This window comes from Mesorhizobium sp. M0954 (assembly GCF_040319155.1).
Taxonomy (GTDB): Bacteria; Pseudomonadota; Alphaproteobacteria; order Rhizobiales; family Rhizobiaceae; genus Mesorhizobium.
The window spans coordinates 1-82,392 of the sequence record NZ_JAMYNR010000026.1 but is presented as its reverse complement, the minus strand read 5'-3'; the positions used below and the strand labels follow the sequence as shown (position 1 = coordinate 82,392).

Below are 82,392 nucleotides of genomic sequence, written 5' to 3'. Positions count from 1 at the left end.
GCTCAGTCTAACGTCTCGATTGGTCATGGCACTTCCCCTTCCACGGGAATCGGTGATCGCAACGTCACCACCGTGCCATGGCCGCTCGCCCCTCAGAGCAAGCGCCGTTCTCTCTCCAAAACTTTTTGCAGAACCTTCAGCACACTATCGCCGGTGGCGGGAAAAGTCATGCTCTCCTAAAGGGAGAGACGAGCGCCTTTGTCGGAATGTCGCAGTGGGGTGGAAACCGGAAGTTCGACGCGAACCCAACAGAGAGCTTGCCGGCTGTTCACGGCTGCTCTACGCGCTCAGTCCTCAGACAAGCCGGCCAGAGAACTGTCCTTCCAGAAGCGAAGGGGTCAAGGGAACGTCGCCTCGCCGGGCATTGCAACCGCGACGATCACTCCGGCACGCCGGAGATGCCCAGCGCCTCGACGTAACGCTCGGCGAACACCTCGTCCAGCCACGGGTTGATCTGTCTCTGCAGGGTGAGCGTGTAGGTCGGGAACGCCTTCATAAGCCGCCGCGCCGCCGCCTGCGCTTCGTCCAGCCGGTTGAGTTTGATCAGCGCCATGATCACCACCCGGTGCGAGGAGCCGTAGTTAGGCATCTCGTGCAGCGCACGTTCTCCCCATGCCAGCGCTTCCTCGTAGCGCTCGAGCATCAGGTAGCTCATCCCGATGCCGGAGAGCGCGATGCCCTTTTCGGGGTCGACCGGGCTCAGCCGCATTGCCCTGTGAAAGTGCTCGATGGCGACGAGCGGGCGGCTGGAATGTGCGTTCACCCAGCCGCTGCCCGTATGGCCCTGCGCCGAATTGGGGTTGAGCAGCAGGGATCGCTCGATTGTGCGCAACGCCATCTCGTAGTCCTTCGCGCTGTAGGCGATCACCTGCGCGGCGAAGCGTAGGCTCGTGGGATCGTCGCGCGCTTCCGCCAGTACCTCGCGCGCCATGCGGGCGGCGACTCGGATATCGTCAGGCTCGTGCCAGCACTGGCTCACGGACAGGCTGCGGATATAGGCGCCGAGTGCCTTCGCCAAGTTGAAGCCAGGGTCGATACTGAGCGCCTCGTTGGTGAGCCGGCGCACGTCGGCAAAGCCTTCGCGCGTCATGCTGTAGAAGCGCGGCAGCGCGCGAAGGTAGAGGTCGTAGGCGCTGATGTACTCGGTCGGCTTCATGCCCGCCTGCTTGATTTCCTGCAGCCGGATGCTCGGTTCGACTGCGCCGACGACGCTCTCGGTCACCTTGTCCTGCAGGTCGAAGATGTCGCTCACGTCGCCCTCGAAGCGGTTGGTCCAGACATGATGCCCGCTGATCGCGTCCACCAACTGTCCACTGATGCGCACCCGCGATCCTGCTCTGCGGATGCTGCCTTCGAGCACGTAGCGGACGCCCAGCTCGCGCCCGACCTGGCGCAGGTCCACCGCCCGGCCCTTGTAGGTGAAGGACGAGTTGCGGGCGATCACGAAGAAGGAGTTCACCCGGCTCAATCCCGTGATGATGTCCTCCACCAGCCCGTCGGCGAAGTATTCCTGGTCGGGGTCGCCGCTCATGTTGGTGAAAGGCAGAACAGCGATCGAGGGTTTCTCGGGCAAGGGAGGCGGTGCAGCCACCGAGGCGCTGGCGTCGGTCTCGACGCGGTAGGCGCGCACGGGCCGCTCGATGTTCTTGAGGCGCAGGTTGCCGAGCGGCGTGAAGCCGCAATCGAGCTTGCCCTGAAGGTGGTCGTAGGCGGTGCCCGAGACGACCACGGTGCCGGGATCGGCGATGCTTTCGAGGCGGGCGGCGATGTTGACCCCGTCGCCGTAGAGGTCGCCGTCCTCCCCGCAGACCACGTCGCCGAGATTGACGCCGATGCGCAAGCGAATCCGCTCTTCCTCGGGCATCTCCGCCTCGTGTTCTGCCAGGGCCTGCTGGATCGCCATCGCCGAGGCCACAGCGTTAACGACGCTCGCGAACTCGCACAGCATCCCGTCGCCGGTGAGCTTGACGATCCGACCCTGGTGCACGGAGACCAGCGGTTCGAGGAGGTCCTTGCGATAGATCTTCAGCCGCTCGAGCGTGCCGCGCTCGTCGCGCTCCGTCAGGCGCGAATAGCCGACCACGTCGCAAGCCAGGATCGCTGCCAGGTGGCGCTGCGTGGTCATTGCACCGGCAAGCCAAGCGCCTGCACGGAGGCCGCCCCGCGTCTGTGTCCTGCCAACTTCCTGACGCCCCACGTGCATCGTATCCATCTTTCCCAGTCGCCGGCCGTTGCCCCAGTCGCCGGCCGTTGCCGATACAGAACGCAGAATGCAGCTCGACCTTGCCTTCACGAGATTTCGCTATCCTGCTTGCGAGGCGTGGAGCGTTCCAGTCGCGGCGCTAACAGCCAACCGAGACACGCCCACGCAGCCTCTAGAGACGCTGACACGCCACTCCCAGAAGGCCGGAGATATTTCCTGCCCTGCGTAACCGGTTGACGCCACCGTGGCGGTGCTTTTGTCACCGCGATGTAACAGGGAGATGCCCTACGAACGCGCGCATCGGGCATCACACCAGACGTTCGCGCTTAGAGGTGCTGAGGTTGGCAAGTGGCGCTATCGACTCCTTGCTGAAGGCGCCGCCCGAGTACCGAATCCTGCTGGAGGCGAAGGAATGACCCAAAGCGGACACCACTTTCGCGGCGCGCCTGAGACAGGTATCAATATCGCATGCTCGACATCGAAGCGGAAGCAGCAGCGTTGGCAGGACTTTTCGGCACCGGCCAATCGGCGCCCGTTCTTGACTGCTACTCATCCATCCCTCGACATGCCCACCGCATACCAGATTGCAAATGTCGTGCGGATGAAGCGGCTTAGCCGGGATGGCCCCTCGATCGGCCGCAAGATCGGCTTCACCAATCATCGCATGTGGGAAAGATACGCCGTAAAAGCGCCCATCTCGGGCTATATGTATGAAAGCACCGTTCAGCAAAATTGCTGAGAACGCTCAGGTCTCTCTCTCCGGTTTCCCCGAACGGAAGATCGAGCCTGAAATTGTATTTGGACTTGGGGCCGCTCCTAGTCTGGGGATGAGTGAAGCGGAACTTCTCGGATGTGTCGAGTGGGTCGCATTGGGCTTCGAAATGGTCTCATCAATCTATTCCAGATGGCATTTTGCGCCGGCGGACGCGGTCGCTGCTTACGGCGCCCATTTTGCGCTTCGCGTAGGTGAGAGGATCCCCACAAAGGCCTTCGACGACTGAGCGGCGTCGCTAGGGTCATTTCGACTGGACCTGTTTCAAAACGGAGAGCGCGTGGCCAGCGCTGTTGGCCAGAAGCCTCCGCTCAAGCCACGAGAGGTCTGGAGCAGCTGCAAGTATCAGATGCGGAACGCGATCTTGCACTGTTCAATCTCGCGATCGACAGCAAGTTGCGGGGTTGCGACCTGGTTACGATCACCGTCGGAGACGTCGCCCCGTCCTTATCGGCTGCCGGAGAGCCAATCGCTCTCGAGTGCAGGCACTCCAGTGGAGTCCAGACGTTGGAAAAGGCACACGGAGCTTCGGGTCGGGCTACGACGGCATTCCGAAGCGATCGCTTCGGCGAGAAGGCGTCGTTCCCAATTGGGCGACGGGGGATACATCGGCGAAGACGGCATAAGGGAGCATGGGCCAGACCGAGCCGACGGAAAGGTCGTGGCCAAGGCGTTGGAGCGCATAGCGCCTGGCCGGGAGGGCGCCCGCCAGCCAGACTTACGCGGCGCGTCGTTGAGCGAGGTGGAGACCCGAACGGGCTCGACGAGGGTCCACGGCGGTCACGATGTTGTGGTGGTGATCGCAGTAGACGCGATCCGGCGAAGTTGGCCCAGCACAAAAACGATAGCCGCCGGGCACTGACGGGTCTTCGCTCACCGGGAAGCGGCACTGATAGAGGCCTAGCTGAATGAGAGGGACGTCTCTCGAAGTTAGACGATCACTGATGAACGACCCGTCAACCAGGGCTGGATCCAGTTCGACAATTATCTTGCCTTCCGCGAGCTGCTTCTCGAGGTCTTGCGCCCGTTCGAACTTCTGCGTGATGTTACCCAGGGTTCTTGTGATGCCCCCGATGGGAGCACTGCGAACCGCTGGCGCTACAAAGCCTGCGATCGGCCTGACATCCGCCGTAGGAGTCGGCGCTTCTTCTGCAGTTGAGACCTCAATGAGATTCTTGCGGGCCATTACTTTCTCCCCCAAGTTGTCCTTAGCAGACCTTCGATTTCGGAATTCACGGCGTTTAGGGATTCCATCGCCCTGTCATAGGTACCGCGCGTGAACTGTTGTCGCTCGACCTCATACAGTGTCTGCTTGGTGACCCCGGCATCGGAGATTGCCGTCGACTTCAGCATGTGATTGTGGAGCATTCGATTGCCAAAAATCGCCCGCATAAAGCCGGTCATCTGGCTTTGCGGACCATCGTTCGGCTCGTAGCGAGTAACCAGATAGCGCATCCAATCGTAGCTGGTACGACCACCCGCCCTTTCGACGACCGCCATCATCTCACTAGTCATCGCAAGAAACTGGCTCATCGACATTACATCCAGCATCTGCGGATGTACCGTTATCAATACCGACGTCGCCGCACACAACGCCGACATCGTTAGGAAGCCGAGTTGTGGCCGGCAATCGATAATTACGACATCGTATAGGCTCTCGATGTCTGTCAAAACCTCGCCGATGCGGGCGAAGAACATGGATTCCGCCGAACCCGACGTGATCGCTCTCGGTGTCTCATGTTCAAACTCCATGAGTTCGAGATTTCCCGGCACGATATGTAGGTTCTGGGTGTAGGTGGCCCGGACAATTTCAGCGATCGATCGTGGCGCTTCATAGCGGATCGCCCCGTAAAGAGTTTCGCCTTCGCCCACATCGAGCTCGGGTTGATGTCCGAAGAGCGCGGACAAAGAAGCCTGTGGGTCAAGATCGATTGCTAGAACCCGGTGGCCGCGCAAAGCAAGGTACTGGGCCAGGTGTGCGGAAGTCGTCGTTTTCGCCGAACCGCCCTTGAAATTCATGACGGCCACGACTGTAGTTTCTCGCCAGGCCGACGGGTCGGAACGTATTTTGGTGTTCCGTTTTTTTCGTCGAGGCACCGACGGATGTTTTCCATGTCGGCAGGAGAATAGACCCGGCGACCGTTGGCCAATGGTTCCGGCCCATGCCCATCCGAGGCCACCTGTCTCAGGTATCCCTCACCGATGCCGATATAGTATGCAGCTTCTGCAGGTGTGAAATGCCGGATTGTTTTTTGGGACGCTGGGGGAAAGATCTTTTGTTGGTGCAACTGAAGCTGCCGTGACAATTCGAGAGAATCCGCGGACAACATCGACGGCAGGTGTTCCTGCCCGCTAGTTTGCATATATGTTTATAGCATTGCTCGCCTCGAACTACGCAGTTGATGCAGATTTCATTCAAACTGCGCAGTTACAGTATGGTCCGATTCGTAAACATTTTACAAACGTTTAACCATGAGTGGAGTTGACCCGGGAGTTGACCCTCTGACACTGGCAGTTGTCCGCGGACAACCCGCGCGCGCTGCTTCCCTTAGATGTTGGGATAGCCCAAGAGGCCGGTTATTTGGCGCAGGCTGAGCCGCTTGACGGCCGCCCAGAAGTCCTTTGGCAGGTGGTATTGCGCACCGGAGACGCCGACGCCGCCTTCTGTGCCGGCGCCCGCCTTGAGCACGCTCGAGACGCTCGCGCGCACGCAAGCCGGCTGGGCCGGCGCCTGGCGCCAGCGGCTGGCGCTGAAATGCGCCGCCAGCATGCGGCTGGCCGGGCGCTCGGAGGACGAGGCCGCCTTGCGCGACGCATGCCATCTGCGCCAGGCCGGAGCCGATCCGGGCCCCGCCGGCGCCACATTTGGCGCCTGGCGGCAGTTGGCCCGGGCAGCCGCCCGCCGCCAGCGCCGATCAGCTCGAAAAGATCGTCGACCAGCTGGGTCTCCATTGGGACGTCGAGGCGCTGACCGCGGTTTGTGAACACATCGACGACCTGGCGCGCTCGGGGCGGCCGGCGCCGTTCGCCGCGGCGGCAATCGCCGCTCACGTCGTCGCCATGCAGTCCGACGCCGAGCTTTTTGCCTGGCGGCTCGCCGACCTGGTGCTAGCGCAAAACCTGCGCTGGCCGCGCCCGCTGCCGCTGCTGATGGCACACGTTTTTGGCCCGGCGTTTCGGTCCAAGCCTGGCGGCGGCAAGCGGATCCGGCCAGGCGAAAAAGGGTTCGAGCGAGCAGTGTGCCTGGCGCTGGCGCAGGCGGTGGCGGACGCCTGCCGGTTGGCCGCCGAGCTGTCGCGGCGCGCGAAGCGGCTCATCGCCGTCGCACCGAAGCTCAGGGCAAAGGGGGGCGGGCGATGTGATCCAAAGACTGCTCGACGACGGCGCCCTCTCCGGATCGCTGACGACCAAAAGACTGTCGCGGTTTGCGGCGCGGCGCCTGTTCGAGCGGCTGCAAAGCTCGAGGCGCTGCGCGAGCTCACCGGCCGCGCCTCGTTCCGACTGTTTGGACACTCTAGCGATGGGCGAAGCCTCCGCCCGCCGCAAGCCGAACGAACAGCCGGCCTTGCTCGACACCGAGCTCGAACATTTACCGGCCGAACTGCGCTGGCGCGAGTGGATGGGCCGCGTCGAAGCGGTTGTCTTTGCGGCCAGCGAACCAGTGCCGCGCGAGGTGCTGGCGCGGGTCGTCGGCAAGAACTGCAATCTTGAGCTGATCATCGACGACATCCGCGCCGAGCTCGCCGGTCGCCCCTATGAGCTGGTCTCGGTCGCCGGCGGCTGGCAGCACCGGACCAGAAAGGTTTTTGGCGATGCCATTCACGCAGCCTTCGGCACGGCAGCGGGCGAGGGGGCAAAAGAACTGCCGCAGGCGGAGGCGCTTGTCTTGATGTGCATTGCCTACTTCCAGCCGATCACCCGTGGCGAGCTCTCCAGCTTTTTCGGCAAGGAGGTGTCGCGCGACCTGATCGGCATGCTGCGCGCGCAGGATCTTATCGCTTCGGGTCCGCACTCGCCGCAACCTGGCGCGCCCTATACTTATGTGACGACGAAAACTTTTCTGTCGCAGTTCGGGCTCGACACGCTGCGCCAGCTACCGGATTTCGAGGCGCTCGAGGACGCAGGGCTGCTGTCGAAGGAGAAGCTGCTGGCCGGCGATATTCCAGCCGGGCTGGCGCGCGGGGAGGGCGACGGCTAGGACGGTGTCGTTGGGGACCAAGCGCCGTGACGGGGGCGTCGTCGCGTTGCGATCCCAGAGATAGTCGATAACTCAGGACCAGGACGACTGGTCGTGCGGCAGCCGTTGATCGGGATCGTGAACCGCGACATGGTCGCCGTCGACAAGATTGGCCGGAAAGATCACCAGATTGGTACCGCCGGCGTGACGCAGCGACGGAAAAAGGATGCCCCGAAGCCCGGCGGTGATGACCAGATCCGCGAGCTTCCACGACGGCGGGATCTTCTTGTCGATGCGAGCGACCTGGCGCCAGGCACAATCCCACTCCTTCCACGGGCCATCCCAGATGTCCGGATCGAACCCCTGCGAAAGGTCGGCCACCTCGGCGAGCGTGATCTTGTAAGCGGCAAGGGTGGCGGGCGGGGTGATGCTGGCACCCTGCTTGTATTCATCAAGCGCCGTCTGGGTCGCACGCGACAGATAAAGTGCTTCGATGCCCGGCCGGTTGAAACGACCGCCGTCCATCGCCGCGCCTGCACCGCTGGTGGGCAGGAAAGCCCATTTGGGAGTCAGATAGCGATGGAAGATTTCGTCTGGACCCATGCGGGTGATCCTCACCCGCGCGCCCCATTCTCGAGATCCCGGATAAAGGCCAGAACCGCCTCGACCCGGCCGTCGGCGACGAGCTCGGCTGCGGTACGATGGCCATAGTCGGCGATCGGTTCATTGCGGTACCAAAAGATCGCCTTGTTGACATCGCCGGTGAGTTCCGTCGCCGCCGAGATCACCTTCACCATCTCGCGCATCCGGCCCTGCAGGCGCTCCGATGACGGGTTGCGGAGCGTGTTGCGGTGGACACCGGTCAACTGGGCCAAGTTGGCCACCTTCACGCCAAGCGCCTGCGACAGGCGCTTCGGCGAGATATAAGGCGTGCGCGGCTCCTGCAGGCTATCGACAAAGTCTGAAATCACCGTGGAATGTGCGAGCTGTGCGTGGGCCATGACAAATCTCCGACCTCTCATATGCACAATATATGCACATTTCGACGCATAGCAAGTGTTACAGAGGCCCGACGCATTCCACCACACTGCTTGCCCTTCTTCATCCCCGTGGCGGTTGTTAGATAGCGGCGGCAATGCCCCCAATGTCAGCCGTAAGATCAGCTTTGCTGCTTCCCAACTGCAGACCTTGCAGGCAACGACGCTGTAGGTCGAAGTTGCGCCGCATGTCGGCCGTTGAAGTCAGACCTGCCATCCCATACAGCTCGGCGACCGAGGTCGCGGCCGCGCCATATGCCGGCCTTGAAATCGGGATGGACTTGGAGCGCCGGAGCGCCAGAGGTTCATCCATGGTGACCAACAGCGGGGGCTGACCACTCTCGCCGCTCTAGCACGGACCGGTGGGCTTCGACGCCGCGGGCCATCCGAAAAACACGCCTGGAGGATTGGGGGGCAAGGGGCGAGAGATGGGTAAGAGCAGAAATTGCCGCGAGACTCAGACGGCCCCTCGACATCGCTTTAGATATGTCTAATGTTAGGAGCGAGACGCCGGAAGTCTCCGCGCCGCTTTGGGAAGCGTCACCGACACTGCCGCGTAAGACCGAGTGAGGCGCGCAGTGTGATGCTGCCAAGTGTGGGAGCGCGGTCATGGACCGAAAGCTTGCTGCAATTCTTGCTTTGGACGTCGTCGGCTACTCCGCACTGATGGAGCACGACGAACAGGGCACGTTCGAGCGAGTCAAGGCCGGTCGCAAGGAATTGTTCGAACCCGAGATCGCGCGCCACCATGGCCACATCTTCAAGCGTCACAAAAATAAGGGCAAACGTGACCAGCGCGCCAGAGACGTACAAGATCGTCCTGACACTACTACCGGAAGATGATGCATACCGGCTTCGTACCGACCGCTCCGACAACCGTCGACGAACGTTTGGAAACAGTCCCGTCACGGTCTCAGACATGCCTAACAAACGGTTATTCGATGTCGACGCAGCTCATTCGCTCATCGCATGAAGCGCGTCGTGCCTGACGATCACGATGCTGCGCAGATTGAGCAGGCGGATGACGCCCTTGTCCTTCAGCCGGGTGAAAACCCGTGATACGGTCTCGATGGTGAGGCCGAGATAATCGCCGATATCCATGCGCGACATCGGCAGTTCGACCTGCCGCAACCCGCCCTGCCGCTCCGCCATGTCGACCAGGAACGCGGCGACGCGTTCGATGGCATTCTGGCGACCGAGGACCAAAAGATGTTCCTGCGCTCTCGTCAGGCCCTTGAGAGCCAACGGCAGCAGCTGACGGGAGATATCCGCACCATTGGTAAAGCGGAAGACGCGGACACTCGTAGCATTGATGGCTTCGGCGAAGAAATGATGGGTGGTGTCGGCTTCGAAGCCGAATGTCTCTCCAGCCAGATGGAAGGCGCTTATCTGCCTGCGACCGTCCGCAAGCAGGCGGTAAACACGGACGGCGCCAAACTCGACCCTGTAGAAGGCTCCGGCCTTTTCACCTTGGGCATAGATTTCCGAACCGGAGGGAAAGAAGCTGACCGGCTGTAGCGGTGTCAGATCGAATGCCGCAGGCAGGCTCGACTGCACGGAGTGTGACGGCAGTGAAATTCTGGAGGTCGATTGGGCGTGCATGGCTGTTTTCCCGGTTGATCCGCGACGCAGCAATCGCGCGAATCCGCGGGTCGCGAAATTCGGTTATGTCCCTACGGGAAACTACCTAGCGCAGAGGCGCTAGCGGTCTGGCCCAGTGCTGCACAGGGCTTGGATCGTCAGGCCGTTGGGAGCAGAGCCGAACGGTTTTCGGGATGTACGATGCACAACCCGGGAGAGGAGGGGGCGCCGGACCGGCTGCGTATCCCACAATTGACAGCATCCAAATACAGCGACCGATGTTGTCACTCAGGGATATTGAGGTAAATCAACCTGCTTCCAAGCGAGACAGGCCAATATTCGTCCGTCCTTTTGTGGAGCTTTTGCAATGAGTCGAATTGGCGGTTTGCTGCTGGCCATGGTCATCGCCATACCACCGGCCGGAGTCGTTTTCTTGCTTTACAAGAACGAGCTTGGCCGCATGCGCGACGCCGCCAGCCGAGGCGGCGTGGTCGCCAACCTCGACATAGGCCCGATCGAATACGCCGACATTGGTGTGGGTACTGCGCTCCTATCGATCCACGGCGCCGGCGGCGGCTTTGACCAAGGGCTTGCCAATGCAGCAGATCTTGTGGGTGAGGGCTTTCGGATCATCGCGCCGTCGCGCTTTGGCTATCTGCGCACCCCCGTTCCGCAGGATACCTCTCCAGCCGCGCAGGCCGATGCGCATGCGGCGTTGCTATCCAAACTGGACGTACCCAAAGCGATGGTCGTCGGTGTTTCGGCAGGCGCGCGTTCTGCGGTCGAGCTCGCACTCCGGCACCCGGACAAGGTCACCGCTCTCATTCTGATCGTCCCAGGTCTTTATTCGCCCACCAATCCGGTCTCGATTGAAGCGAGCCGCGGCAACAAGTTCGCTTTCTGGGTCGTCAATGCGGGCGGCGATTTCGCATGGTGGGCCACGGAGAAGATCGCACCGTCAGTGCTCGTTCGCTTCCTCGGCGTTCCGCCAGCGCTGGTTGCGGCTGCGCCTCGGGCCGAACGGGACCGCGTCATGAGCATCGTCAAGAGCGTTGAGCCGTTGTCGCTGCGCTTCCCTGGAATCAACATCGACAGCACCCCTGCGTTGCATGAACTGCCCTTGGAAGTAATTACTGCGCCGACGCTCATTATTTCTGCGCGCGACGACCTGTTTGACACGCTACCGGCAGCTGAGTTCGCCGCAGCCAAGATCCCGGGTGCCAAACTGGTCGTCTACGACACTGGCGGACATCTTCTGGTTGGACAGCAGCAGGATGTTCGCATGGCAGTTCGCACGTTCCTAGCTGGCGCCGGCCTCATCCCGTCATCCGACGTATCAAGACAGTGATACCACATCCGCTTGGGGCGGTACCGCCTCACAGATCGTTCGTTGCTGTCGCCGATCGAAAGAACAATCGCAGGGGGAGAGGGCAGCGCATGGTGCCGGCGCTCGCCTTCGTAGCCGCTTGCGAACTAAAAGATTGATAATGATCCCAGGACTAACCGTTTCGTAGCCTACGCGCGGCTCCGATTTGTCTTTTGAATTGTCTTTCGGGATCACGCTGGATGTCTACGCGCGCTGGTGTACTCGCCGGATGGCGAAAGACGCAGCCGGTCATTTCGGAAAGACCGGTGCGCAGGCCACGGCCTGAGCCTCGGCCCGTCTCCCTGGCCAGATCAGGCCGAAGCGCTGGTTTGGAATGCTTTTGGCACCTTGGGTGACATTGGGTAAAAACAGCTAGGATAGCTCAGTCGCCTGGCGGCACCGGCTCTCACCAGTCGGCGCAGGCGCGCATGGCTGTTTCCCGATTGATCCGTGGCACAACAACCGCACGAAAATCCGCGGGTCGCGAAACTCGGCTTTCCCCATGAAAAACTACTTAGAGCTGTCGCGCCGGACAAAGCCCGGTGGAGTCGCGCGGCTTGAGCGATCAAATATTCGGTGGCTGGACAACCACGGCCGACCTTATCTTACCTGATTGATCGTGGCTAAAGCGCCAAGCCACCGAGCTTGCGCATTTGTTCGATCCACTTCGCCCGTGTCGAATCCCTGGCACCCGCGACCATGCCGAACAACGTCTCGCGTACCGGACTGATGCCGACAAAATGAAGGATGCTGCGCCGCATGCCGGCAATGCCGTGGCCGAGGAACCAGAGCCGGTAAAGAACGGAAGGCATGCCCATGGTCACCACGACGCGAGAGGAGCGGCCGCGAAGCAGCGTCTTGGTGAAGCCTCCGCCTTTGTCCGGATAGGCAAACGCCGTTCCCGGCCGAATAACCTGTTCCAGAAACGCCTTAAGCATGGCCGGCATGGTTCCGAGCCACAGCGGAAACACAAACACGATGTGCTCCGCCCAGACGATCGCTTCGGCGGCGTCCTTCAGGCTGTCGGGGATCGCGCCGTGCTCGAACTCCTGCATCGTCCGAAGCATGGGAAAATCGAGCGCCGCGAGATCGATCCGGCGGACGACATGCCCCGCCTGTTCCGCGCCTTCGGCATAGGCCTTGGCGAGACCACGGCAGAGCCGGTCCGGGGACGGGTCAGGATGGCCGACAACAATCAAGATGCGTCGTCGCGGCATGAGTTACCTCTGAGGCGTCTTGGCAGCAACCGGACGTGTCGGAATTTCGGGGTAAGATCCTTCAAGCTGATCATGGCGCACTCCTTCGCGGAGTTTCATAGAGCGGCTGTACGGCTTGGCCCTTGATCGGCATCAAAAGAGGCCGGTTCTCGGCGCTATCGAAAGGTCAGTGGCAGCAACACCGCACCGTAACCGGCTATTGCGGCGATCAGGGTTGCACCTGCCAGCGGCAACCAGAAACCTCATCGGACCGGCAAATACTGCCAGCGACAGGCGGCCGATCGCGTTTGCTGCCAGTGCCGCGAGCACCGCCTGCCCACCGGTCTCGACAGCGACCGAATGCTTGACCAGGCGCAAAGCATTGAGCACCGAGACATCGACATCGAATGTGCCCGCAAGCGCCGAACTCGCCAGCAAGCCGCGTCCGCCGAATTGAGCAGCCAATGCAGCGCTCGCGGTCGCGACAATCGCAAAGAGCAGGGCGAAGAGCAGCAACGGCCCTAGTTCGAACGGATTGCGCGCGATCGCGCCGCCTTCGTGATCCCCGCTGTCTCGAGTCAGCAGCAATGCTCCGAGAGCCGCGAAGGAGAGCGCCGCGGCAATCGCCGGAATGCCATCACGACCAAAACGCTTGGCTCGACGATCAGCACCACGGCGCAAACGCGCAGCACCGAAACCATTGCCGCCAGCGAGTGCCATGGTCACGGCGGTGGAAGAGACGATGGCGCCGGCGAGCGAGCTGACGAGCAGCCCGCGCGTGGTTCCCAGAACGCGAACGGCGACATAGCCAGCGAACGATATCGACGCCATCAGCACCGTGAGGAACCAGACTTCCTACGGGTTGAAGCCAACCCACGGGTCCATCGTCCGGTTTGGCAGCAATGGCAAAACGATCGCGGTCATCACGGCCAGGATCAGCGCAGAACGAAGCTCGACCCAGGTCAGCCGATCAAGGGGCCGTGCAGGATCTCGCGACTGGCAAGGACCGCCGCCAATGCCGCCCCCCGGCTGCGGCGACGCGGTAGTCAACGGCGACCGAAAGCGCACCGAGCGCGAACACGATCACCGCAGTAACGCTGAAGTCCTCGTCATGGGCGGCCTCACGCGCCTTGTACCAGGCGAAGATTGCCGCAAAGGCGACGAAGCCGCCGACTAGCACGGAAACTGCGTCGAGCGCATCGGCCAGAGCTGCGAGAATACCGCCGAGCAGACCGGATATGCCGAAAGTTCGAATTCCGGCCGTCCGGCTGCGATCAGGCGCGTCCCGTTCCCGCCAGCCGCGCTCCAATCCCACGAGCAGGCCTATTGCCAAAGCGAGACCGAGCCGGGCGATGAGCGAATCCATGGTGTGGCTGCTTTCAGGCCGTGGCCATCGGCAGGTGGTCGCGAACCCACCTGACGATCTGCCCGGCCGTCATTGCGCCAGATGTGCGCGCGACCTCCCGCCCGCCATGGAACAGGATCATGGTCGGGATGCTGCGAATGCCGAGCCTGGCTGAAACGGCCTGCTCATTGTCGGAATTTAGCTTGATCAGGCAAACATCCGGCTCCAATTCGTTCGCTGCCGTCTCATATGCCGGCGCCATCATCTTGCACGGGCCACACCATGGGGCCCAGATATCGACGACAACGGGGATACTGCTGCGCGTGATGTGGTCATCGAAAATCCGACCGTTGACGTCTTCAGGGTGACCTGAGAACAGCCTGTTCCCGCACTTTCCGCATTTCGCATTCTTGGCACTGCGGGCCGGCGGCAGGCGGTTGACCCCACCGCATTTGCTGCAAACCACCAGATTCTGCTGAGCCATAACCATTCACCATTGGTATCATCTTTATGTGCGTGGGAGATCGCCGTCGCCAAGTGCCTCGCATGTCCAATGCTTTTGGCCACGACGGGGACCTTAAGGTGAAAACGGCTGGGACAGCTCAGTCTGCTGGCGGCCCTGCTTTGCAAAACCCAGCGGGCGGAACGGTTCACTCGCTTGCTTCCCGGCCCGACACCTGCTCGATGAGGATCCTGAAAAAGACGTGCGGAGTGCTGTCCGAAACGGCAGGCGTCACTGGCTTGAGGGCACCTGGCTCCCACCAGTTGGCGTGCCTGCTCAACACTGACCATGCATAGTCGCGCTGAACCTTGCAGCCGATATGGTCAGGCAGTTCTTCATAGCGGCCGTCGACAACCACGCTTCTCCATCCCCGCCCTTGGCCGCGTTCGTCGACCTGGACGGACACCAGCGGGTTGGCCCGCATCCAGTCGATCTTCTTGCCCAACATGGAAAATGCATAAAGGTGATTGTCCGGGTGGGCATAGTGCAGCGGGACGACATAAGGCTGCCCGTCCTTCGCGCATGCCAAGCGGCCGACTCGATTGGCCGTTAGCAATTTCGTACATTCCAAGGCGGAAAGCGTACGGATCAACATCAACGCGATCTCCTGTGTTTCGTGACTGCAAGGGTGTCGCCGTGCTTCATCGACTCTGCTATCCGGCATCGCGGATCTCGTTTGAATCTCGATCATAGCGCCTGCTGCCAGGGAGGTGATTGATCACGATCAAGGAGTCGGTCATCCCACGGCGACCCAACGACCATGTCTGGCCGGTCTCGTCATTCGCATGGCGGCCACGCCACGCTGTCAGTGTCGATGCGGGAGTGGGCGATTTCTGAAAAATGATCCAGATCAAGGCGGGGCCCTGCCGCTTCCACGCATCATAGGGGATGATGTGGAAGCCAATCTCAAGCGCTCCGTTCGGTCGTGAGCTCGAACTGGCCGTCCTCGACGAGGACGGCGAACATACCCTTGTTTTCCCTTGCATAAAGGAGCGGGAAGGCTGGAAGAACGCCGCCACCCGCTCACGCGTTGACATCCACCCGACCCACTGGCGCGACTGGATGCCGGATAGGATCCCGGCAAACAACCACAAGTCTCATGGTGACTCGCCTTAACGTTTGGATTCCACGACCAATGCCATGCGCACGAGATGCGACAGGCTGCTCGCGGCCATTTTGCTCATGACATTGGCGCGATGGATCTCGACCGTGCGCGGGCTGATGCCAAGATCGTAAGCAATCGTCTTGTTTGGCAGGCCGGACACAAGACCGTCCAGCACCTGTCGTTCTCGCTCGGACAGGGCCGCCAGACGACCGCGGATTTCCACGCTTTGTGGGTGTGTAGCATCCGCCTGGTTGCGATTGTCCAAAGCGGAGCGGATCGCCTCGATCAGCACCTCGTCGTCAAACGGCTTTTCGATGAAATCGGCGGCACCTTCCTTCATCGCCTGAACAGCGAGCGCCACGTCGGCATGGCCTGTCATGACAATGACCGGAATAGTATGCCCGCGGGTCCGGAGCTGCCGCAGGAACTCGATGCCGTCAATGCCGGGCATGCGCACATCGGTCACGATGCAGCCGTCAAGACTGCTCGTGGCCGTAGCCAGAAAAGCTGTCGCCGATTCGTACAGGCGCACAGCGAAGTCAGCCGTCGCCAACAGAAAACCAAGCGATTTGCGAACGTCGACGTCGTCATCGACCACATGCACAAGATGGCTATCGGCCACTGGCGACCTCTTCCTTTTCCACGATGCGCAAGGTGAACCGGAAGGCGGTTCCTCCGGACGGCATTGCCTCGGCCCAGATGTGACCGCCGTGCGACTCAACGATCGTACGGCAAATAGAGAGGCCGACGCCCATGCCCTGCTTTTTAGTGCTGACAAATGGCTGGAAAAGCTGGGCGGAGACTTCCGGCGCGAGACCAGTGCCTGTGTCGATCACGCTTACCTCAGCCATGCCGTCATCACGGGCCACGGTTATGATTTGCAACTCACGGCGTGGTACGCCTTGCATGGCTTTTATCGCATTGCGCATCAGGTTCAGCAGGACCTGCTGAATCTGGATGCGGTCCGTCAAGACCAGTTCGGCGGCCGGATCGAGCTTATAGCTGACACGCACGTCTATTTCTCTTGAGCCGACCAGTGCCAGTGACGAGGCTTCCTCGATAATCGCCGGCAGGCGTTCGACTTGACGCTCACTCTCGCCTCTTGCGACGAAATCCCGCAGGTGGCGAATGACGTCTCCGGCCCTCAATGCCTGTTCCGCTGCCTTTTCGACGGCTTCCCTCAGCATCGGCGCATTCTCTTCCGTGCTTTTTTCGAGAAGTCGGCGACTGCCTTTCAGGTAGTTCGTGATTGCCGTGAGGGGCTGGTTGATTTCGTGGGCAAGTGTCGAAGCCATTTCGCCTAGCGCGGTAAACCGCGCCATATGGAGAAGCTCCTGCTGCTGCTCCTGTATCCTTGCCTCTGCTCTGTGGCGCTCCGTCAAGTCGCGGCAGAAGCCGGTAAAGAAGCGGCCGGTTCCAGGATGCATTTCACCGACAGAAAGTTCCATCGGAAAAGTTGAGCCATCCTTGCGCATTCCAGTGACGGTGCGGCCGAGCCCGATGATCCGGCGCTCACCGGTTGATAGATACCGGTGCAGATAAGCATCATGCTCTTCGCGGTAGGGTGACGGCATCAGCAGATTGACGTTCTGACCGATGACTTCGCTCGACTGGTAACCGAACAGCGTTTCGGCAGCCGTGCTGAAGGATTGAATACTGCCCTGTTCGTCGATGACGACCATTGCGTCGGGCACCGTCGCCAGGATCGAGCGCAAATGATCTTCACGCAAACGAAGTGCCGCGTTCGCAAAGGAGAGCTCGCTGACGTCGGTGCCTTGGACAAAAATGGCCGTGATGCGACCATCGTCGGCTTTGATGGGCTGATAGACGAAATCGAGGATGCGCTCTTCGACCGGCTCGTCATCCTTGTTGCGAAGAGCGACCTTTACGCCCTGACCTCTGTAGGGCTCGCCCGTTTCGTACACCTGGTCCAGCAGTTCGTAGAAACCCTGGCCTGGGAGCTCGGGAAGGGCTTCGCGTACCGACTTTCCTATCACTTGCCTCTGGCCAATCAGGCGTTGATAGGCGGCGTTGGTCAGCTCGAAGACGTGGCCCGGCTCACGCATCAACGTGATGAAACCAGGGGCCTGCTCAAACATCTGGGAGAGCCGGTCGTGTTCGGCCGTGCCCCGCCCTTCGGCGCGAACACCAGTCGACAAGTTACGTGGTTGTTTGTCGTCCAAATCAAGTCCTATGATCGGGGAACCCGCAACGCAGTCTTGTTACCATCCATTGCTCGTTCTGCACACGGAAAACCCATGAAGCCAAATAGTCGCGGTCGAGCCTGCTGGACCTTTCGGAGCTCACCCCATCGGCCTGCCGGCTGCACCCTTATGTGGTATAACCGCCGGTCACATAGGAACTTCAAAGTTGTCACCTTGCGGCATTCACGCCAGCCCCAGTCGCCACGAGAGGGAGTGGCCTGTTGACCGAGATCAATGCAGCTGTCGCCGACATGGCGATGATCTGCCGGGAAACGGGAGTAAAACGACATGAGTTTTCTCGAGTACCTGATTTCAGTTGACGCCAGGACCGCCTTGATGGGCCGCATGATGCAGGAGCTCGGCGTCGACAAACAATTGAAGGTCGTTCCGGACCATGTTGGCGTAACCAATCGGGCGGTGGACCGGTGTCGCTCCTGCGGGCACCAGGATGAATGCTCGACTTGGCTTGATGAACACCAGCAAGCTGATGATCCGCCAGACTATTGCCGCAACCGCGACCTGATCGCACGGCTGCAGCACGCAGCCGGCCACCGATAGAGCGTTACGCAGGCATACCGCAGTTCGCGTCACCAAGGCCGCCGCGAATGCCTGCAACTCCACTTTCATGTAAACAGCCGACTGGCCCCACGGGCTGCCCGCTTGTTATCAAGGCTGCCATGACAGGAACCTGCAGCGATGCCCCGCAGAGGCGCGCCGCTAATGACACTGCGAGGCGCCGGCTTTCAGATGCGATCCGATCTATGCCGACAAAGGCCTCCTTTGAAGCCAAATGCATCGATCCCATCGTAGACGCGACTTCACTCGGCGCGTCGCGGGCCTGTTTGAGGGCGGGTATCACCTTGAGGTCTTTGGGCCCTCGAAAAGCAAGGACGTGCACATGACTGCGAAGGCTCGGAGCAAGAGAACGATCGTTGGTACTCCGTTGCCATACGTGCTTGACGAGGCCATGATCCGTCTTGTGGTTCACGGCTTCTATGACAAGATTCGCCGCGACGACCTTCTCGGCCCCATCTTTCATGACGCTATCCAGCCTGAGGTGTGGCCGCGTCATCTGGCTAAGATGTGCGACTTCTGGTCCGCTACGCTGCTCCGGTCGTCCCGTTATGAAGGCCGTCCATTACCGCCACACCTGGCGATCTCCGGCCTTGGAGTGGCGCATTTCCGGCGTTGGCTAAAGCTGTTTCGCGCAACCGTGCACGGCATTTGCCCACCCGAGGTTGCGGCGCTGTTCATGGATCGCGCGCTGCGCATCCCAATTAGCGTGGGTAAACCCACAATCAGCCGCAACGCCGCGCGATGCGCGTCTGCCTGTCCGTGGAGACAAGCATGACTGACTCAAACAAAAACGACACACCGATGGCCAAGCAATTCGTCCGGCGTCGACCTGAACAACACACTGCTCCCTATGCTGATCGGCGGGCTTGTTCTGATCGTCGTCGGTGCAATCGTGGTCATGACGTTCGTCTAGTTTTCCTGGCAGACGCTCATCAAAGTTGCGAAAGCGCAACGAAGGCAGCCCGCGCGCGATTTATGACGAGACCTCGCATATCGCGGAGACTTCATCGTGAAGCAGCGCAGTTCGATCAACTCTGATATGGTCGTTGACGAGATCATGAGAAAATGGCCGGCAACGGTGGCCGTGGTGGTGAACTACAGGATGCTTTGCGTGGGCTGCCCGATCGGCAGTTTCCATACCGTGGCCGAAGCATGCCGCGAGCATCGGATCAACCAGACCTGCTTCATTTTGGACCTGGAATCGGCTGTTCGGCGCGAAAGCTGAAGGTCAGCCCTTGTCCCGGTTCTCGGCGAGAACCACAAGGCGATGAGCATCCTTCACGGTGACTTTCTGGCGCCCGCTGACAATTATTCCGTGGTCTTCCCACTTGCTGAGCAGACGGCTTACGGTGTGCAGCGTCGTTCCTGTCATCTCGGCAATGTCCTGCCTCGAAATCGGGAAGTCGATTTCGATACCGCTGTCGGTCTTTCGGCCGGTCTGGTTCGCCAGTCGCAGCAGCGCATGGGCAACCCGCTGCTCCACCTGTGCCGTGGACATCTCCACCACCCGCGTCTGGGTCTCCTGCAGCCTGGTTCCAACCGTCCTGTAGGTGGTTGCCCCAAACACGGGGAACCGTCGCGCCAGGTCCGGCCAGAGAGCGTTGGGCCAGGCCAGCACCACGCAGTCCACCGCGGCGACCGCACTGGCGGGGTAGGTCGTTCGCCCTAGTACTGCGGCGACGCCAAAAATTTCGCCTTCACTGATGTATCTGGCGATGACCTGCTGCCCGTCAGGCGTGGTGCGGACAACGCGTATGTGCCCGGCGATCAGCACGAAAAACGAATGGGCCTCGGCTTCCTGCTCGAAGATCGCCGTGTCCTTGGCATAACGAGACGACCGCGCATTTTGTACGATCTCGCTCTGCTCGTCGGGCGTAAGCCCCTGGAAGAGGGGCAGTCCAGAAATCACCGATCGATCCAACGCAGCCAAGCGGATCCCTCACAGCCCTACGGTTCCGCATCAGTCGTGCGGGAGACCTTTCTTATCCCGAGTTTGCGCCAGCGCAAATTGTCCCCGGCCGCATCAAGCTAAATGGCATGGAACGGCGCAATGCCGCGAAGACGAAACAAAGGACAAATCGATGAAACTCTCCATCCTCGCTGCCGCAATCTCCCTCCTCGCGCTCGCCGGCGGCGCAAGCGCGGAAGAGCATGTGGTGCAAATGCTCAACAAGGGCGAAAAAGGCGCCATGGTTTTCCAGCCGGCCTTCGTCAAGGCGGCACCCGGCGACACGGTCAAGTTCGTGCCGATCGACAAGGGCCACGATGCGGAGTCGATCAAGGGTATGATCCCGGATGGCGCCGAACCTTTCAAGGGGAAGCCCAACGAGGAGATCACCGTCACACTGACCCAGGAAGGTGTGTACGGCGTCAAATGCGCGCCTCACTACGGCATGGGCATGGTCGCGCTGATCGTTGTCGGCAAGCCGGTCAACCTCGACACAGCCAAGACGGTCAAACATGCGGGGAAGGCAAAGACGGTGTTTGCCGACCTGTTTACCCAGGTCCCGGCCAACTGACCAGCATGCCTGCCTGCCACAAAGGGGGCGGGCGCGGGCCGGACGAACCGAGGGCGGCGGTTCATCCGGCCCTTTTCATTTGAGGATATAGTCATGGGGATTCCACGCCTTCGGGCATACGCCGGGCCCGCGTTTCTTTCCTACGGGTTCAGGCCCTTCTTCTTCCTCGGATCGCTTTATGCCGGACTCTCGATTCTGCTTTGGCTGCCGATTTATGCGGGCGAATTCAATGCCCACAGTGCATTCGTTCCCGTCGACTGGCATGTCCACGAGATGCTGTTTGGTTATCTGCCTGCGATCGTTACCGGGTTCCTGTTGACCGCGATCCCGAATTGGACCGGCCGGCTGCCTGTGCAAGGCCTGCCGCTGCTGGCGCTGGTTGTCTTGTGGCTAGCGGGCCGTATCGCTGTCTTCTTCTCGGCGGAAATCGGTTGGGAAGCAGCCGCTGTGATCGACGGTTCTTTTCTGCTTGCGGTCGCCACGGCGGCGGCACGCGAAATCGTCTCGGGACGGAACTGGCGCAATCTGAAAGTACTGCTGCCGCTTGCCGTCCTGGCTGGCGCCAACGGCACGTTCCACATCGAGGCGCATCTTCAAGGCACATCCAACATCAGCCGCAGGCTCGGCATGGCCGCGGCGATCATGCTCATCTCGTTGATCGGCGGGCGCATCATTCCGAGCTTCACCCGCAACTGGCTCGTCCGCGAAAATCCTGGCAGGCTGCCTGCTCCGTTCGACCGTTTTGACATGGCATCGATAGCCATCTCAGCCATCGCGCTGGGAGCATGGACGTTCGCCCCCGACAACAGCGCCTCAGGAATGCTCATGGCCGTCGCCGCGATCTGCCAGGCGTGGCGTCTGTCGGGCTGGGCTGGCGAGCGCACATTGCGGGATCCGCTCGTGCTCACCCTCCATCTTGCATATGCCTTTGTGCCTATCGGTCTTGCCTTCGTTTCGGCGTCGATCTTCTATCCTGCCATCGTGCCGGCTGCTGCAGGGCTCCACGCGCTCGGAACTGGTGCGGTCGGCGCGATGACGCTTGCCGTGATGACCCGCGCGACGCTCGGGCACACCGGGCGAGAGCTCAAGGCTGGGAAAGGCGCCTCGTTCACCTTCGTGACCGTCCTCCTCGCAGGATCATTGAGAATCCTGGCTGCCTTCGTCCCCTATGACATAGTGATCGACATGGCCGGCACCGCATGGGTGGCGGCATTTGCCGGCTTCATTCTGATCTATGGAACTGCGTTGATGAGGCCAAAGGTGCGGTGAGGCGGCGGGGAGACAGGCGACCGTCGAAACGCGAATGAATAAGCCGCTTCTGATTTGTCAGGCAATACCGAGGTAGCCGACGATACGCTTCGCCCACCCCCGATGGTCCCGGACCAGCCTGAAACCCAGATTGTCGGGAGGCGTGCCAACGGCACAGCCGCCGCTTTTTCCGTCGCTGACGAAATTCGACATGTAGGCTCTGTGAAGCCCTTCAAGGACGTGGACGCCGCAATTGTCGACCGAACTCGCAACGCCGCTTCCATCCGCAGCCAATGTGGTGCGGACATAGCAAGTCGAAGTCCACTCCCAGACATTGCCGGAAAAGTCGGCGAGGCCCAGGGAATTGAAACCAAAAGAGCCACGGCTCTTGGGCAACGGGTCCGGTTTGCGATTGAGGTCCACCTCGGCCTTGTAGCTGGTGAGCCAGCGTCTGGCGGGGTTGTTGGCGTCGTTTTCGACACCCTCAAACTCCCCTGCGAACCGCTCCGCCGCGGCAAACGCCCATTCTTCGTCGGATGGCAGCCGCCATTGGTCCCCGGTCACTTGCGAATACCACCGGGCGTAGGCATTGGCATCGAGATAGCTCACTCCAGTTACGGGAGCGTTGCTTGGGATCGCGCGCGTCTCCTGTGCCGGCTGACAGCCTCCTGCCGAGACGCAGTCTGCATAGTCGGCCGCGCTGATCTGGTAGGCCATGATTTCGAGAGGTCTGTTGAGTTGCCGCTTGAGGCGGGGATTGGCTTGCGGGCGTCCCTCCATCAGGAACTCCCCTGGCGTCAGATAGGTGATCGAACCGGAAAGCAAGGTAACCGTCATAGCGATGGGGTGAGGTTGTCGATCCCCGAAGACCGTCTGTATCGAGAGCCCTGCCGGAACGGCAGCGGCGACCAGGGCGACCGGAAGAACCTTGAGGATCAATGGAGACATCGCTTTGTCCATGCCCGGACAGCATCGCTGTCCGGGCAAATTGGAGTGCCGTCAGTTGGTGGCGAGGGGTGTCGGCGCTTCGACCTGCGTCATCAGGTCGTCATTCCATTCGCCCTCGACCATAAAGTGAGCGGTCGCACCGAGCTCCACGGCCTCGATCAGATTGTGATTGACATAGGCGTAGACGCCGGGCTGCAGGAACGTGTAGAGCGCCGACCCCGCGGAGCCGCCACGGATGAACCAGGTTTCCAGATCCTTGGCCGGCGGATTGGCGAATTTGCCCTGTTCCCAGACATAGTCGCCGTGGCCACCGATCAGATGCGGTCGCGTATCGCGGTTGGCCTGCGAATGGACGATCAACACGGTCTCGCCGACCTTCGCCTTCATCGCATTGGCGCCGGTCAGCGAACCGACCTTGCCATTGAACACCACATGCGTCGGGATCAGCCCGCGCATGACCTTGACGATGTCGTCGTAACCGTCGCCGGCCGACTCGTAGGTCTTGAAGTTGCCCTTCTCGTCGCGCGGAATATAGAAGTCGTTCTCGCCGATGTAGAAGATCTTGTCGTACTTTACCGGTTCGCCCTTGTCGTTCCTGAGCCCATCGCGCGGCAGGATCATGATGGCGCCGCTCATGCCGGAGACGACATGCCATGGGATCATCGCGCCGCCAGGTGCGCAGTGATAGACGAACGTACCCGTTCGGGTTGCCTTGAAGCGCAAGGTCACCAGTTCGCCGGGATTGATCAGCGTCAGGGCGCCGCCGCCCAGCGCGCCGGTTGCGGCGTGGAAATCGATGTTGTGAGCGAGTGAGTTGGTGTCGGGATTGATGAGCGTCAGTTCGACATAGTCGTCCTGATGCACGACCATCAGAGGGCCAGGAATCGAGCCGTTATAGGTCATCGCATTGAGCGTCGTGCCGTCGGCATCGATGACGACGGGCTTTTCCTCGATGGTCATGGTGAACTCGACGATTTTCGGTCCGCCCGTGGCGATCTGATCGTGCGGATGCACAAAGGGCGGTGCCACGAGCTCGATCTTTTCGCGGGCGAGCCCTCGAATGTCCGTCTTTGTCACCGTTGCCGAAAATGCCGGCAGTGCCGCCACGGCGGCAGCGCCAATCGCTGCTCCGAAAAGGGCGTCGCGTCGCGTGATCATGTCAGTCTCCTATCTCTCAACCGTTGCGGATGAGCAGAAGGTATCTGGCCTGACGCAGCGTTTCTTTGCGCTGGCGCAAATTGGTGGCGTTCAGTGTTAGGCAGCAACAACCCCGGAAACAGCAATCGTGCGCAGCATAGTCGCAGGGGGAAGGGTGTGGGAGCGGTTGGCTGCACCGGCGCTGTTTGTCAGCCCTCGGCCCTGGATCAGCGCTCCAGTCTGTCTTCTCGATCGATAAGGATCCGCTCGGCAGCTCCGTCAAGATCTTCGTACTGGCCACTCCTCAACGCCCACAGGAAGCCCCCCAGGCCAAGCGCACCAAGGAACAGGGCGACAGGGATGAGGTAGGCAAGGGTGGTCATGAGCATTGCGCCAGTTTGCTGCTGTCGGACAGCCTGTCGTGCCGGACATCTTTCGCCGGCGAATCTGGCATAGAACCTCGCAGACGCAGCGCATTCCCGATGACAAGCAGGGAAGACGCGGACATCGCGATCGCGGCGATAAGAGGGGTGACGTGCCCCAGGATCGCGATCGGCACGGCGACGGCATTGTAGACGATGGCGATCGTGATGTTCTGGCGAATCAAGCTTCCCGCCTTGCGCGAGACGTCCAGCGCGAGGGGGATTGCCAGAAGGCTTTCGCGCAGGAATACGAAATCCGCCGCATTGCGGCCAATGTCGGCGGCCGTGGCCGGCGCGAACGAAACATGCGCCGCGCTCAGCGCAGGCGTGTCGTTCAAGCCGTCGCCAACCATCAGAACCCGGTGTCCCTCTTTCGCCAGGGTTTCGATGCATTCGACCTTGCCGGACGGCAGCAGGCACGGAACGAAATCGCCGATACCCAGCATTTTCGAGATTTCGCCGCAGGCGCTCGCGCTATCGCCCGACAGCATCTGAACCGACATCCCGGCATCGTTCAATCGCTCGATCGCCGCCATGGCGTCGGCACGCAACGCATCCTCGAAATTGAAGGTCGCGACAACGATCCCGTCTTTCGTCAGGACCGTCCCGCCATAGCCATGTTTGCCTTCGCCGCCGGTGCGGGCCTTCCATCCAGCCCATCCGCGTCTGCCCAGCCGCCAGATACTTCCGACGTCAGTTGCCTCGATCCCGAACCCCGGATGCTCGGTGACGGCATCGAATTTGTGCTGCCCGCCGGCAGCGGCAAGACCGGCTATGGCCTTTGAAAAGGGATGACGCGAATGCGCGGCCATGTCGGCCGCAATCGTCAGCATGGCCGGATCGATCGAGGCCGCATTGACGAGACGGGGCTGGCCGAGCGTGAGCGTGCCGGTCTTGTCGAACACCGCTGCATCAATCGTTGCCAGGCGCTCCATGGCCGAACCATCCTTGACCATGATGCCGTTCTCGAACAGCCGCCGCGCGGCGACCACCTGGACGATCGGCACGGCGAGCCCGAGCGCGCACGGGCATGTGATGATCAAAACGGCAATGGCGATGGTTATCGCCCGATGCCAGTCGCCGGTTGCCGCCATCCAGCCAAGGAATGTCACGAAGGCGGTGAGATGAACAACTGGAGCATAGAGTGCTGAAACGCGATCGGCCATGCGGCGGTAATGTGCGCGACCGCCCTCGGCGGCTTCCATCAGCCGAACCATTTCCGCCAGGAACGAATCCTTCGCGGCAGCTGTCGCCTCGATGGTCAGCGGGCCGGTAAGGTTGAGCACGCCGGCCTGGATGGCGTCATTTGGCGCCACGCTTCTGGGCGTGCTCTCGCCCGAAACCAGCGAGCAGTCGACGTCCGATGTCCCACGCGTGATCTTGCCGTCGACGGGGATCCTTTCGCCGGCCGCGATCAGCAACAGCATGCCCGGTTCGATCTCGCCAACCGGCAGATAGTCGCGTGCGCCATCGTCGCGCAGCACCATGGCGCCACGCGCGGCCAGTTGTGACAGGCCTTTCACCGCGGTGCGGGCGCGTTCGCGCATCATGTGATCCAGCGTGCGGCCGATCAACAGGAAGAACAGCAGAGACACCGACGCGTCGAAATAGGCGTGGTCGCCATGGGTGATCGTCTCATAAAGGCTCATCGCATAGGCCAGCGACACGCCGACCGCGATCGGCACGTCCATGTTCATGCGGCCGTGACGCAAGACATTCCAGGCCGACTTGAAGAAGATGCCGCCGGCGAAGGCGAGTGCGGGGATGGCGATCAGTGCCGAGACCCAGTGGAACAGGTCGCGGGTCGCGCCCTCGGCACCGGACCAGACCGAAACCGACAGCAGCATGATGTTGCCCGCCGCAAATCCGGCAACAGCGACGGCGCGGATAAGCTCCGAGAGCGTTTTGTCCTTTTCACCAATCTCTGGTTCGAACAAATGCGCCTGGTAACCCAGCCGCCCCAGCATGGCGACGAATGGTGGGGCCTCGTCCCCGCGCCACCGGACCGAGACCCGCTTCGTTGACAGGTTGACGCGAGCGGCCTCGACGTGATCGAGTTTTGCCAACGCCGTCTCGATTGTCTGGATGCAGGCTGCGCAATGAACCGTCGGAACTGAAAGATCGGTCTGGCTAAGGCCATCGCCAAGCGACAGGCTCGCCAGCTTGATCTCTTCGCTGGAAGGCCGGACGGATGTAGCGTTGCCCAGATCCAGCGCCATTTCAGCACCTGGTGCACAGCAGCTCATTTCAGCGCTCCATCGGAGATCATGATCCTGCGCACGTCGCGGAAAGGCCTTGCCAGGCCGGCATCGGCGTCGATTTCGACGATCCACACACCGTCCCTTGGCATGTGCTGCACGGCAAACTCCTGGCCCGAGGCGGCGGCGAGCGTGATGGACTCATCTTCTTTCTCGTAAGCGGGATGGCGAAACAGCACCTTCACGCCATGCAAGGGAACCGACTTGCCGGCGGCGTCGGTGAGGCCATAGCGGACTTCGCCCCATGAGATGGTCAGCTTGCCGGTCCAGCCGAGGGCTGCCTGCGCGCGCCCTTCCTCGGCCTTCCTGTTGAATTGCTGGCTCGCCACATAGGTGTTTTCGACGACAAGGCCGGTCCAACTCGTCTTGGCAAGCGTCGCCATGGTCAGATTGACCGCGATGACCACGCCGAAAAAAGCAAGGATGATGGCCAACATGTGCCTGCCGGTGAATTCGCGGGACTTTCGCGTGGTGGCGTTCATCTGGCGATCTCCGGCGCGTTGAATGTGGCGGTGTATTCGTTCGACTCGAAACTCGCTTTGTCCTCGACCCGGAATGTGAAGGTCTGCGCTTCGCCATGGACCTGATCAGCAGGCAGGCGCACGAAAACCTTCAACATCTTCAGCCGGTCGGGTTCGACCTGGATCGCAAAAGAGCGATCGGCGGGGAGGTCGACACCAACGATGCTCATCTCTGCGCCTGGCAAACCCGCAATGCTGACGACGATCGTTCTTGGTTCGGGGATCATGTTCAGCAGCTTGACGGCATAGCCGTTGCGGATCGAGCCGTCGGACAGCGTTACGAATTGTGGATTGCGGTCGTGCAAAACATTGATTTCGAGCCGGTCACGCGTCAGCAGCGAAAAGAGCAGACCCAGGCCGATCAGCGACCACATGGCCATGTAGACATAGGTGCGTGGCCGAAAGATCTTGCGGACATGGAAATGCGCCACCCTGTCCGAAAACAGGCCGTCATCCGTCCTGACCAATGACGGATCGACCGAACAGGCGCCGCCCGCGGTCGCCAGCATCATGTTGGCATTGTAGTCGGAGAGTGTCGCGTAGGAGATCAAGCCGCGCTCCTTGCCGAGCTTGTCCATGACCCCGTCGCAGGCGTCGATGCAGAGCGCGCAGGTGATGCATTCGAGCTGCTGGCCATCGCGAATGTCGATCCCCATCGGGCAGACAGCCACGCAGGCGTTACAGTCGACGCAATCGCCGACTGACTGTCCAGCGGCCTGGACCTTCTTGGTGTGACGCGTGCGCAGTTCGCCGCGCCAGTCATTGTACGTGACGGTGAGCGAACTTTCGTCGAGCATGGCCGCCTGGATGCGCGGCCATGGGCACATATAGGTGCAGACCTGCTCGCGCATCAGCCCGCCGAATGTATAGGTCGTCGCTGTGAGCACAGCGACGGTGATGTAGGCGACAGGCGCTGCCGTGCCGGTGAAGAGTTCGACGAGCAAGGTCGGCGCATCGGCGAAACAGAAGATCCAGGCGCCGCCGGTCGCTGCACCTATGATCAGCCAGATGGCGTGTTTCGATATTCTCAGCGCGAGCTTGCGGGCGGTCCAAGGCCCGGCATCGAGCTTCATGCGTGCGTTGCGGTCGCCCTCGATAGCTCGCTCGACGACCAGGAACAGATCGACCCACACGGTCTGCGGACACGTATAGCCGCACCAGGCACGACCGACAGTCGACGTAACGAGGAAAAGACCGACGCCGGCCATGACCAGAAGGCCGGCCACATAGTAGAATTCCTGCGGCCAGATCTCGATGAAGAAGAAGTAGAAACGCCGGTTGGCGAGATCGAGCAGCACTGCCTGGTCAGGGGCAAACGGGCCACGATCCCACCGCAGCCACGGCGTCAGATAGTAGATGCCGAGCGTGATCGCCATCACCAGCCATTTGAACCGGCGAAAGCTGCCCGAGGCCCGCTTCGGGAAGATCTTCTTGCGCGCGGCATACATCGGCTGTCGCACTTTGGCGGAGTTGACCGCCTCGGCTTCGAGCCGTTCTACCTGCGTATTGTCCAGCACTGGTTTCTCCCGTCGCGCAGCTTTGATTTCGCCGGGCAAATGTCCTGACTGGATGCAGGCAGGTCAGCGAAATACAGCGTCGAGCGGATTTTGCTGCCGACTGGATTGCGCCGCGTTGATGCAGGTCAATCGCCTGGCCCATGGAAAACAAATCGAGGCCCGGCAGAGCCGGACCTCGTCGCTTCGGCGGTGAGGGCCGGAGAATAGGCCCCCGTTCCTATTCTCCACCGCCTAGCGAATGCACGTAGACCGCCAATTCCTTGACCCTGGTTTCGCCCAGGCGCGCGCCCCAGGCCGGCATCACGCCTTGTTTCGGCGCTGTGACCTGGGCGGCAATGGCCGTTTCGCCCGATCCGTAGAGCCAGATGGCATCGGTCAGATCAGGAGCGCCGAGCTCCTTGTTGCCCTTTGCGTTGTCGCCGTGACAAGCAACGCAGTTTTCCGCAAAAACCTTGGCACCGGGCGCCACCAAAGATTCGTCGCTGACGGCTTGGGACAGGCCGGCAATATAGGCGCTGACCTGTTTGATCTGGTCGGCAGTGATAATGTCGCCAAAGGCTGGCATTTCCGAAAGTCGCGTATCCGGATCGGATGCGAAGCGGATACCATGCGTGACCGTCTGCTGGATCTGATCCGCCTTGCCGCCCCACAGCCAGTCATCGTCATTGAGGTTGGGGAAGCCCTTAGAGCCCTGGGCGCCGGAGCCATGACATTGCACGCAATTGACCTTGAACGCGGCGCCGCCAGCGGCGATCGCGAATTCGCGCAAACCATCGTCCGCCGCGATCTCCGAAACACTCTTCGATTCTATCGCCGCGACATATTTGCCCTTCGCCGCTTCAGCCGCCGATAGCTCGTTCTTGACTTCGTTGCGGCTCGAATAGCCGAGCACGCCCGTTGTTGCCGAATGCAGCAAAGGCCATGCCGGATAGGCGATGGTGTATCCGATTGCCCAGATAATGGTGGCGTAGAAGGTTACGACCCACCAGCGCGGAAGCGGGTTGTTCAGCTCCTGAATGCCATCCCATTCGTGGCCGGTGGTCGAAACGCCAGAGATTTCATCGATGTGCTCGTCGCTCATGATCACTCGTCCTTAAGGGGAATCCGGGCAGCTTCGTCGGCCAGCTTGCGGCTGCCGGGGCGCAGGGCGAAGGCAATTGCGCCGACAAAGAAAAGCGCCATGGCGACCAGGCCCCAGCTGTCGGCAAACTCTCGCATCAGATTGTAATCCATAAATAAAACTCCTCAGCGATAGCCGGCGGCTTCGTCGTAGTTCTTGAAGTCGACCAGTGTGCCGAGCATCTGCAGATAGGCGACGAGGGCATCCATCTCGGTGACCCGTTGCGGGTTGCCGTCGAAGTCGCCGATCTTGGCTTTGGGGTAGCGGGCCTCGAGGCCGGATGTGTCGGCGTTGGGATCAGCCTGCGCCATCAAGTCGGCGCTGGCGTGTGCGATCATGTCGTCGCCGTAGGGGACACCGACACGGCTGTTGGCGACCAGATGCGTCGAGAAATCCTTCACCTCGATCGGCGTGTCTTTCAGGAACGCATAGCTCGGCATGATTGATTCAGGCACCACCGAACGCGGATCCGTAAGGTGCTCGACATGCCATTGATTGGAATAGCGGTCGCCAACCCTGGCGAGGTCCGGTCCGGTGCGCTTCGATCCCCATTGGAAAGGATGATCGTACATCGACTCGGCCGCCAGACTGTAGTGACCATAGCGCTCGACCTCGTCGCGGAACGGTCTGATCATCTGGCTATGGCAGAGGTAGCAACCCTCGCGCACATAGATGTTGCGCCCGACAAGTTCGAGCGGCGAGTAAGGGCGCATGCCCTCGACCTTCTCGATCGTGTTGTCGAGATAGAAGAGCGGTGCGATCTCGACGATGCCGCCGACAGTCACCACAAGAAGAGAGCCGATGAGAAGAAGCGTGGCGTTCTTCTCAATGAGCGCGTGTTTGTCCATCAAGCTCATTTTTCTGGCTCCCTATTCGGCAGGCTGAAGGGCGGGAACAGAGCCGGGCATCGGCTCCTCCTCGCGCTGGTATCCGAGAATGGTCATGGCGATGTTCCAGGCCATGATCAGGGCGCCGGAGAGATACATGGCCCCGCCGATGGCGCGCATGACATAGTAGGGGTGCATGGCGGCCACGGTTTCGGCGAAGGAGTAGACCAGGAAGCCCTGCTCGTCGTATTCGCGCCACATCAGGCCCTGCATGATGCCGGACACCCACATCACCGCGGCGTAGACTACGATGCCGAGCGTCGCCAGCCAGAAGTGCCAGGTGACGAGCCGCAGCGAATAGAGACGTTGACGATTCCAGAGCCTCGGCACCATGTAGTAGATCGCGCCGAACGAGATCATGCCGACCCAGCCGAGTGCGCCCGAATGGACGTGCCCGATGGTCCAGTCGGTATAGTGCGATAGCGAATTGACCGCCTTGATCGACATCATCGGACCTTCAAAGGTCGACATGCCGTAGAAGGCGATGGCCATCACCATCATGCGGATGATCGGATCGGTGCGCAGCTTGTCCCAGGCGCCCGACAGCGTCATCAGGCCGTTGATCATGCCGCCCCATGACGGCATCCACAGCATGATCGAGAACACCATGCCGAGTGTCTGCGCCCAGTCGGGCAGGGCGGTGTAGTGCAGGTGATGGGGGCCGGCCCAGATGTATAGAAAGATGATCGCCCAAAAATGGACGATCGACAGGCGGTAGGAATAGACCGGCCGGTTCGCCTGCTTGGGCACGAAGTAATACATCATGCCGAGGAAGCCGGCGGTGAGGAAAAAGCCGACGGCGTTGTGGCCGTACCACCATTGCGTCAGGGCGTCCTGGACGCCGGAAAAGGCGGAGTAGCTCTTGGAACCCAGGAATGATGCCGGTATCGACAGGTTGTTGACCACATGCAGCATCGCGATGGTGACGATAAAGGACAGGTAAAACCAGTTGGCGACGTAAATATGCGGCTCCTTGCGCTTCAGGATCGTGCCGAGGAACAGGATGAGATAGGCGACCCAGACGATGGTCAGCCAGATGTCCACATACCATTCGGGTTCGGCGTATTCGCGGCTCTCGGTGATGCCGAGCAGGTAGCCGGTCGCGGCCATGACGATGAAGAGCTGGTAGCCCCAAAACACGAACCAACCGAGATCGCCGCCGAACAGCCGAGCGCGGCAGGTGCGCTGGACGACATACAGGGACGTGCAGAGCAGCGCATTGCCGCCGAAGGCGAAGACGACGCCGGACGTATGCAATGGCCGTAAACGGCCGAAGTTAAACCAGGGCTGAATGTTGAGATCGGGGTAGGCAAGCTGCAGCGCAATGACGACGCCGACCAGCATACCGACGACACCCCAGAACATGGTGGCGATGGCGCCATAGCGGATTGGCCCATCCATGTAGGCGGACGGGTCGATCGAAGCAGCCACTTCGAAATTCGTGTTGCGGATGAGGATGGCGACAAAGCCGAGCAGCACAAAAAACAGCACCCACATATGCTGCCGGAAGGGCTCGTCCACACCGAACCCGGCTGCCACAAGGGCCGCAAATGTGAACAGGCCCAAGGCGAAGATTTGCGTGCCGAACTTCATGACCTGTCCCCGACCTCGGATTGGGATGCGCGGACACCGATCCGCTTGACACCAATTCAGCAGTCGCGTCGTCGCTGCCTTGATCCATGTCAAAGCCATTTGCTTTTGGATTGGGCAGCTTCGAACTCGCAAACGATCAGGAGGCTTTCATTGGACGGGGAGAACGAGCGGAAATCGTCGCTGTTTGAAGCCCGCCGCGAGATTTCCATGCCGGTCGGACGGTTCGATCGAGAGTTTCTCCCTGGCGCTGTGATGAAACGTGCCCATGGGGAAAAGCTGCGGCTCTGTGACGCCTTGGAAAAGATCGCCGATACGTTGCCGGCCGCAGATCGCCTGAACTGTATTGGCGTGGCCAACGCGATCGTTCCGCTGCTGCGCAACATTCATCAATACGAGGAGACGGTTATTTTTCCGGCCTACGAGGCTGCTTTGACTGGCAGCGATGCCAAACTTGCTTCAACTCGTCGATTGCGCGCAGAACACATCGAGGACGAATGCTTTGCCAGCGAGGTGACTGAAATCCTGCTGGCGATCGGCCATGGCGAGACAGTCGAGAATGCCGAGGCTGTCGGCTTCATGCTGCGCGGCTTATTCGAAAGCTTGCGCCGGCATATCGCCTTCGAACGCGAGCACGTCTTGCCGATGATCGGGGTCGTCGATGCCGGTTAGGCGCCGGAGCGTCGCTGCAGCCGGCTCATGTTCTCCACAGTCATGTGCCGGTTGTTGTCGATCCGGATTACGCTGTCTGTTCTCAGCCTGGTCAGTTGGCGGCTGACCGTCTCGATCGTCAAGCCGAGAAAATCGGCGATGTCGGCGCGCGTCAGCGGCAGGTCAAAGCTTGTCGACTGGGCCGCCGGGTCAAGCGTAGGATCGATATTCCTGGCGATCATCAGGAGAAAGCTCGCCACCTTTTCCGCAGCACTCTTGCGCCCCAGCGTCACCATCCAATCTCGTGCTTCGTCTAGTTCATTGAGCGTCTGCTTGAAGAGACGATGCTCGAGCTGTGGTGATTCCTTCATCATGCGTTCGATGGCGGCTTTTGGAAACGAACACAGGGAAACGGTCGTTGCGGCTTCGGCGTTGATCGCGCTCTCCACCTTGAAGGGCCTGCCTAGAAAATCGGGGGCAAACTGGAGGCCGACAATCTGCTGGCGTCCGTCCGACAGGCTCTTTGTGAGCTTCACCACGCCGGAAAGCACGTTCGAATAACGGTCGACGGTCTCGGTGTCACCAATCAGTTCTGCGCCCGGTTCAACGGTATGCTTCGATGAGGTCTTGGCGAGGCCCACCAGTTGATCGGGATCGAGCGCGCCGCAGACGCCATGGTGGCGCGCTTCGCATGATCGGCAAAGCACTGGAATGCCGGTGCTGTGAATATCCTGACGCACTGTCATCATGATCGTCCGAGGACCCAAACTGCCGGCAAGATAGCATCGGCGGCAGGAAAATTCTTGCGGCAGTTTGTCCACAGCGGACTTTGACCGAAATCAAGGCTGCCGGCCAGTAATGTGGTCAAAGTCGGGCCATGCAAAGTGGAGCGGATAGAGGCGTGCGGCCAGAATTAGTTGCCAGGCTTGGTGAGAACGTGCCGCGCTATACGAGCTACCCGACAGCGCCGCATTTCAATGCAAGCGTCGATGCTGCCGTTTGTCGGGGCTGGCTGCAGGCGCTCGATGAGGGCCACGAGATATCGCTCTATCTGCACATCCCGTACTGCGACAAGCTTTGCTGGTTCTGTGCCTGCCATACCAAGCAGACACGCCACTACGAACCGGTGAGCACGTATCTTCGCTCGCTGCATGCCGAGATCGCCACCGTCGCCAGTCTTGTCGCAGGCAAGGGCCGCGTGCGTGCCGTCCATTTCGGCGGCGGTTCGCCAACGATGCTCAAACCGGAGGATCTGGTGGCGGTGGGAACCGTCCTGCGCAACAGCTTCACCTTTCTTCCCGGCGCCAAGATCAGCGTCGAAATCGAACCCAATGATATGGACGATGCCCGCCTCGACGCACTCGCCGAAATCGGCATGAGCCGTGCGAGCCTCGGCGTCCAGGATTTTGACCCGAAGGTGCAAAAGGCAATTAACCGCGAGCAGAGCTTTTTCCAGACCAAAGCGGTAGTCGACGGCGTTCGTTCGCGCGGCGTGGAATCGGTCAATCTGGACCTGCTCTACGGCTTGCCACACCAGACCAGGGAGAGTGTCTCCTCCACCGTCGCGCAGGCACTAACCCTGGAACCGGATCGGATAGCGCTTTTTGGCTACGCCCATGTGCCGTGGTTTAAGAAACATCAGACGATGATCGACGAGGCATGGCTGCCGGGTCCGGCAGAGCGGTTTGCTCAATCGCGACTTGCGGCGCGGGCGATCGTGGACCAGGGATACGAAGCAATCGGGCTCGACCATTTCGCCAAACCGGGCGATGCCCTCGCGCTTGCCGCCCGCGCCGGAACACTGCACCGGAACTTCCAGGGCTATACCGAGGATCGCTGCGAGACCTTGATCGGCCTTGGCCCGTCATCCATCAGCCAGTTTCGCCAGGGCTATGCACAGAACATGCCTTCGACCGCCGAGTACGGACGCATGGTTGCTGATGGCGGGCTGGCAGCGGTCCGAGGCATTGCGCTTTCCGAAGACGACCGCGTTCGCGGCTGGATCATCGAGCGATTGATGTGTGACTTCGCCTTCTCGGCGATTGAGCTGGTGGAGCGCTTTGGCGAAGCCGGCCAAAGACTTCTCCTCAAGGCGAGTTCCACGGCTCTTCATGGTCCTGCGCGGCTGCTTGAACTTGATGGTGACCGCTTCGTCGTGCCGGCGGAAAGCCGGCCCTTTGTCAGAAGCACCGCAGCGAAGTTCGACAAATATTTCGAAACCGGTACAGCCAGGCATTCCGTAGCGGTCTGAACGATCGCCCGTTCAGAAATGCTCGCCGGCCTTGAACGGGCCGATGCGGGTGCCTGCCGCAATCAGGTAGGCGGTCGACCAGCCGATGAGCAGAAACCCGTTGACGCCTTCGAGCGCCGCCAGGACACGCCACGCGTGAGCGGGCACGATGTCGCCATAGCCGACGGTCGAAAAGGTAATGGTCGAAAAATAGAGCGCGGTTTCGAAGTCAGCGAAGATATCAAGCAACCGGTACAGGCCCGCCCAGAGCCAGACCTCCGTGGTCATGACGGCAAAGAGTCCCATCACCACGCTGATCATTGCGACGATACGGCTGCGGCGTCCGTGCATGCGAAACCGGGCGACCAGGTGTCCCATCGCGTGCGTGATGGCGATCAGACCGAAGGTATGGATCAAGACCGTCAAACTTATGACGACGGTGCCGATGAGCAGATTGAGGATCATCTTCGGAAGGTAGAGATTGCGGCGGCGCCTTCCTTGTTCGAAATCAAAACCGGCAGGTTTCACCTATACGGCACAGATTGTCGACCGCGTCAGGAACCGCTTCTCGCGCCCGTTGTCGAGCGAGAACATGCCGCCGCGACCAGGCACAACGTCGATGATGAGATCGGTATGCTTCCAGGCCTCGAATTGCGACGCTCCGATGTAGAACGGCGCGTCGCCGATATGGCCGAGCAGCACGTCGTGGTCGCCGACGATGAAGCCGGCACGCGGGTAGCACATGGGCGAAGAGCCGTCGCAGCAGCCGCCGGATTGATGAAACAGCACCGGACCGTGCTCGGCAACGATCTCGGCGAACAGTTCAAGGGCTGCCGGTGTCGCCGTGACTTTTGGATGCATAGTCTAATCCGGTTTCCAGTCATTATGGGCGCGGCCCCTCGCGGGCCGCGCCTGTGAGACAAAGAGGTGATCAGAAGAAGCCGAGCTTCTTCGGGCTATAGCTGACCAGCATGTTCTTGGTCTGCTGATAGTGGTCGAGCATCATCTTGTGTGTCTCGCGGCCGATGCCAGACTGCTTGTAGCCGCCGAAGGCCGCATGCGCGGGATAGGCGTGGTAGCAGTTGGTCCAGACGCGGCCGGCCTGGATCGCACGGCCGAAACGATAGGCACGGTTGCCATCGCGGGTCCAGACCCCGGCCCCGAGGCCGTAAAGCGTGTCGTTGGCAATGCTGAGCGCTTCGTCATCGTCCTTGAAGGTCGTGACAGAAACCACCGGCCCGAAGATCTCCTCCTGGAAGATGCGCATCTTGTTGTGGCCCTTGAACACCGTAGGCTTCATGTAGTAGCCGCCGGCGAGATCGCCGGGCAGGACGTTGCGGGCGCCACCGGTCAGCACCTCCGCGCCTTCCTGGCGGCCGATGTCGATATAGGACAGGATCTTCTCCAACTGCTCGGATGATGCCTGGGCGCCAATCATCGTCGCCGGATCGAGCGGATCGCCCTGCACGATCGCCTCGACGCGCTTGAGGGCGCGTTCCATGAACGTATCGTAGATCGATTCATGGATGAGCGCGCGGCTCGGGCAGGTACAGACCTCGCCCTGGTTTAGCGCAAACATGACGAAGCCTTCGATCGCCTTGTCGAAGAAATCGTCATCCTCGGCGACAACATCCTTGAAGAAGATGTTTGGCGATTTGCCGCCCAATTCCAGTGTTACGGGGATAAGGTTCTGGCTGGCATATTGCATGATCAGCCGGCCCGTCGTGGTCTCGCCGGTAAAGGCGATCTTGGCAATGCGCGGCGACGACGCGAGCGGCTTGCCGGCTTCGAGGCCGAAGCCGTTGACAATGTTGAGCACACCCGGCGGCAGCAGATCGCCGATAAGGTCGGCCCACAGCAGGATGGCAGCCGGGGTCTGCTCGGCAGGCTTCAGCACGACGCAGTTTCCCACGGCAAGCGCGGGAGCAAGCTTCCAGCATGCCATCAGCAGCGGAAAGTTCCAGGGGATGATCTGGCCGACCACACCGAGCGGCTCATGGAAATGATAGGCGACGGTGTCGTCGTCGATCTGGGAAAGGCTCCCTTCCTGGCCGCGCACGGCGCCGGCAAAATAGCGGAAATGGTCGATGGCCAAGGGCAGGTCGGCGGCGGTTGTTTCACGGATCGGCTTGCCATTGTCCCATGTTTCAGCGCATGCGAGAAGATCGAGGTTCTCCTCCATGCGGTCGGCGATGCGATTGAGGATGAGTGAGCGCTCGGCCACGCTGGTGCGCCCCCAGGCGTCCTTGGCGGCATGGGCAGCGTCTAAAGCCGCCTCGATGTCCTGGGCATCCGAGCGAGCCACCTCGCAGAGCAACTGACCATTCACCGGCGAGAAGTTTTCGAAATAACGGCCCGAACGCGGCTCGGCCCATTTGCTACCGATGAAATTGCCGTAGCGCTTATCGAAGGGCGCCTTGACCGGGCGTGAGAATTCTACCTTGTTCATGTGTCTTCCTCCCAAGGCTGACGCCGCGGAATGCGACGCTTCGGGAAGACACTTGCGATCTCCCACCGCTATTGCCAATACGCCGGGGACAGTGGGCGGGCGGGATGTGTCGCAGAATTGCGACAGTCATGCGACGTTTCAAAAGTCAGTGGGACCTGTGGACGTCCAGGCGGTTGAGCTTGCGGTGAAGCGTGGCGCGACTGATGCCGAGCGCATGGGCCGCGGCCGAGACATTTCCGTCTGCCCGCGCCAGCGCCCGCTGCAGGACGCCGCGCTCCGCCTCGGCGAGGACTTCGGGGCCGCTCTCGGCCCAACCGAGCAGATCGGCCGCAGGCATCGGCTTGTCGAGACACTGTTGCGTAATTCCAAGCGCCAGGCGAGCCGAACGGGTCGCGCCGACCACAAGGTCGTCCGCATCAACCGCGATCAACGCGCCGGAACCCTTGTCGGGCACCGGCGCCAGCAGAATGCGCGCCTTGGGGAATGCCATCTTGAAGTTCTCCGCCTCGATCCGACGCGCCGCGTCGACGACGGCCATAGAAATAAGGTTGGAGAAGACCTCGGTCAGATCAGCCCGGCAGGAAGACACGTCAAGCGCAGCCACAAGGTCTCCACGGTGATCATAGATCGGAGCCGTGGTGCAGCTCAGCCCGGTGTTGCGCGTGTGAAAATGCTGATCACGGTGGATCGTCAGGACGCGCTGTTCCACCAGGCAGGTGCCGATACCATTGGTGCCCTCGCTCTCCTCGTTCCAGACGGACCCTGTCCATAACCCCCAGGAACGAAACGTCTCGTCGTCCACAGGCGCGCCGCGCCGTTCGACCGGCACGCCGTCGCGATCGGCGAGCAGGACGCAGCATCCAACGCCGCCCACCGCAAGATAGAGCCGGTCCAGGCTTGATTGAGCAACCCGGACGAGCGGCCCGATGCGTTGCCGGGCCTGTCCCAATTCCGCCTCTGTCAGGTAGCGTGGGGGGCTGCAATCGGCCGGATCGAGCCGGTGCAGACTGGAAGACCGTCGCCAGGAAGCGACCAGCGCGGACTTCGCCGCCGCGTCCGAAGCGATCGCGGCCTGAACGCGGTCGGCGTGATGACCGGATAGATCCTCACCCATGCTTGTCCTCCCAAGCCCAGTTCTTCCTTTCGGCTACTAGACCACGGTTGCTTCAAGACAAGGCAACGCGGGTGTCGTATCAGATTTCGCTTTCTATCAACGCACTGTCAATTCGACAGAAGAACCAGACATCCTCTATGTTTTCCTGTCAGTCAGTGACGTTTGGCCAATGGATAGTCGTCCTCGCCTGTGCATTCTCTCTCTTCCAGGCAACCTTTCGGTTAATCCCCTAAAAGCCTATCGGCATGAACTGGGCATTCATTGATCTAGAGCAAAGACGACCGACCATAATCAGCCGCGGGACCGTGCGGAACAATACGGGAAGATTTCTGATTTTGGCCAACGAAAACGCCAATAAAATCAACGGTCACGGGTACGTCTCCGGCAAAGACGAGTAGCGACGTGCGCATCGGAGGGGCGACGGACGGCGGAACGTTCCGCTGCAAATTTCGGGGGTTCGAGTCGCTAGAGCGCTACCGCCTTCCTCACACTCATCGAACTCCCAGTTCCAATTTCGCTGCTGCGGCTGAGCGAGGCGCGCTATCCTAATTGCGGCCTGGCGGGTGACGGCATGGGGCCCAGAAGCCGACGTTCACGAAAGTGAAGTCAAGTTTGGACAGCCCCATCAATTTCCAATGCGATACGCATCAGCTGCTCGACAAAGTCGCTAACTACTCTCGATGGACGTCGGTTGGGTGGCAACAACAGAAGGGTTCGGAAGGAGATTCCCGGGAGAAATGGACGGAGGCTGAGGTTTCCGTTGAGATAGGGAAGGGCAGTTAAAGGATTGACCATTCCGCATCCAAGCCCCGCATTGACCATCGAGCAGATGGTGGTGGAATAGGGGGTTTCTAGAACCACTTTGGGCTTGATGCCGTGATCAGCGAAGATGGCCTCTGCTTCCCGTCTCGTAGTGTCCTCCGGAGCCAACGCGATGAAGGCCTGCCCATGGAGATCGGCGGGACGGATCACTTCCCTCCCCTCTAGCGGATGGCCCTTGGGCATGGCGATCGCGACCCGGTAGTTCCGGAATGGGTGGGCTTCGACGCCCGCAAGATCGATCTCGTCCGCCGCCAGGCCGACGTCGAACTGGCCGGAGGCGACGAGTTCTTTGACTTCCGAGGATAGCCTTGCCTGAAAGGTGATCGCAACGTCAGGGTGACGGTGTTGAAATGCCTTTAATGCCTTTGGCATTACATTCGTACTTAATGCGGAGAGACTTGCGATCCGGATTTCCCCCGAACCGAAGTCGCGAATCCGCGCCGCGGCCCCTTTCAAATGGATGAGGCCGGAGAATGAGGTCTCCACTTCCCTGAAAAACAGGTTGCCTTCTGCCGTCGGCGACATCCGTCCTTTGATGCGGTGGAAGAGCGCGAAACCGATGTCGCGCTCCAGTTCTTGGACGGCCTTGCTCACCGCAGGTTGTGAGATGCGTAGTATCTCCGCGGCGCGTGAGGCGGTTCCAATCGTCATCACGGCGTGGAAGACCTCGATCTGGCGAAGATTCATGGCGCACCTATAACCTGAGAGAATAGCACATCCCGATCTTGATATTGGACGGAATAGGTTTTGTCATGCTGTAACTGTCTCCAACACATGAGGAGCAAGCATGAACGATCTCACCCAATGCGTTGTGACCCCCAAAGTCAAAACAGACGGCTTCGAGGCTCTGGGTGCAGCCGTCCATCGGGCTTCGACGATCGTATTCGCGGATGCCGCAGCCTACGCCACTCGCGGCCAGCGAGGGCCTGACGGCTATTCCTACGGCCTCTACGGCACCCCGACGACGCGTACACTGGAGCAAAAGATCACTCAGCTCGAGCAGGGTCACCGGACGCTTCTCGCGCCATCGGGCCAGGCCGCAAACGCAATCGCAATGCTCGCCGTCCTCAATGCCGGAGACAAGGTACTGGTGGCGGACACGGCCTATCCCCCGGTCCGTGATTTTGTGAACACCGATCTGGCAAAGTTTGGCGTCCGAGCGGAGTACTACGATCCCACTTCGCCCGAGGGGCTCGAACGTCGGATCAACGGGAACACGAAACTGGTGTGGTGCGAGTCCCCCGGTTCGACGACCATGGAAGTCCAGGATCTGCCGCGGATTGCCGAGATCGCGCATCGGCACGGCGCGCTCGTCGGATTCGACAACACCTGGGCGACCCCTCTTAACTTCAAGCCCCTCGTACATGGGGCCGACATCGTGACCGAAGCGCTCACCAAATATATCTCGGGCCATTCCGACGTGCTGATGGGATCGATCACGGTGGCTTCCGAGCAGCTTTTCAACGCGCTCAAGGCGACTATGGGGCGCGCCGGGATCGGCGTTTCCCCCGACGACGCCTCTTTGGTGTTGCGGGGCATGGAGACTCTTGGCGTGCGAATGAAACACGCGCACGACGGCGCGACGGCGATGATCAACTGGTTCCGCGGCCACCCAGCCGTCGAGCGTGTGCTCTACCCCGCCCTGCCGTCTTGTCCCGGGCACGAATTCTGGAAGCGCGACTTCCTCGGCGCGAGCGGAGTGTTCAGCGTGGAATTGGTTCCCGAAGCACTGCTGCACGTGCCGGAGGCGCTCAATACGCTAGAGACGTTCGCCATCGGCGCCTCGTGGGGTGGGACACGCAGCCTCGTTGCCCCCATGCCCGTGAAGAGCAACCGCTCCGCGACGACCTGGAGTGGGCAGGACCTCCTTCTGCGGTTCAGCGTGGGGTTGGAATCGCACGACGATCTCATGGCCGATCTCGAGAAAATGTTGGCCCAAATCCAAGCACGGATCGACGACGAGCGGTTCGGCAAAGAAAACATCCGGCAATCAATGCTGTGAGTGAACACAAAAAGGGGAATGACAATGAACAACAACAACGAATTCATGCGAATAGACAGGCGCTCCTTCCTGGCGGGCGTCTCAAAACTGCTGGGAGTTTCGGCGCTATCCTCCATCCTGCCGTCAATCGTTGCGGCATCAGAGGTTAAGGACACGCTTCGCATCGCGATCGCCAAGTCCGCCGGGGATATCAATCCTCACAAATACACCGGCGTGTGGGGCGTTCAGGACCTCGTTTTCGAGCCGCTGGTTAAATACGGCCATGACGGTAAGATCGAGCCAGGGCTGGCGACCGAATGGTCGGTCGAAGACGGGGGCAGGCTGCTTAAGCTCACGTTGCGCAAGGGCGTGACTTTCCACGACGGCACTCCGTTCGACGCCGCGGCGGTGGAATGGAACCTGAAGAGGTGGATCGGACTCGAAGCGAACAACTGGATGAATTCGTCCCGGCTTTACGCCGGAACGGACATCGTCGACGACGATCACGTCAACGTCCGGTTCAAGGAACCGGTCCTCGGCCTGCTCCAGGAGTTCGCTTACGTCCGGCCAGTCAGGCTCCTCAGCCCCAAGTCGGTCTCTGGGGACGGTAGCTATAAGGCACCCGTCGGCACGGGACCGTGGCATCAAGCGACCGCCGGGAATGAGGGCAGTGCCTTCGAGCGCTTCGACGCCTACTGGGGTGACAAACCCTCTTTCAAATATCTTGAGGTAAAAGTCCTTCCGGACTCGCGCGGCCGCATGGCAGCGTTGCGCGCGGGCGACGTGGATCTGATCGGCGGAGCGTTTGTGTCGCCTTTGACCGCAACGGAAGCAGAGACGCTGAAGGGAGCGGGCATCGACGTCGTCATCCATCCCGGCACCACCACAATGATTATGGCCTTCAACACTTCCCGCGTCGAAGCGCTGAGGGACCCGAAAGTCCGCAAGGCGATCAACCTCGGCATCGACCGGGCTGCGATCTCGCAAGTGCTTTACCGCGGTCTGGCGACCTCCACTGGCAACCTGTTCTCCGAAACCGTTCCGTATTCGGGGAAGCGCTTCGATGTGCCTAGGCGGGATACCGAGACCGCAAAGTCGCTGCTCGAGGAGGCAGGCTGGGTCGGGGGGCCTGTCAGGCAGAAGGACGGCAAGGACCTTGCCATTGAACTGGTCGTTAGCGAGGAGCAAGTACCGGGGTCCCGATCCGTCGCGGAAGTGATCCAGTCCGAGCTCCAGGAGATTGGCGTCACGCTCACGATCCGCTCGGTGGATCATGCGTCGCGGCACAGCGACATTCCGGAGCGCAAGTTCGATCTCGCTTTCTTCCAGACGTTCGGCGCGCCATACGAACCTTTCGGGACTGTGGTGGGCCTGTTCCTATCCACCTATGACAACGGCGTGGACGGCAAGCTCTTCATCGACCCCGAGCACCTCGATCCGTTGGTGCTCGCCGCGATGTCCGCGCCCGAAGGCGAGATGGAAGCAGCTCTACAGAAGGTCTATGACTGGCTGCACGACAACGACGCCATCGCGCCGCTGCTCTTCGTTCCGGGCATATGGGCGCATGCCGCTCGGGTGAAGGGCTTCCAGAGCCCCGCGACCGAGTACGACATGCCCTACGAGAATATCACACTGGCGGAGTAGGATACGGCCGTGTTCGCCTTCATCGCTAAAAGGGCCCGCAACGCAGTCTTGTTGCTGTTTCTGGCGTCCGTTCTATGCTTCGCGCTCGTGGTATCCGCTCCGGGCAACGTGGCGATACTCATCGCCGAGCTGCGGACGCCGACGGCCACCAAAGCCGATATCGCCAAGGTCGAGGAGGAATTGGGGCTCAACAAGCCGCTTCTCGAACGCTACGGCTTCTGGCTGAACGGAGCGATCCACGGCGACTTCGGCATTTCCTACAAGACGGGCGAGGCGGTCGGCGCGTCCCTCAAGAGCCGCCTTGCCGCGACCGCCACCCTCGTTGCGGGCGGAGCGGTCGTGGCTTTCTTGCTGAGCCTGTTCGTCGGCTTCGTAGGCGCGCTCTGGGCACATAGGGCGCCAGACGTGGTCACCCGAGGGAGCGCTCTTCTGGGCGCTTCGACTCCGTCCTTCTTCGTCGGAGCACTGCTGGTCTACGCCTTTTCGGTCACGTGGCACGTCTTTCCGACCTTCGGGTTTGCCGGACCCGTCAGTTGGGTGCTTCCATGGCTCACTCTGGGATTTCTTCCCGCAGCAGTTCTGAGCCGCGTCATCCGAGTTGGCTTCGAGGAGGCGATGGCCAAACCCTATGTCCTAACGGCCATGAGCAAAGGACTGTCAAGGACGAGTATTCTGGTTCGCGACGCGATCCCGAACATCGCGCCGACGTACTTGAACGCCTTGGGAACGCAGATCGGGACGATGGTCGTGGGCGCGGTCGTTGTCGAACCTCTGTTCGCTTGGCAGGGCATCGGCGACCTCTTCCTGACCGGGGTGAGATTCCGCGACTTCATGGTCGTGCAGGCCTGCCTTCTGGTCTTCATCACGTTCTTCATCATCCTGAACGTCGTGGTCGACATCTGCATTACGCTGACCGATCCGCGCCTTAGACTTCAAAGGAGCTGAACATGCAGCCAGTCAGACCACTCCTGAAGGCCATTGGCGCCTTCCCGCGCTCGGCGGTATTTACTATCGGCGCGTTCGTTCTGTTGGGACTGCTCGCACCCTACATCGCGCCACATGATCCCAATGCGCAAGACCTGCTGATCGCTGGCCAGGGCCCGACGCTCGCCCATCCCTTCGGAGTCGACCATCTCGGGCGCGATACATTGAGCAGGTTGATTGTGGCGGCTCGGACGTCGCTGGTCGGAGTCTGTCTCGTCCTTGTGTGCGCGCACGCCATCGGCATCGCCATCGGCACGATTGCCGGATACCGGCGGGGCTGGACGGACGAACTGCTGATGCGCATCGTTGACGTCGGCCAGGCAATCCCCAGCCTCATCGTCTCACTTGCGGTGATCGGCATTGCCGGAGTCAGCTACTGGAACATGATCCTCGCGCTCGCGCTCGCCTGGTGGCCGGGTAGCGCCCGCATTAGCCGGGCGGTGGCTGTCAACACCATGAACAAGCCCCACATGGAGGCCCTAAGAGTATTGGGCGCAAGTCCCGTTCGCATTTACTTTGTCCATCTTCTTCCCACGACGATCGGGGCGGTGCTCGTATATGCCACGGCCGACGCCGGAGCAGTCGCGCTCGCAATCGCAACGTTGAGCTTCCTCGGGCTGGGCATCCAGCCGCCGACGCCTGAATGGGGACAGATGTTGGTCGACGCGCTTCCATATCTCGAGTCCGATCCGCGCCAGGTCATCCTGCCGGGACTGACCCTGACTTTAGCTGTCATCGGATTCAACATCCTCGGTGAAGCGGTCGCCCTCAACAGAGTTCCGAAGCCGCTGACCTCCCGGATGCTCGCGGCCCGCCGCCGGGTAACCGCATTCTGGGCCAAGGAGGCACGGCCATGAGTTCTGAACCGATACTCCGCGTCAAAGATCTGACCATAGACCTGCTGACGGCGCATACCGTGGTCCGCCCAGTCGACGGAGTAGCCTATGAACTGAGCCGCCGAGAGACCCTCGCGATTGTGGGAGAAAGCGGTAGCGGCAAAACGGTCACCTGCTTTGCGCCTCTCGGCCTGATGCCCGTGGGCGTCCAGGCGGATATATCGGGCACCATTTTGTTCGACAGCCGCCAGCTCGTCGGATCGGACAATGAAACGCTTCGCAGCCTGCGCGGAAAATCCATTGGCTTCATTTTCCAGGACCCGATGAGCGCGCTCAATCCCGCCCGCCGGGTCGGACGGCAGATAGCCGAAGTAGCCGAGCTTCACCTCGGCATGACCGCAAGAGCTGCGGAAACCCGGGCGCTTGAACTTATCAAGATGGTCGGGATGTCCGACCCCGAAATACGCCTCAAGCAGTATCCCCATGAGCTTTCGGGCGGTCTCCGACAGCGTGTCATGATCGCAATCGCCATTGCCGCCGAGCCGACACTTCTCGTAGCCGACGAGCCGACCACCGCGCTCGACGTGACGGTCCAGGCGCAAATCCTCCGACTGCTGAAGGAAATCCAGTCCAGAATGGACATGGCCATGATCTTGATCACGCATGACATGGGTGTCGTGGCGGGCGCGGCCGACCGCGTAATGGTGATGTACGCGGGGCGCCACGTCGAAACCGGACCGACCGAGCGTGTACTCTCTCAGCCGCAGCATCCCTATACGATGGGCCTCATCGAGGCAATTCCGAGGAAACAGGACGCAATCGGATCGCGTTTCCGTGGATTGCCGGGCGTTCCGCCCATCCTTGGCGCGCCGATCACAGGGTGCGCTTTCATGCCCCGCTGCGGATGCGCTGTGGATGCCTGCGGCGAGCGGCGACCGCCGTTCTTGCCGACGGCAGTTCCGGGTGTGTCAGCCGCCTGTCCCGTTCTGAATATTCGGGCGAAGGAGTGCGCATAATGAGCGCGGTACTCGAAGTCGAGCATCTGGTCACCAGCTTTCCAAGCGCCAAACGTGGCCAAACGATCAAAGCGGTAAACGACGTCTCAATCCACCTCAATCAAGGCGAGATCGTCGGCTTGGTGGGGGAGTCTGGCTGCGGCAAGTCCACGCTCGGCCGTTCGATCGTCGGCTTGGAAAAACCCCAATCCGGACGTGTCGTTTTTGATGGCATCGACCTCGGCTCCTTGAGTGGACGCCGTCTGCGGGAAGCGCGTCGGGCAGTTCAGTACGTGTTCCAGGACCCCTATGCATCGCTGAATGATCGCCAAACTGTGGGCGAAGCCATAAACGAAGCCCTCATCATTGCAGGTTTGCGTTCGCAAACGGAACGCGAGGGGAGGATCGCTGAGCTCCTCAACCAAGTCGGTCTGGCGACGACGGTCCGGGACAGATTCACCCGTGAACTCTCAGGCGGCCAGAGGCAACGCATCGCGATCGCGCGCTCGCTGGCCGTAGAGCCGCGGGTTTTAATCTGCGACGAACCGGTCAGCGCGCTAGACTTGTCTATACGGGCGCAGGTCATGAACCTATTCCTCGACCTCAGAGAGAAGCTCGGCGTGTCCTGCCTCTTCATCGCGCATGACCTCGCGCTTGTCCGGCAGGCGGCGAGCCGGGTCTACGTGATGTATCTCGGCAAGGTGGTGGAAAGCGGTAGCTCGGAAGAGGTCTACCGGAATCCGAGCCATCCCTACACCCAACTCCTTCTCGCGTCTGTCCCCGAGGCTGATCCTGCCACCGAACGTCGGCGCAACCCTCCGTTGATCACGGGCGAAATCCCAAGTCCGACGAATCCGCCCTCCGGCTGTTTCTTCAGGACGCGGTGTCCCCTTTCAGTGGAAGCTTGTGCGGAGGCTGAGCCTGTGTCGCAAGAAGTAAGCTCAATGCACAAGGCGGCGTGCAGGTTCGCCGGCGACCTATTCGCGAAGCGGGTCTCGGCCGCATGATTAAACGTCAGATCTAGCTGAGCGTGCGGGACCTGATGCGTTGCGCATTCTGGTGGCGAAGCAGAGATTTGCGCTCCTTCCTTCCGGTACCGGGCCGGCAGTGAGTGGGAAAGCGCTCTGTCGGCAGCCCTGGTTACTCAGGCGGGCCGAGAGGAACCTCTTGCCGGTTATTATTCCGCTTCTTGTAGCGTTGGCTTAAGTGCCTGCCATTGCTCGTGAGACATGGTTGGCAGGTCAAACTGGTTGCGAGTGGTCGAATAAGCCGTTATCATTCTGGGCGGCATCGTCTGCCAGATCGTGCAGCTGGTTGTTTCGATCCGCGACCGCGAGATGCTTCGTGTCACCGGCGATCCCTGGGACGGTCGCACACTGGAATGGTCCACGGCGTCGCCGCCGCCGGCCTGGACTTTGCCGTCTTGCCGCATGTGGCCGAGCGCGACAGCTACTGGGTCGCGAAGCAACGCGCCAACGCACAGCAAGCTCAACCGGTGCCACCGCGCCCGTACGAGCCGATCGAAGTACCGAAGAACAGTCCAGTCGGGGTCGTCAACGCCTTCTTTGCCGTCGTCATTGGTTTCGCCCTGATCTGGCACATCTGGTGGATGGCCGGGCTGGGGCTGATCGGCACCTTTTGACGATCCTCATCTTCGCGTTTCGGGGTGAGGACCCCGCCAGCGCCGATGCCGGCGCCCTCGTGCTGGCCATCGCGACGCTCAGCTTTCTCGGCCTGGGCGTTGCACCGCCGACGCCGGAATGGGGCCAGATGCTTGTCGACGGCATGAGCTACATCGAGGAGTTTCCGCGCCTCGATGTCGTGCCGAACGAACTGATCGTCCAGTTCGTCGTGGGTGCCTTTCTGTCGGTGCTGATCTGGTGGCTCGACGGCGGCGCCAAATTGCCGCCGCAACAAGTCGACCAGATCTTCCGGCGTCTGGCCACCGAGGGCGTCCCGTCGGCTTAGATATCAGGCCGAAGAACTGTGAAGCAGTCAGTTGTGCTGCCGGCGTTGCCAATTCACCAACCACCGGCTTTGTTCGACGCATGTCCTTGAGGTCGCGATACACCGCCGTGAGGTCTATCGACCAACGCCTCCGATACGTGGCTTGCGGCCGTCAGACGGCCGTCGGCGTGGACAGCAGCCACAGCCCGAAAACCGTATATCCGACCATAAAAACGGTCAGCGGAAATTGGCTGAGCGCCGCGCGGCTGCGCGCCGGATGCAAACGGAACGCCAGCCCATGCGCGACCAGAACGGCAAGTATATGGCCGCCGATGATCGCCGCCGCCTGAAAGTTCCAGATGATCCACGCTGCATCGGAGCCCATGATCACTCCCGCCCCGACATTCATGTGCGCCGTGCCGAATAGGTTCCATCCCCGATCAAACGGATCCGAAATAGCGACGAGCGCATTCTGGCCGTTCACCAGGAGGGCCGTCAGATAGTGGGAAAAATGATAGGCGAGCGCGATCGGGACGATCGACCAGACAAGGAGCCCGACCGCTTTTCCGAAAGAGATGCTCCCGGCCAACCGCTCACCGACAAACACTGCGGCGAAGAACACGGCGACAAGTGCGATAAACATCAGCACAAGACCGGCGCTGTTGATTCCAACTAATGCCGAGCGCCCCGGAAATTCGAGCGGATTGACACCATTCGCGCCCAGCCAAGAGAAGGTCTTCGACAGACCGTCGAAGGACACCGAGCTCAACGTCAGCAACAGAAAGAGCATACCGCTCGCCGGTAAGGCTTGCGCGCTCCACAATTTCGCTCCAGGCCAGCAGAGTGAGAGGGCGCGCCCCCCGCTTGGGTGGTCCGGCGTCGTTTCGACGATGGCGAAGTGTGACACCATGCGGAAGAACGCGGACAGAAACTCGCCGCGCCGGCTCCAGCCTTCGTAGCCGAAGATGATCATGCAGACGAAGGTCGAGAGCCAGTAGGCCATGAGAGCGAACGCAAGCCGCGCCGGATCTTCGGGCGCCGGATAGATCAGCTCGAACCAGGCGAAGCTTGCAAACAAAATCAACGCCGGCCAGTAAGCCAGTCCTTGTGGCATTGTGCGATCGCGGAATGCCGGGAAGACGCTGGAGAAAATGCGCCACGGCCCGTACCACGGGTTTGTCCACGACCAAACATTGCCGAATACGCCCTGAAGCAATGTCAGTCCGACCCAGACCAGCGTCCACACCGTTAGCGGAAGTGGATTCGACAGCGGATCTCGGCTGCCGAGAATTCCCGCCGCCACGAGTATGGCGAGAACCGCGAAGGCGAGCGTGCTGATCCAAATGCGCGCGGCGTCGCCGAATTGACCAATTGGCAGGCGGGATGCCGAAATGCGTTCGAGCAGCCTGGGCGGGAGGACAGCCAGAACCAGAAAACTCGCGGCTACGGCCACCGCCCCGCCCACGACATAATATCCGGTCGGCAGGAGCATGACATAGCCGCGCTCGGAAGCATGGGCAAAGGCTGGGGTTGTGAAATGCGGCACGAGGGCAGCAGCTGATAATGCGATGCCCAACGCTCTCGCAGAGATGCTTTTATGTTCGCTGTCCGCCGCCATCCATCCGTCTTGCCACATGGCATTTGCGAAGGAAAGCGGACTACTGCTCGCGCAAGTGGAGGTGCCAAAGTGGGTGCCCGACTTCGTGCTAGCCCCCAAAGCCCGCTTGGTGAACAGGTCGTATGATGCAGCTACGACTTCGAGTCGAGAGTTGCGTTGTGGACGACGTTCTCGTCCTCTGCCGTCTGCTGCAATACGTGGCAGCTGTGCCTGCGCCGGCCGGCGGCGCATGATCTTCGAAACAGGACCGGAGCGCCCACCGCCAGGATCGTCGACGTGCAGAAGTTGTGGGCCGAACATCTACCAATGGCCGGAACTCGCGGCGCTGTCGATCCTGTTTCGCGAACGCCTGGTGTATTCCTTCGAGAGTCGGCCGCGCTTGTTCGACATTATCTCGCGCAGCATCGAAGGCGTCGCCGGCCTGATCCTGGGCCGGCGTCGCGGTCTGGCAGGTCGCTGCGCGCTGACCAGGCCCGGATGGATTTCTGATTTGCGTCTGCCCATCCGGCCGGCGCATGGGCTGGCGGGAGAGGTTCGCTAGTTCAGGATCTGGGCAAGAAACAGTTTGCTGCGCTGGTGACGCGGATGCGAGAAGAATTCGGAGGGCGTGTTCATCTCGACGATCTCGCCCTGGTCCATGAAGACGACGCGGTCGGCGACCTGGCGGGCAAATCCCATCTCATGGGTGACGCACAGCATCGTCATGCCATCGTCGGCCAGCGCGACCATGGTGTCGAGCACTTCCTTGACCATTTCAGGATCGAGGGCGGAGGTCGGTTCGTCGAAGAGCATGATCTTCGGGCTCATGCAGAGCGCACGGGCGATGGCGACGCGCTGCTGCTGGCCGCCGGACAACTGGCCGGGATATTTATGCGCCTGGTCCGGGATCTTCACCCGCTCCAGATAGTGCATGGCGGTCTGCTCGGCTTGCCCGCGCCGCATCCTGCGCACCCAGATCGGCGCCAGTGTCAGGTTTTCCAGAATGGTCAAATGCGGGAACAGGTTGAAGTGCTGGAACACCATGCCGATGTCACTGCGGATTACGTCGATCTTCTTCAAATCGTTGCTGAGTTCGACACCTTCGACGACGATCTGCCCCTGCTGATGCTCCTCCAGCCGGTTGATGCAGCGGATCATCGTCGACTTGCCCGAGCCGGACGGACCGCAGATCACCAGCTTCTCGCCGCGATGGACGGTCAGGTTGATATTCTTCAGCACATGGACGTTTCCGTACCACTTATTCATGCCGGTCATTTGGATAGCGGGCGGAGCGCTGGGATCGGTCATGGACGGAGCGCGCGTTGGGGCGGACGATAACATCAAGGCATTTCCTAGTGAGCGGTCGGGCCGCGCCGCTCCAGGAAGTCGGCGAAGCGGGCGAACGAGAAGGAGAGCGCGAAGAAGATCGCGCCGATGAACAGGAATGTCTCGGCCGCCGGCGACGGCCAGTCCGGGTCAGCCAGCGCCGCTTTACCGGAGCTGATCAGGTCGAAGAGACCGACGACCAGGACAAGGCTGGTGTTCTTGATCATGACGATGATGGTGTTGGCCAGCGCCGGGATCGCCACCCGGATCGCCTGCGGCAGGATGACGAGATATTGCGTGCGCCAGAAGGGCAGGCCGAGCGCTGCCGCAGCCTCGTACTGGCCATTCGGGATGGCCTGCAGGCCGCCGCGGATCACCTCGGCGAGATAAGCCGCGGCGAAGATGGTGAGCGCGACCAGCGCGCGCACGAATTTGTCGGGCAACAGGGCCTCGGGCAGGAACAGCGGCATCATGATCGACGCCACGAACAGGATGGACAAGAGCGGCAGTCCGCGCACCGATTCTATCAGGACCACGGCGCCGATGCGTATCGCTGGCATGGTCGAGCGCCTGGCCAGCGCCAAGAGAATGCCGACCGGGAAGGCGACGCCGATGGCAACGACGGTGAGGATGAGCGTCACCGGCAGGCCGCCCCAGGACGAGGTCGGAACCTCGGTCAGGCCGATGCCGCCGCCCATCAGCCAGAAGATCAGCACGAACGCTGCCACCCAGAGCGCCAGCAGCCGCAGGGCCCAACTGGCGGGCCGCACCGACCAGGCAAGCAGCGCCAGGATGAGCAGGCAGACGATCGCCGGGCGCCAGCGTTCGTCGAGCGGATAGATGCCGAACAGCAACTGCCCGGACTTGGCGTAGATGAAGCTCCAGCAGGCTCCGGTGGCAACCCGGCAGGCGCCTGGATTGGGGTCGAACAGCACGGCGTCGATTATTAGCCAGCGCAGCATCGGCGGTACCGTGGCGACGAGCAGAACGCCGAACAACAGCGTCAGGGCGGCATTGAGCGGCGTGCCGAACAGGAGCTTGGCTGACCGCCGCAAGGCGCCGAAGCGGATCTGTCCTGGCATTGGCTCGGCCGGAAGGGAAAGAGACACGGCCTTCATAGTTCAGCGCTCCACGATGGCGATGCGACGGTTGTACCAATTGGCCGCGCTTGACAGGCTCAGGTTGAGGGCGAGATAGACGCCGAGGATGATGAAGACGCCCTCGATCGAATGGCTGGACTTGCTGATGATGGTGTTCATCACCGCAAGGAAGTCGGGATAGCCGACCGCGATCGCCAGCGTCGAATTCTTGACGACGTTGATGTATTGGCTGTTGAGCGGCGGGACGATCACCCGCAGCATCTGCGGGATGATGATCAGACGCAATATTTTGCCGCGTGGCAGGCCGAGCGAATGACCTGCATCCCACTGACCGCGGCCGACCGAAAGCACGCCGCCACGCACGATCTCGGCGACGAAGCCGGTGGTGTAGATGGTCAGCCCGATGAGGATGGTGCTGAGTTCGGGCGTCAGGTCCTTGCCGCCTTTGAAGTTCGACCCAGTGAAGGTCGGCCAGTCGACGGAGAACTTCGCATCGGCAAGCCAGAGCCCGGCAATGCCAACCGTAAGGATCGCCGGCGCGGTCAGCGGTGGCAGCCATCCTCTTCTCGCCGCCGCCCAGCCAGCGGCCGCCAGTGCCAGGGCGAGAGCAATGACGAGCAATCCCGCGGTGGCGACGTCCATGCTGACGGCCGGCACCACAAAGCCGCGCATCGAGGCGTAAACGCCTGGCAGCGGATTGAGCGCTTCGCCGACCGGCGGCAGCACCTTCCACCACAGCGAATAGAGAAAGATCAGAAGCACGATCGGCGGTGAATTGCGTGCAACCTCCACCCATACGCGGCAGGTGCCTGCCGCCAGGGGATTGCTGCTCAGCCGGGTGATGCCGACGACGAGGCCGAGCGCGGATGAAAAGACGATGACGAGGGCGGAGATGAAGACCGTATTGGCGAGCCCGGTCACGATCGCCCAGTAATACGGGTCCCGCGACTTATAGGTGAGGATCGCTTCGGAGATGACGATCCTGGATGGCATGGTCAGGAAATCGAAGCCGATCGGGATGCCGCGGGCCCTCAGATTGGCGAAGGTCGTGCTGACGAGCAGGGCAGCGAAAGCGGCAACCGCGGCCGCCAGGGCACACTGGATGATGATCGATCTGGTCTTGGCATCGCTCAGCATGTTGACCTCGAGGGTTCGCGGCGTTGGCAGGGAAGGGAAGCGCCGGGCCCGTTCCCCTCCATCATGCGGCTCAATCCCAGGGGAAAGGATAGTTGAGGCCCCCGTCCTTCCACAACGCGTTCAGACCGCGTTCGACCTTTAGCGGGCTGTCCTTGCCGAGATTGCGGTCCCAGATCTCGGCGTAGTTGCCCATTTGCTTGATGACGTTGTAGGCCCACTTATCGTCCAATCCGAGCGGCTTGCCGAAGCCGGGTTCCTCGCCGAGCACCCGTTTGACTTCCGGATTGCCCGACACAAGCTTTTCATCGATGTTCTGCGAGGTGACGCCGTTGGCCTCGGCCCAGAACAGGGCATTCAATGTCCAGCGCACGACGTCGAAGAGTTGATCGTCGCCGCGGGCGACCGCGACGCCATTGGGTTCGGCGGCTTTGCCGACCTTGATGATGTCGTAGTCGTCGGGGTTCTTGGCCACCGAAGCACGCTGTCCGGCTGCCGCAGTGCCGTCGGTGACGTATGAATCGCAGCGGCCGCCGAAGAAGGCGTCGCGCGCCTGAATGGTCGAGTCGTAATAGACTTTCTCCATCGCGATCCCGAACTCTTCCTCGGTTTCCTCGATCGCTTTCTCGGTCAGGCTGCCACCGCCTTGCAGACAGACGGTCTTTCCGTCGAGCAGTTTGGGCTCGGTAATATTGTCGGCCTTGCGCACGAGCATGCCGTCCGTGTCGTAGAGATTGATCCAGACGAAGCGGACAACCGTATCGCGACTGTAGGTGATGGTGGATGTGCGCGACAGAACGTCGATCTCTCCGGTCTGCAGCGCAGGAAAACGCTGGCCTGCGTTAAGCGGCACGTAACGGATCTTCTCCTTGTCGCCGAGGATGGCGACCGCGAAAGTGCGGCAGATATCGGAATCGAAGCCGCGATAATACCCCTTCTCGTCGGGCCGGGAGAGACCAGGCACGCCCTGGCTGGCGCCACAGCTGACGTAGCCGCGCTCCTTGATTTTGTTGATGACCGCCTGCGCGTTGGCGTTGCTGCCGCCCGAAGACAGGCTGGCCAGCCCTATCGCCAGACCCGTGAGCCATTTCAGACCTTGATGTTTCATAGTCATTCCCTTCTCGTTGAGGTTCTAATCATTCGGCGGCCTTGGCGTCGGCTGCTGCGGTTCCGTTGCGCCGGGCTTCAGCAAAGAGTTCGAAGGCCTGGGAAAGGTCGGCCAGAAGATCTTCGAGCGCCTCAAGGCCGATCGACAGGCGCCAGACCGGGCCGGGCTTCAGCCAATCGAGGCTGGCGCGCCCTTTGCGCGGATCGCTGACGGCAATCAGCGAATGCACGCCGCCCCAGCTTGCGCCGAGCCTGAACAGCCGCAGGCTGCGCAGGACATCGGATTGCAGTGGCGCCAGTTCCGGCCGCAGCACGAAGGAGAACACGCCCGCCGATCCGGCGAAGTCACGCTTCCAGATCGCGTGGCCGGGATGGCCAGGCTCCGCAGGATGCAAGATCTGCGCGACTTCCTGGCGTTCCGATAGCCAGGCGAGGATCTTCCGCGCGGTGGCGTCGGCATGACGCATGCGCAGCGGCATGGTCATCAGGCCACGCTCGCACAGCGCGCAATCCTCCGGCGAGACCCCGTAGCCGAGGAAGCGCGCCGTGTCCTTCAGGCGTCGGAACAGCGCCTCGTCGCGTACTGAGACTGAACCCATCAGGAGATCGCCATGGCCGCCGGCGTGCTTGGAAAGCGCCTGCATGGAGATGTCGACGCCATGGGCGAGCGGCTTGAACAGCAGATGCGATGCCCAGGTGTTGTCGGCCGCGACGAGCGCGCCGGCCTTGTGGGCCGCGGCTGTGATGGCGGGCACATCCTGGACTTCGAAGGTGGCCGAGCCAGGCGATTCTACCCAAACCAGCCGCGTTCTGCCGTCGATCATCGCCGCGATGCTTGCGTCCAGCCTTGCATTGTAGGAAACCGCCTCGATCCCGAGGGGGCCAAGAAAACGCTCGGCCATGTCGCGCGCCGGGCCATAGAGCGTCTCCGGGATCAGAACCCTTTCGCCGCCACGGCAGACAGCCATGGTCGCCAGCGTCATGGCCGCCATGCCCGACGGGACGACGAGAGCCCGCGAGCCGCATTCCAACACGGCGATATGATCTTCGAGCTGCCGGCTGGTCGGTGTGCCGTAAAGTCCGTAGCTGAACCCGTCGTACAGACGCTCGACGCGACGCTCGAACGATTCCAGATCGTCAAAGACCACGGTCGAGGCTCGCTCGACCGGCATCGCCACCGCCTGGAACGGTTCCTCGGAGCGCTTGGGAGGATGGACATGTGAAGTGTCGTCGCGTCGGTTCATGGGCGAAACTTAGCGGGCTCATCCATTGCCATCTATGACCGCAGAGATAAAGCTAATTCGCTTTTGATATGGGCCGCACTATGAACCTGCGCGACATCGATGTCTTCAACGCGATCATGATCACGCGCGGCGCCGGCGCGGCGGCCGCGCTGCTGGATACCTCGCAGCCGGCCATCAGCCGTTCGCTAGCCAAGCTAGAGGCCGAACTCGGCTTCAGGCTTTTCGACCGCATTCGTGGCAGGCTGGTGCCGACACGCGAAGGGGAGTTGTTCCATGCCGAGGTGAAAGCCAACCTGGTCGGGCTCGACCGGCTGAAGCTGCGGGCGGCCCAGATCAAGGAGGTCGGCACCGGTACCATCCGCGTCGCCTCCCTGTCGGCACTCGGGCATGGGCTGGTGCCGCGCGCCATCGTAGCGTTCTCGCACCGGCATCCGCAGGTGCGAATCAGCTATCAGGTCCGCACCTCCAATATCGTGCGCGACCTGGTCGCCTCTGGCAGTTTCGATATCGGGCTCGCGGCCGACGAGGTCGACACCAGCGGCGTGCTGCACAGCGTCTTCACCACACCGCGCGCCGTCTGCGTGATGCCGAAGAACCACCGGCTGGCGCGGAAGCAGATAATCACACCGGCCGATCTCGCCGACGAGGCCTTCCTGGCATTGTCGCCGGAAGATACGGCGCGGCTCGCGATGGACAAGATCCTGGCCGCGCATGGGGTGCGACCGCGCATCCTGATCGAAACGCCCTACGGCCTGACAATCGCCATCCTCGCAGCCAAGGGCATGGGGATCGGCTTGGTCAATCCCTCCGTCATTGCGGACGGCATGATCGGCAGTATTTTGGCCAGGCCATTCGAGCCAGCCGTCAATTTCCGCGCGCTACTCCTGCGCCCGCCGGACGGCATCAATTCGACTTTGATCACCGACTTCATTGGCGAACTCTATGCCGCTCGCAATATGCTATCGAGCGAGGCATAGGTGCGTTGTCACGGCAACCGCGTGTCAGGGATCGCTGCGATAGATGCGGGGGATGAACACTTCACAGATCAGCTACAAACGGCATCGGTTCCCACCCGAGATCATTGCCCACGCGCTGTGGCTGTATTATCGATTTCCGCTGAGCCTGCATCATGTCGAAGAAATGCTGCTCGAGCGCGGCATCGTCGTTTCCTACGAGACGATCCGTCGCTGGGGCAGGAAGTTCGGGCCGGACTACGCCCGGCACCTGCGCCGCAAGCAGCCCAGTTGAAATGATATCTGGCACCTCGACGAAGTCGCCATCACGATCGCCGGCAAGAAGCATTGGTTATGGCGCGCCGTCGACCAGGACGGCTATGTGTTCGACGAGATCGTCCAGACCCGGCGCAACACCAAGGCCGCCAAGCGCTTGCTGATACGGCTGTTGAAGAAGCAGGGCCAGGTGCTCAAGCGCATGATCACCGACAAGCTCGGCTCCTATGGAGCAGCGCGGCGTCAGGTCATGATGGACATCGAGCACCGGTCGCACAAGGGCTTGAACAACAGAGCGGAGACTTCGCATGTGCCACTGCGAAAACGAGAGCGGATGATGCAAGGTTTTCGATCACCGGGGAGCCTCCAGCGTTTCGTCTCGACCTTCTCTGCAGCCCGCAATCTCTTCGTCCCGCCCCGTTCAAAACGCGCCCCCTTTCAGATCCATCTTCACCGCCTGAATGCCGTGGCGTAATGGAAAGCTGCTGCCGGCGTGATCGCCTGAAATCATTCCCAAAAGTCACAACCACAGCCCATCTCCGTCTATGTGACATCACCGCCGACGCAGGTCCGCAGCAGTACTTGTGCAAGAGATCATCGATTCAGGGTGGCGGCATCGGCTTGTCACTGAGTGTGCGCAAGTACGCGATCAGGTCGACCCGTTCGGTCTCGTCCGAGACACCAGGTATCTCCATCTTAACGCCCGGCGTGGTGAGCATGGGCCCGAAGAGATATCTGTTCAGGTCCTCTTACCTCCACACGCCTTCCCAGCCGAGCAAAGCGTCGGAGTAACGCATTTTTGCCATGGATGCCTTATCGCGGCCGACGACGCTCCACAAGTTCGGTCCGTTTTGTTCCCTCCCAGTGGCTCGGCATTGTGGCAACGGTCACACGCGCGGGTGAAGTAGGTCCGGCCTTTCTCGACATCGGCAGAAGCCAACTTCGTTGAGATCGGGGCCGGTGTTGGCAAGACGACGCCGTGCGACATGAGATAGTCGGCAACTTCGCGTTGCCCCTGGCGTTTTGCCAGATGGAGTGGTGTCTTGCCGCCGGGCTCGACTGTGCGGTCATGCAGCGCGCGCCAGGGGTATCCGAGGCGCTGCAATTGCTACGCGGCTACCTCTGCACACTCGAAAAGCATCCACTCAACGGTTCTGTGGAAGCCCGTGAGATCATCCGCCGGCACATCTTCGATCTCGTTTTGCTCGCCATCACACCGCACGGCCCTTTGGGACAGACCAGTATGAGCGCGGTCGTCGCCGCGCGCCTGGCCGCCATAGTCGACTACATCACGGATTGACGGCAATCGTGGCATTCGCTCGCTCCGCGTCCGGCGGATTGGCGGCAGCGCCAGCTAAAGACGAGTAACGAAGGCCGCGGGGTGCGATTACCGATGAAGGCACGCCGTGATCAAAGACCCGATCCGGAGAAACGTCACTGCGAAGCACTTTCCGATACATCGGGCACGATGATGTAGCCCTGATCGATCAGTTGCAGCCTCGTTTCCTCGAAATGCCGCTTGAAGCCGCTCTTGATTTGCTCGGGTGGGTATCGCCAGCCATTCGCAAAGGCACGGCGCAAGAGATCGGAATAGACGCGGTCGCTGGCAAGCCTTACCGCTTCTATGGAGATTGGCGTTCCCACTGGCGTCGTTTCGCCGGAGAGACTTGGCGCGGTCGAAAGAGCCAGCACCAGCATGCCGGCGACTGCGGATGACTTTCTCATGGATGCCTCGTGACATTTTGCCTGGCCTGGACAGTGAACCGGGCAACGTGTTGTGGATCCGTGGATGCTAGGAGCGGCAACGACTTGGCGGGATCGTACAGATGGAGTGTTTTTGGTGTCGCATCTGTAGTATTTTCGCTGCGTCGCGAAATCGGTACGTTCCCGACCATACGCGCCGCGGATCGGAATGACGCAATGCTTGACGCAGTCGGCAATCCTCTGACCGGGCTTTCGGACCGGGAGCGGGTGGTCGCTGCGAAATTCGCCGAAGGCATGACCTATCGTGAGATCGGCGAGACGCTGTTCATCGCGCCGACCACCGTTCGAACCCATCTCTCGGTGGTCTATCGAAAGCTTGGCGTTCGCAGCAAAGTGGCGTTGGCAAGCCTGCTCTCGAGTGAGAGCCGGCAAGAGTCCGGACAAGCTCGTTTCGAGGGTCTGTCGCCCGGCGGCTCCGGGCCACCGGTCATCGCCGTCCTGCCCTTTGAAAATTTGAGCTCGGACGAGCGTTGGGGAAGGCTGGCCGACGGTTTGTCCGCCGATATTATTGTCGATCTCGCGCGTTACTCCGCCCTTGCGGTGATTGCCCGCCAGACGATGCTGATGTTCAAGGGAAGGCGCGATGATCTGCGCTCCATCGGTCGGGAGTTGAATGCCGACTATTTGCTCGAAGGGAGCCTTCAGGCTACCGGCGAGCAGTTCCGCATTTCGGTGCAGCTTGTCGATGTGAGGAGTGGTGCCGGTCTTTGGGCGGCGCGATACGATCAATCGGCCGACAATCTGTTTGCTACGCAAGACATGGTCACCGAGAACGTCGTCAATGTCCTTGTCAGCTGCTGCGGCAAGCTTGCCCACCTTGGACGGGATGTCATCCGGCGCAAGCCGCCCGCCAGCCTGGGTGCCTATGACTACTATCTGCTCGGCGTCGAACAGCACAATGTGTTCACCCGCACCTCGAACGTGGAAGCAATCCGTCTCTTGTCGCGCGCAGTCGAACTCGACCCGGGGCTGGCGCGAGCCTGGTTGACGTTGGGATTTTCTTACGCCGTCGAAGCCTGGTACGCGAGTAATCCATCCGTCTCGCTGGAACGCTGGTACTCGTGCATGGAACAAGCTCTTTTGCTCGATCCGGGAGACAGCATGGCCCGTCAGGGCATGGCCGACATTCGCGCGGCGCGAGGCGACTTGGGAGCCGCTGCCGAGGAACTCGATCGCGCTTTGGCCGCCGCTCCAAACGATGCCGATACGCTGGCGATGATTGCCGGAAGCCGAGCACTGGTGACAGGTGATCCGCAGCAGGGCTGCGTGTTGATCCAGAGGGCTCTACGTCTCAACCCGCTAGCTCCGCTCTGGTACTTCAGCATGCTTGGTCGCACGAATTTCGTGGTCGGGCGCTACCGGGAGAGCGTCGTGGCGTTCCAGCAGAGCCCGCCCGACTCGCCGGCCACCCTGTTGTTCCAGTCGATGGGACATGCGATGCTCGACGAAGTACCACAGGCCGCGAAGATCGCCGCCCGATTGGCGAGCGAATTCCCCGGCTTTACCGTCGAGGGGTTCATCAGAACCTATCCGGTCACCAATCCTCCCGCGCTTGTCGCCATCCGCGAAGGTGCACGGCGGGCCGGATTGAGATAGCTTCTCCGCTAGCGCTTGCGGCCGGAGCCAGTTCTTGGATTGCGCTCCATTTCTTGCCAGCTTTCATCGATGATGCAAAATCGCACTCGTCAGAAAGACAGTTTCTGAAGGCCGCCTGAAGAAGCACTGGAAATGTGGGTCAAGATCGCGACCTTATCGACCGTTCGTCTGTACGTCAGGATTTGGCGCTCCTTTCTCGTTCCAATCGGCGAGAGGGAAGGCAAAAAAACACCCAACCAAGTCGATTGACGCTCATTTAGGGCGTTCTCGAGGGCGGATGTTCGAACCAGCGGGACGCGCCATTTCGCGCCATTCGAGTCGCGCCTCCTAAGCCGACCTTCACGCACTGGCCGGAGTCGACCCTAAGCGGAAGCTCGCTTGCTCCGGGTCAATTCACGGCCATGACCCTTCGTCGACGTTCAAACCTTGCATTCTGAACGGCTGCTCAGGGTCATCAGTTCCGGCTCCGGAAGGACATTCTTGCGCCGCCATTTCCCGACATGTCTGGTCCTATTAAATTGGACCTTCAGGCTGAGGCCGAATCGACTCTTCTCGGACCCGTTTTCACGCGACCATGATGGGCTTTTGGTGTATGATTGTACTTTCATACAGGAGGGGGACGTGGACGTCGCCACCTGGCTTCGCGGTATCGGCCTGGGACAATACGAGAAGGCCTTCCGCGACAACGATATTAGTGAAGAGGTTCTTGCCCACCTGACGGCCGAGGATTTGACGGGAATCGGCGTGACCTCCGTCGGCCACCGGCGCAAGCTGCTCGATGCGATTGCCTCACTGGCCCTGGTTTCGAGGTCGGCGCCCATTGGCGCATCCGCATCGCTGAAAACGGCGCTGCCTTTATCCGCCCCGACAGAGGCAGAGCGGCGGCAGCTCACGGTGATGTTCGTCGACCTCGTCGGGTCGACCGAGCTAAGCCATCAGCTCGACCCCGAAGAGCTGCGGGCGGTGATGCGGAGTTACCGAAGCGCGGTAACCGAAGAAGTGGACCGTTTCGGGGGGCACGTCGCCAAGTTCTTGGGCGATGGCATTCTTGCATATTTCGGCTGGCCGAAGGCACAAGAGGACGCGGCTGAACGGGCGGTCAAGGCTGCCCTTCGCATTGTGGCGGCAGCTGGTGGAATCAAGACGCAAGAGGTTCCTCACCTTCGTGCACGCATCGGCATTGCCACAGGGTTGGTGGTCATCGGAAGCCTAGGGGGAGGGGAGGCAGAGCGCCCGGACGAGATCGTCGGGGAGACGCCGAACCTCGCAGCACGGCTGCAGCAGGCCGCAGGGCCGGACCAGGTTGTGATTTCCGAAACCACCCGGCACCTCGTCGGAGGGATTTTCGACCTGGAGGACCTGGGAAGGCAGCCGATCAAGGGGATCGGCCCCTCGGTAGCCCTCTGGCGGGTCCACGGCATCGGGCGCAGTGAAAGTCGGTTCGAGGGACTTCACGGCACGATGCTCACGCCGTTCGTCGGCCGAGGCCGCGAGATCGATCTGCTGCTCGAGCGCTGGGGGCGGGTCAGGCGAACGATGGGCCAGTTTGTCCTCGTAACCGGGGAGCCCGGGATCGGAAAATCGCGACTGGTGCGCTTTCTCGGGGATCGACTGAGAGGGGACCGGCTCCAGGAAATCCATTTCGACGCCTCGCCGTACTACGCGAACTCGGCGCTACGGCCCGTCATCTCGGAAATCCGGCGCTCCGCGGAGTTTGCAAGCATTGACCCGGGCGAAACACAGCTCAGGAAGCTCGAGCTTCTTCTGGGAAGGGCTTTGTCCGATACCAGCGGCGCCATCCCTGTCATCGCCGATCTGCTCGGCGTTCGAACCGGCGAGCAGCATTCGTTACGTGATCTGACCCCTCAGCAGAGGAAGGCCATGACGTTTGCAGCGCTGCTGAACTGGGTTGAGGGGCTCGCGACGCGGCATCCGCTGCTCGTGGTCGTCGAGGACGCACAATGGCTTGACCCGACGACGCTGGAACTGGTCGATCGGATCAACGATCGGATCGCCCAATTGCCAGTGCTGCTGCTCGTCACTTTCCGGCCGGAGTTCAAGCCGGCCTGGAGCGGCGCACACGTTGACTGGATCGTGCTCGAACGGCTCGATCCGATTGAGGCGGCCGCAGTGGCCGAGGCCGTTGCGGGCAAGCGTCTTCCGCAGGAAGTCTTGAACGAGATCGTCGCGCACACCGACGGCATTCCGCTGTTCATCGAGGAATTGACCAAGGCGATGCGCGATCTCAACGTCCTTGTCGACGCAGGAGATCACTTCGACCTTTTGGGATCTCTGCCTGCAGTCACGGTTCCCGTGACACTTCAGGACGCGCTGATGGCTCGGCTCGACCGCCTGCCGCCCTCCGCAAGGCATGCCGCGCAAGTCGGTGCCGTGATTGGGCGGGAGTTCGATCGTGCGCTGCTGGCGAGCGTGAGCGACATGCCTGCCGGTGAACTGGAGACGGCGCTCTCGGAACTGATCGGAGCCGAGCTAATCTTGAGCGGCGGCACCGCGGCCAGCCCGGCACACATCTTCAAGCACGCTCTCATTCAGGACGCCGCCTACGAATCGCTCCTCAAAAGGCGCCGCCGGGAACTGCACGGCGCGATTGCCGACGCGCTGGTCAACAGATTCAAGGACACGGCCACAGCTCATCCCGAACTCGTCGCCGGCCACTACGGCAGGGCCGGGCTCGTCGGGAAGGCAGTGCCATATTATCAGGCTGCGGCACGCACGGCGATCATGCGCTCGGCGACAAAGGAAGCGCTGGACCAGCTCGATAACGGTCTCTCGCTTCTCGAAACGCTGCCGGAAGGCTTGGAGCGCAACCGATTTGAACTCGGGCTCCGCCTTGCGCTCGGGGATGCGCTCCGGGCGGCTAGGGGCACGGCGGCGGTCGAAACGGGCACCGCTTATGCTCGCGCCCGATTCCTGGCAGGGCAAACGGGAGCGGAGCGCGAGAACCTCCGGGCCAGCTACGGCGAGTTTCTCTGTTACTACAATCGCGCGGAGCTCGATCGCGCGCGCGAAGTCGCCAACGAGCTGATGCGCGCGGCGGCGCGCGCATACGGCGAGGGTGGCCCAATCGGAGTGGACGCAGCCGGATTCGTTGCCCTTTGGATGGGCGATTTTGCCACCGCACGCTCTTTCCTGGAGCAGCGGGTCTCGACAAGGGCACCTGACCTGGACCCTCTGCTCGGTGCGGACATCGCCGACGCCGGACCGAACCTCTACCTTGCCCGGACGCTGCTCATTCTGGGCTACCCCGAGCAGGGGTACCGGCGGTGCCGGCAGGGTCTGGAAACTGCGGAGAAAACGCGCCAGCCCTTCGCGATCGTGTTGGCTCTCGCCAACACGTGCGTCTACTACCACTTGTGCAAAGACTGGCTCGCCCTTCGGCGCGACAGCGAGCGCCTGATTGCTCTCGCGTCCGAAAAGGCCATGCCTGCAATGTTGAACAAGGGACGGGGCTTTCGAGCTGCCGCACTCATCGCTGAAGGAAATGCAACCGAAGGCCTCGAGACCCTCAAATCCTGCTGCGAGCACGACGTGAACGCCGGTTACCTGGTGATGATGCCGTACTACGAGTCCATTCTGGCTGAGGCTTACCTTAGTAGTGGCAACGTTGAAAATGCGCGACGCGTGCTGGACGACGCGTTCGAGCGTGCGACTTCGACCGGCGAGCGTTGGTTTGATGCCGAGCTGTACCGACTGAAAGGGGAGTTTGCTTTGCGCGAGCCTGGTCGCGACGGCGACTTGGCGGCGGAATCTTTCGACAAATCGGTAGAGACTGCCGGGGCGCAGGCCGCCAAATGGTGGGAGTTGCGAGCTGCGCCGCCCCCCCCACGCCTGTGGGCAGAGCGAGGCGCCGGGGAGAAAGCCCACAGTTTTCTGACACCCGTTCGCGACTGGTTCACCGAGGGTTTCGAAACCGCCGACGTCAGAGAGGCCGAGGCCCTGCTCAGCGAGCTGGAGCGTGCTACGCTATATGACACGCCCTCGGTTCGGCGGGAATAGCCTTGGCCGTTAGTTGGTGGAAGGGGCAGCGCGTTCAACGGGGCGCGGTCGCGCCAATTGCAGTCATTCCAGAACACACGTTTGACTGCCTGCTACTGGCGCACCTTACTCGTTCCAGTGGACGAGGCGAACAGCAACAAACCATCCATCTCGGCCATTGGCGGCAGCCAGTTGGTAGAGTTTGACCCTAGAACGCCAGCGTGTGAGACCACCGCCGCCGGGGCGAGCGCATGCCGGGTCGGCACCCACCGGGTTCATCGGCGGGCGGGGGCGGGATGGTTTGTGGGGCCCCGCATCAATGCGCGTGACCCCTCGCTCACAGACTGGATGATCGCGTTGAAGACGGTGATCACTATTGAACAGAAGCCGCCGATACCAGGACGAAGCCGCGGGTCTTGTTCTCGTTGTCGGAGTCCTGGGTGTTCATGGCATCGAAAAGCTCAGATGTCTTCACCCACACTGGAGGGTATTTATACCGTGCGACATCAAGGATGAGGAAGCGGTCTGATTTCCCATCATAGGCTGCTAGCGGCGAGATATGGCCGCCCTTCTCCTGTCCGATTGCCTTGCGGAGGTAGTTGACGATCACGAAATGGTTCGACTGGCCGAGATGGGAACTCGCCAGCTTGCGGAACTCGTCGACTGAGCTGTCGGCGGCATGATGGACTTCTGCCTTGACCGGCTGCGTCGCAAGAATTCCACCGATCTGATCGAGGGTCATACCTTTCTTCGCCAAAACATCTCGGGCGAGAATGGCGTCCGTTCGTTCATCGAGGACATTGTCCTGCGTGAAAGTGCGATATGGCTCGTACTCCGGAACCGAAGGCGCCGGTACATTGAGCGCGTTCAGCACCATGACGATGCTGGCGACACCGCAATAGGACTGTGTCTTCTGCGTCAGAAAGTTGCTTGCGAGAGGGAAATAGGCCTCCCGTGCATCGCTTTCGACGAAGTAGTTTTCGCCAATATCAGAACTAAAGCCGGCCAGATTGTCAGGAAGCTTCAGGGTTTCGGCGCTTGCGCTGGTGACGAACAGCCCCAATGCGACCACTGCCCCATGAACGAAGTGCTTAGACATGGCAACGTCTCCGCTGGGTGATCGTGCCACTATACCAGAAGGACGGGCGTGTATCACCATCCCCGTTCAGGGTCGAAGGTCGGGTTCGAGAGGAGGGGCCGTATCCGGCGCGCCCGGCCGACAACTTCGTTCAAAGTTCGGGATCTCCTCATGGCCGGCTGCTCTCGCCGCCAAAACCATCCAAATCGCTCTGAACGACCGAGTTCGACCCTTTTTGGCGGTCGTTCAATTGCGAGCGTCGCATGACGCGATCTGACCCAACGCGGACACTAGAGATTGGCGGCAATCGCAATTCTTCTGTCGCATCCTGCAAATGAATGCGACGGTGGGCCTGCTTACTTCCACCGATGAATGGCACGGGGCCCGATCTCACCCCGGCCGAAAGCATCGAGAAGGAACAAGTCATGCCCACCACCAAGCGCCGCGCACTGATCCTCATCTCGTCCGGCCGCCAGCTGCCGCTGGCCGAACCGGCCGACGTCAAGTCGATCTCGACCGGGTTCTTCCTGGTCGAGATGGCTCAAGTGCTCAAGGAGTTCGAGAACGACTACGAGTTCACCTTCGCCACCCCCGACGGCAACGCCCCGCAACTCGACATCAACGGTATGGCCCTGTCCGTGCAATCCATCGAGAAGACCGGCGCCAAGACCATCCCCCTCCGTATGCAGCAGCGCCGCCGCTCGTTCGATGTCAACAGCTTCCGGCAGCGCCACCCCGAGTTGGTCGCCCGCCGCGAACAGGATGTCCAGTTGCTGGAGCGCCACATCGGCCGGATCCCGGTCTCCGAACTATTGCCGAACAGCGAGCCTGAGCTCGCCGAGTACCGCCCCGAACTGATCCGCCGCCTCGACAAGCTGCCCGAGGGCACCTTCCACTCGCTGCAGGAACTCGTCCTGCGTCACCGCGACCCGGCCGATCCGTTCACTTTCGCCGACTTTGACTTCATCCACACCCCCGGCGGTCACGCCCCCATGGTCGACTTCCGTGACAACCCGTGGCTCGGCGAAACCCTCCACGTAGCCCGGGAGAACGGCGTCATCATCTCGCTGATCTGCCACGCGCCCGTGGCGGTGACCTCCACTCGGCAGCGCATCGACGCGCAGGGCCACCCCTACCTCGTCAGCGACAACCCGTTCCTCGCCGCCACCATCTCGACCGTCCCCACGATCGGCGAGCTGTTCGCGCTGCGGTTCCTCTACCCACGCGTCCCCGGCAAGAGGACCCGAACCTCCTACTTTGTCGACACGGCCGTCAAGGAAGCTGGCTTCAAACTTGCGAGCTCCCTCAACATCGCCGCCCCGCTACTGGCCTACGAGCCGTCCGTGCGGCTGCTCACCGGCAACGGCCCGCAGGCCATCGACCAGCAGGCCGCCAAGCTGCGCAGCGTCCTCACCGGCACCCGAGCCGCCCGGCGCGCCAGCGGCAAGCAGTTGAGCGAGCAACCGTTACCGTCCACCCTGCCGATCACACAGTGGGCGACCCGGTAGAGCAGATGGATCACTGGATCGGTGGCGGATTCGGGTACGCTGTGATCGAACTGGGGTCGGGCTAGACGACGATAGGACAGCGGCGCTCATATGCCGCCATTACGGGCGAGTGAAAGGCCTGCCATGACACGGCTACCAATCGACAAATGCAAAGTCCCACAGGCCTTTTGGCGCGCGGTAGAGCGGGCTGGCATCTCACCGGCGGCATTGTTGAGGCAAGCTCGATTGCCTGCGACGCTCCACATTTCCGAAGACGCTTGGGTCAACACCGCCCAATACTTCGACCTCTGGCAAGCACTGGAGGAGCTGTCGGGCGACCCCGCCATCGGGCTGCATATCAATGTGGCGGCAGATACAACGGTCCATCCCCCCGCGACCATGTCGGCCTTCTTCGCCAAGGATTTCCGCGACGGCCTCAACCGTCTTGCCAGGTTCAAGCGGCTTTGCACACCGGAAGAGCTGCACGTTATAGAACGTGATGGTGAGGCTTTTGTGAGCTTCTCCTGGATCCACGCCGTTGGCCCGGAGCCTGACGTAGCGGTCGATGTGACGTTTGCAGCAATCCTTGAACTGGGACGACGCGGAACAGGTCGTCACATCGTCCCGCTGCGAGTGGACATGACCCGAGCAGGCCCGACGACCCGAGCGCACAAGGAGTACCTCGGAGCGCCAATTACCTTCGGGGCGCCCAAGAACCAGCTGGTGCTGCGTGCCGACGATCTGGACCGACCATTCGCTGGGCACAACCCCGAGTTGCTCGCCATCCTGACACCGGCACTGTTGGCCTCACTCGACGAGATCGATGCGCAAAGCTCGTTGCCAGAACAGGTGAAGATTGTCCTGAAGCGGCGGTTGGCCAGCGGCAAGCCCGAACTATCGGACGTGGCCAACGTCCTGGGGATGAGCGAACGCACGCTGCAGCGCCGTATTTCTGAATCTGGGACGAGCTTCAGGCTGCTACTGGAGGCTTCGCGCCAGGAGGTTGGTCGCGAAATGCTGGCCAGTGGCGCGAACGCGACCGATGAGATTGCCTATCTCCTGGGGTATCAGGATACCAGCTCGTTCTATCGCGCCTTCCGCGAATGGGAAGGCGTCACCCCCGCACGGTGGCGCGAGCAGAACACCGAGGCCTCTCGCCTAAATTAGAGATTGGCGCCCATCGCCAGTTTTCTGTCGCAACCTGCAAATGAACTCGACAGGGGGCCTGCCTACCTCAAGAGAAGTGCCCAATGGCACCCAAATCATGAGGTAGTTTAATGTCGAAAATCTGGTTCATCACCGGTGCTAATCGCGGCTTCGGCCGAATTTGGACGGAGGCAGCGCTCGCGCGCGGCGATAAGGTTGTTGCCACCAGCCGCAGGCCTGATGCGCTTCAGACCTCGTCGAAAATTATGGCGACGCAATCCTTCCGCTAGAGCTGGACGTGACCGATCGCAATAGGGCCATCGCCGCGGTCGTAGAGGCACTGGATGCTTTCGGACGACTCGACGTGGTCGTCAACAACGCCGGCTACGGCTTGTTTGGCGCTGTCGAGGAAGTGTCTGACAAGCAGGTCCGAGACCAGATGGAAGTGAACTTCTTTGGTGTCCTGAACGTCACGCAAGCCGTGCTGCCGCAGTTCCGCAAGCAGGGCAGCGGCCACCTCATCCAGGTCACCAGTATGGGCGGTGTAATGGCATTTCCCAATCTAGGCGGCTACCACGCATCGAAGTGGGCGGTCGAAGGTCTCACGGAGTCGCTTGTGCAGGAGGTTTCGAAGTTCGGCATCAAGGTCACCTTGGTCGAGCCTGGCGGCTACGAGACTGACTGGGCCGGCGCTTCCGCTGTCCATGCAGCACCGCTTCCCCAATACGATTTCATCCGGCAAGACATGATGGCTATGGCCGAGCGGATGCCGGCGAATTTCGTGGGCAACCCCGCTGCGACCGGCCCTGCGATCCTCAAACTTGTTGACGCACCGGAGCCACCCTTGCGGCTACTTCTCGGAGTTGCGCCAACCCTGATGATTGGGGACATCTATGCCAAGCGCCTTCAGACTTGGAAGGATTGGGAGCATGTGACAATCGCCGCAACTGGCAAGTAGTGCCAAGCAGCACCAGCCGCACCTGCCAACTGGAAATAGGGACGCCGCGAGTTGCGGCGCCCTTCAATAACAGCGTAGTCCGCAATTGGCGCTGCCTGCTCGTTCCGCTCGACGAGACAGACGGCAGAGAACCACCCAACCAAGCCGTTTGACCCGCACTGGCGGCTGCTGAGTAGGCGAAGTCCGCATCGCCTCGATCGCGCTAAGAGCGGACATGCGCCTTAGTCTTTCGTGAGAGGCAGCCGCCCAGTGTCATGACTAGCTCTAGGCGTGCGACCAGGCGCCTACTTCCGAACGGCTCACGATGACGCTACCCGCCTCGATTTCGCGCTGCATCCGCTGTCCCAAAGTTTCAATATCGACCTCAAAGGCCGTCGCAACGCCCCGGCTCTGGATTTCCGGCAGCATCGTGACAATGAGTTCGGCGGTCTGGTGTGACCAGTCGAAGCCGCCATTGGTTCCCCCAACAACCGCCTCCATACGCATTGAGGGCGCGGTCAATCCAGCCGCGCGGAATGCCGCATCGAGCTTGATACCCATATTGGTCTCGATACCGCTGCGCCGGAACGTCTCGACGATCCATCGACAGCATTGGTCGTAGGTCGGCGCCGGCGGGCTGGATCGACAGCCGTCCCAATCCGGCTCATGGAAGACGATGGTCCCTCCAGGCCGGAGATGACGAGCGACGCCACGCAGCATGGCCACAGGATCGGCTTGAAACATCAAGAGGTAGCGGCCGATCACGGCGTCGAACGGTCGGTCGAACGAAAGTGCCGCGGGATCGCCTTCACGGAAGCTGACATTCTGGATCGGATGCGCCGCCGCACGCCGCTCCGCCGCCGCCAGGGCCGCTGGAGCCCGATCTGCGCCGATGACCTGACCTTCGCTGCCAACCATCTCGGAAACCAGGAATGTAACATCACCCGCGCCACAGCCCACGTCGAGCACGCGCATCCCGGCGCTCATGCCCGCAGAGAGCAAGATTCTTCGCGTGATCGGGTTAATGATGTCCGCCTGATGGCTGAGACGCCTGATCTCGCGATCGGAATGGACGAGAATATACGGGACGTGAACGTCGGCACCAGCGCCACCGGCGACTTCCATGGCCTGCCTCCCCTCATACGACTGTTCCCCAAATGGGGCATCGTGCTGGTCGACGACTATGCGCCGATGCCGCAGCCAGTCAACGAGACTCGCTGTCCACCTCAGCGCGAATGTCGCTTCAGGGTCACGACCGCCGGTTCCGCTAAAGGTCAGCTTTCGGGCCGCCAAATCGCCCCGGGGAAGGGTGGGTTCGGGTCATCGGCGTGAATTCGCCCTCGACGAACGAACTTCCGCTCGGGGTCGTCTTTGCCCGTTGGCGCGCTGTCGCAAATTTGGGCGCCGCCGCATCACGATTGGACCCTCAATCTTTCGCCATTCAACTCTGCTTGACCCCCCTAGCAACCGCGGCGCAGTGTTGCCATGCGTGCGTAATATGCGCAGTCCAATTGGGGTCGTCCTTGGTGAGTGCAGCGGACGTCAATACGGGCAGCCATCGTGACATCAAGCGCCAAGGATCTCATCGCCAAGGGCTATATCGGCGAACTGTCCACCCATTCGCGCGGCTCGACAGTCGAGGTCGCGATCGCGCGGACCGACCACAAGAGCGCGCCGAAACCGGCCTGCGGCGCGACCGATGCCGATATGCTCGATTTCGGCACTGGCTTCGAGTGTTCGACCCGGCGAGCGAAACGGCTCGCCGACCGCTCGCCAGTGAAGTAGCGGCAAACCGCGAAAGACTTGTCGAGCGCGATGCGCGCCGGCGGCTTCAACAATTATGCCCGCGAATGGTGGCATTTCACGCTGGAAAACGAGCCGTTTCCAAGAGAACGCTTCAACTTTCCCGTCGGCGCCGAGTAGCTCCGCCGGCCACCGTGGGATGAAACCCTCGTTGACCCTGCGCGGCCATTGCCGAAGGGCTGGCGGTTTCTAATTATCGCCTCCGGGAGCCCAGGATCCCGAGTCACGCTGTGTGAGGAAAAACATTCCTCATTTAGAGTAAAATAGGCGAAAAATTGCTTCACTAGGCCAAAAAGGCAACATTGAATGCATCTAAATTCTATTAAATCGGTAGATTTGGCGCGTCAACGGAGGCGGAAATGACCAAACCTCATTTCAGGAAACTGCTCGGCGCGCTGGTCGCCACATCTGTCCAGTTCGGCACGCTCGGTTTCGCGTTTGCCGATACCACCATTCTCAACGTGTCCTATGACCCGACGCGTGAGCTCTACAAGCAATTCGACGAGGCCTTTGTCGCCCACTGGAAGGCCGAGACCGGCGAGACCGTGACCGTCCAGCAGTCGCATGGCGGATCCGGCGCTCAGGCCCGCGCCGTGATCGACGGCCTCGACGCCGACGTGGTGACGCTGGGGCTGCAAGGCGACATCGACGCGATCGTCTCGAAAACGAAGAAGATCAATCCCGACTGGCGGACGAAGTTCGAGAACAATTCGGCTCCTTATACCTCGACCATCGTCCTCCTCGTCCGCAAGGGCAACCCGAAGGGCATTCACGATTTTGGCGATCTCACAAAGGACAGCGTCCAGGTGATCACGTCCAATCCCAAGACCTCCGGTGGTGGCCGGTGGGCCTACCTCGCGGCCTGGGCCTGGGCCAACACCAACGATGGCGGCGATGAAGCCAAGACCAAGGAATTCGTCGGCAACCTCTATTCCCATGTTCCGGTGCTTGACACCGGCGCGCGTGGCTCTACCGTGACCTTCGCGCAAAAAGGCCTTGGCGACGTGCTGATCGCCTGGGAAAACGAGGCCTATCTGGCGCTGGACGAGTTCGGCGCCGATCAGTTCGAAATCGTCATCCCGCCGACCTCGATCCTCGCCGAACCGCCGGTCGCCGTTGTCGACGCCAATGTCGATGCCAAGGGCACACGCAAAGTTGCCGAAGCCTATCTGAGCTATCTCTATTCCAAGGAAGGCCAGACGATCATCGCCAAGAACCACTACCGTCCGGCGAAGCCCGACCTGGTGCCTGCGGAAGATCTCGCCAAACTGCCGGAAATCAAGCGGATCAGCATCGACGATCCAATTTTCGGCGGATGGACGAAGGCGCAGCCTTACCATTTCGGCGACGGTGGTATATTCGACCAGATCTATAAGCCAGCGCAGTAAGATAAAATCTAGATCAGGACGACACCCGCCAAGGCGGGGTGGCGGTTCAGGCAGCCGAGCGTCATTCCGGGTTTCGGATTGACGCTCGGCTTCTCGCTTGCCTACCTCACCCTCATCATCCTCATTCCCCTGTCCGGGCTGATCTGGCGCTCGGCGGCGCTCGGCTGGACCGACTTCTGGGCGATCGTCACCGACCGCCGCACCATCAACGCGCTTGAAATCAGCTTCGGCACCGCCTTCATTGCCGCCGCCGTCAACGTCGTCTTCGGCACGATCGTCGCGTGGGTGCTGGTGCGCTACAGCTTTCCAGGCCGCCGTATCGCCGATGCCATGGTCGACCTGCCCTTCGCGCTGCCGACGGCGGTTGCCGGCATCGCGCTGACCACGCTCTACGCGCCGAATGGCTGGGTGGGTCGGCAGCCTATTGGCGCCGCTCGGCATCAAGGTCGCCTACACGCCGCTCCGGCCTGGTCTATGTACTTCTGTTCGGCGCGCAAGGCCTGCTCGGCGCCTGGCTTAAGGCGCATGGCATCGTCATCCTGTTTGCCGTGCCGGGCATCGTGCTGGCCACCGTCTTCGTCACCTTCCCCTTCGTCGCCCGCGAATTGATCCCGCTGATGCAGGAACAGGGCAATGGCGACGAGGAGGCTGCCCTGTCGCTTGGAGCCAATGGCTGGCAGGCGTTCTGGTACGTGACGTTGCCCAACGTCAAATGGGGATTGCTCTACGGCGTGTTGCTGTGCAATGCCCGTGCCATGGGCGAGTTCGGAGCGGTCTCGGTCGTGTCGGGCCACATACGCGGGCTAACCAACACCATGCCGCTGCATGTCGAAATCCTTTATAACGAGTACAATGCCGCCGCCGCCTTTGCCGTCGCTTCGCTGCTTGCCGGCCTGGCGCTCGTCACGCTGGTCTTGAAAACACTTCTCGAGATGCGCTACGGCGCCGAGATCGCCGCGACGCGCGGACACTGACAAATGCATGTCGCCCAAAAGTGTGTAGCGGTTTTTGGACAACGACATGCATAAAACAAAGATTTGATGTCGCCCAAAAGTGGGAACCGGTTTTGGGATAACGGCATGCATCAGCTACAAAAGGGATTTGCATGGAAGTTCGCGTTGCCAACGTGCGCAAGGAGTTTGAGCGGTTTCCGGCCCTCCGCGACGTTTCGCTCGACATCAAGTCGGGAGAACTGATCGCCCTGCTGGGACCGTCCGGTTCCGGCAAGACGACGCTGCTCAGGCTGATTGCCGGCTTGGAGCGGCCGACCCGCGGAAAGATCTTCTTCGGCGAAGAGGATGCCTCCCAAAAGTCGATTCAGGAGCGCAATGTCGGCTTCGTCTTCCAGCACTACGCGCTGTTTCGCCATATGACGGTCGCCGACAATATCGGCTTCGGCCTCAAGGTCCGGCACGGGCCGTCACGCCCGTCGGCGAAGGAAATCCGCCGCCGCGCCTCGGAACTCCTCAACCTCGTTCAGCTTTCCGGTCTGGAAAAACGCTATCCGGCACAGCTTTCGGGCGGCCAGCGTCAGCGCGTGGCGCTGGCCCGCGCCATGGCGATCGAACCGGCCGTGCTTTTGCTCGACGAGCCGTTCGGCGCGCTCGATGCGCAGGTGCGCCGCGAACTGCGCCGCTGGCTGCGCGACATCCACGACGCCACCGGCCACACCACGGTCTTCGTCACCCATGACCAGGAAGAGGCGCTGGAGCTTGCCGACCGCGTCGTGGTGATGAGCCAGGGCCGCATCGAGCAGGTCGGCACCGCCGACGAAATTTACGACACTCCGAACTCGCCCTTCGTCTACGGCTTCATCGGCGAATCGAGTTCGATTCCGGTCAAGGTCGAGGACGGCCAAGTCTGGATCGCCGATCGGCCGATCGGGCTTTCCGCGCCGCACGCACCGCAAGGCGAAGCGACGCTGTTCTTTCGCCCGCACGACGTCGATCTGGTGGAAGAATGCAACGGCTGCATCGCCGGCACGGTCGCCGCCAGCCGCCGCGTTGCCGATACCAGGCGGGTCGAGCTCGAAATCGGCGGCGAACGTCAGCGGGTCGAGATCGAGCTGCCCGTCGACCATCCGGCGGCGCAGAAAAGCCGGGTGGCATTCGGGCCGCGGCGCTGGAAGCTTTTTCCGGCTGCTTGATTACGAGGCGATTACCAACTTGTGCACAACAAGACGTTTCGGCCCGCTCTTTCAACGCGCCTTAGCGAGAGCACAAGGGTCATCGGATTTTTCGGGAAAGCCGCAAAGCCATAGTGCTCGTAGAAGGCTTTCGCTTCGTCCGATATGGCGTGAACAAGAAGGCCGCGAATCCCGAGGATCGTCGCGGCGTAACGCGTGCGCAGAACGGCGTCTTCCAACAGCGCGGCGCCTAACCCCTTGCCTTGCCAGCTTGTGTCCACGCTGCTCGAATGTCGCGCGGTCGACGTCGAGCAGCCTGATGGAGCAGGTCTGCACGGCCTTGCCGTTCAAGATGGCTTTGGTCACCGCGATCACGTTCCCGGCGGAAACTCGCCGTCGGTTGTCTCCCATCCCTGAAAGCCATCCACGTCATCGACCGGAGCAAGCGCTGCGTCAGCGGATAGTGGTGTCGATGCACGCGTCTTTCGCCACAGCGGCGCCAAGAGCCACCATTCCCGGCGCTTCTCCAATACTGACCTTCGCGCGCTACGGCTTGAGGCGATTCGGAGCTGACCTTCAAAACATATAGCGAAGTAAAGAAAACAGCGGTATTTTGACCAATTGAAATTCGTCGGGGGGGTGCTCATGGCTCTATATGTCATTGGCGCAGGCATGGGTCGCACTGGCACATATTCGCTGAAGCTCGCCTTGGAGCATCTTGGGTTCGGGCCGTGTCATCACATGGCAGATGTCCACGCCAATCCCGAGCAGAAGGCGCTGTGGCGCGCCGCCGGACAGGGACAACTCCCGACCTGGGATGCGGCATATGCCGGCTATCTTTCCGCGGTCGATTGGCCAACGGCGCATTTTTGGCGCGAAGTGAGTGACCACTACCCTCATGCAAAGGTTATCCTGACAGTTCGTGACCCGGAAGCCTGGTATGACAGCATGGCGCAAACAATAGGGCTCACGATGGATGCTGCTACCAATGATCCACAGTCCTTTGGTGTGGCGGTGGTTGGAAACACTGTCTTTGGCGGTCGATTTGATAACCGTGATCACGCAATCGCTGTCTATGAAGCACATAACGCTTCCGTGAAATCAACGCTGCCACCTGAGCGCCTTCTTACTTATCAGGTCTCCGAAGGGTGGGAGCCGCTTTGTGCCTTTCTCGATGTACAGTTGCCTTCCGAACCGTTTCCACGCACCAATTCGACTGCCGAATTTCGTGCTCGCATAGGGCGCTGAACGGCGGTTTTCCATCCCGGCCGGACCTTCCCGAGCCTCATCAGGCAATCTGATGTCTGAACGCACCAACCGACCACGTGCGCCAGTAGCAGTCATCCGATCGGACGAATCGAATGACCGCTTTGGCTAGTTCGGTTCGAATTCTTTTGCTCCAGGATGTGTTCCGCCGAACCAACCACGTAGGCAGCTGGTACAATAGCAATAACTGCAGGCCGGGGGTACGCGTCCGAGGAGGGCCGGTGCGTACGTCGCTGCGAAAGCGGCCAATTGCACCCACAATCAGCGAACATTCATGTTCGTCTGAGCGCCGATACGTCTCACAGTGGCGCTATGAACTCGGAAGATGCGAGCAATCTCAGCCGCGGGTGGACCATCATTCAGCATGCCGATGATTTCGGAGCGCTGATCGGACGTGAGTTTTGGGCGATGACCACCTTTTCGCCCGCGCTCCTGGCCACTTGAAGCCCCGCCATGGTGCGTTCCCGTACGATGGCTCGCTCGAATTCGGCGAAGGAACCGAGCATCAGCATCATCATGCGGCCTGCCGTCGTGGTCGTGCCGATTGCCTCGGTCAGTGAGCAGAACCCGGCGCCGGCGGCCTCGATCTTCTCAAGGATAAGGAGCAGGTCTTTGAGTGACCGCATCAGTCGGTCTGGTTTCCGGACAACCACGATGTCGCCTTCATCGAGCTCGCCAAGAAGCCGATGGAGCTCGGGTCGATCCCAGCGTCCTCCAGATGCTCGCTCCTCCGCGAGCCGCTTGCAGCCGGCGGCTTTGGCACCGCAGACAGGCCTGCGCGCTTCTCTGGAAGCCATACTTGGCCTACTCTGTCAGGGGATCAGATGGGTCGCTCGTCACGAAAACGACGACCAAAGGATCGAAGAAATCGCTGGGTCGTCAGGCGCAGCGCGATATTCGGAGATAACGATGAATTTCACGGACAGGCGCCTCTGGTACGGTGTGGCAGCCGTGATCGTGGTGCTGTTTGTGATCGGGTATGCGGCTGGGTGGTTTGGGGGCACACCGCCACCAGCGCCACAGCAGTAAGCGTACTCTGGTTGCGGTTGCCCGGTTTCGTGGACGATGCGAATTGGAGGCGTTTGTCGTCCAAAGAACTGCAAGCGCCTTAGGCTCCAAAGAGATGCGCTAAACATCTTGGATTCGAACGCGCAGCAGTTTTGCCGAATTCAGGAACACCAGGACATCTGGCCCCAAGTGCAAAATCGCTGCCTGGATAGGACCGATCCAGCCCATCAGCGCTGCGGCAATGCCCAAAACGTGCACAACACCGACACCGACAAAGATATTTTCCTGAATTGTCCGGTAAGCGCGTCGCGCAATCGCGCGCGCGCTGACAATTCTTGCCAGGTCATCCTTCATCAATGCGATGTCGGCGGCTTCCAGCGCTGCCTGCGTGCCGCCGCCGCCCATCGCAATGCCGACATCGGCGCGTGCCAGCGCCGGCGCGTCGTTGATCCCGTCGCCGACCATCGCCACGCGATGGCCCTGCTTTTGCAGTTCGGCGATGGCGGCGACCTTGTCCTGCGGCATCAGATTGGCACGCACTTCATCCACGCCGAGCTCGTTGGCGATGGTCCGCGCTGTGGCCTCATTGTCACCCGTCACCATCACCATGCGCTTGACCCCGGTTGCACGGAGCTTTGCCAGCGCTTCGCGCGCACCTGGTCGCAATGTGTCGGCAATCAGAATCACGCCCGCGAATTTCTCATCGACCGCGACGTGAACCGGGGTCTGTCCGCCCTTTTCGATCGCATCGGAAAGCGGCACGCCGGCCTCGCGCAGCAACGATGCATTCCCGACCAGCACGGTGCGTCCGGAGACCGTCGCCTTCACACCGCGCGCCTGCAACTGCTCGTACTGCTCCGGTTCCGGGACATCGATTTTCATCCGGGCGGCATAGTTGACGACCGCTTTCGCCAAGGGGTGAGCGGAGCGCCGATCGGCGGCGGCGGCAAGGCTGAGCAGATCAGCTTCCGAAAGCGTGCCGTCCTGCATTTCCACGCCGACAACCTTGGGCTTGTTCGCCGTCAGGGTGCCTGTCTTGTCGAACACCAGGACGTCGACCTTGGCCAAAGACTCCAGATAGACGCCCCCCTTGACCAGAATTCCACTGCGTGCGGCTCGCGCAATGGCTGCGATAATCACCAGAGGAGTCGCCAATCCGAGTTCGGCAGGCGATGTGAAAATCAGCAGAGTGACGATCATCCGAACGTCGCGGGTATAAAGATAAACCGCAACGAGGAAGATCAGCACGACCGGGATCAGCCATGACGCGACCTTATCCGCCAGTTTCTGGACGGGTGCCTGTTCCGCTTCGGCATTCTCGACCAGACTGATGATGCGGGCAAAGGTGGTGTCGGCACCAACCTTCTCGGTCTCGATGTCGAGGGCGCCGGATTCGACGATGGTTCCGGCAAAGACATCGGCGCCATCGCTCTTGTCCTTGGGAATGCTCTCTCCAGTGATCGATGCTTCGTTGACCGAAGCCGCTCCACCGACGACGTTGCCATCGACCGGGATCTTCTCGCCGGCCCGCACCAAGACAACATCGCCCGCGCGCAAATTCTCGATCGTGACCATGCGTTCGCCACCTGGGTCCCGCACAAGTGCCACCTGGGGCACCGAGCCGATCAGGTCTTTGATCGAGGCTCGCGCACGATCCATATTCAAATCGGCAATGAACTCTGCGATCAGAATGATCACCATGAGGACCGCGCCGGCGACGGTCTCGCCTCCGATCAGCGCTACCACCGTAGCGATGGTGACGAATATCTCGGTACCGATCTTGCGCTCTTTTACGAGGTCAACGGCGCCGGTCTTGACAAGCGGATACAAACCGATGGCAACCGCCCCCCACAAAGCTTGAATGGGAATCAGCTGTTGCCAGTACAGAAAGGCCATCAGGCCGGTAAATATAATGCGAGCGACTTCGGTCCAACGTTCGCGTGTCATCAACACTCGCCAACCCGATGGAACAGCCTTAGGCGCCGGCTCAACGCTTTCGGTGGCTGCTGTCTCGGATTTCACGATTGGCTCGCTATCTGGATTGCGGTCTTGGCTTGAAGCGTGAGCGCATCAGGATCGTGTCCCAGGGAGTGGTGTAGTTGACGGCTTGGTCGCCGCAGCTTCCGGCATGGGCCGGGAATGATCAGCGCGCCACAGCAGGCTGATGAGTGGATCATCGCTCATTTGGCTGATGGTTTCCAGCGTAATGTATCTCGCCCGCTGCACGGCTCATTCATCGTTCTGCTCGAGCAGGATCGCGCCAACCAGACGGACGATGGCGTCATCATTTGGGAAGATGCCGATGACCTCGGTGCGCCGCTTGATCTCGCCGTTGAGGCGCTCGGTAACCGGTATGATCATGATGGTGCCATCTGATCCCCCGCTGGAGATGCGAGATTTTCAGCGTATGTGTGACCATCCGGGACAGCGGCGCCGGGAGCACGCCAAGTGCGGGCAGGCCGATGTATTCGATAAGCTGCGAGCTCGCGTTAGTAGCTGGCCGCCCCTGCGACCTGCCCGGTTGCGCCGAGAGCGCGGATCCGTAGGTGTCGCATCGCCCGCCGGCTCCCGATTGTTCAAGGAGAGAGGGGGCCAATGACGTGTAATTGGAATGGACATCCACCGCACCTTTGCGGAAGTGGTTTTCTGCGAAGATGGCCGGCTGCGCCATCACGGACGGGTCGACATGACCGGCAACGCCATGGGGGTGGTGCGGGTGCTTTCGCCTTTCGTCGACCGGGTGATGGTGCATCAGTATCAGTCAGGTTGGATCACGCAGGATACAGTTGGTTCGCGGGCACCGGCGACCTCGACGAGGCCACGGCGGCCTATTCATTGGCCTATGTTCTGAGCCCATCTACCTCCGATGTTTCTTGCCGCCCCGTGGGAGAGTTCCTTCGTGCGAGCAGTTTGTCGATCCGCCGGCCATCCATGTCCACGATCTTGAAGTGCCAGCCGCCATACTCAAAATGTTCCCCGACCTCAGGCAGATGCCCCAGTCGAAACAGGGCAAATCCTGCGATCGTATGGAAGTCGCCTTCAGTTGGCCGTGCTCGAAAACCAAGGCGATCGAACGCGTCCTGGGCCGACATCATACCATCCACGAGAAGGGAGCCGTCTTCACCCTCGACGACATCCGGCTCTTCGCCTTCGATGTTGGGCAGGTCGCCGGCGATGGCTTCGAGCAAATCGGTCTGGGTAACAATTCCTTCCAGACTTCCGTACTCGTCGAGGACCATTGCTATGCGGACGGGCGCCTTCCTGAACTGCTCCAGCACTTTGAAAATCGGCGTTGATTCATGAACGACGAGCGGCTCACGGATGATCGCCATCGGATCGAGAACCTGCCCGTCAAGAACCTGGTCGAGCATGTCCTTCTTCAGAACCATGCCGAGTGGTTCATCGATACCGCCCTTGCCAACAAGGAGCTGCTCATGGCGGCAATCGCGGATCGTACGAAGAATCTCGGTTCGGTCATCATTCACGTCGATCCAGTCGATATCCGGCCGAGGCGTCATGATGTCACTGATGCGGCGCTCGCCGATGTTGAAGACCCGCTCGACCATCTCCCGCTGCGCCTGCTGCAACAGGCCGCCTTCCTGACTGGCCGAGATCAGAAGCTTCAGCTCGTCTGGCGAGTGCAATGAATCCTCACCGGTTCCCGGGCGCAGGCCGCAGAGTCGCAGAACGAGGTTGCCGAGACCATTCAGCATTAGAATCGCCGGCCTGAGCAGAAAGAGGAACAGACCGAGCGGACGCACGACCCAGAGCGCAGTGTCTTCGCTGCGCTGGAGCGCCAGACTCTTTGGTGCGAGCTCGCCAAGCACGATGTGAAGCGCGGTGATGATGATGAAAGCGATCGCGACGGCGACAGTGTGTGAGCCCGCAGTCGCCAACGACCCCAGCAGCCCGATCAAGAGAGGCTCGACGAGATGCGCGAGAGCAGGTTCGCCGATCCAGCCGAGTGCCAGCGATGAAATGGTGATGCCGAGCTGGGTCGCCGCCAGATTGGCATCGAGATTGTCGACGGCCCGCTGAAGCGCTGCCGCGTTCAGCCGCCCAGCCGCAGCGAGTTCGGCAACTCGGCTTCGGCGCACGGCGACCAGGGAAAACTCGGCGGCGACAAAGAAGCCGTTTGCGGCCACGAGTAGGAGAACCGACAAGATTCCAAGAATGTCGCTCAAACTGCCATCGCCTGTCGGCATGATATCCTCTTAATGACGCAATTGGATACGTCTCTGAAGCGCAAATGATGGCATTGCGCAATCGCTATCAGCATCACGATCGCCAGAAACATAATCCCCTGATGGCGATGGTGGTGCATCTACTAGCGACTGATCACGGTGCGGTCGAATACGTTGAATGCGGCAAAATGCGTGGTCCAGCCGTGGCTTGCAGCGCGGGTCATGCACCGACGCGCCCCGTTCTTGGCGTGGATGCGCAGATCGACATGAAGGCAGACGGCATCACGCAGCCCGTCGATAAAGCTCAAATGATTGGGCTTGAACTGCTGACGGTAACAGGGCTGAAGCCAACGCGTGATCTGCAGATGATGTCAAGCGCCTCTCCGCAAAGAGGTGACGCTTGATAGGCGGCTGCTTCCGTGCAAATGCTCCGGCATCCGAATTCTCCTCGTCGAAGACACGCGCGACGTTGGCGAGGCTATCAGCCGCCGCTTCGAAACGATCGACCACGCAGTCGATTGGGAGACGGACGGCCGTGCTGCCGCAGAAATCCTCGATTTCACCTGCTACGATCTCGTCATCCTCGACGTCATGCTGCCCAGCCTCGACGGGTTCGAAATCGTTCGACGGCTCCGGCAGGCAAGGAATACGACCCCGGTTCTGATGTTGACGGCCCGTTCCGAGATAGAGGACCGCGTTGGCGCGCTTGATCTCGGCGCTGACGACTATCTGGTCAAATCGTCACAGAGTTCATGGGTGCCAACAATCGCCTTGACGGCGTGGTCACCGCCATCAACGGCAACCGTGCGGAAATTGTCGCGAACGGCATCCATCTTGTGGGCAGTGCCCAGCAGGAGCTGACCGTCGGCGCCAAAGTCACCGCACTCGTCCGGCTTGAGCGGGTGACGTGGTCCGGGGAGGACGGCCCTGGACGTATCGCTATGACCTGCGTCGAGAGCCTTTTCCTTGGCGATCGGCATGAAGTCATTTTCGAAAGCAATGACCTGACCATCCGGACAGGGACGCCCTTCCGTCCGGCCGATACCATGTCGAGTTCCGGTTCGAGGATCTGATGGTCTTCGCGGCGGAATGAACTTCGGCGTTCACCACCAAGAGGATCATTCTTGCCAACCGGCATGAACATTCTCGAGCGGCTGACCTGCCACGGGCAATTTCCTCCATCTGAGATTAGAGTCCGGCTCGATTGAAGGGCGGACTGATGAAAAGAAGGCGGTTTACGGAAGAGCTGATCATCGCGGTCCTGCGTGAGCATGGGGCGGGGCAAAAGCGGGCGACCTGGCGCGCAAGCATGGGACCTCCGAGGCGGTTAGCCTTACACACGTGTTGAACGCGTGTTCGCTTGCGCATCACCGGGTATCAAAGCTAATGAAACCCGGAGAGGACTTGGCTGCTTCTGCAGGTGAAAAGTGCTGACTTTCTCATGGTTCTATCTCGCGTCGTGCCTGCTTGCGCTTGTAGCGCTCGTCGGCGTTCTCGAACTCGGGCTGCTTCCGGCACTGCTTTCGGGCCTTCTCGTGTTCAACATCGTTCATTTCGCCGCACCGATGCTCCATCGAATCGGCGTCTCCAACAGCCTGACGAAAAGCCTTGCGCTGACCTTGGTGGCATTGATCTTCACTCTCCTGGTAGCCGCCGCTATCTTTAGCGGCATGTCACAATTGACTGGCGGTTCGGAGAACGTCGTGACGCTCCTCAAGAAGATGGCCGAGATCATCGATACCGCGCGCGTCCATCTCCCATCCTGGGCGATGGCCTATTTTCCGTCGAACATCGAGGAACTGGAAGTCTTCGCGGCCCGGTGGCTCCGCGAACATGCCGGCCAGCTTCAACTCGTCGGGCGGGATGTTGGCGTCCTGGTGGTCCACATTGTCGTCGGCATGGTGATCGGCGGCTTGATCGCGGTGAGCTCGGCGGCGCCATCGCGCGAGCCCGGCCCACTGGCGGTCGCGCTGGCAGATCGTGTCAACATTCT

79 protein-coding genes and 11 pseudogenes are annotated in these 82,392 nt (G+C 61.1%); 44 read left to right on the top strand and 46 right to left on the bottom strand.

Translation table 11 applies throughout. From position 1 onward, the window contains the following. Positions 1 to 180 (top strand): hypothetical protein (locus tag NKH93_RS26940; RefSeq protein ID WP_352973586.1); only part of this gene is annotated, 180 nt, incomplete at its 5' end. A 199-nt stretch (positions 181 to 379) separates the two neighbouring features. On the opposite strand, the gene NKH93_RS26935 is transcribed toward NKH93_RS26940, so the two are convergent. After that, a complete protein-coding gene (locus NKH93_RS26935) occupies positions 380 to 2,125 on the bottom strand; it encodes an adenylate/guanylate cyclase domain-containing protein (protein WP_352749819.1) in 1,746 nt (581 codons plus the stop codon). 490 nt (positions 2,126 to 2,615) lie between these two features. Between NKH93_RS26935 and NKH93_RS26930 the strand changes: the two genes are divergently transcribed. Together NKH93_RS26930 and NKH93_RS26925 are read left to right on the top strand one after the other, a co-directional pair. Continuing rightward, complete coding sequence (locus NKH93_RS26930) at positions 2,616 to 2,942, top strand: hypothetical protein (RefSeq protein WP_352973585.1); 327 nt, start codon at positions 2,616 to 2,618, stop codon at positions 2,940 to 2,942. Beyond that, a complete protein-coding gene (locus tag NKH93_RS26925) occupies positions 2,914 to 3,204 on the top strand; it encodes a hypothetical protein (protein WP_352749815.1) in 291 nt (96 codons plus the stop codon). Before NKH93_RS26930 ends, NKH93_RS26925 begins: the two co-directional genes overlap by 29 nt. Before the next feature lie 702 nt (positions 3,205 to 3,906). Here the strand turns inward: NKH93_RS26925 and NKH93_RS26915 are convergent. Next, a pseudogene (locus NKH93_RS26915) lies at positions 3,907 to 4,161 on the bottom strand (plasmid partitioning protein RepB); the annotation flags it as partial. Next, a pseudogene (gene repA, locus NKH93_RS26910) lies at positions 4,161 to 5,338 on the bottom strand (plasmid partitioning protein RepA). The pseudogenes NKH93_RS26915 and repA, both read right to left, overlap by 1 nt. Positions 5,339 to 5,641: 303 nt before the next feature. On the opposite strand from repA, the gene NKH93_RS26905 reads away from it, so the two are divergent. The 3 genes and pseudogenes from NKH93_RS26905 (at position 5,642) to scpB (ending at position 7,173) form a co-directional block, all read left to right on the top strand. Continuing rightward, positions 5,642 to 5,959: a DUF1403 family protein gene (locus NKH93_RS26905; protein WP_352973592.1), complete on the top strand. Its 318-nt coding sequence runs from the start codon at positions 5,642 to 5,644 to the stop codon at positions 5,957 to 5,959. Next, positions 5,841 to 6,425, top strand: a pseudogene (locus NKH93_RS26900) (DUF1403 family protein); the annotation flags it as partial. The gene NKH93_RS26905 and the pseudogene NKH93_RS26900, both read left to right, overlap by 119 nt. After that, positions 6,334 to 7,173 carry an SMC-Scp complex subunit ScpB gene (scpB, locus tag NKH93_RS26895; protein WP_352973584.1) on the top strand — a complete coding sequence of 280 codons (840 nt, stop codon included), beginning with the start codon at positions 6,334 to 6,336 and terminating at the stop codon, positions 7,171 to 7,173. The pseudogene NKH93_RS26900 and the gene scpB, both read left to right, overlap by 92 nt. Positions 7,174 to 7,245: 72 nt before the next feature. Here scpB and NKH93_RS26890 read toward each other — a convergent pair whose 3' ends face one another. After that, positions 7,246 to 7,755, bottom strand: a complete 510-nt coding sequence (locus NKH93_RS26890; RefSeq protein ID WP_352746891.1) for an RES family NAD+ phosphorylase — start codon at positions 7,753 to 7,755, stop codon at positions 7,246 to 7,248. A gap of 11 nt (positions 7,756 to 7,766) precedes the next feature. Beyond that, on the bottom strand, positions 7,767 to 8,153 hold the full coding sequence (locus NKH93_RS26885; protein ID WP_352973583.1) for a hypothetical protein: 387 nt from the start codon (positions 8,151 to 8,153) through the stop codon (positions 7,767 to 7,769). Positions 8,154 to 8,798: 645 nt separating this feature from the next. Between NKH93_RS26885 and NKH93_RS26880 the strand changes: the two genes are divergently transcribed. Then, positions 8,799 to 9,032, top strand: a complete 234-nt coding sequence (locus NKH93_RS26880; RefSeq protein WP_352750304.1) for a hypothetical protein — start codon at positions 8,799 to 8,801, stop codon at positions 9,030 to 9,032. Positions 9,033 to 9,143: 111 nt separating this feature from the next. On the opposite strand, the gene NKH93_RS26875 is transcribed toward NKH93_RS26880, so the two are convergent. Continuing rightward, positions 9,144 to 9,791 carry a helix-turn-helix domain-containing protein gene (locus NKH93_RS26875; RefSeq protein WP_352750296.1) on the bottom strand — a complete coding sequence of 216 codons (648 nt, stop codon included), beginning with the start codon at positions 9,789 to 9,791 and terminating at the stop codon, positions 9,144 to 9,146. Positions 9,792 to 10,137: 346 nt separating this feature from the next. Between NKH93_RS26875 and NKH93_RS26870 the strand changes: the two genes are divergently transcribed. Then, a complete protein-coding gene (locus NKH93_RS26870; protein WP_352973582.1) occupies positions 10,138 to 11,118 on the top strand; it encodes an alpha/beta fold hydrolase in 981 nt (326 codons plus the stop codon). A 641-nt stretch (positions 11,119 to 11,759) separates the two neighbouring features. Here the strand turns inward: NKH93_RS26870 and NKH93_RS26865 are convergent. From NKH93_RS26865 to NKH93_RS26835, 7 genes are all read right to left on the bottom strand, one after another. After that, positions 11,760 to 12,353, bottom strand: a complete 594-nt coding sequence (locus NKH93_RS26865) for an NAD(P)H-dependent oxidoreductase (protein WP_352746898.1) — start codon at positions 12,351 to 12,353, stop codon at positions 11,760 to 11,762. Positions 12,354 to 12,485: 132 nt separating this feature from the next. Continuing rightward, positions 12,486 to 13,163, bottom strand: a complete 678-nt coding sequence (locus tag NKH93_RS26860) for a DUF4010 domain-containing protein (RefSeq protein ID WP_352973581.1) — start codon at positions 13,161 to 13,163, stop codon at positions 12,486 to 12,488. 139 nt (positions 13,164 to 13,302) lie between these two features. After that, a complete protein-coding gene (locus tag NKH93_RS26855; RefSeq protein ID WP_352973580.1) occupies positions 13,303 to 13,698 on the bottom strand; it encodes an MgtC/SapB family protein in 396 nt (131 codons plus the stop codon). A gap of 13 nt (positions 13,699 to 13,711) precedes the next feature. Continuing rightward, entirely contained in the window at positions 13,712 to 14,161 is a 450-nt protein-coding gene (gene trxC, locus NKH93_RS26850) for a thioredoxin TrxC (protein WP_352746901.1), read from the bottom strand. A 166-nt stretch (positions 14,162 to 14,327) separates the two neighbouring features. After that, on the bottom strand, positions 14,328 to 14,774 hold the full coding sequence (locus NKH93_RS26845) for a pyridoxamine 5'-phosphate oxidase family protein (protein ID WP_352746945.1): 447 nt from the start codon (positions 14,772 to 14,774) through the stop codon (positions 14,328 to 14,330). 517 nt (positions 14,775 to 15,291) lie between these two features. Then, positions 15,292 to 15,906 (bottom strand): response regulator FixJ, encoded by a 615-nt coding sequence (fixJ, locus tag NKH93_RS26840; RefSeq protein WP_352453051.1) that lies wholly within the window; start codon positions 15,904 to 15,906, stop codon positions 15,292 to 15,294. Next, positions 15,896 to 17,383, bottom strand: a complete 1,488-nt coding sequence (locus tag NKH93_RS26835) for a PAS domain S-box protein (protein WP_352973591.1) — start codon at positions 17,381 to 17,383, stop codon at positions 15,896 to 15,898. Before NKH93_RS26835 ends, fixJ begins: the two co-directional genes overlap by 11 nt. A 393-nt stretch (positions 17,384 to 17,776) precedes the next feature. Here NKH93_RS26835 and NKH93_RS26830 point away from each other — a divergent pair, with 393 nt between their 5' ends. Further along, the gene (locus tag NKH93_RS26830; RefSeq protein WP_352973579.1) at positions 17,777 to 18,046 is read left to right on the top strand and encodes a DUF6455 family protein; all 270 of its coding nucleotides are present in this window, start codon (positions 17,777 to 17,779) and stop codon (positions 18,044 to 18,046) included. A 39-nt stretch (positions 18,047 to 18,085) separates the two neighbouring features. On the opposite strand, the pseudogene NKH93_RS26825 reads toward NKH93_RS26830, so the two are convergent. Next, a pseudogene (locus NKH93_RS26825) lies at positions 18,086 to 18,228 on the bottom strand (c-type cytochrome); the annotation flags it as partial. Positions 18,229 to 18,386: 158 nt separating this feature from the next. Here NKH93_RS26825 and NKH93_RS26820 point away from each other — a divergent pair. Both NKH93_RS26820 and NKH93_RS26815 read left to right on the top strand, forming a co-directional pair. Next, positions 18,387 to 18,839, top strand: coding sequence for a group III truncated hemoglobin (locus NKH93_RS26820; RefSeq protein WP_352746904.1), 453 nt, complete (start codon positions 18,387 to 18,389; stop codon positions 18,837 to 18,839). Positions 18,840 to 19,073: 234 nt separating this feature from the next. Then, positions 19,074 to 19,289, top strand: a complete 216-nt coding sequence (locus NKH93_RS26815) for a DUF1858 domain-containing protein (RefSeq protein WP_352453048.1) — start codon at positions 19,074 to 19,076, stop codon at positions 19,287 to 19,289. Positions 19,290 to 19,292: 3 nt separating this feature from the next. Here NKH93_RS26815 and NKH93_RS26810 read toward each other — a convergent pair whose 3' ends face one another. Beyond that, positions 19,293 to 19,994 (bottom strand): Crp/Fnr family transcriptional regulator, encoded by a 702-nt coding sequence (locus NKH93_RS26810; RefSeq protein WP_352973578.1) that lies wholly within the window; start codon positions 19,992 to 19,994, stop codon positions 19,293 to 19,295. A 151-nt stretch (positions 19,995 to 20,145) separates the two neighbouring features. Here NKH93_RS26810 and NKH93_RS26805 point away from each other — a divergent pair, with 151 nt between their 5' ends. After that, positions 20,146 to 20,583, top strand: coding sequence for a pseudoazurin (locus tag NKH93_RS26805; RefSeq protein WP_352453046.1), 438 nt, complete (start codon positions 20,146 to 20,148; stop codon positions 20,581 to 20,583). Positions 20,584 to 20,676: 93 nt separating this feature from the next. After that, positions 20,677 to 21,852: an NnrS family protein gene (locus NKH93_RS26800; protein ID WP_352973577.1), complete on the top strand. Its 1,176-nt coding sequence runs from the start codon at positions 20,677 to 20,679 to the stop codon at positions 21,850 to 21,852. A gap of 57 nt (positions 21,853 to 21,909) precedes the next feature. Here NKH93_RS26800 and NKH93_RS26795 read toward each other — a convergent pair whose 3' ends face one another. The 10 genes from NKH93_RS26795 to ccoN all read right to left on the bottom strand — a co-directional run bounded on the left by NKH93_RS26795 (position 21,910) and on the right by ccoN (position 32,234). Beyond that, the gene (locus tag NKH93_RS26795) at positions 21,910 to 22,791 is read right to left on the bottom strand and encodes an SUMF1/EgtB/PvdO family nonheme iron enzyme (protein WP_502896500.1); all 882 of its coding nucleotides are present in this window, start codon (positions 22,789 to 22,791) and stop codon (positions 21,910 to 21,912) included. Positions 22,792 to 22,830: 39 nt separating this feature from the next. Continuing rightward, positions 22,831 to 23,937 carry a copper-containing nitrite reductase gene (gene nirK / locus NKH93_RS26790; protein WP_352973576.1) on the bottom strand — a complete coding sequence of 369 codons (1,107 nt, stop codon included), beginning with the start codon at positions 23,935 to 23,937 and terminating at the stop codon, positions 22,831 to 22,833. Positions 23,938 to 24,143: 206 nt separating this feature from the next. Continuing rightward, the gene (ccoS, locus tag NKH93_RS26785; RefSeq protein ID WP_352455561.1) at positions 24,144 to 24,299 is read right to left on the bottom strand and encodes a cbb3-type cytochrome oxidase assembly protein CcoS; all 156 of its coding nucleotides are present in this window, start codon (positions 24,297 to 24,299) and stop codon (positions 24,144 to 24,146) included. Then, positions 24,296 to 26,584, bottom strand: a complete 2,289-nt coding sequence (locus NKH93_RS26780; RefSeq protein WP_352973575.1) for a cation-translocating P-type ATPase — start codon at positions 26,582 to 26,584, stop codon at positions 24,296 to 24,298. The genes ccoS and NKH93_RS26780 overlap by 4 nt, the downstream gene beginning before the upstream one ends. Then, positions 26,581 to 27,078 carry a FixH family protein gene (locus tag NKH93_RS26775; protein WP_352973574.1) on the bottom strand — a complete coding sequence of 166 codons (498 nt, stop codon included), beginning with the start codon at positions 27,076 to 27,078 and terminating at the stop codon, positions 26,581 to 26,583. Before NKH93_RS26775 ends, NKH93_RS26780 begins: the two co-directional genes overlap by 4 nt. Beyond that, positions 27,075 to 28,634 (bottom strand): cytochrome c oxidase accessory protein CcoG, encoded by a 1,560-nt coding sequence (gene ccoG / locus NKH93_RS26770; RefSeq protein ID WP_352973573.1) that lies wholly within the window; start codon positions 28,632 to 28,634, stop codon positions 27,075 to 27,077. The genes NKH93_RS26775 and ccoG overlap by 4 nt, the downstream gene beginning before the upstream one ends. A gap of 217 nt (positions 28,635 to 28,851) precedes the next feature. Next, positions 28,852 to 29,715: a cytochrome-c oxidase, cbb3-type subunit III gene (gene ccoP, locus NKH93_RS26765; RefSeq protein WP_352453039.1), complete on the bottom strand. Its 864-nt coding sequence runs from the start codon at positions 29,713 to 29,715 to the stop codon at positions 28,852 to 28,854. Positions 29,716 to 29,717: 2 nt separating this feature from the next. After that, a complete protein-coding gene (locus tag NKH93_RS26760; RefSeq protein ID WP_352453038.1) occupies positions 29,718 to 29,867 on the bottom strand; it encodes a cbb3-type cytochrome c oxidase subunit 3 in 150 nt (49 codons plus the stop codon). 12 nt (positions 29,868 to 29,879) lie between these two features. Further along, entirely contained in the window at positions 29,880 to 30,611 is a 732-nt protein-coding gene (gene ccoO, locus NKH93_RS26755) for a cytochrome-c oxidase, cbb3-type subunit II (RefSeq protein WP_352453037.1), read from the bottom strand. Between the two features lie 12 nt (positions 30,612 to 30,623). Next, entirely contained in the window at positions 30,624 to 32,234 is a 1,611-nt protein-coding gene (ccoN, locus tag NKH93_RS26750; protein ID WP_352973572.1) for a cytochrome-c oxidase, cbb3-type subunit I, read from the bottom strand. A 252-nt stretch (positions 32,235 to 32,486) separates the two neighbouring features. Between ccoN and NKH93_RS26745 the strand changes: the two genes are divergently transcribed. Further along, positions 32,487 to 32,903 carry a hemerythrin domain-containing protein gene (locus tag NKH93_RS26745; RefSeq protein ID WP_352973589.1) on the top strand — a complete coding sequence of 139 codons (417 nt, stop codon included), beginning with the start codon at positions 32,487 to 32,489 and terminating at the stop codon, positions 32,901 to 32,903. On the opposite strand, the gene NKH93_RS26740 is transcribed toward NKH93_RS26745, so the two are convergent. Further along, a complete protein-coding gene (locus NKH93_RS26740; RefSeq protein ID WP_352973588.1) occupies positions 32,900 to 33,628 on the bottom strand; it encodes a Crp/Fnr family transcriptional regulator in 729 nt (242 codons plus the stop codon). The genes NKH93_RS26745 and NKH93_RS26740 overlap by 4 nt on opposite strands. Before the next feature lie 155 nt (positions 33,629 to 33,783). On the opposite strand from NKH93_RS26740, the gene hemN reads away from it, so the two are divergent. Further along, on the top strand, positions 33,784 to 35,133 hold the full coding sequence (gene hemN / locus NKH93_RS26735; protein ID WP_352973571.1) for an oxygen-independent coproporphyrinogen III oxidase: 1,350 nt from the start codon (positions 33,784 to 33,786) through the stop codon (positions 35,131 to 35,133). Between the two features lie 12 nt (positions 35,134 to 35,145). Here hemN and NKH93_RS26730 read toward each other — a convergent pair whose 3' ends face one another. From NKH93_RS26730 to NKH93_RS26710, 5 genes are all read right to left on the bottom strand, one after another. Further along, positions 35,146 to 35,640, bottom strand: a complete 495-nt coding sequence (locus tag NKH93_RS26730; RefSeq protein WP_352750287.1) for a potassium channel family protein — start codon at positions 35,638 to 35,640, stop codon at positions 35,146 to 35,148. Then, entirely contained in the window at positions 35,641 to 35,973 is a 333-nt protein-coding gene (locus NKH93_RS26725; RefSeq protein WP_352973570.1) for a DUF779 domain-containing protein, read from the bottom strand. It abuts the gene before it with no gap. 70 nt (positions 35,974 to 36,043) lie between these two features. Continuing rightward, positions 36,044 to 37,561, bottom strand: coding sequence for an aldehyde dehydrogenase (gene adh / locus NKH93_RS26720; RefSeq protein ID WP_352973569.1), 1,518 nt, complete (start codon positions 37,559 to 37,561; stop codon positions 36,044 to 36,046). A gap of 145 nt (positions 37,562 to 37,706) precedes the next feature. Next, on the bottom strand, positions 37,707 to 38,675 hold the full coding sequence (locus NKH93_RS26715; RefSeq protein ID WP_352453031.1) for a helix-turn-helix domain-containing protein: 969 nt from the start codon (positions 38,673 to 38,675) through the stop codon (positions 37,707 to 37,709). A gap of 606 nt (positions 38,676 to 39,281) precedes the next feature. Beyond that, positions 39,282 to 40,184, bottom strand: coding sequence for a LysR substrate-binding domain-containing protein (locus NKH93_RS26710; RefSeq protein ID WP_352508726.1), 903 nt, complete (start codon positions 40,182 to 40,184; stop codon positions 39,282 to 39,284). A 100-nt stretch (positions 40,185 to 40,284) separates the two neighbouring features. On the opposite strand from NKH93_RS26710, the gene NKH93_RS26705 reads away from it, so the two are divergent. The 8 genes from NKH93_RS26705 (at position 40,285) to NKH93_RS34370 (ending at position 47,905) form a co-directional block, all read left to right on the top strand. Then, positions 40,285 to 41,499: a trans-sulfuration enzyme family protein gene (locus NKH93_RS26705; RefSeq protein ID WP_352466284.1), complete on the top strand. Its 1,215-nt coding sequence runs from the start codon at positions 40,285 to 40,287 to the stop codon at positions 41,497 to 41,499. A 24-nt stretch (positions 41,500 to 41,523) separates the two neighbouring features. Beyond that, on the top strand, positions 41,524 to 43,122 hold the full coding sequence (locus NKH93_RS26700; RefSeq protein ID WP_352973568.1) for an ABC transporter substrate-binding protein: 1,599 nt from the start codon (positions 41,524 to 41,526) through the stop codon (positions 43,120 to 43,122). Positions 43,123 to 43,131: 9 nt separating this feature from the next. Further along, positions 43,132 to 44,067, top strand: a complete 936-nt coding sequence (locus NKH93_RS26695) for an ABC transporter permease (RefSeq protein WP_352973567.1) — start codon at positions 43,132 to 43,134, stop codon at positions 44,065 to 44,067. 2 nt (positions 44,068 to 44,069) lie between these two features. Further along, positions 44,070 to 44,963 (top strand): ABC transporter permease, encoded by an 894-nt coding sequence (locus NKH93_RS26690; RefSeq protein WP_023680719.1) that lies wholly within the window; start codon positions 44,070 to 44,072, stop codon positions 44,961 to 44,963. Continuing rightward, positions 44,960 to 45,958 carry an ABC transporter ATP-binding protein gene (locus NKH93_RS26685; RefSeq protein ID WP_352797478.1) on the top strand — a complete coding sequence of 333 codons (999 nt, stop codon included), beginning with the start codon at positions 44,960 to 44,962 and terminating at the stop codon, positions 45,956 to 45,958. The genes NKH93_RS26690 and NKH93_RS26685 overlap by 4 nt, the downstream gene beginning before the upstream one ends. Then, complete coding sequence (locus tag NKH93_RS26680) at positions 45,958 to 46,944, top strand: ABC transporter ATP-binding protein (protein WP_352453304.1); 987 nt, start codon at positions 45,958 to 45,960, stop codon at positions 46,942 to 46,944. Before NKH93_RS26685 ends, NKH93_RS26680 begins: the two co-directional genes overlap by 1 nt. A 374-nt stretch (positions 46,945 to 47,318) precedes the next feature. Next, entirely contained in the window at positions 47,319 to 47,579 is a 261-nt protein-coding gene (locus tag NKH93_RS26675; RefSeq protein WP_352973566.1) for a hypothetical protein, read from the top strand. Then, complete coding sequence (locus NKH93_RS34370) at positions 47,576 to 47,905, top strand: TetR/AcrR family transcriptional regulator C-terminal domain-containing protein (protein WP_502894623.1); 330 nt, start codon at positions 47,576 to 47,578, stop codon at positions 47,903 to 47,905. The genes NKH93_RS26675 and NKH93_RS34370 overlap by 4 nt, the downstream gene beginning before the upstream one ends. A 151-nt stretch (positions 47,906 to 48,056) precedes the next feature. Here the strand turns inward: NKH93_RS34370 and NKH93_RS26665 are convergent, their stop codons facing one another. Then, a complete protein-coding gene (locus NKH93_RS26665) occupies positions 48,057 to 49,502 on the bottom strand; it encodes a hypothetical protein (protein ID WP_352973565.1) in 1,446 nt (481 codons plus the stop codon). Positions 49,503 to 49,731: 229 nt separating this feature from the next. On the opposite strand from NKH93_RS26665, the gene NKH93_RS26660 reads away from it, so the two are divergent. After that, positions 49,732 to 50,043, top strand: a complete 312-nt coding sequence (locus tag NKH93_RS26660) for a hypothetical protein (protein WP_352973564.1) — start codon at positions 49,732 to 49,734, stop codon at positions 50,041 to 50,043. Here the strand turns inward: NKH93_RS26660 and NKH93_RS26655 are convergent. From NKH93_RS26655 to NKH93_RS26635, 5 genes are all read right to left on the bottom strand, one after another. Further along, positions 50,040 to 50,789: an amino acid ABC transporter ATP-binding protein gene (locus NKH93_RS26655; protein ID WP_352973563.1), complete on the bottom strand. Its 750-nt coding sequence runs from the start codon at positions 50,787 to 50,789 to the stop codon at positions 50,040 to 50,042. The genes NKH93_RS26660 and NKH93_RS26655 overlap by 4 nt on opposite strands. 44 nt (positions 50,790 to 50,833) lie before the next feature. Beyond that, positions 50,834 to 51,889, bottom strand: coding sequence for an amino acid ABC transporter permease (locus tag NKH93_RS26650; RefSeq protein ID WP_352453297.1), 1,056 nt, complete (start codon positions 51,887 to 51,889; stop codon positions 50,834 to 50,836). Between the two features lie 39 nt (positions 51,890 to 51,928). Continuing rightward, complete coding sequence (locus NKH93_RS26645; protein WP_352973562.1) at positions 51,929 to 53,044, bottom strand: amino acid ABC transporter permease; 1,116 nt, start codon at positions 53,042 to 53,044, stop codon at positions 51,929 to 51,931. 70 nt (positions 53,045 to 53,114) lie between these two features. Beyond that, positions 53,115 to 54,155: a transporter substrate-binding domain-containing protein gene (locus tag NKH93_RS26640; protein ID WP_352973561.1), complete on the bottom strand. Its 1,041-nt coding sequence runs from the start codon at positions 54,153 to 54,155 to the stop codon at positions 53,115 to 53,117. A 22-nt stretch (positions 54,156 to 54,177) separates the two neighbouring features. Continuing rightward, positions 54,178 to 55,392, bottom strand: coding sequence for a trans-sulfuration enzyme family protein (locus tag NKH93_RS26635; protein ID WP_352973560.1), 1,215 nt, complete (start codon positions 55,390 to 55,392; stop codon positions 54,178 to 54,180). Positions 55,393 to 55,472: 80 nt separating this feature from the next. Between NKH93_RS26635 and NKH93_RS26630 the strand changes: the two genes are divergently transcribed. After that, complete coding sequence (locus tag NKH93_RS26630) at positions 55,473 to 56,369, top strand: LysR family transcriptional regulator (RefSeq protein WP_352692752.1); 897 nt, start codon at positions 55,473 to 55,475, stop codon at positions 56,367 to 56,369. A 52-nt stretch (positions 56,370 to 56,421) separates the two neighbouring features. Next, a pseudogene (locus tag NKH93_RS26625) lies at positions 56,422 to 57,096 on the top strand (IS6 family transposase). A 264-nt stretch (positions 57,097 to 57,360) separates the two neighbouring features. On the opposite strand, the gene NKH93_RS26620 reads toward NKH93_RS26625, so the two are convergent. Beyond that, positions 57,361 to 57,651 carry a hypothetical protein gene (locus NKH93_RS26620; RefSeq protein WP_352720567.1) on the bottom strand — a complete coding sequence of 97 codons (291 nt, stop codon included), beginning with the start codon at positions 57,649 to 57,651 and terminating at the stop codon, positions 57,361 to 57,363. On the opposite strand from NKH93_RS26620, the gene NKH93_RS26615 reads away from it, so the two are divergent. Next, complete coding sequence (locus NKH93_RS26615) at positions 57,601 to 57,921, top strand: hypothetical protein (protein ID WP_352720575.1); 321 nt, start codon at positions 57,601 to 57,603, stop codon at positions 57,919 to 57,921. The two genes, NKH93_RS26620 and NKH93_RS26615, sit on opposite strands and share 51 nt — an antisense overlap. 134 nt (positions 57,922 to 58,055) lie before the next feature. Here NKH93_RS26615 and NKH93_RS26610 read toward each other — a convergent pair whose 3' ends face one another. Beyond that, on the bottom strand, positions 58,056 to 58,346 hold the full coding sequence (locus NKH93_RS26610; protein ID WP_352797488.1) for a hypothetical protein: 291 nt from the start codon (positions 58,344 to 58,346) through the stop codon (positions 58,056 to 58,058). A 9-nt stretch (positions 58,347 to 58,355) separates the two neighbouring features. On the opposite strand from NKH93_RS26610, the gene NKH93_RS26605 reads away from it, so the two are divergent. Further along, on the top strand, positions 58,356 to 59,981 hold the full coding sequence (locus NKH93_RS26605) for a LuxR C-terminal-related transcriptional regulator (RefSeq protein WP_352973559.1): 1,626 nt from the start codon (positions 58,356 to 58,358) through the stop codon (positions 59,979 to 59,981). Positions 59,982 to 60,602: 621 nt separating this feature from the next. After that, positions 60,603 to 63,998, top strand: a complete 3,396-nt coding sequence (locus NKH93_RS26600; RefSeq protein WP_352973558.1) for an AAA family ATPase — start codon at positions 60,603 to 60,605, stop codon at positions 63,996 to 63,998. 352 nt (positions 63,999 to 64,350) lie between these two features. Here the strand turns inward: NKH93_RS26600 and NKH93_RS26595 are convergent, their stop codons facing one another. Then, on the bottom strand, positions 64,351 to 65,040 hold the full coding sequence (locus tag NKH93_RS26595; protein ID WP_502896499.1) for a phytochelatin synthase family protein: 690 nt from the start codon (positions 65,038 to 65,040) through the stop codon (positions 64,351 to 64,353). Between the two features lie 440 nt (positions 65,041 to 65,480). On the opposite strand from NKH93_RS26595, the gene NKH93_RS26590 reads away from it, so the two are divergent. From NKH93_RS26590 to NKH93_RS26575, 4 genes are all read left to right on the top strand, one after another. Next, a complete protein-coding gene (locus NKH93_RS26590) occupies positions 65,481 to 66,563 on the top strand; it encodes a type 1 glutamine amidotransferase family protein (protein WP_352973557.1) in 1,083 nt (360 codons plus the stop codon). A gap of 123 nt (positions 66,564 to 66,686) precedes the next feature. Then, complete coding sequence (locus tag NKH93_RS26585; protein WP_352720505.1) at positions 66,687 to 67,709, top strand: AraC family transcriptional regulator; 1,023 nt, start codon at positions 66,687 to 66,689, stop codon at positions 67,707 to 67,709. 110 nt (positions 67,710 to 67,819) lie between these two features. Next, positions 67,820 to 67,978 (top strand): hypothetical protein, encoded by a 159-nt coding sequence (locus NKH93_RS26580; RefSeq protein ID WP_352643551.1) that lies wholly within the window; start codon positions 67,820 to 67,822, stop codon positions 67,976 to 67,978. An 8-nt stretch (positions 67,979 to 67,986) separates the two neighbouring features. Beyond that, a complete protein-coding gene (locus NKH93_RS26575; protein ID WP_352973556.1) occupies positions 67,987 to 68,646 on the top strand; it encodes an SDR family NAD(P)-dependent oxidoreductase in 660 nt (219 codons plus the stop codon). 264 nt (positions 68,647 to 68,910) lie between these two features. Here the strand turns inward: NKH93_RS26575 and NKH93_RS26570 are convergent, their stop codons facing one another. Beyond that, entirely contained in the window at positions 68,911 to 69,750 is an 840-nt protein-coding gene (locus NKH93_RS26570; RefSeq protein ID WP_352973555.1) for a class I SAM-dependent methyltransferase, read from the bottom strand. 435 nt (positions 69,751 to 70,185) lie between these two features. Between NKH93_RS26570 and NKH93_RS26565 the strand changes: the two genes are divergently transcribed. From NKH93_RS26565 to NKH93_RS26545, 5 genes and pseudogenes are all read left to right on the top strand, one after another. Then, on the top strand, positions 70,186 to 70,410 hold the full coding sequence (locus tag NKH93_RS26565) for a M15 family metallopeptidase domain-containing protein (protein ID WP_352973554.1): 225 nt from the start codon (positions 70,186 to 70,188) through the stop codon (positions 70,408 to 70,410). Positions 70,411 to 70,428: 18 nt separating this feature from the next. Then, positions 70,429 to 70,548: a M15 family metallopeptidase gene (locus NKH93_RS26560; protein WP_352973553.1), complete on the top strand. Its 120-nt coding sequence runs from the start codon at positions 70,429 to 70,431 to the stop codon at positions 70,546 to 70,548. A 239-nt stretch (positions 70,549 to 70,787) separates the two neighbouring features. Next, positions 70,788 to 71,816, top strand: coding sequence for a sulfate ABC transporter substrate-binding protein (locus NKH93_RS26555; protein ID WP_352973552.1), 1,029 nt, complete (start codon positions 70,788 to 70,790; stop codon positions 71,814 to 71,816). Between the two features lie 12 nt (positions 71,817 to 71,828). After that, a pseudogene (locus NKH93_RS26550) lies at positions 71,829 to 72,790 on the top strand (sulfate ABC transporter permease). 131 nt (positions 72,791 to 72,921) lie between these two features. After that, positions 72,922 to 73,962, top strand: coding sequence for a sulfate/molybdate ABC transporter ATP-binding protein (locus tag NKH93_RS26545; RefSeq protein ID WP_352973551.1), 1,041 nt, complete (start codon positions 72,922 to 72,924; stop codon positions 73,960 to 73,962). 11 nt (positions 73,963 to 73,973) lie between these two features. Here the strand turns inward: NKH93_RS26545 and NKH93_RS26540 are convergent. Further along, a pseudogene (locus NKH93_RS26540) lies at positions 73,974 to 74,225 on the bottom strand (GNAT family N-acetyltransferase); the annotation flags it as partial. Positions 74,226 to 74,586: 361 nt separating this feature from the next. On the opposite strand from NKH93_RS26540, the gene NKH93_RS26535 reads away from it, so the two are divergent. Beyond that, positions 74,587 to 75,189 carry a sulfotransferase family protein gene (locus NKH93_RS26535; RefSeq protein ID WP_352973550.1) on the top strand — a complete coding sequence of 201 codons (603 nt, stop codon included), beginning with the start codon at positions 74,587 to 74,589 and terminating at the stop codon, positions 75,187 to 75,189. A gap of 377 nt (positions 75,190 to 75,566) precedes the next feature. Here the strand turns inward: NKH93_RS26535 and NKH93_RS26530 are convergent, their stop codons facing one another. The 3 genes and pseudogenes from NKH93_RS26530 to NKH93_RS26520 form a co-directional block, all read right to left on the bottom strand. Next, entirely contained in the window at positions 75,567 to 76,004 is a 438-nt protein-coding gene (locus tag NKH93_RS26530) for a recombinase family protein (RefSeq protein ID WP_352642094.1), read from the bottom strand. Positions 76,005 to 76,335: 331 nt separating this feature from the next. Continuing rightward, on the bottom strand, positions 76,336 to 78,162 hold the full coding sequence (locus NKH93_RS26525; RefSeq protein WP_352973587.1) for a heavy metal translocating P-type ATPase: 1,827 nt from the start codon (positions 78,160 to 78,162) through the stop codon (positions 76,336 to 76,338). Positions 78,163 to 78,285: 123 nt separating this feature from the next. Then, positions 78,286 to 78,558 (bottom strand): annotated as a pseudogene (locus tag NKH93_RS26520) (transposase); the annotation flags it as partial. 268 nt (positions 78,559 to 78,826) lie between these two features. On the opposite strand from NKH93_RS26520, the pseudogene NKH93_RS34365 reads away from it, so the two are divergent. After that, positions 78,827 to 78,964: pseudogene (locus NKH93_RS34365) on the top strand (IS110 family RNA-guided transposase); the annotation flags it as partial. Between the two features lie 91 nt (positions 78,965 to 79,055). Here NKH93_RS34365 and NKH93_RS26510 read toward each other — a convergent pair. Then, entirely contained in the window at positions 79,056 to 80,420 is a 1,365-nt protein-coding gene (locus NKH93_RS26510; protein ID WP_352642092.1) for a hemolysin family protein, read from the bottom strand. A 44-nt stretch (positions 80,421 to 80,464) separates the two neighbouring features. Here NKH93_RS26510 and NKH93_RS26505 point away from each other — a divergent pair, with 44 nt between their 5' ends. From NKH93_RS26505 to NKH93_RS26490, 4 genes and pseudogenes are all read left to right on the top strand, one after another. Beyond that, the gene (locus NKH93_RS26505) at positions 80,465 to 80,803 is read left to right on the top strand and encodes a hypothetical protein (protein ID WP_352973548.1); all 339 of its coding nucleotides are present in this window, start codon (positions 80,465 to 80,467) and stop codon (positions 80,801 to 80,803) included. A 31-nt stretch (positions 80,804 to 80,834) separates the two neighbouring features. Next, positions 80,835 to 81,137, top strand: a pseudogene (locus tag NKH93_RS26500) (response regulator); the annotation flags it as partial. Between the two features lie 14 nt (positions 81,138 to 81,151). After that, positions 81,152 to 81,472 carry a hypothetical protein gene (locus NKH93_RS26495; protein ID WP_352973593.1) on the top strand — a complete coding sequence of 107 codons (321 nt, stop codon included), beginning with the start codon at positions 81,152 to 81,154 and terminating at the stop codon, positions 81,470 to 81,472. A gap of 354 nt (positions 81,473 to 81,826) precedes the next feature. Further along, positions 81,827 to 82,392, top strand: a pseudogene (locus NKH93_RS26490) (hypothetical protein); the annotation flags it as partial.

Bases quoted from the DNA above. Each gene is read 5' to 3' on its own strand.
- NKH93_RS26725 (WP_352973570.1), bottom strand. From the start codon at position 35,973: ATGCATCCAAAAGTCACGGCGACACCGGCAGCCCTTGAACTGTTCGCC.
- NKH93_RS26875 (WP_352750296.1), bottom strand. From the start codon at position 9,791: ATGCACGCCCAATCGACCTCCAGAATTTCACTGCCGTCACACTCCGTG.
- NKH93_RS26545 (WP_352973551.1), top strand. From the start codon at position 72,922: ATGGAAGTTCGCGTTGCCAACGTGCGCAAGGAGTTTGAGCGGTTTCCG.
- NKH93_RS26835 (WP_352973591.1), bottom strand. From the start codon at position 17,383: ATGTTTGAGCAGGCCCCTGGTTTCATCACGTTGATGCGTGAGCCGGGC.
- NKH93_RS26685 (WP_352797478.1), top strand. From the start codon at position 44,960: ATGAGTTCTGAACCGATACTCCGCGTCAAAGATCTGACCATAGACCTG.
- NKH93_RS26665 (WP_352973565.1), bottom strand. From the start codon at position 49,502: ATGGCGGCGGACAGCGAACATAAAAGCATCTCTGCGAGAGCGTTGGGC.
- NKH93_RS26660 (WP_352973564.1), top strand. From the start codon at position 49,732: ATGATCTTCGAAACAGGACCGGAGCGCCCACCGCCAGGATCGTCGACG.
- NKH93_RS26585 (WP_352720505.1), top strand. From the start codon at position 66,687: ATGACACGGCTACCAATCGACAAATGCAAAGTCCCACAGGCCTTTTGG.
- NKH93_RS26675 (WP_352973566.1), top strand. From the start codon at position 47,319: ATGGTCCACGGCGTCGCCGCCGCCGGCCTGGACTTTGCCGTCTTGCCG.
- NKH93_RS26630 (WP_352692752.1), top strand. From the start codon at position 55,473: ATGAACCTGCGCGACATCGATGTCTTCAACGCGATCATGATCACGCGC.
- NKH93_RS26715 (WP_352453031.1), bottom strand. From the start codon at position 38,675: ATGGGTGAGGATCTATCCGGTCATCACGCCGACCGCGTTCAGGCCGCG.
- NKH93_RS26505 (WP_352973548.1), top strand. From the start codon at position 80,465: ATGATGGCATTGCGCAATCGCTATCAGCATCACGATCGCCAGAAACAT.
- NKH93_RS26745 (WP_352973589.1), top strand. From the start codon at position 32,487: ATGAAACGTGCCCATGGGGAAAAGCTGCGGCTCTGTGACGCCTTGGAA.
- NKH93_RS26635 (WP_352973560.1), bottom strand. From the start codon at position 55,392: ATGAACCGACGCGACGACACTTCACATGTCCATCCTCCCAAGCGCTCC.
- NKH93_RS26925 (WP_352749815.1), top strand. From the start codon at position 2,914: ATGAAAGCACCGTTCAGCAAAATTGCTGAGAACGCTCAGGTCTCTCTC.
- NKH93_RS26640 (WP_352973561.1), bottom strand. From the start codon at position 54,155: ATGACTATGAAACATCAAGGTCTGAAATGGCTCACGGGTCTGGCGATA.
- adh (WP_352973569.1), bottom strand. From the start codon at position 37,561: ATGAACAAGGTAGAATTCTCACGCCCGGTCAAGGCGCCCTTCGATAAG.
- NKH93_RS26740 (WP_352973588.1), bottom strand. From the start codon at position 33,628: ATGACAGTGCGTCAGGATATTCACAGCACCGGCATTCCAGTGCTTTGC.
- NKH93_RS26610 (WP_352797488.1), bottom strand. From the start codon at position 58,346: ATGAGAAAGTCATCCGCAGTCGCCGGCATGCTGGTGCTGGCTCTTTCG.
- NKH93_RS26780 (WP_352973575.1), bottom strand. From the start codon at position 26,584: ATGAGCTGCTGTGCACCAGGTGCTGAAATGGCGCTGGATCTGGGCAAC.
- ccoN (WP_352973572.1), bottom strand. From the start codon at position 32,234: ATGAAGTTCGGCACGCAAATCTTCGCCTTGGGCCTGTTCACATTTGCG.
- NKH93_RS26590 (WP_352973557.1), top strand. From the start codon at position 65,481: ATGCCCACCACCAAGCGCCGCGCACTGATCCTCATCTCGTCCGGCCGC.
- NKH93_RS26555 (WP_352973552.1), top strand. From the start codon at position 70,788: ATGACCAAACCTCATTTCAGGAAACTGCTCGGCGCGCTGGTCGCCACA.
- NKH93_RS26760 (WP_352453038.1), bottom strand. From the start codon at position 29,867: ATGGATTACAATCTGATGCGAGAGTTTGCCGACAGCTGGGGCCTGGTC.
- NKH93_RS26800 (WP_352973577.1), top strand. From the start codon at position 20,677: ATGGGGATTCCACGCCTTCGGGCATACGCCGGGCCCGCGTTTCTTTCC.
- NKH93_RS26930 (WP_352973585.1), top strand. From the start codon at position 2,616: ATGACCCAAAGCGGACACCACTTTCGCGGCGCGCCTGAGACAGGTATC.
- NKH93_RS26820 (WP_352746904.1), top strand. From the start codon at position 18,387: ATGACTGCGAAGGCTCGGAGCAAGAGAACGATCGTTGGTACTCCGTTG.
- NKH93_RS26535 (WP_352973550.1), top strand. From the start codon at position 74,587: ATGGCTCTATATGTCATTGGCGCAGGCATGGGTCGCACTGGCACATAT.
- NKH93_RS26510 (WP_352642092.1), bottom strand. From the start codon at position 80,420: ATGCCGACAGGCGATGGCAGTTTGAGCGACATTCTTGGAATCTTGTCG.
- NKH93_RS26655 (WP_352973563.1), bottom strand. From the start codon at position 50,789: ATGACCGATCCCAGCGCTCCGCCCGCTATCCAAATGACCGGCATGAAT.
- NKH93_RS26650 (WP_352453297.1), bottom strand. From the start codon at position 51,889: ATGCCAGGACAGATCCGCTTCGGCGCCTTGCGGCGGTCAGCCAAGCTC.
- NKH93_RS26680 (WP_352453304.1), top strand. From the start codon at position 45,958: ATGAGCGCGGTACTCGAAGTCGAGCATCTGGTCACCAGCTTTCCAAGC.
- NKH93_RS26775 (WP_352973574.1), bottom strand. From the start codon at position 27,078: ATGAACGCCACCACGCGAAAGTCCCGCGAATTCACCGGCAGGCACATG.
- NKH93_RS26855 (WP_352973580.1), bottom strand. From the start codon at position 13,698: ATGGATTCGCTCATCGCCCGGCTCGGTCTCGCTTTGGCAATAGGCCTG.
- NKH93_RS26645 (WP_352973562.1), bottom strand. From the start codon at position 53,044: ATGCTGAGCGATGCCAAGACCAGATCGATCATCATCCAGTGTGCCCTG.
- NKH93_RS26525 (WP_352973587.1), bottom strand. From the start codon at position 78,162: ATGACACGCGAACGTTGGACCGAAGTCGCTCGCATTATATTTACCGGC.
- trxC (WP_352746901.1), bottom strand. From the start codon at position 14,161: ATGGCTCAGCAGAATCTGGTGGTTTGCAGCAAATGCGGTGGGGTCAAC.
- ccoS (WP_352455561.1), bottom strand. From the start codon at position 24,299: ATGACCACCCTTGCCTACCTCATCCCTGTCGCCCTGTTCCTTGGTGCG.
- NKH93_RS26880 (WP_352750304.1), top strand. From the start codon at position 8,799: ATGGACCGAAAGCTTGCTGCAATTCTTGCTTTGGACGTCGTCGGCTAC.
- NKH93_RS26710 (WP_352508726.1), bottom strand. From the start codon at position 40,184: ATGAATCTTCGCCAGATCGAGGTCTTCCACGCCGTGATGACGATTGGA.
- NKH93_RS26805 (WP_352453046.1), top strand. From the start codon at position 20,146: ATGAAACTCTCCATCCTCGCTGCCGCAATCTCCCTCCTCGCGCTCGCC.
- NKH93_RS26860 (WP_352973581.1), bottom strand. From the start codon at position 13,163: ATGGCGTCGATATCGTTCGCTGGCTATGTCGCCGTTCGCGTTCTGGGA.
- NKH93_RS26700 (WP_352973568.1), top strand. From the start codon at position 41,524: ATGAACAACAACAACGAATTCATGCGAATAGACAGGCGCTCCTTCCTG.
- NKH93_RS26845 (WP_352746945.1), bottom strand. From the start codon at position 14,774: ATGTTGATCCGTACGCTTTCCGCCTTGGAATGTACGAAATTGCTAACG.
- NKH93_RS26865 (WP_352746898.1), bottom strand. From the start codon at position 12,353: ATGCCGCGACGACGCATCTTGATTGTTGTCGGCCATCCTGACCCGTCC.
- NKH93_RS26890 (WP_352746891.1), bottom strand. From the start codon at position 7,755: ATGGGTCCAGACGAAATCTTCCATCGCTATCTGACTCCCAAATGGGCT.
- NKH93_RS26830 (WP_352973579.1), top strand. From the start codon at position 17,777: ATGAGTTTTCTCGAGTACCTGATTTCAGTTGACGCCAGGACCGCCTTG.
- NKH93_RS26935 (WP_352749819.1), bottom strand. From the start codon at position 2,125: ATGACCACGCAGCGCCACCTGGCAGCGATCCTGGCTTGCGACGTGGTC.
- NKH93_RS26870 (WP_352973582.1), top strand. From the start codon at position 10,138: ATGAGTCGAATTGGCGGTTTGCTGCTGGCCATGGTCATCGCCATACCA.
- NKH93_RS26530 (WP_352642094.1), bottom strand. From the start codon at position 76,004: ATGGCTTCCAGAGAAGCGCGCAGGCCTGTCTGCGGTGCCAAAGCCGCC.
- NKH93_RS26705 (WP_352466284.1), top strand. From the start codon at position 40,285: ATGAACGATCTCACCCAATGCGTTGTGACCCCCAAAGTCAAAACAGAC.
- NKH93_RS26690 (WP_023680719.1), top strand. From the start codon at position 44,070: ATGCAGCCAGTCAGACCACTCCTGAAGGCCATTGGCGCCTTCCCGCGC.
- ccoO (WP_352453037.1), bottom strand. From the start codon at position 30,611: ATGAGCTTGATGGACAAACACGCGCTCATTGAGAAGAACGCCACGCTT.
- ccoP (WP_352453039.1), bottom strand. From the start codon at position 29,715: ATGAGCGACGAGCACATCGATGAAATCTCTGGCGTTTCGACCACCGGC.
- NKH93_RS26580 (WP_352643551.1), top strand. From the start codon at position 67,820: ATGTCGAAAATCTGGTTCATCACCGGTGCTAATCGCGGCTTCGGCCGA.
- nirK (WP_352973576.1), bottom strand. From the start codon at position 23,937: ATGATCACGCGACGCGACGCCCTTTTCGGAGCAGCGATTGGCGCTGCC.
- NKH93_RS26570 (WP_352973555.1), bottom strand. From the start codon at position 69,750: ATGGAAGTCGCCGGTGGCGCTGGTGCCGACGTTCACGTCCCGTATATT.
- NKH93_RS26885 (WP_352973583.1), bottom strand. From the start codon at position 8,153: ATGGCCCACGCACAGCTCGCACATTCCACGGTGATTTCAGACTTTGTC.
- NKH93_RS26495 (WP_352973593.1), top strand. From the start codon at position 81,152: ATGGGTGCCAACAATCGCCTTGACGGCGTGGTCACCGCCATCAACGGC.
- NKH93_RS26795 (WP_502896500.1), bottom strand. From the start codon at position 22,791: ATGGACAAAGCGATGTCTCCATTGATCCTCAAGGTTCTTCCGGTCGCC.